General features: G+C 65.9%; 108 protein-coding genes, 1 tRNA gene and 1 other RNA gene (1 of these 110 running past the window's edge). 49 read left to right on the top strand and 61 right to left on the bottom strand.

Translation table 11 applies throughout. From position 1 onward, the window contains the following. Together IT430_17940 and sat are read left to right on the top strand one after the other, a co-directional pair. Positions 1–453 carry the 3' portion of a hypothetical protein gene (locus IT430_17940; protein ID MCC6909821.1) on the top strand. It extends 927 nt beyond the left edge of the window, so the window shows 453 of its 1,380 coding nt (coding positions 928–1,380); its start codon lies beyond the left edge, outside the window; the stop codon is at positions 451–453. 381 nt (positions 454–834) lie between these two features. Next, positions 835–2,007, top strand: coding sequence for a sulfate adenylyltransferase (gene sat / locus IT430_17935; GenBank protein MCC6909820.1), 1,173 nt, complete (start codon positions 835–837; stop codon positions 2,005–2,007). A gap of 55 nt (positions 2,008–2,062) precedes the next feature. On the opposite strand, the gene IT430_17930 is transcribed toward sat, so the two are convergent. Continuing rightward, positions 2,063–3,568: a hypothetical protein gene (locus tag IT430_17930; protein ID MCC6909819.1), complete on the bottom strand. Its 1,506-nt coding sequence runs from the start codon at positions 3,566–3,568 to the stop codon at positions 2,063–2,065. A gap of 255 nt (positions 3,569–3,823) precedes the next feature. Between IT430_17930 and IT430_17925 the strand changes: the two genes are divergently transcribed. From IT430_17925 to IT430_17915, 3 genes are all read left to right on the top strand, one after another. Further along, positions 3,824–4,495: a hypothetical protein gene (locus tag IT430_17925; GenBank protein ID MCC6909818.1), complete on the top strand. Its 672-nt coding sequence runs from the start codon at positions 3,824–3,826 to the stop codon at positions 4,493–4,495. Positions 4,496–4,673: 178 nt separating this feature from the next. Continuing rightward, positions 4,674–5,324, top strand: a complete 651-nt coding sequence (locus IT430_17920; GenBank protein MCC6909817.1) for a hypothetical protein — start codon at positions 4,674–4,676, stop codon at positions 5,322–5,324. A gap of 44 nt (positions 5,325–5,368) precedes the next feature. Next, entirely contained in the window at positions 5,369–5,767 is a 399-nt protein-coding gene (locus IT430_17915) for a DUF4112 domain-containing protein (protein MCC6909816.1), read from the top strand. A 16-nt stretch (positions 5,768–5,783) separates the two neighbouring features. On the opposite strand, the gene IT430_17910 is transcribed toward IT430_17915, so the two are convergent. From IT430_17910 to IT430_17900, 3 genes are all read right to left on the bottom strand, one after another. Beyond that, complete coding sequence (locus IT430_17910) at positions 5,784–6,185, bottom strand: hypothetical protein (protein MCC6909815.1); 402 nt, start codon at positions 6,183–6,185, stop codon at positions 5,784–5,786. Between the two features lie 78 nt (positions 6,186–6,263). After that, positions 6,264–6,659: a DUF4259 domain-containing protein gene (locus IT430_17905; GenBank protein MCC6909814.1), complete on the bottom strand. Its 396-nt coding sequence runs from the start codon at positions 6,657–6,659 to the stop codon at positions 6,264–6,266. A 159-nt stretch (positions 6,660–6,818) separates the two neighbouring features. Continuing rightward, positions 6,819–7,934 carry a DUF444 family protein gene (locus IT430_17900; GenBank protein MCC6909813.1) on the bottom strand — a complete coding sequence of 372 codons (1,116 nt, stop codon included), beginning with the start codon at positions 7,932–7,934 and terminating at the stop codon, positions 6,819–6,821. Positions 7,935–8,100: 166 nt separating this feature from the next. Here IT430_17900 and IT430_17895 point away from each other — a divergent pair, with 166 nt between their 5' ends. The 9 genes from IT430_17895 (at position 8,101) to IT430_17855 (ending at position 15,764) form a co-directional block, all read left to right on the top strand. Beyond that, on the top strand, positions 8,101–8,505 hold the full coding sequence (locus IT430_17895) for an AtpZ/AtpI family protein (protein ID MCC6909812.1): 405 nt from the start codon (positions 8,101–8,103) through the stop codon (positions 8,503–8,505). A gap of 31 nt (positions 8,506–8,536) precedes the next feature. Further along, entirely contained in the window at positions 8,537–8,953 is a 417-nt protein-coding gene (locus IT430_17890) for a hypothetical protein (GenBank protein ID MCC6909811.1), read from the top strand. After that, entirely contained in the window at positions 8,950–10,143 is a 1,194-nt protein-coding gene (gene atpB / locus IT430_17885) for a F0F1 ATP synthase subunit A (protein MCC6909810.1), read from the top strand. The genes IT430_17890 and atpB overlap by 4 nt, the downstream gene beginning before the upstream one ends. 213 nt (positions 10,144–10,356) lie before the next feature. Continuing rightward, positions 10,357–10,602: an ATP synthase F0 subunit C gene (atpE, locus tag IT430_17880; GenBank protein MCC6909809.1), complete on the top strand. Its 246-nt coding sequence runs from the start codon at positions 10,357–10,359 to the stop codon at positions 10,600–10,602. A gap of 158 nt (positions 10,603–10,760) precedes the next feature. After that, on the top strand, positions 10,761–11,375 hold the full coding sequence (gene atpF, locus IT430_17875; protein MCC6909808.1) for a F0F1 ATP synthase subunit B: 615 nt from the start codon (positions 10,761–10,763) through the stop codon (positions 11,373–11,375). 39 nt (positions 11,376–11,414) lie between these two features. Beyond that, complete coding sequence (atpH, locus tag IT430_17870) at positions 11,415–12,029, top strand: ATP synthase F1 subunit delta (GenBank protein ID MCC6909807.1); 615 nt, start codon at positions 11,415–11,417, stop codon at positions 12,027–12,029. A gap of 80 nt (positions 12,030–12,109) precedes the next feature. After that, the gene (locus IT430_17865; GenBank protein MCC6909806.1) at positions 12,110–13,657 is read left to right on the top strand and encodes a F0F1 ATP synthase subunit alpha; all 1,548 of its coding nucleotides are present in this window, start codon (positions 12,110–12,112) and stop codon (positions 13,655–13,657) included. Between the two features lie 149 nt (positions 13,658–13,806). Next, positions 13,807–14,727 carry a hypothetical protein gene (locus tag IT430_17860; GenBank protein ID MCC6909805.1) on the top strand — a complete coding sequence of 307 codons (921 nt, stop codon included), beginning with the start codon at positions 13,807–13,809 and terminating at the stop codon, positions 14,725–14,727. A 128-nt stretch (positions 14,728–14,855) separates the two neighbouring features. Continuing rightward, complete coding sequence (locus IT430_17855; GenBank protein MCC6909804.1) at positions 14,856–15,764, top strand: hypothetical protein; 909 nt, start codon at positions 14,856–14,858, stop codon at positions 15,762–15,764. 33 nt (positions 15,765–15,797) lie between these two features. Here IT430_17855 and IT430_17850 read toward each other — a convergent pair whose 3' ends face one another. The 7 genes from IT430_17850 to tilS all read right to left on the bottom strand — a co-directional run bounded on the left by IT430_17850 (position 15,798) and on the right by tilS (position 23,212). Continuing rightward, on the bottom strand, positions 15,798–16,727 hold the full coding sequence (locus IT430_17850; GenBank protein MCC6909803.1) for a TIGR01777 family oxidoreductase: 930 nt from the start codon (positions 16,725–16,727) through the stop codon (positions 15,798–15,800). A gap of 140 nt (positions 16,728–16,867) precedes the next feature. Beyond that, entirely contained in the window at positions 16,868–17,395 is a 528-nt protein-coding gene (locus IT430_17845; protein MCC6909802.1) for an NAD(P)H-dependent oxidoreductase, read from the bottom strand. A gap of 55 nt (positions 17,396–17,450) precedes the next feature. After that, a complete protein-coding gene (locus IT430_17840) occupies positions 17,451–18,662 on the bottom strand; it encodes a S1 RNA-binding domain-containing protein (GenBank protein ID MCC6909801.1) in 1,212 nt (403 codons plus the stop codon). Between the two features lie 159 nt (positions 18,663–18,821). Next, positions 18,822–20,018 (bottom strand): hypothetical protein, encoded by a 1,197-nt coding sequence (locus IT430_17835; protein MCC6909800.1) that lies wholly within the window; start codon positions 20,016–20,018, stop codon positions 18,822–18,824. A gap of 114 nt (positions 20,019–20,132) precedes the next feature. Next, the gene (locus IT430_17830) at positions 20,133–21,395 is read right to left on the bottom strand and encodes an ABC transporter permease (protein MCC6909799.1); all 1,263 of its coding nucleotides are present in this window, start codon (positions 21,393–21,395) and stop codon (positions 20,133–20,135) included. Position 21,396: 1 nt separating this feature from the next. Continuing rightward, complete coding sequence (locus IT430_17825) at positions 21,397–22,092, bottom strand: ABC transporter ATP-binding protein (protein ID MCC6909798.1); 696 nt, start codon at positions 22,090–22,092, stop codon at positions 21,397–21,399. Positions 22,093–22,147: 55 nt separating this feature from the next. Beyond that, positions 22,148–23,212: a tRNA lysidine(34) synthetase TilS gene (gene tilS, locus IT430_17820; GenBank protein MCC6909797.1), complete on the bottom strand. Its 1,065-nt coding sequence runs from the start codon at positions 23,210–23,212 to the stop codon at positions 22,148–22,150. Between the two features lie 94 nt (positions 23,213–23,306). On the opposite strand from tilS, the gene IT430_17815 reads away from it, so the two are divergent. Next, a complete protein-coding gene (locus IT430_17815) occupies positions 23,307–23,963 on the top strand; it encodes a hypothetical protein (GenBank protein MCC6909796.1) in 657 nt (218 codons plus the stop codon). A gap of 139 nt (positions 23,964–24,102) precedes the next feature. Then, on the top strand, positions 24,103–24,780 hold the full coding sequence (locus tag IT430_17810; GenBank protein ID MCC6909795.1) for a hypothetical protein: 678 nt from the start codon (positions 24,103–24,105) through the stop codon (positions 24,778–24,780). 1 nt (position 24,781) lies between these two features. Here the strand turns inward: IT430_17810 and IT430_17805 are convergent, their stop codons facing one another. Further along, complete coding sequence (locus tag IT430_17805) at positions 24,782–25,642, bottom strand: endonuclease/exonuclease/phosphatase family protein (GenBank protein ID MCC6909794.1); 861 nt, start codon at positions 25,640–25,642, stop codon at positions 24,782–24,784. Between the two features lie 121 nt (positions 25,643–25,763). Beyond that, the gene (gene acs, locus IT430_17800; protein ID MCC6909793.1) at positions 25,764–27,761 is read right to left on the bottom strand and encodes an acetate--CoA ligase; all 1,998 of its coding nucleotides are present in this window, start codon (positions 27,759–27,761) and stop codon (positions 25,764–25,766) included. A gap of 93 nt (positions 27,762–27,854) precedes the next feature. Between acs and IT430_17795 the strand changes: the two genes are divergently transcribed. From IT430_17795 to IT430_17785, 3 genes are read left to right on the top strand one after another with little or no spacing between them, the layout of a single operon-like run. Beyond that, on the top strand, positions 27,855–28,769 hold the full coding sequence (locus IT430_17795) for an ABC transporter substrate-binding protein (GenBank protein MCC6909792.1): 915 nt from the start codon (positions 27,855–27,857) through the stop codon (positions 28,767–28,769). A 48-nt stretch (positions 28,770–28,817) separates the two neighbouring features. Continuing rightward, complete coding sequence (locus tag IT430_17790) at positions 28,818–29,180, top strand: hypothetical protein (protein MCC6909791.1); 363 nt, start codon at positions 28,818–28,820, stop codon at positions 29,178–29,180. Positions 29,181–29,219: 39 nt separating this feature from the next. After that, positions 29,220–29,651: a DUF3568 family protein gene (locus IT430_17785; GenBank protein MCC6909790.1), complete on the top strand. Its 432-nt coding sequence runs from the start codon at positions 29,220–29,222 to the stop codon at positions 29,649–29,651. Between the two features lie 67 nt (positions 29,652–29,718). Here the strand turns inward: IT430_17785 and IT430_17780 are convergent, their stop codons facing one another. The 6 genes from IT430_17780 to IT430_17755 all read right to left on the bottom strand — a co-directional run bounded on the left by IT430_17780 (position 29,719) and on the right by IT430_17755 (position 34,417). Continuing rightward, complete coding sequence (locus tag IT430_17780) at positions 29,719–30,660, bottom strand: hypothetical protein (protein ID MCC6909789.1); 942 nt, start codon at positions 30,658–30,660, stop codon at positions 29,719–29,721. A 296-nt stretch (positions 30,661–30,956) separates the two neighbouring features. After that, positions 30,957–31,892, bottom strand: a complete 936-nt coding sequence (locus tag IT430_17775) for a serine/threonine-protein phosphatase (GenBank protein ID MCC6909788.1) — start codon at positions 31,890–31,892, stop codon at positions 30,957–30,959. A 301-nt stretch (positions 31,893–32,193) separates the two neighbouring features. Continuing rightward, positions 32,194–32,805, bottom strand: coding sequence for a hypothetical protein (locus IT430_17770; protein ID MCC6909787.1), 612 nt, complete (start codon positions 32,803–32,805; stop codon positions 32,194–32,196). Then, the gene (locus IT430_17765) at positions 32,802–33,389 is read right to left on the bottom strand and encodes a zinc ribbon domain-containing protein (protein ID MCC6909786.1); all 588 of its coding nucleotides are present in this window, start codon (positions 33,387–33,389) and stop codon (positions 32,802–32,804) included. Before IT430_17765 ends, IT430_17770 begins: the two co-directional genes overlap by 4 nt. After that, entirely contained in the window at positions 33,386–33,943 is a 558-nt protein-coding gene (locus IT430_17760; protein MCC6909785.1) for a hypothetical protein, read from the bottom strand. The genes IT430_17765 and IT430_17760 overlap by 4 nt, the downstream gene beginning before the upstream one ends. Then, complete coding sequence (locus tag IT430_17755; protein ID MCC6909784.1) at positions 33,944–34,417, bottom strand: hypothetical protein; 474 nt, start codon at positions 34,415–34,417, stop codon at positions 33,944–33,946. Positions 34,418–34,840: 423 nt separating this feature from the next. Here IT430_17755 and IT430_17750 point away from each other — a divergent pair, with 423 nt between their 5' ends. Next, on the top strand, positions 34,841–35,833 hold the full coding sequence (locus IT430_17750) for a hypothetical protein (GenBank protein MCC6909783.1): 993 nt from the start codon (positions 34,841–34,843) through the stop codon (positions 35,831–35,833). A gap of 12 nt (positions 35,834–35,845) precedes the next feature. Here the strand turns inward: IT430_17750 and mqnB are convergent, their stop codons facing one another. From mqnB to IT430_17730, 4 genes are all read right to left on the bottom strand, one after another. Further along, positions 35,846–36,577, bottom strand: coding sequence for a futalosine hydrolase (mqnB, locus tag IT430_17745; protein ID MCC6909782.1), 732 nt, complete (start codon positions 36,575–36,577; stop codon positions 35,846–35,848). Continuing rightward, positions 36,574–37,674 (bottom strand): peptide chain release factor 1, encoded by a 1,101-nt coding sequence (gene prfA, locus IT430_17740; GenBank protein MCC6909781.1) that lies wholly within the window; start codon positions 37,672–37,674, stop codon positions 36,574–36,576. Before prfA ends, mqnB begins: the two co-directional genes overlap by 4 nt. A 41-nt stretch (positions 37,675–37,715) precedes the next feature. After that, the gene (locus IT430_17735) at positions 37,716–37,985 is read right to left on the bottom strand and encodes a ferredoxin family protein (GenBank protein ID MCC6909780.1); all 270 of its coding nucleotides are present in this window, start codon (positions 37,983–37,985) and stop codon (positions 37,716–37,718) included. A gap of 188 nt (positions 37,986–38,173) precedes the next feature. Beyond that, a complete protein-coding gene (locus IT430_17730; protein MCC6909779.1) occupies positions 38,174–38,329 on the bottom strand; it encodes a hypothetical protein in 156 nt (51 codons plus the stop codon). A gap of 222 nt (positions 38,330–38,551) precedes the next feature. Here IT430_17730 and IT430_17725 point away from each other — a divergent pair, with 222 nt between their 5' ends. Next, positions 38,552–39,793: an FAD-dependent oxidoreductase gene (locus IT430_17725; protein MCC6909778.1), complete on the top strand. Its 1,242-nt coding sequence runs from the start codon at positions 38,552–38,554 to the stop codon at positions 39,791–39,793. Then, positions 39,772–40,581 (top strand): aldo/keto reductase, encoded by an 810-nt coding sequence (locus tag IT430_17720; protein MCC6909777.1) that lies wholly within the window; start codon positions 39,772–39,774, stop codon positions 40,579–40,581. The genes IT430_17725 and IT430_17720 overlap by 22 nt, the downstream gene beginning before the upstream one ends. Positions 40,582–40,586: 5 nt before the next feature. Here the strand turns inward: IT430_17720 and IT430_17715 are convergent, their stop codons facing one another. After that, complete coding sequence (locus IT430_17715) at positions 40,587–41,192, bottom strand: type II secretion system protein (protein MCC6909776.1); 606 nt, start codon at positions 41,190–41,192, stop codon at positions 40,587–40,589. Between the two features lie 406 nt (positions 41,193–41,598). Here IT430_17715 and IT430_17710 point away from each other — a divergent pair, with 406 nt between their 5' ends. Next, positions 41,599–43,662 carry an elongation factor G gene (locus tag IT430_17710; protein ID MCC6909775.1) on the top strand — a complete coding sequence of 688 codons (2,064 nt, stop codon included), beginning with the start codon at positions 41,599–41,601 and terminating at the stop codon, positions 43,660–43,662. A gap of 58 nt (positions 43,663–43,720) precedes the next feature. Here the strand turns inward: IT430_17710 and IT430_17705 are convergent, their stop codons facing one another. The 5 genes from IT430_17705 to gcvH form a co-directional block, all read right to left on the bottom strand. Beyond that, positions 43,721–44,647, bottom strand: a complete 927-nt coding sequence (locus IT430_17705; GenBank protein MCC6909774.1) for a CPBP family intramembrane metalloprotease — start codon at positions 44,645–44,647, stop codon at positions 43,721–43,723. Between the two features lie 69 nt (positions 44,648–44,716). After that, positions 44,717–44,989, bottom strand: coding sequence for a 30S ribosomal protein S20 (rpsT, locus tag IT430_17700; protein ID MCC6909773.1), 273 nt, complete (start codon positions 44,987–44,989; stop codon positions 44,717–44,719). Between the two features lie 113 nt (positions 44,990–45,102). After that, positions 45,103–47,670: an ABC transporter permease gene (locus tag IT430_17695; GenBank protein ID MCC6909772.1), complete on the bottom strand. Its 2,568-nt coding sequence runs from the start codon at positions 47,668–47,670 to the stop codon at positions 45,103–45,105. Between the two features lie 30 nt (positions 47,671–47,700). Continuing rightward, a complete protein-coding gene (locus IT430_17690) occupies positions 47,701–48,474 on the bottom strand; it encodes an ABC transporter ATP-binding protein (protein ID MCC6909771.1) in 774 nt (257 codons plus the stop codon). Beyond that, on the bottom strand, positions 48,471–48,851 hold the full coding sequence (gene gcvH / locus IT430_17685; protein ID MCC6909770.1) for a glycine cleavage system protein GcvH: 381 nt from the start codon (positions 48,849–48,851) through the stop codon (positions 48,471–48,473). The genes IT430_17690 and gcvH overlap by 4 nt, the downstream gene beginning before the upstream one ends. Before the next feature lie 469 nt (positions 48,852–49,320). On the opposite strand from gcvH, the gene IT430_17680 reads away from it, so the two are divergent. Genes IT430_17680 through IT430_17670 form a run of 3 tightly spaced genes read left to right on the top strand, consistent with a single transcriptional unit; the run spans position 49,321 to position 51,797 of the window. Then, the gene (locus IT430_17680; GenBank protein MCC6909769.1) at positions 49,321–50,259 is read left to right on the top strand and encodes a hypothetical protein; all 939 of its coding nucleotides are present in this window, start codon (positions 49,321–49,323) and stop codon (positions 50,257–50,259) included. Positions 50,260–50,316: 57 nt separating this feature from the next. Further along, positions 50,317–51,033, top strand: a complete 717-nt coding sequence (locus IT430_17675; GenBank protein ID MCC6909768.1) for a (d)CMP kinase — start codon at positions 50,317–50,319, stop codon at positions 51,031–51,033. Continuing rightward, complete coding sequence (locus IT430_17670) at positions 51,033–51,797, top strand: 1-acyl-sn-glycerol-3-phosphate acyltransferase (protein MCC6909767.1); 765 nt, start codon at positions 51,033–51,035, stop codon at positions 51,795–51,797. The genes IT430_17675 and IT430_17670 overlap by 1 nt, the downstream gene beginning before the upstream one ends. 15 nt (positions 51,798–51,812) lie before the next feature. On the opposite strand, the gene IT430_17665 is transcribed toward IT430_17670, so the two are convergent. Continuing rightward, entirely contained in the window at positions 51,813–52,790 is a 978-nt protein-coding gene (locus IT430_17665) for an HDOD domain-containing protein (protein ID MCC6909766.1), read from the bottom strand. A 291-nt stretch (positions 52,791–53,081) separates the two neighbouring features. Between IT430_17665 and IT430_17660 the strand changes: the two genes are divergently transcribed. The 3 genes from IT430_17660 to IT430_17650 all read left to right on the top strand — a co-directional run bounded on the left by IT430_17660 (position 53,082) and on the right by IT430_17650 (position 57,398). Next, positions 53,082–53,154 (top strand) — tRNA-Lys (locus IT430_17660). A 66-nt stretch (positions 53,155–53,220) separates the two neighbouring features. After that, the gene (locus IT430_17655; GenBank protein ID MCC6909765.1) at positions 53,221–56,472 is read left to right on the top strand and encodes a DEAD/DEAH box helicase; all 3,252 of its coding nucleotides are present in this window, start codon (positions 53,221–53,223) and stop codon (positions 56,470–56,472) included. Next, a complete protein-coding gene (locus tag IT430_17650; GenBank protein MCC6909764.1) occupies positions 56,469–57,398 on the top strand; it encodes a hypothetical protein in 930 nt (309 codons plus the stop codon). The genes IT430_17655 and IT430_17650 overlap by 4 nt, the downstream gene beginning before the upstream one ends. On the opposite strand, the gene IT430_17645 is transcribed toward IT430_17650, so the two are convergent. Beyond that, the gene (locus tag IT430_17645) at positions 57,386–57,874 is read right to left on the bottom strand and encodes an acyl-CoA thioesterase (protein ID MCC6909763.1); all 489 of its coding nucleotides are present in this window, start codon (positions 57,872–57,874) and stop codon (positions 57,386–57,388) included. The genes IT430_17650 and IT430_17645 overlap by 13 nt on opposite strands. Next, complete coding sequence (locus tag IT430_17640) at positions 57,871–58,224, bottom strand: DUF971 domain-containing protein (protein MCC6909762.1); 354 nt, start codon at positions 58,222–58,224, stop codon at positions 57,871–57,873. Before IT430_17640 ends, IT430_17645 begins: the two co-directional genes overlap by 4 nt. Before the next feature lie 91 nt (positions 58,225–58,315). Between IT430_17640 and pyrF the strand changes: the two genes are divergently transcribed. Genes pyrF through IT430_17620 form a run of 4 tightly spaced genes read left to right on the top strand, consistent with a single transcriptional unit; the run spans position 58,316 to position 63,648 of the window. Continuing rightward, complete coding sequence (pyrF, locus tag IT430_17635) at positions 58,316–59,215, top strand: orotidine-5'-phosphate decarboxylase (GenBank protein ID MCC6909761.1); 900 nt, start codon at positions 58,316–58,318, stop codon at positions 59,213–59,215. A gap of 35 nt (positions 59,216–59,250) precedes the next feature. Further along, positions 59,251–60,777 carry an extracellular solute-binding protein gene (locus tag IT430_17630; GenBank protein MCC6909760.1) on the top strand — a complete coding sequence of 509 codons (1,527 nt, stop codon included), beginning with the start codon at positions 59,251–59,253 and terminating at the stop codon, positions 60,775–60,777. 11 nt (positions 60,778–60,788) lie between these two features. Then, positions 60,789–62,279: a pyruvate kinase gene (gene pyk, locus IT430_17625; GenBank protein MCC6909759.1), complete on the top strand. Its 1,491-nt coding sequence runs from the start codon at positions 60,789–60,791 to the stop codon at positions 62,277–62,279. Between the two features lie 58 nt (positions 62,280–62,337). Further along, complete coding sequence (locus IT430_17620; protein MCC6909758.1) at positions 62,338–63,648, top strand: CinA family nicotinamide mononucleotide deamidase-related protein; 1,311 nt, start codon at positions 62,338–62,340, stop codon at positions 63,646–63,648. Positions 63,649–63,878: 230 nt separating this feature from the next. Here IT430_17620 and IT430_17615 read toward each other — a convergent pair whose 3' ends face one another. Both IT430_17615 and rnpB read right to left on the bottom strand, forming a co-directional pair. Then, positions 63,879–64,415 carry a transposase gene (locus tag IT430_17615; protein MCC6909757.1) on the bottom strand — a complete coding sequence of 179 codons (537 nt, stop codon included), beginning with the start codon at positions 64,413–64,415 and terminating at the stop codon, positions 63,879–63,881. Positions 64,416–64,870: 455 nt separating this feature from the next. Further along, an RNA gene (gene rnpB / locus IT430_17610) (RNase P RNA component class A) lies at positions 64,871–65,320 on the bottom strand. Between the two features lie 71 nt (positions 65,321–65,391). Here rnpB and IT430_17605 point away from each other — a divergent pair. Next, a complete protein-coding gene (locus tag IT430_17605; protein MCC6909756.1) occupies positions 65,392–66,402 on the top strand; it encodes a hypothetical protein in 1,011 nt (336 codons plus the stop codon). Positions 66,403–66,642: 240 nt separating this feature from the next. Here IT430_17605 and IT430_17600 read toward each other — a convergent pair whose 3' ends face one another. The 6 genes from IT430_17600 to IT430_17575 form a co-directional block, all read right to left on the bottom strand. Beyond that, complete coding sequence (locus IT430_17600) at positions 66,643–67,716, bottom strand: hypothetical protein (GenBank protein MCC6909755.1); 1,074 nt, start codon at positions 67,714–67,716, stop codon at positions 66,643–66,645. A 22-nt stretch (positions 67,717–67,738) separates the two neighbouring features. After that, positions 67,739–69,193, bottom strand: a complete 1,455-nt coding sequence (bioA, locus tag IT430_17595; GenBank protein MCC6909754.1) for an adenosylmethionine--8-amino-7-oxononanoate transaminase — start codon at positions 69,191–69,193, stop codon at positions 67,739–67,741. Between the two features lie 67 nt (positions 69,194–69,260). Then, positions 69,261–70,016, bottom strand: a complete 756-nt coding sequence (locus tag IT430_17590; protein ID MCC6909753.1) for an NAD-dependent deacylase — start codon at positions 70,014–70,016, stop codon at positions 69,261–69,263. Between the two features lie 147 nt (positions 70,017–70,163). Next, positions 70,164–71,168: an N-acetylornithine carbamoyltransferase gene (locus tag IT430_17585; protein ID MCC6909752.1), complete on the bottom strand. Its 1,005-nt coding sequence runs from the start codon at positions 71,166–71,168 to the stop codon at positions 70,164–70,166. Between the two features lie 148 nt (positions 71,169–71,316). Continuing rightward, on the bottom strand, positions 71,317–72,180 hold the full coding sequence (gene arsM / locus IT430_17580; GenBank protein ID MCC6909751.1) for an arsenite methyltransferase: 864 nt from the start codon (positions 72,178–72,180) through the stop codon (positions 71,317–71,319). After that, positions 72,177–72,662 carry a helix-turn-helix transcriptional regulator gene (locus IT430_17575; protein ID MCC6909750.1) on the bottom strand — a complete coding sequence of 162 codons (486 nt, stop codon included), beginning with the start codon at positions 72,660–72,662 and terminating at the stop codon, positions 72,177–72,179. The genes arsM and IT430_17575 overlap by 4 nt, the downstream gene beginning before the upstream one ends. A gap of 157 nt (positions 72,663–72,819) precedes the next feature. Here IT430_17575 and IT430_17570 point away from each other — a divergent pair, with 157 nt between their 5' ends. Both IT430_17570 and IT430_17565 read left to right on the top strand, forming a co-directional pair. After that, entirely contained in the window at positions 72,820–73,299 is a 480-nt protein-coding gene (locus IT430_17570; GenBank protein MCC6909749.1) for a cupin domain-containing protein, read from the top strand. A gap of 195 nt (positions 73,300–73,494) precedes the next feature. Continuing rightward, positions 73,495–75,231: a hypothetical protein gene (locus IT430_17565; GenBank protein MCC6909748.1), complete on the top strand. Its 1,737-nt coding sequence runs from the start codon at positions 73,495–73,497 to the stop codon at positions 75,229–75,231. Between the two features lie 81 nt (positions 75,232–75,312). On the opposite strand, the gene lpdA is transcribed toward IT430_17565, so the two are convergent. Further along, positions 75,313–76,776, bottom strand: coding sequence for a dihydrolipoyl dehydrogenase (gene lpdA / locus IT430_17560; GenBank protein ID MCC6909747.1), 1,464 nt, complete (start codon positions 76,774–76,776; stop codon positions 75,313–75,315). Positions 76,777–77,001: 225 nt separating this feature from the next. On the opposite strand from lpdA, the gene IT430_17555 reads away from it, so the two are divergent. The 3 genes from IT430_17555 to IT430_17545 all read left to right on the top strand — a co-directional run bounded on the left by IT430_17555 (position 77,002) and on the right by IT430_17545 (position 81,510). Then, positions 77,002–77,766, top strand: a complete 765-nt coding sequence (locus IT430_17555; GenBank protein MCC6909746.1) for a metallophosphoesterase family protein — start codon at positions 77,002–77,004, stop codon at positions 77,764–77,766. Between the two features lie 91 nt (positions 77,767–77,857). After that, positions 77,858–80,077 carry a YidC/Oxa1 family insertase periplasmic-domain containing protein gene (locus tag IT430_17550; protein ID MCC6909745.1) on the top strand — a complete coding sequence of 740 codons (2,220 nt, stop codon included), beginning with the start codon at positions 77,858–77,860 and terminating at the stop codon, positions 80,075–80,077. 41 nt (positions 80,078–80,118) lie between these two features. Then, positions 80,119–81,510, top strand: a complete 1,392-nt coding sequence (locus IT430_17545) for a 50S ribosome-binding GTPase (GenBank protein MCC6909744.1) — start codon at positions 80,119–80,121, stop codon at positions 81,508–81,510. A 67-nt stretch (positions 81,511–81,577) separates the two neighbouring features. On the opposite strand, the gene IT430_17540 is transcribed toward IT430_17545, so the two are convergent. From IT430_17540 to IT430_17530, 3 genes are all read right to left on the bottom strand, one after another. Beyond that, the gene (locus IT430_17540) at positions 81,578–82,756 is read right to left on the bottom strand and encodes a TlpA family protein disulfide reductase (GenBank protein MCC6909743.1); all 1,179 of its coding nucleotides are present in this window, start codon (positions 82,754–82,756) and stop codon (positions 81,578–81,580) included. A gap of 143 nt (positions 82,757–82,899) precedes the next feature. Continuing rightward, complete coding sequence (locus tag IT430_17535; GenBank protein MCC6909742.1) at positions 82,900–83,472, bottom strand: N-acetyltransferase; 573 nt, start codon at positions 83,470–83,472, stop codon at positions 82,900–82,902. A 56-nt stretch (positions 83,473–83,528) separates the two neighbouring features. Continuing rightward, positions 83,529–84,809, bottom strand: a complete 1,281-nt coding sequence (locus IT430_17530) for an FAD-binding oxidoreductase (GenBank protein ID MCC6909741.1) — start codon at positions 84,807–84,809, stop codon at positions 83,529–83,531. A gap of 210 nt (positions 84,810–85,019) precedes the next feature. On the opposite strand from IT430_17530, the gene IT430_17525 reads away from it, so the two are divergent. Together IT430_17525 and IT430_17520 are read left to right on the top strand one after the other, a co-directional pair. Continuing rightward, positions 85,020–85,202 (top strand): hypothetical protein, encoded by a 183-nt coding sequence (locus tag IT430_17525; protein ID MCC6909740.1) that lies wholly within the window; start codon positions 85,020–85,022, stop codon positions 85,200–85,202. 7 nt (positions 85,203–85,209) lie between these two features. Beyond that, the gene (locus IT430_17520) at positions 85,210–85,419 is read left to right on the top strand and encodes a hypothetical protein (protein MCC6909739.1); all 210 of its coding nucleotides are present in this window, start codon (positions 85,210–85,212) and stop codon (positions 85,417–85,419) included. Positions 85,420–85,434: 15 nt separating this feature from the next. Here the strand turns inward: IT430_17520 and IT430_17515 are convergent, their stop codons facing one another. After that, a complete protein-coding gene (locus tag IT430_17515; protein MCC6909738.1) occupies positions 85,435–85,959 on the bottom strand; it encodes an HDIG domain-containing protein in 525 nt (174 codons plus the stop codon). 182 nt (positions 85,960–86,141) lie between these two features. Between IT430_17515 and IT430_17510 the strand changes: the two genes are divergently transcribed. From IT430_17510 to IT430_17500, 3 genes are all read left to right on the top strand, one after another. After that, entirely contained in the window at positions 86,142–86,567 is a 426-nt protein-coding gene (locus IT430_17510) for a PilZ domain-containing protein (protein MCC6909737.1), read from the top strand. Between the two features lie 163 nt (positions 86,568–86,730). Next, positions 86,731–87,201 carry a PilZ domain-containing protein gene (locus IT430_17505; GenBank protein MCC6909736.1) on the top strand — a complete coding sequence of 157 codons (471 nt, stop codon included), beginning with the start codon at positions 86,731–86,733 and terminating at the stop codon, positions 87,199–87,201. 14 nt (positions 87,202–87,215) lie between these two features. Continuing rightward, positions 87,216–87,659 carry a hypothetical protein gene (locus IT430_17500; protein MCC6909735.1) on the top strand — a complete coding sequence of 148 codons (444 nt, stop codon included), beginning with the start codon at positions 87,216–87,218 and terminating at the stop codon, positions 87,657–87,659. Between the two features lie 125 nt (positions 87,660–87,784). Here the strand turns inward: IT430_17500 and IT430_17495 are convergent, their stop codons facing one another. Beyond that, entirely contained in the window at positions 87,785–89,143 is a 1,359-nt protein-coding gene (locus tag IT430_17495) for a tetratricopeptide repeat protein (protein MCC6909734.1), read from the bottom strand. Between the two features lie 259 nt (positions 89,144–89,402). Here IT430_17495 and IT430_17490 point away from each other — a divergent pair, with 259 nt between their 5' ends. The 3 genes from IT430_17490 (at position 89,403) to IT430_17480 (ending at position 93,693) form a co-directional block, all read left to right on the top strand. After that, positions 89,403–91,406: a hypothetical protein gene (locus tag IT430_17490; protein ID MCC6909733.1), complete on the top strand. Its 2,004-nt coding sequence runs from the start codon at positions 89,403–89,405 to the stop codon at positions 91,404–91,406. Between the two features lie 131 nt (positions 91,407–91,537). Beyond that, positions 91,538–92,536: an ABC transporter ATP-binding protein gene (locus IT430_17485; protein MCC6909732.1), complete on the top strand. Its 999-nt coding sequence runs from the start codon at positions 91,538–91,540 to the stop codon at positions 92,534–92,536. Continuing rightward, positions 92,533–93,693, top strand: coding sequence for an ABC transporter permease (locus IT430_17480; GenBank protein MCC6909731.1), 1,161 nt, complete (start codon positions 92,533–92,535; stop codon positions 93,691–93,693). The genes IT430_17485 and IT430_17480 overlap by 4 nt, the downstream gene beginning before the upstream one ends. 15 nt (positions 93,694–93,708) lie before the next feature. Here the strand turns inward: IT430_17480 and IT430_17475 are convergent, their stop codons facing one another. From IT430_17475 to IT430_17465, 3 genes are read right to left on the bottom strand one after another with little or no spacing between them, the layout of a single operon-like run. Then, positions 93,709–94,665: a hypothetical protein gene (locus IT430_17475; GenBank protein MCC6909730.1), complete on the bottom strand. Its 957-nt coding sequence runs from the start codon at positions 94,663–94,665 to the stop codon at positions 93,709–93,711. Positions 94,666–94,713: 48 nt separating this feature from the next. Then, the gene (locus IT430_17470) at positions 94,714–95,658 is read right to left on the bottom strand and encodes a hypothetical protein (GenBank protein ID MCC6909729.1); all 945 of its coding nucleotides are present in this window, start codon (positions 95,656–95,658) and stop codon (positions 94,714–94,716) included. Further along, a complete protein-coding gene (locus IT430_17465; GenBank protein MCC6909728.1) occupies positions 95,655–96,722 on the bottom strand; it encodes a hypothetical protein in 1,068 nt (355 codons plus the stop codon). Before IT430_17465 ends, IT430_17470 begins: the two co-directional genes overlap by 4 nt. A gap of 85 nt (positions 96,723–96,807) precedes the next feature. Here IT430_17465 and IT430_17460 point away from each other — a divergent pair, with 85 nt between their 5' ends. Next, positions 96,808–97,344: an asparaginase gene (locus IT430_17460; GenBank protein MCC6909727.1), complete on the top strand. Its 537-nt coding sequence runs from the start codon at positions 96,808–96,810 to the stop codon at positions 97,342–97,344. 12 nt (positions 97,345–97,356) lie between these two features. Here IT430_17460 and IT430_17455 read toward each other — a convergent pair whose 3' ends face one another. Together IT430_17455 and IT430_17450 are read right to left on the bottom strand one after the other, a co-directional pair. Next, positions 97,357–99,021 carry a cation:proton antiporter gene (locus IT430_17455; GenBank protein ID MCC6909726.1) on the bottom strand — a complete coding sequence of 555 codons (1,665 nt, stop codon included), beginning with the start codon at positions 99,019–99,021 and terminating at the stop codon, positions 97,357–97,359. Positions 99,022–99,146: 125 nt separating this feature from the next. Beyond that, entirely contained in the window at positions 99,147–99,707 is a 561-nt protein-coding gene (locus IT430_17450; protein ID MCC6909725.1) for an OsmC family protein, read from the bottom strand. Positions 99,708–99,949: 242 nt separating this feature from the next. Between IT430_17450 and IT430_17445 the strand changes: the two genes are divergently transcribed. After that, entirely contained in the window at positions 99,950–100,546 is a 597-nt protein-coding gene (locus IT430_17445) for a TetR/AcrR family transcriptional regulator (GenBank protein MCC6909724.1), read from the top strand. A 29-nt stretch (positions 100,547–100,575) separates the two neighbouring features. Here the strand turns inward: IT430_17445 and IT430_17440 are convergent, their stop codons facing one another. The 10 genes from IT430_17440 to IT430_17395 form a co-directional block, all read right to left on the bottom strand. Next, positions 100,576–100,977, bottom strand: coding sequence for a hypothetical protein (locus tag IT430_17440; protein MCC6909723.1), 402 nt, complete (start codon positions 100,975–100,977; stop codon positions 100,576–100,578). A 70-nt stretch (positions 100,978–101,047) separates the two neighbouring features. Then, positions 101,048–101,257, bottom strand: coding sequence for a hypothetical protein (locus tag IT430_17435; GenBank protein MCC6909722.1), 210 nt, complete (start codon positions 101,255–101,257; stop codon positions 101,048–101,050). Positions 101,258–101,289: 32 nt separating this feature from the next. Further along, the gene (locus IT430_17430; GenBank protein ID MCC6909721.1) at positions 101,290–101,886 is read right to left on the bottom strand and encodes a PH domain-containing protein; all 597 of its coding nucleotides are present in this window, start codon (positions 101,884–101,886) and stop codon (positions 101,290–101,292) included. 172 nt (positions 101,887–102,058) lie between these two features. Then, complete coding sequence (locus tag IT430_17425; GenBank protein ID MCC6909720.1) at positions 102,059–102,511, bottom strand: hypothetical protein; 453 nt, start codon at positions 102,509–102,511, stop codon at positions 102,059–102,061. An 18-nt stretch (positions 102,512–102,529) separates the two neighbouring features. After that, positions 102,530–103,777, bottom strand: a complete 1,248-nt coding sequence (locus IT430_17420; GenBank protein ID MCC6909719.1) for an MgtC/SapB family protein — start codon at positions 103,775–103,777, stop codon at positions 102,530–102,532. Positions 103,778–104,002: 225 nt separating this feature from the next. Further along, positions 104,003–106,777 (bottom strand): hypothetical protein, encoded by a 2,775-nt coding sequence (locus IT430_17415; protein ID MCC6909718.1) that lies wholly within the window; start codon positions 106,775–106,777, stop codon positions 104,003–104,005. A 226-nt stretch (positions 106,778–107,003) separates the two neighbouring features. Next, a complete protein-coding gene (locus IT430_17410; protein ID MCC6909717.1) occupies positions 107,004–109,289 on the bottom strand; it encodes a hypothetical protein in 2,286 nt (761 codons plus the stop codon). A gap of 109 nt (positions 109,290–109,398) precedes the next feature. Then, a complete protein-coding gene (locus tag IT430_17405) occupies positions 109,399–112,053 on the bottom strand; it encodes a hypothetical protein (protein MCC6909716.1) in 2,655 nt (884 codons plus the stop codon). A gap of 116 nt (positions 112,054–112,169) precedes the next feature. Beyond that, positions 112,170–113,480 carry a hypothetical protein gene (locus tag IT430_17400; protein ID MCC6909715.1) on the bottom strand — a complete coding sequence of 437 codons (1,311 nt, stop codon included), beginning with the start codon at positions 113,478–113,480 and terminating at the stop codon, positions 112,170–112,172. 77 nt (positions 113,481–113,557) lie between these two features. Next, positions 113,558–113,831, bottom strand: a 274-nt coding sequence (locus tag IT430_17395; protein ID MCC6909714.1) for a hypothetical protein, incomplete at its 5' end; no start/stop codon positions are given.

Genomic DNA, 113,831 nt, shown 5'->3' with positions numbered 1-113,831 from the left:
GGCCGCGCTTCAGGGGAAGCGGAAGGCGCACTGGCTGATGCGCTGGCCATCGCCATTCCGGGCCACGATCGCGCCATCGCGCTGACAAATCAGGTCTTCGATGAAGTGACCGAATTCGCCCGGCGACCGCTGACCGAGCGCATCAAGACGCGCTGCAAACTGAGCATTGACGTCGAACAACTCCCAATGAATCAGGTTCTTCTCAGGGAGAATGGCTTCAGTTACTTCGATCGCTTCATTGCCAACAGCGCCGCGACGGAGTGCGAGACGGAAGCGACGATCGTGATGCTCGCGATCGAGGAATATCGCGCCCGGCATGGCCGTCCACCCTCGTCACTGAACGATCTCGTGTCCGACATCCTCGAGACTGCACCGCTCGATCCGGCCAACGGTCAGGGCTACGGCTATCGCCTCCTTACCGGCGATGCCGTCGGCCGGACGTACCTGCTCTAATCGCTCGGCGTGGATGCTGCGGACGACGGCGGCGGCGATGATTCGTGGTTCGACTGGTACAACCCTGAGAAGACCGGCGTCGATCACGTGATCAACAAGGCCCGGCCAGAGAAGTAGGCGGAGTTTGCCGCCTCGCTCCCCTGCGCGGAGCCTTCGGGTCGCCGTTCGGCCCTGAGCTCACGGCCGAAGGGCGGCTCAACGGCGCGCAGCGCCCATTCACCCATTCACCCATTCAGCCATTCAGCCCATTCACCCATTCACCCCATCACGCCATCACGCCCTCAGGCATCTCCCTCACTGGCGGAATCGGAGCCTTGCGCTATACTGCCGCCCTGCGCCGCCTGGCGCTGCCCTCTTTTTTGCGAGATGGAGAATGCTCAGATGACTCACGGACTGATCGCCCCCCACGGCGGGAAACTCATCAACCGCCTCGTTGACGCCGCCACCGCTTCCAAACTCAAGTCCGAGGCCCAGGGGCTGGCCCGCATCAACCTCACCCCGAAGCAGTCGTGCGACCTCGAACTCATCGGCAACGGCGGGTACAGCCCGCTGACCGGCTTCATGGGCAAGGCCGACTTCGAAAGCGTCTGCAAGAACATGACCCTCGCCGGCGGCGATGTCTGGTCCATCCCCATCCTTCTGTCCGTCGACAAGGCCAAGGCCCCCAAGGTGGGCGACCGCGTCGCGCTGCACGCGCCCAACGGCGTGCTCCAGGGCGTCATGAGCGTCACCGAGGTCTACCCCCACGATAAGAAGCTCGAGATTCCCAACGTCTTCCGCACCGAAGACCCCGCCCACCCCGGCGCGGCGAAGGTGCTCGAAGAGGGCGACACCTGCGTCGCCGGCCCGGTGGATGTCGTCACACTCTGCGTCGATCCCGAGGGCCCCGAGGCCTTCCTCGACATGCGCCTCACGCCCATCCAGGTCCGCGAGCAGTTCAAGCAGCGCGGCTGGAAGACCGTCGTCGCCTTCCAGACCCGCAACCCGATCCACCGCGCCCACGAGTACGTGTGCAAGTGCGCCCAGGAGATCGTCGATGGCCTGCTCATTCACCCGCTGGTGGGCGAGACCAAGGCCGGCGACATTCCCGCCGACGTCCGCATGGACTGCATCAACATTCTCGTGGCGAACTACTTCCACCCGGAGCACACGCTCGTAAGCGTGCTTCCCGCGGCGATGCGCTATGCCGGGCCGCGCGAGGCGATCCACCACGCCATCATGCGCAAGAACTACGGCTGCTCGCACTTCATCGTCGGCCGCGACCACGCCGGCGTGGGCAACTACTACGGCACCTACGACGCGCAGGCGATCTTCGACGAAGTGGACGGCGACAATCTCGCCATCCGCCCGCTCAAGTTCGAACACTCCGCCTGGTCCAAGAAGTACGGCGGCATGGTGAGCCAGAAGTCGTTCCCATGGACCGAGGGGGACATCATCAACCTCTCGGGCACCAAGGTGCGCGACATGCTCAAGGCCGGCCAGCGCCCGCCCGCCGAGTTCAGCCGGCCCGAAGTCGCCGACGTGCTCATCAAGTGGGCCCAGAGCGCCGGGTAAAGCAGCACTGCTGATACGCGAGCTTTCAAAGCCCAGGCATAGCCATGCCTGGGCTTTATTGTTTGCGCGCGATGGTGACTTTCGCCTCCAACCCGTGCCGCGCGATCCAATTCTGCCAGGTGCTGCCGAACATCGGCGCATCGATGGGAACTCGCAGCTGCAGCCGCCTGCCGTCGAGCGTGTCTTCGATCATCCACTGGCACGCGCTCGTCGGAACGTCTTTTCCGCGGGACGCGCATGACTCGACGGCGACGGATTCCACGCCGGTCCAATCCGCCGGCAGCGGAATGACGCGGTGGATCTCCATTTTGAGTTCCTTGAGCACGTCCTGGGTGCGCACGCTGTAGTAATCCATCAGCCGCGCCTGAGGCAGCATGCCATCGACGGCGTTCATCGCTCCATCGAGCAGCGGCTTGATCGTGATGGTGCACTGCAGTTTCGAATCGCCGTCCAGAGCCGTCTGCGTTGAGACGAGGCGCGTGGCGGTCTCTGCAAATGGCGCAAACGCCGGGTCGCCGTAGACAATCATCCCCGCGCCGTTGCCCAGGCGGTTGTTCACGCCCTCGCCGGTCCATTGGCGCTCGCTCATCGGCGCGTAGTCGATGCGCTGCGGCGCAAAGGCCATGGCGAGCCGGTCGTGCATGCGTTTGGCCGCCTCGCCGACTCGCATGCCATCGTCGATCACCAGCAGGAAGACCTGGTTGGCCAGCGGGCCGTGCCACGGGTCGATCCCGCCGAAGTAGCCCGCCACGCCCGAGTCGATGATCGCCAGCGCCACCGACTTCTGTGGGTCGATCACGCCGCGATCGACGTACTCTCCGTTCGCGAAGTTCGGCTCCCACCACCGGCCCGGCGCGCCGTTGTAACACGCGCAGTTGATGAGGATCGCGCCGCCGAGGTCGACCTTCCACTGCCGCAGGTCCGGAGCCGTGAAGCACGAGACCATCTGGTCGGGATAGCCGTGCGAAAAAAAGAGCAGCGCATCGCGCCCGGCGAATTCGGCGAAGGCGGCCCGCGCCTTTTCGGCGCGCGCTTCATCGCTCTCGCCCACGCCGACGAGGTGCGCGGCTGCGTCCAGTTTCAGCGCCTTGGTCGCGCCGCCGGCGCTCTGGACCTGCGGCACCACCGGGCCTTCCCACGAGCCGAAGAACCCGAGCCGCCGCCCGTACTCGCGCTGCTTCGCCGCGTTGATGCGCTCGACGAACCGCAGCGCCGCATCACCGTCGCGCCCGGTGATGAACGCGTACTCGAAATCCACGAAGGGATCGTCATCCACCTGCGTCGCCACTTCGAGCAGCCGATGCGCCACCTGCACGTCGATGCGCTCGGGCGGCAGGACGAAGACGACCCAGCGCGGCTGCCGCTCTTTCAGCATCGCGAGCAAGGCCGCCTCGTCGTCAATGTTACATCGCGCCACCTGTCCGCCGTGCAGTTGAGCCATCGCGTTGGCCGCGGGCAGATAGGCATCTTCCGCACCCGGCTCGACGAGCACGAGATACCCGCCCGGCGGCGCCGCCAGCGCCGAACCGAGCACCGCCCGGACCATCAGTGAGGTCAACATCGGAGGGGCCTCCCAACGCCTGATCGCTCGGAGACGATACGCGAGCCGCACCGGCTGAGTGACCGTGGCGCGGACCCGTCCTGCCTGCGAAGGCAGGCATGCAGGGGCCGTACTGGTGGGCGTGGGGCACCGAATGATGTGGCGGCAAGGCACAACCTCGTGCCGCTTTTGTGCAAGCCCTTGCGATCAGTGCGACATCGCCCCAGGGGCGCTCGCTCCGCGTCCGCCAGTCACGTCGAGTTGGAGGACATCGCCATGCATCGAATCGCTCCGGCTTTTGCCGCCATCGTTCTCGCTGCCGCCGCGCTCGCGCCGGCTTCGCCTGCGGCGGGTCAGTTGATCCCATTCCAGCAGCATCGCACCGTATTCACGATGCTCGACATGGAGCGGTGCGGCCACGGCAACCGCGAGAAGACCAGTTCGACTTTCGGCACGGAACCGTTCGAATCGCGCCTGATCGTGCGTGATGTCTGTCCCGCGGGACGCGCGATCGCCGCCGTCGCCCAGCGCTCGACGATCGACTCGGGCGCGATTGCCGCCGAAGGCGCCGCCTACACCACGATCAGCGACGGAGGCGAAGGCTTGGTCAACACCTTCAACGTTTCGACCGCAACGTTCGACTTCCAGGCGCCCGCCGATACCGAGATCATCATCAGCGGCACGGTCTCGGCCCGCGCCAGCGCCAACATCGACCTCGCCGACGCCTCTCTGTTCTTCGGTCTGACGCACGGCAATCCGACGTTCGTCCAGCAGGCTCGCGCGGAGAATGACGGCGAGCGCATCACCATCCACTTTGAAGAGCGCCTGACGCTCGAAGGCGGCCTGTATCACCTGCAGGTGGCGGCGCGCACCATCTTCGCCAGCCCCGAGACGTCCGCCGAACGCGCCGACGCCTACTTCAACATCCGCGTGGATGTGGTGAAGTAGCCGCGTTCAGAGCCCGGCGATCTTCCGCCCGAGATGCGCGACCTGCTCCGCCGACTCGGGCAATCCCCCAGCCCGCCGGCAGATGATGGATGCTCGGGCGCCGCGATAATTCCGCACTGCTGCGGTCGTTTCGCCGCGCGGCCGCACGGCGCGGCGCTCTTATAATTGTTCGAACACCATGAATCGACTCCTGCACATCATCGCCCCGCTGCTCGCCCTCATCCTTCTCGCCGGCTGCGGCTCGGAAAACGAGTGGCGCCTGTCGTATCGCACGCTCAGCGAGCAGACCTGGGCCGCGCTGCCGCCCGAGGCGAGTATCGAACTCGTGGACTGCTCCACTTTTGCCGACGAACTCTACCTCGACAAGGTCCACGACGCCCAGGACTCCGCCACGCCTGTCGGATCGAGCAACTTCACCTTCGATCGCACGCGCGGCTACGGCTCGAAGATCGAATCCGAATATGTCCCCGAACTCGAGCAGTTCGCCCGCTCCATCGGCGCCGATCTGGTCCTCTACCGCATTCAGTACATCGGCAGCGACCGCGCCCGCGAACTCGACACGTGGGACACGCCGCGCACCGATACGAGTTACATCACCACCACCCGCCGCAACCCCGACGGCACGAAGTCGCGCTCGACCACGACGGTGACGAGCACGAGCTGGGAGACGCGACTGATCAGCCGCACTGTATCCATCGACCGCTACAGCGCCTCGGCGGCGTACTTTCGCCGCGGCGCCGCTGGCGAAGCGCGCGATGAGGCAAACGAACCGGGCCAGGAAGCAGAAGGGCAGGGCGACGAGCCGAGCGATGAGCGCGATGAGCCGTAGCCCGCGCGCCGCTATCCGCGCGCCACTGCATGATTGAACCGCCAATGACCCCACACGCCGACATCCCGGCCGACCGCTTCGCCTCGCGCCGCCGCTCCGCCGGCACCAGTCCCGACGTCGCCCGGCGCCTGGCGCGACTCAGCCGCCTGGCCCGCCTGCTCGACAGTTCCATTCGCCTGCCGGGCGGCTATCGCATCGGCCTCGACGGCCTCATCGGCCTCATTCCCGGCATCGGCGACATCATCGCCGCGGCCATCTCCTCTTACATCATCCTTGAAGGACTCGCGCTGCGCGCATCGCCGGGTGTGATCCTGCGCATGAGCGCCAACGTGCTCATCGAACTGCTCGTCGGCTCGATCCCGATCCTCGGCGACCTCTTCGACTTCGCCTTCAAAGCCAACGAACGCAACGTCCGCCTGCTCAAGCGGCATTTCGATCGTTGAACGAGGCGTGCCGGCGTCACTCCTGCTCGTAGCGCCGCCAGTCGGTCGCCACGTCTGCAAACGGTCTGTCAAGCCACGCGAACCAGTACGTCTGCGTGTCACACCGCGTGATGCGGGCGCCGCACTCCGGGCAGCACTTTGACCTCGGATTATCCAGTTCGTACCAGCAGTTCGGACACAGCGCCAGGTCATGTCGCCGCAGGTGCGCGCGCAGTCGCGATCGCGCCACGAGCTGGACAATCAGAAGCGCCGGCCCGATCATCATCGCCAGCACCACGAGCAGTGATGCCGCCACATTCGAAGTGCGAATCGCGATGGCAATCAGGAGCACGATGATCAGCAGGAGCACCGGCAGCACGGGTACCAAAAGCGTGCCGCTAGCCAGCCTCACCCAGAACCGCTGCCCAGTCGTGCGCACGCCTCTCCCTTCGCCCTCAGCTGGCGGATATTTTAGCCTCTGTCTGCCGAACGACCGCCGCGGGATTTCGCCGGGATCTCACACCAGCCGCGACTTCAACTCGCCGAGCGCTTCAAGCCAGCGATCCGTCTTGTGCGATTCGTCCCACCGCTCGCGCAACTGCGAGTCAATGCTGATGCGCTCGATCGCGCGGCGGGCGTCATTCTGCAGCGGGGGCGTGCCGAAGACGGGCACCGTCGCCACGAACAGCGCCAGATCCTCAGGCAGATCGGCTGCGGGGCGTCCGTTCATCGCGGCCACTGCTTCCGCCGCCGCGATCGCCTGGCAGCACACCGTCGAATCGAGATATCCCACGGAGTCCGACACGCGTTTGATCGCCTCGGCGACCGGCTCGAAGTCGCCTCCCTGGCTCACCGCTGCGACCCAGTCGGCCGCATCGTCGTTTTCAAAGCTGTTCACGCCCCACGCGCCCATGGCTCGCTCCTTCCGACACGCAATGACATTCCGCCGATCGCGCCAGAAGAACACCACCACGGGCAAGGCTAGACGCGCCGCCACCTCGCCGACGTCAGGCAAATCACCCCGAAGGGGCGCCGCACCGCCTCAATGCCGCGTGCAGCGCCGCCCGAGGCGTTATTTCCCAGCGCCAAAGAAGGTTTTGAGCGAGTCGTAGATGCCGTCTTTGTCGTTGACGCGGCTGGTGACGAGTTTGTCGTCGCGGTGGTCGTCGCCGGTGCGCGGGAAGGCTTCGTGCAGCACGTTGATAAAGTTGCCCGAGCCATACGCGCTGGCCACCTGGCAGTAGCCAAACATGTTGCAGCGGGGGAGCAGTCTTTCGTTGAGCACCTGCACGCACAGCCGGTTGTCCACTTCCGAAGAGTTATCGCCGTCGGAGAAGTGGAAGACGTAGATGTTCCAGTCGGCGGGGTTGTACTTGACGCTGAGCAGTTCGTCGGCGAGTTTGTAGGCGCTGCTGATGCGCGTGCCGCCGTCCTCGCGGATGCGGTAGAACGTCTCCCGATCGACTTGCCGGGCCGTCACGTCGTGCACGATGTAGCGGCTGTCGATGCCTTCGTAGTTGCGGCGCAGCCAGGTGTCGATCCAGAATGACTCGAGTCGGACGAGTTCTTTCTGTTCATCGCCCATCGAGCCGGAGACGTCCATCATGTAAAGGATCAGCGCGTTGCTCTGCGGGCTTTTGACCTCGCGCCACGAGCGGTAGCGCACATCCTTGCGGATGGGGATGACGACCGGATCCTCCGGGTCGTACAGGCCGAGCATGAGTTGGCGCTTGAGCGCCTCGCGGTAGGTGCGCTTGAAGTGGCGGAGCGAGTCGGGGCCGGTGGAGCGGATGCCCGAGTACTTGTCCTTGACGGCGGTGATGTTGTGCTTGCCGCGCGGCTCGATGCGCGGGAGTTTGAGTTCCTCGCCGAGGATGTCGGCCAGTTCGTCGAGACCGACCTCGACCTCGAGGATGTGGCGTCCTTCGTTCTCGCCGCCGGCGTTGTCGCCGCTGCCGGGCTGGCCGCTGGCGTCGCCCTCTTCGCCGGGCCCAGCTCCGACGCCCTCGGAGTTGTCGCCGTAGCGGAAGGTGGGGATGTCGATGTCGTAGACAGGGATGGAGACGAAGCGCCGCCCTTCCTTGCCGATGAGTTCGCCGCGCTGGAGGAACTTGCGCAGGTCCTTGCGGATGCGGCCTTTGACGATGCCTCGGAAGCGCTGATGATCTTGTTCGATCTTGAGAACCATGCGTGACCTTGCCAGCCGTGGGCGCTGTGCCGGTCCAACGTCTGGGCGACCGTGCCCGTGAGTTGCCGGCGGATCGGGGCGGTAGTGCAAAGCGCCCTCTTCAAGAGGATAGAGCCCCCGCCTTAAGATCGGGCCGCCGACGGGCGCGGTTCCGCAAAATCAGGGCTTGGCAATGGCAATGGGGCCGGAAAGTCAAGTGGCGGATGGCGGGGCGGTCGGCTATTGTTTCCGCCACTCCGGTGGGATTGTGAAAAATGGTACGGAATCGCGGCCGGGATCGGAGCCGGGATTGATGGACAGGCCCAACCCGTCGCGGAAGGACTCGAAAGGCCGGTCCGGATCGACGGTCAGCCTTTGGGCACTTTCCGGGCTGTGGATGGAGATGTTGGCCTCAATCCTGGGCCTGGGGCTTCTGGGATACGGCCTCGATCGGTGGATCGGCATCTTCCCGTGGCTGACGGTCATCGGGACGGTGCTCGGAGTGATTGGCGGCCTGTACAACGCGGTGAAAAAGGCGATGGGGATCACCAATCCTCCGAATCGCGAGAGAAATGACAAACGCAACGACTGATCAACCTGCTGCCCCGCGAACGCTGGCGCTCATGGCCGCGCTGGTCGCAGGGGCGTCGCTGCTCGGTGCGGCGATGACCTTGGCGATCACTTCGGTTGAGTGGTACGAGGCGGCGGCGCCGTGCCTGGCCGCTGGAGTGATCTTCATCCTCCACACGCGCTGGGCGCTGCACAAGGTCGCGGGCAACCCGCTTTCGGCGGTGGCGGTAACCATGTCGGGCATCGCCGTGCACTTCGGCGTGGTGGTGGTCGGCGGGCTGGGACTGATCCTCGCCGCGGGGTTCGATCCGCTGGCGACGCTGCTGTCCGTGCTCGCCGCATTCGCGATCTGCCAGCCCATCAGCACGCTCGCCATCCGCCGGACGATTCTCGCGTCCAACGGTGGCGGGGTCCGCGCGGCATCAAGCACTCATACGACACGAACCCCCTTCGCGGAGGCCTCGGCGTGATCCCTGAGTCCATGGCGGCCGGCGCATCGCTCGTGCTTGCGAGCGGCGACCCGCTGCATCATAACTACGACTACCCGATCCTGAGCCTGCCCAACGGGGTGGCGATTCTGACGAATCACATCCTGATGATGCTCATCGTCACGGCTCTGATGTTCTGGCTGCTGCCGCGTGCGGCGCGGGCAATCTCGACGGGCAGGACGGGCACGAGCCATGACTACGTGACCAAGGGCGTGCTGGCCCACTTCATCGAAGTGCTCTGCGTGTTCTTTCGCGACGACGTGGCGCGGCCGGTTCTGGGCAAGAACACCGACCGGTTCATCCCTTTCATCTGGACCGTCTTCTTCTTTATCCTCTTCAACAACCTGCTGGGCATGGTGCCGCTCCTGGATGCAACCAGCCTGCTCTTTGACGGGATGATCAACGGCTCACACGAGACGGCGACGGGGCACGTCGAATCCGTCGCAGCGCACGACGGCGGGACGCAAGACACCCATGCCGCAGGCGGCGACGCGGATCACGGGGGCGAGTCGCTCGAAGCGGTGGGCCTCTTGCCCGAAGATGCGGGGCACGAGTCGCACGCCATGCATCTCGGGCCGTTCGTACTGTTCCAGGACCTGACCAAGGACGACACCGCGTCGCACTTCCACGGCATCGGCGGCACGGCAACGGGCAACATCGCCGTCACCTGCGCGCTGGCGGTGATCGCGATCTTCGTGGTCATCGGCGCGGGAATCAGCACTCTTGGATTCGGCGGCTTCGTTCACCACCTAACGCTGGGCGCGCCGATGGCGCTGTGGCCGCTCACGATTCTGCTTGAGATCATCGGCCTGCTGGCCAAGCCGTTCGCGCTGATGGTTCGTCTGTTTGCGAACATGACCGCGGGTCACGTGATGCTGTCGGCGCTGCTGGGCTTCTGCTCGATGGCGTGGAACGGCGTCGGACCGGTGGGCGGCGTGCTCATTTCGATTCCGTCGATCATCTTCGCCACGGCCATCGGGATGCTCGAACTGCTCGTGGCGTTCATCCAGGCGTTCGTGTTTGCGTTCCTGACGACCATGTTCATCAGCATGTTCCAGCACCACGACCACGACCATGAGCATGAGCACGACCATGCCCAAGGCCACGATCACAAGCACACGCCCGACTTCGCGGAAATGGGCGTGACGCCTGAGTTGTCATTCGAGACGTAAGTCTCGCGAAAGAGGAAATACGGGTCGAGGCTGGTCGAGCAAGGCGGCTGGTCCGTGCCTGCGAGGGTAGACCCGAACGAGCGACACGATCTTGCCGTGTCAAAGACGTATGGAGTGTGTCACATGACGATTGGAAAACTGATGGTGGCCACGGGCGTCGCGATCATCGCGGCCTGCCTGCTGGCGGGGACGACGGCGTTCGGCGCCGCGGGCATGACGGTGTTTCCCGACGCGGGCCTGCGATTCGTGGGTCTGGGCCTGGGACTGGGACTGGTAATCATGGGCGGCGGCAAGGGCATCGGCAACATCGGCTCTTCCGCGGTCGAGTCCATGGCCCGGCAGCCCGAGGCAGCCAAAGACATCAACGGAGCGATGGTGCTCTCCGCGGCCTTCGTCGAAGGCGCCACGCTGTTCGGCGTGGTCGTGCTTCTGCTGGGCGTGTTCCTCCTCAAGCCGTAACGGCGGCGAGTCGGATGGTCATTCCGACCTCGGCCGCCGGCCGGGGTCGGGGATGAGGACCGGCCGGACCGATCTTCATCCCCCGCCCCGTGTGAAAGCAGTGGATTGCAGGTGTCGTCAAAGGTGGAGCAAGACTGACCCGTTCTGGGAACTGATTCATGAAGAAACTGACCTACATCGTTGTGAGCGCGACTCCGCTTCTCCAGGCAACCATCGCGCTGGCTGAACCGGCCCAAGGCGAGACGGGCGCTCACGCCGAACTTCTGGCCAAACCCGAGACGGCCGTGCCGGCGATGGTCGCGGCGATCATCATGTTCGCCGCGCTCTTCTTCGTGCTGCGCAAGTTGGCCTGGGGGCCGATCCTCAAGGGGCTCAACGACCGCGAGACGAAGATCCGCACCGAGATCGAGTCGGCCGAGAACGCCAGAGCCCAGGCGACCAAAGCCCTCGATGACTACCAGAAGGAACTGGCCAAAGCGCGCGGCGAAGCGAGCGCGATGATCCAGCAGGCGCGGGCCGACGCCCAGCGCGTCGCCGATGAACTCCGCTCAAAGAACGAAGCGGAACTGTCAACCATGAAGAACAAGGCCAAGGAAGAAATCGAAGCGGCCAAGCGGGCGGCGCTCAACGAGTTGTACGCTGAGACGGCCCTGCTCTCGACGCAGATCGCCGGGCGCATCCTGCATCGCGAAATCAAGCCCTCCGACCACGCGCGGCTCGTCGAAGAGTCGCTGGCGCAGATCGGCTCGCTGGGCTCAAAGAACGGCGGGTAAGGCGAGGCGGTGCACCCGCCCGATCGAGGAATCGGCTCCATGAGCAGCACTGGAACATCACGAGTGAACGCGCTCGCCCGCGTCTATGCCGCGAGCCTGTTTGAACTGGCGCAGGCTGACGGCGGACTGCCCAACTGCGAAACCACCGGCCTCGAACTGACCGAAGTCGCACAGGCGGCCCAGCAGGACAAGAGCTTCGGCGAGTTCCTTCGCAGCCCCGTCGTCAGTGCAACCGAAAAGGACCAGTCGCTGCGGCGCATCTTCGGCGACGGACGCGTCTCCGATCTGCTGCTTCGCTTCCTGCTCGTGCTCAACAAGAAAGGCCGGCTCGATCAACTCGTCGGCATCAGCGAGGCCTACACCCAGCTCCTCTGGGAGCGCACCGGCCGCGTCGAAGTTGAAGTGTTCAGCGCCCAGCCACTCGATGAGAGCCTCGCGGAAATCGTGCGTCAGCGCGTCGGCGAGGCGCTGGGCAAGGATGCGATTCTGCGCAACACCGTCGACGAAAACCTCATCGGCGGCTTGAAACTGCGCGTGGGAGACCGCATGATCGACGCATCGGTTGCGACGAGGCTGAATCGCATCCGTGAAACGCTCAACACCAGCGGCGCTGAGGCGGTTCGCTCCCGCACGGCCGCGCTGATCCAGGACTGACCGACCGAAGCGGGCGATCGCCCCGACAAGCAACACACCGGCCGGTCGAAAGGCGACCGGCAGCCGGAAAGCCGGCGAAAATGAAACGAGGACCAGACGTGAAGATCAGAACCGACGAAATCACCAGTGTGATCAAGCAGGAGATCGCCCAGTTTTCAGATCGGCTCGAAGTGAGCGACGTGGGGCAGGTCGTCGAAGTCGGCGACGGCATCGCGCGAATCTACGGGCTCGGCGCCGCCATGGCCGCCGAACTGCTCGAGATCGAGACGAGCGAAGGCCCCGTGATGGCCCAGGCGATGAACCTCGAAACCGACACCGTCGGCGCCGTCATCTTCGGCGACTACCTCAAGGTGCGCGAGGGCGACACCGTCCGCTCCACGGGCCGCCTGCTCGAAGTGCCCGCGGGTGAAGAGCTGCTCGGCCGCGTGGTCAACCCGCTGGGCCAGCCGCTGGACGGCGGGCCGGCGATCAACGCCACGGAAACCCGCAAACTCGACATCGTCGCGCCGGGCATCGCCGAACGCCAGCCCGTCATGCAGCCGCTGCAGACCGGCATCAAGGCGATCGACTCGATGATCCCCATCGGACGCGGCCAGCGCGAACTGATCATCGGCGACCGCAAGACGGGCAAGACCGCCGTCGCCATCGACACGATCATCAATCAGAAGAAGTTCTGGGGCACGCCGGACGCCGTCGTGTGCATCTACGTCGCGGTCGGACAGAAGGAGTCGACCGTGGCGGGCGTGGTGGACACGCTCAAGAAGCACGGCGCGATGGATTACACCATCGTCGTCAACGCGTCGGCGTCGGACCCGGCGCCGCTGCAGTACATCGCCCCGTACGCGGGCTGCGCCATGGGCGAGTACTTCATGTGGAAGGGCCAGCACGTGCTGTGCATCTACGACGACCTGAGCAAGCAGGCGACGGCGTATCGCCAGTTGTCGCTGCTGCTCCGTCGCCCGCCCGGCCGCGAGGCGTATCCCGGCGACGTGTTCTACCTCCACAGCCGCCTGCTCGAGCGCGCCACCAAGCTCTCCGACGAGAACGGCGGCGGGTCGCTGACGGCGCTGCCCGTCATCGAGACGCAGGAAGGCGACGTGTCGGCTTACATCCCGACGAACGTGATCTCGATCACCGACGGCCAGATCTACCTCGAGCCCGATCTGTTCTTCGCCGGTGTGCGTCCCGCGATCAACGTGGGTATCTCGGTCAGCCGCGTGGGCGGCAACGCACAGATCAAGGCGATGAAGCAGATCGCCGGCTCGCTGCGCCTCGACCTCGCGGCGTATCGCGAACTCGAAGCGTTCGCGCAGCTTGGCACCGAACTCGACAAGGCCACGCAGCGCCAGCTCGACCGCGGGGCCGCGATGGTGGAACTGCTCAAGCAGCCGCAGTTCGTGCCGATGGATGTCATCGACCAGGTCATTTCGATCTTTGCCGGCACCAAGGGCTACCTTGACGACGTGGATAAGGACGACGTGGCCCGCTTCGAGCGCGACCTGATTGAATACATGCAGGGCCCGGGCAAGCCGGTGCGCGATGAGCTCGCCGCCAAACGGGCCTTCAACGACGAACTGACGCAGAAGCTCAACACGACGATCCGCGACTTCAAGGCGAACTGGAAGTAAGCCGGCGTCAACTCGAAGCTCAACCGAAGCCCAGGCAAGCCTTGCCTGGGCTTTTCGCTGCGCGTCCGGATTCTGACGCGGACGGACATGTCAGGCAGGCGATGATCGGTTATATTGTGATCGTCCCGGGATCTCAGAAGGGGGGCGCGATGCACAGTGGATCATCGAATGCGACGGAGACGGCAGGAAAGACCTGCATCTACTGCGGCGAGGACTGTTCGAACCGGCCGCGCGTGCGCGATCGGCAGGGGCGCTATGCCTGCCACGCTTGCGTGAAGGCGGCGTCGCGGCAGTGGGAGAGCCAGGGCGCGCTGAGCCACGAGGTGAACCCGGAGATCCTGCTGGCGCCTGAGCCGGAGTTGCCGCCGGAGGTGGTGCGGGTGGATTGCCCGATCTGCCTGCGCGAAATCAGGCCCCCCGAGACGCGCTGCGAGCGGTGCAATTACGACTCGCAGACGGGGCTGACGCCCGAGACGCTTGTCGGGCTGCGCGAACTCGGGCCCGAAGCGCTGATTTGCGTGAAATGCAAGTACGATCTGCGCGGGCTCAAACAGATGCGCTGCCCGGAGTGCGGCGAGCGCATCCGCCCGCGCGCAAGCAAGGTGAAGAAGGCCGGACGATTCAAGGATGAAGCAACGCGACAGGCATACCGCGCGCCACTGCTGATGATCGGCATCGCAGGCACAGTCTACGTGCTCTGGGCCGGCGCCTTGGGAGGACCGCTGGCGATCCCGGCTGTCCTGTTGTACCTCGCGTTCCAGGTGATCACGGGAGTGATCGTGTTCTTTCTGTGCAGCGTGATTGCGTTCGGATTCGACGCGCCCTGGCATCTGACCTTCCTGCGGCTGACGGGCATCTATTGCGTCGTGAACCTCGCTTCCCTGGCCATTTCAGTGGTCGTTGGCGGATCGATCATCCTCAACGTTGTGGTCCTGCTCGTCTTCATCCAGATGCTGATGTCGTTTCTCGAACTCGATCTCGTGCAGGCGATCGGGCTGGGCTTTGCCCTGTTCATCTTCCGCGTGGTGCTGGTGGTCGGGTTGGTAGCCTTTGGAATGACGTTGATTTGAGCATTCGGGGTTGTCCATCCGCAGCTGCGGGCGTCCGGGTGCGACTCGAAAAATCTGGATGAGGCGCATGCGGTGATCGCGGATACGTGATATCTTGATACTGCCACACGGCACACCGGGGCCAGCGCATGCACGAAGCGAATCTGGAAAGCGCCGCCGGACCGAAGATCTGCATCTACTGCGGGCAGGACTGCAGCGATCGGCCGCGCGTGCGCGACCCGCGGAACCGCTACGCCTGCCGCGAGTGCGCCGAGCACGCATCGAAGGATTGGAGCCGGCAGGGCCCGTTGGCGGCAACGGCCGATCCCGATCTGGTCTTCGACGTAGAGCCGGCGCCGGCCGACACCGCGGAGCCGCTGCGCTGCGCTGTCTGCCTGAAGCAGATCGTCACGGGAAGCTCGATCTGTACGCGCTGCAATTACGATCCGGCCGTCGGCCTGACGGAAGATACGCTGGTCGGACGCGCCCGGCTCGGCGCTGAGGGGCTGAAGTGCGTGAACTGCGACTACAGCCTGCGCGGGCTCAAAGTCATGCGCTGCCCGGAATGCGGCGAGCACATTCGGCCGCGCTTGAGCGGCGACCGCAAGGCGGGGCGCTTCAAAGACGAGGCGACGCGCGAAGCATACCGCACGCCGCTGCTGATGCTCGGCGTGTCGATGGCGGTGCTGCTGCCGTGGATGGCGGTGATGAACGGGCCGTTGGCCGCGGGCGTGTTTGTCATGGTCTTCGGCCTGAGCGTGCTGCTGGCGCTGGGCGGCCTGTTCATCTGCAGCGTGCTGTGGATGGGCTTCGATGCGCCGTGGCATCTGAGCGCCCTGCGCATCGCCGGCATCTTTGCGGCGATGGACCTGACTGACTACGCCATCGACAGCCTGGCGGGCGGGTTCTTCGTGCTCGACCTGATCAGTTTCGTCATCTTCCTTCGCGTCTTTGCGGAGATCATGGACATGACCTGGACCGATGTGCTCGGGCTGTGGGTCGTGCTGATCGTGATCAACATGGGCATCAGGCTGGCGATATTTTCTGCGGGGTGGTAAGGCGGCAACTGAAGGGCAGCTCCCGGCTCCGATCTATGTGGACAGATCCGCCAGCGCGGCGTCGAGATCGGCAAACCTGAACTCGAACCCTTCATCAAGCAGCCGGCGCGGCACGACGTAGCGGCCGTAGATCGCCAGTTCGGGATCCGTCCGCAGCAGCAGCGGCGCCCCGAGCCGCACCATCCACTCAAACGCCGGCAGGCCGATGGGCACGCGCATGGCGCGGCGGAGCGCCTTCATAAACTCCCGATTGGAAACGGGATTGGGCGCGCTGGCAATGTAGACGCCGCTCATGCTTTCGTCGGCGATGGCGCGTTCGAACAGGCGCGACATGTCTTCGATGTGCAGCCAACTCATGCCCTGCGTGCCCGAAGCCACCGTGCCGCCCAGGCCCAGGCGGGTCAGCATCGCGAGGCGGGCCATCGCCCCGCCGCCGCGCCCGATGACAAAGCTGGTGCGCAGCACGACGCCGCGCTGCGATTCGAGTTTGCCCTTCTCATACTCGGCCTCCCACGCCTGGCCGACGATTGGCGCCATGCCATAGCCGAAAGCCGCCGACTCATCGCAGATGACTTCGGGCGGATCGCCGTAGATGTGCGCTGTGCTCATCTGCACCCACACCGGCGGCGGCCGATCGACCGCGCGGCAGGCTTGGCCGAGCACGCGCGTCGCCTCGACGCGGCTGCGGAGGATCTCATCGTAATGATCGGGCGTCTTGATGCAGTCCACGCTGCGGCCGACGAGGTTGACCAGTGCCGCGGCGCCGTCGAGTTGCGAGGTCCACTCGCCCATGCGGCGCGCATCCCAGTTGACCGTGCGCCAGTTGCCCGAGGTCGGCCGGGCGCTGCGAGCGAGGATGATGACTTCGCAGCCCAGTCCGGCGAGATGGCTGGCCAGGTGGGTGCCGAGAAATCCGCTGCCGCCGGCAATGACGATCCGCCCCGAAGGAGTCGGCCAGTTCATGCGGCATGATATCCGATGACGTCTTCGTAGGTCTGGAGCGCTGCTCTGAGCGCTGCCCGGCAGTTGCGGATGCGATGCAGTTGAGAGTGTGCCGAGTTGATGCGGTGAACTGCCGGGCCTGCGCCGAGCCTTGTCCCGACCTACGTGCACAACGCATCGGTAAACCGGACGAGATCGGCGGTCAAACTGTCGATGCGCTTGAGCACGTCTTCGCCGATGATCTGATCGCCGGCGAAATCGCTGCCCGTGGCGTAGACGAAGCGCGGGATGATGACGGTGCGGAAGTCGAGCATCAGGCTGCCGGCGATCTGCATGATCGACATGTAACTGCCGCGCCCGCCGGCGGCGCAGAGGAACCCGGCGACCTTGCCCGTCCACACGTCGCGGCCCGTTAGCTCGATGAGGTTCTTGGCCGCGCTGCTGACGTCAAAGTTGTAGATGGGCACGCCCATGAGAATGCCCCGCGCTTCGCGGAGGCGCTCCTTGACGGCCCGCGCATTCTGGTTGCCATAGCACGCGCCGCCGTCGCACAGCGGCAGGGGGATGTCGGCGAGGTCGATCCAGTCCACGTCGGCGCCACTCGCCTTGAGCAGTTCGTGGGCGCGGCTCGCGAGGATGCGGCTGCGGCTGTCGGGATCGAGACTGCAACTGACGACGGCGAGTTTCACGGTCGGAGTTCTCGGAGGCGGGAGGAAAAGGAAGCGTGGCGAAGACGCAGGCGGCTCAGAGGCCGCCCTTGAGGGACTTGTCGCTGCCCCACTTGGCACGCAGTTTCGCCATGGCGTTGTCGTCGGAGCGGCCCGCGTCCTCTTCTTCCTTCGCCCGCATCGCCTTGAGCGAGAGGCTGATGCGCCGGCTCGCCGGATCGACGTCGAGCACCTTCACGCGCACGATCTCATCCATCTTCACGACCTGCTGCACTCGGTTGACTCGATCGTGCGAAAGCTCGGAGATGTGAATGAGCCCATCGACGCCGGGCGCGATCTGCACGAACGCGCCGAAGTCGGCGATGCGCACGACCTTGCCGACGACCTCGGAACCGGGCGCGAGCGTGGCGCCGGTGGCGGTGAAGGGGTCGGCCTGGCACTGCTTCATGCCCAGCGAGATCTTGTTGCCGCCGTCTTCGATCCGGAGCACCTTGACGCGCACCGTCTGGCCCTCGTGGACCACGTCTTCAGGCTTGTGCACGCGTTCGTAGGAGAGGTCGCTGACGTGCACGAGGCCGTCCACGCCGCCGAAGTCCACGAAGGCGCCAAAGGGCATGATGCGGCGGACGATGCCTTCGATCTCCTGACCCAACCCGAGAGTCTCAAGCGTCTTTTCGCGCAGCGCCGCCGCCTCGCGCTCCTGCACGGCCTTGCGTGAGAGGACGAGGTTGCGCTTCTCGCGGTTGATGTCCATGACTTCACACACCAGCGACTGGCCGACCATCGTCGAGAGGTCGTCGATGTGCTGGCGATCGACCTGGCCCGCGGGCATGAACGCTCGCATCGACCCGACCTGAAGTTCGAGGCCGCCCTTGTTCACGCCCGTGCACTGGGCTTCGATGGTCTGGCCCTTCTGCAGCGTGTCCCATTCGCCCTTCTGCACCGCGCCGGCCCGGCCGAGGTGCACGAGCCCCTCGCGCCGATCGACGCGGTTGACGATGAACTCGATCGAGGCGCCGGCCTGCGGATTCTCTTCGAACTGCTGCAACGGGCACACGCCCTGCATCTTGGGGCCGAGTTCGACAAAGACATCATCGCGGCCGACGCGCGCGACCACGCCCGTGATGCGGGCGCCCGGCTCAAGGCGCGGGCGCGGCCCGGTCTGCGTGGCTCGGGGCGCCGCGCCCGGGGCGCCGGCGTTCACGAGGTCTTCGAGACTCATGTCGCCCAGCGCTGCTTCGATTTCGGCCTGCAGTTCGCGGTCCATGTTCGATGGACGTTCAGCCATGGGAGCGGGTTCTTTCGTAAGAGGAAGGCATCGGGGATCAAGGGATCAAGGGATCAACGCAACAAGGCAACAAGGGTACGCAGTAATGACGACGCGAACGCTCTGCGCCGCGGAGTGCTCTGGAGTTTCATCGCGCGATTCAGCCTCCTCGCGAATCGTTCACATGCTCTCGGCCTCGAGGACGGCGTCTTGCATCAGGTACAGGCCCAGCAGCCAGTCGGCGGCGAGGTACGGCTCGACTTTGAACTTCCCGGTGACGCTGCCCCAGCTCATGAGCATCTGCTCGGCGCTGGCCGGCTGCGCCAGCCGCACTTCCACGGCGTCATACGGCGTCGGCGGCACGCCGATGCAGCAGCCGTCCCACGCGTTGAGCATCGCCAGCATCTCGTTGGGCCCCTCAGCGACAATCGGGAACGTCACGTAGCCGACAACCTTGACGTACTTGCCGTCGAGCATCTTGATGCGCTCGGGCAGCTTCAGTTTGCCGCGGCGCGGGTCGTACAACTCGCTGGCCGAAACGAGCATGTCCCACGTGACGACGTAGGGCTTCTCTTTCGTGCCCTGGCCACGGATGACGAACCGTTTGTCGGCGAGGATCGCCCCGTCTTCGCGCGTCTCAAAGGTGGATGGCACGATCTCGGGCTTGGTCGGATCAGCTTTGGGCGCGGGTTTAACCTGCTCGCCGATCGGCGCGCCTTTACCGGGGGCCGCCTCAGGCCCGCCGCCGACAGCAGAGTCGCTCGCGCCCTTGCTTGAATCGGTCGCACCCTCGACTTCGACGGGGGCCGGAGCGGTCGTGTCTTCAGACGCATCGGCGGACGCGTCAGAAGATTCGCCCGTCGTTTCGGGCTCGGCGGCGCTCTGGGTTTCCGTCGGCTGATCCTCTTCATTCGCGGCCCGCAGCAACTCGTTGACGAGCGCATCGAGTTCGGCTTCGTCCTGTTTGTCGACTCGTGGTTCGAGTTTGCCAATCTCCGCCGGTGCGTTGGGCGTGAGGACGCCGTCTTCGGCCTCGCGGGCGCCGGGCGCATCTTGACCCGCGCCCACGATCGCTTCGTCCGGGCTCGAAGAATCGCCAGGCGGCGGTTCGATCTTGTGCGGGTCGATCTGCGGTTCGGCGTTGGCGTTCGTTGGCTCAAGTTCTGGGTGCGGCGCAGCCGATTCCGGCTTGATGGCCGGCGGTCGCGATGCGCCGGGGGCCGCTTCCCGGGCGGAGGACGGCTCGTCCGCCGCCGCCTCGGTCAACGCGGCCGGCTCATGTGTCTCAGTCGATGGCTCGCGGTCGGAGCGGCCGCTGATCAGCAACCCCGCTGTGAGCACAGCCAGCAGCCCGATGAAGCCCCAGAAAATCTTCATGACTCAACCTTCCTGCCGCTTGATCGCATCCCTGGCGATCACAGCGGTTCCCCACCGGGAACCGATCGAATGGTAGACGAACTGGCCCCCGGGGTCGGCTCCATGGGGGCTCGTCTACCCCAAGGGTTTGAGGTGGCGGGCCACGGGGGTGCGGTAGGCCATGATCGAGGGCACGACGCCGGCAAGAGCGGCCAGGGCAACGGTGGCCATGACGATGATCAGCGTGGTCGCGGCGTCGAGCCGGGGATGCACGACCAGCCCCAGCACGTCCTTGAGGATGCTCGCGGCGACCTGCGAACCGATGAGCCAGACGGCGATCCCTGCCGCGGCGCCGAGCAGGCCGATCATCGCCGACTCGGTGAGCACAAGAGAGCAGATGCGGCCGCGGCTGCAGCCGAGCACGCGGAGGACGGCGATCTGGCGGCGGCGCTGCTCCATCGAGTTGTAGAGCGCGAGCATGATGGAGATGCCGCTGGAGACCATGACCACGCCGGCCATGCCGACGAACAGGAGATTCATGTTGCCGATGATCTCGAAGAGTTTTTTTGTCTCGTCACCCGGCTGGGCCACGGTGATGGACGGATCGGCGCGAAGCATGCTGAAGACCTGTTGCAGTGCGGCAGATACCTTGGAGCCTTCGCGCGTGGGCAGGCCGACGTAGATGCCCGTGATCTTCCGATCCGCAGGCAGCAGGTCGTCGCCGCCGGTGTGCTCCACCTCGTGATCCTCATTCTCGCGGCGCTCGTGCGCGTGGATGATCCAGGCGCCATCCAGGCTGGTGAAGAGGGCTCGGTCGTGGCTCGTGCCGGTCGGTTCGAGGATGCCGACCACGACGTATTCGAAGTGAGCATGCTCTTCGTTTGTCGCATCGTGCTTGAGTTCGACGTGATCGCCCAGGCGCAGGCCGGTCGCCCTGGCCGCGGCGGCGCCGGCGACGACCTCGAGAGGCTCGGCGAAGTAGCGCCCTTCCCGCAGTTCCCACGGCGCATCCGGGTCGGGCTGGAACTTCGTGAAGAACTCCGGCGTTGTGGCCAGCACCGGGTGGCCGCGGTAACTGTCGCCCATCTGCGTGGGCACCGCCCAGTCGAAGGGGTAGGTCTGGACGATCTGCTCGTACTTGCTCCACTCAATCCAGCGCGGAGGGGCTTTGGCGTAGAAGATGCCGTTGAGCACCGAGACCAGCGGACTGCTGTCGCGGCTGATGAGCAGGTGCATGTTGCCCGCGCCGCGGCTGAACGCCTCTTCTCCCGCGCTGCGCAGGCTCAGCAGCAGGAGCATCAGCCCGACCGCGACGGAGACGGTGATGATCGTCGTAATGGTGGAAAACAGCCGGGCCGTCATGCTCCGCGTGATGATGGTGAAGTCAGTCATAGCCACGTCAGCACCCGCCTTCCGCCGCGGCGGGCTCTGCGGCCAGTTCGCCCAGCGACGCCTGGCGCTCGAAGCGATCTTTCATCGTGGGGTCGTGACTGACGCACAGCAGCGCGGCGTTCTTCTCGGCGCAGATGGCCTGGATGAGGTCCATCGCCACCACGGCGTTTTCCGGATCGAGGCTGGCGGTCGGTTCATCGGCCAGGACCAGCACGGGATCGCACGCCACGGCCCGGGCGACGGCGACGCGCTGCTGCTGGCCCAGGCTCATGCGGTCGGGGTCGGCGCTGGGCCGGTCGATGCCGAGGTGTTCGAGCAGTTGCTCGGCGCGGGGTCGATGCTCGCGCGGGGGAATGGTGGAGAACATCATGGCGGTCATGACGTTTTCGACGGCGCTGAACCCGTGCAGGAGATTGAAGGTCTGGAAGATCACGCCGATGTGGCGGCCGCGATGCAGGTCGCGGGCGGCGCCATGTATCGAGTGCACGTCGGCGCCGCCGACGAAGATGCGGCCTTCGAGAGGGTCCATGAGGCCGGCGATGAGATTGAGCAGCGTACTCTTGCCGCGCCCCGATCCGCCGGTGAGGAGCATCTGTTCGCCGCGCTCGAGATCGAGAGCGGGGACATCGATAATCCACGGGCCGGAGGCGGCGTAGCGGAACTTGAGATCGCGAATGCCCAGTGCGAGAACGTGGCCGTCCACTTGAATCCCCCGTGTGTGCGGCGTGCGTGGGTGCGGAGTGGTACCTGCGAGATGCTCAGCGGTTCTCCGCGGCGATGTGAAGGAGCACCTTCCTGGAACGGACCTCGACGACCACACCGCCGGGCCAGTCGAAGCGGCGCGGCCGCCGCACCTGCGTCTGCATGATCGCATCGACTGCGGGCCGGACCACCTCAAGGGTGAGATCATCGCGTCGGGCGCCGAGTGCCGCGGCGGCGTCGCGCAAGCCGGCGCCGATGATAAGTTCACCGGAGGTGGCCAGTCTCGCTCGATCAAAGGCGCCGGCCTCGTCAGCGGTGAAGGCTGACACGGCCTCGCGCTGCACGAGCGCGGCCGCCTGGCGCATGAGGTCGGCCGTGCGGTGGATGCGGCGATCAAGGTCCGGGGCCAGTTCAAGCACGGTCGGCAGCAGGCGGGCGCGGACGGCATTGCGCCGCTTGCTCTCGTCGAGGTTGGAGAGGTCTTCGGCCCAAGTCCAGCCGCAGTGGCGGCAGAGGTCGATGCAGTCCTGATGGCTCTGGTCGAGAAGGGGGCGGATGATGTCCACGCCCCAGCGCGGGGCCCGCCAGGCGAGGGCGGAAAGGCCATCGAGCCCCGAGCCGCGCATCAGGGCCATCAGTAGGGTTTCCAACTGGTCCGTGCCGTGGTGGGCGGTGATCAGCCCGGCGGCGCGGCTCCCCCGCACGACCTCGGCCAGCGCCTCGTAGCGCAGGCGGCGGCAGACCTCTGCGAGGTTGCCCGCTGCTGCCCGCGGGTGAATGTCGAGCAGATTGCAATCGAGGCCGAGCCGCGCGGACGCTTCGCGCACATTTTGCGCTTCGACGTCCGCTTCCGGGCGGAGGTGGTGGTTCACGTGGGCGACGGCGAGGTTGTAGCGGCGATGCGATCGACCCGCCAGCGCCGCCATCGCCAGCAGCAGCGCCATAGAGTCGGCGCCGCCGCTCACCGCCAGCACGAGCCGGTCGCGCGCCCGCACGCCGCAGCGCCGATCGAGTGCGGTGGCGACCGCCGCGACAAAGCGCAGGCGCGTGGAGGGCAGGCCCGGCGGGGCGTGCGAGCGGCGCCGGCCGGCGCGGGCTGGATCAGGTTCAGTGATGTTCACGCCTTAATAGTACCGATAACGGATGAAGAGGGCGGAGGCGGATGGGCCGGGGCCGCGACGCTTCGGCGAGCGACACTGATCGAGGGAGGTTGCCATGCCATCCTCAACGACCTTCGGGCTCACTGAACACCTTCCCGGGCTGCTGCTGGCCGCCGGGGTTTCGCTGCTGTCGTTTCTGCTGATCATGAACCTGCGATTCAAACTTCAGCGCCGCGCCGCCTCTCGCCATGTGAGTCCGGCGTTTGCCTCCGGGCCCGCTGCACGTACTACCAGTGGATTCGAGCCGGGTGAGCACCTGCACGCGCCGCAGCGGAGCGGGGCGCCGACCCGCGGGGTGATCGATGATCCACGCGTGGTTGAAGCGCACGAGTCGGTGCGGCAACTCATCGCCGCGCTGGACACCCGCTGCAAGACGCTGGAAGTGCTGTTGCGGCAGGCGGATGATCGCATCCGCCAGCTCGAAGATGCGCTGGATGATCGTGTGGGAGCGTCGATCAGCCCGACACGCACCGTTGTGCCGGGCCGCTCGCGCCGCGGCGATGAGGGTGAAGGTCCAATCGACGAGCCCGAGCAGCCGCGCGTGGAAGTGGACACGCGCGTGGCGGCGGCCGTGATCGGCACGATCGATCCGCTCCTCGCCAACGTCTACGAACTGGCCGATCGCGGTCGCAGCCCGGTCGAGATCGCCCGATATCTTGACGAGCAGGTCGGCAAGGTGGAACTGATCCTGGCGCTGCGCAGCGAGCGATGAAGCGCGCGTGCACCCCCCGTCGCGGGTGAAACCCCGCTGCTCTTCGAAAATGCGGTTCAGAGCGACCGGAATCGGGCCGACATAGGGTCTTGGTCCGAAATCGATTGTGTTCCCAGAAGAACCAAGGGGGATGGCGGCCATGCTCTCGAAAGGCGCTGAAGTTTTTGTCACTTGCGGACGCGATGCGGATAAGCGCATCCTCCACCCGGCCCGGGTTCTGTCCATCAGCGGCGAAACGTACGCCGTGCAACTGCACGGCAGCGAACTGGCCATCGACGCGGGATCTCGCGTGGTGGTGTTCTTTGATCTCAATCGCAAGTTCCACAAGCAGAGCGCCGAGGTCGTGGCCGTCAGCGATCCGCGCACGGGCCACGGCCAGGGCGACACGCAGATCCTGACGGTCGACGCGTCAAAGAACGCCGGGGTCGTGTTCGGCTGCAATCTCGTCGGCCAGCCGGTTTCGGCGGAAGGGCGCGAGTCGTTTCGCGTCTGCACCGTGGTCGCCAATATCGCCGGCGACCTGGGCATCGAAAAGAACTGCCCGCTCATGGATGTGAGTTCCACCGGCTTTGCGATGATCGCCAAGTCGAAATACAAGATCAGCGACGTGGTGGCGGCGGCGCTGCGGCACGAGGGCACCGAGTTCCGCGGCCGCGCCGTCGTCCAGAGCATCAAAGAACTGCCCGGCGAGCGCTTCCGCTACGGCCTGCACTGCATGGAAGATCGCGGCGGCGGCAACACGCTCGTCAAAGGCTGCCAGCAGATCAGCGTTGCGTGCCAGCGGGCCCAGTTGCGCCGCCTGGCCGCGCACGGCTGAATCAGTCGCCCGGGGATCGCATTCGCACGACAGCCGTAACGGGGAAGTGATCCGACGGCCAGCGGCCATCGCGGCTGGTACGGATGATCGACGCTTCGCGCACATTAAACTCTTCACTCACGACGATCCAGTCGATGCGGGCGCTGGACGTGTCGCCGGTGAAGCCATTGAACGTGCCCTCGCCGGGCTCGCGCTCGGGCTCTTGCGCGCGATAGGTGTCGAGCAGGGGCCGGCCGCCGGTTTCGCCGACGCGGAGCAGCGCCGAGATGAGCCCCTCGCCCGAGGCGTTGAAATCGCCGGTGATGATGAGCGGTGCGCCGTCGCTCTGCTCGAGCGCGCGACGGCGCAGCAGCATGGCCGAGAGCGCGCGGGCTTGCTCGCCCCGATGATCGAAGTGGGTGTTGAGAAAGAACAGCTCGGCGCCGTCGCGCGAGTCGCGCAGTTTGAGCCAAGTGACCATGCGCGGCAGCGCCGCGTCCCACGACTTGCTGCCGGGGACATCGGGTGTTTCGCTGAGCCAGAAGTGCCCGCCGTCGAGGCGCTCGAAGCGGTCGGCGCGGTAGAAGATGGCGCTCATTTCTCCCTTGAGTTCGCCGTCGTCGCGCCCGGCGCCGAAGTACTCGTAGCCGGGGAGTTGCTCGCGCAGAAACTCGGCCTGGTGGGCGAGCACTTCCTGCGTGCCGAGCAGGTCGGGATCGGCGTGGCGGATGACATCGACGACCAGGTCGCGCCGCTCCTCCCAGCGGTTGGGCCCATCACCTGGGTTGTCATAGCGGATGTTGAAGGACATGACGCGCAGCGGCGGCCCGCCGGCGTGGCAGCCGGTGAGCAATGCAATCATCAGGGCAAGCGCGAACTTCATCGATCGATCGACCTCCAGTCGAACCCGAACCTCTCCGACCACAGAGCGGTGTCTTGTTCGCTATGCCCACGAATATAGCGCACCACTTGCAGCTGATGGGCCCGGCCGCGAATTGGCTGGCTCAACCTTCCTCGCTCTCGCGCAGCCTGGCGAGGACGGAGAAGTCTTCGAGCGTAGTCGTGTCGCCGCGCGGCTCGTGGCCTTCGGCGATCTCGCGGAGCAGGCGGCGCATGATCTTGCCGCTGCGTGTCTTGGGCAGTGCGTCGGTGAAGCGGATCTGATCCGGCTTGGCGATGTGCCCGATCTCGTGGCCGACGTGGTTCACCAGCTCCGTTCGGAGGTCTTCAGTCGGCTGCTGGCCTGACTTGAGCGTGACGAACGCCGCGATCCCCTGACCCTTGATGTCGTGGGGCATCGCGACAACGGCCGCCTCAGCGACCGATGTATGCGAGACCAGGGCGCTTTCAATTTCCATCGTGCCCAGGCGGTGGCCGGCGACGTTGATGACGTCGTCGACGCGCCCCATGATCCAGAAGTAGCCGTCTTCATCGCGCCGCGCACCGTCGGCGGGAAAGTACATCCCCTTGATGCGCGAGAAGTAGGTGTCGATGAATCGCTTGCGGTCGCCGTAAATGCCGCGCAGCATGCCGGGCCAGGGCTTGCGGATGGCCAGCAGTCCGCCGGTGTTGGCCGGCTTTTCGTTGCCCTGTTCATCGACGATGGCCGCGTCGATGCCGAAGAACGGCAGCGTGCACGAGCCCGGCTTGGTGGGTGTCGCGCCCGGCAGGGGGGTGATCACGTGTCCGCCGGTCTCCGTCTGCCAGAAGGTATCCACAACCGGGCATCGGCCGCCGCCGATGACGCGGTGGTACCACATCCACGCCTCGGGATTGATCGGCTCGCCGACCGTGCCCAGCAGGCGCAGCGACGAAAGATCGTGCTTGCCCGGATGCGCTTCGCCCCACTTCATGAACGCGCGGATGGCGGTCGGGGCGGTGTAGAAAGTCGTGACCTTGTGCCGCGCGATGATCTCCCAGAAGCGATCCGGCTCGGGATAGTTGGGCGCGCCTTCGTACATGAGCGTCGGCACGCGGTTGGGCAGGATGCCGTAGATGATGTACGAGTGCCCCGTGACCCATCCGACGTCGGCGGTGCACCAGTAGACCTGGTTTTCATCGGGTCGCAGATCGAATGTGTATTTCGCGGTGAGGTAGGTGAAGACGCTGTAGCCGCCCGTGGTGTGCATGATGCCCTTGGGCTTGCCGGTGGTGCCCGAGGTGTAGAGGATGAAGAGCAGGTCCTCGGCCTCCATGGGCGTGGGATCGCGATCGGGTTCGGCCCTGCTCATCAGGTCTTCCCATTCGTGATCGCGGCCGGGCATCATCTTGATCGGATTGCCGCAGCGGCGCAGTACGATGGTGTGGGTGACCACGCCGCTGGCCAGTTGCATGGCTTCATCGACATTGTCCTTGAGGGGCACAATCTTGCCGCGCCGCCACGAGCCGTCGCACGTGATGACGACCTTGCTCTTGGCGTCTGAGACGCGGTCCGCGATGGCCGTGGCGCTGAAGCCGCCGAAGATCACCGAGTGCGGCGCGCCGATGCGGGCGCAGGCGAGCACGGCGATGGCCAGTTCGGGCACCATGCCCATGTAGATGGTGACGACCTCGCCCTTGTTCACGCCCAGGCTGTCGAGCACGTTGGCGAGTTTGGCCACTTCGTATTCGAGGTCGTTGTAGGTGAGTCGGCGGACTTCGGGTTGGCCGTCGTCGCCGATCGGTTCGCCTTCCCAGATGATGGCCACGTCATCGCCGTGCCCGGCCTCGATCTGCCGGTCGATGCAGTTGAACGATGCGTTGAGTTGCCCGCCGTCGAACCACCGGGCGTCGGGGATGTGCCAGTCGAGCACGCTGGTGAAGGGCTTGAACCAGTAGAGTTCGCGCGCCGCCTCGGCCCAGAAGCCCTCCGGATCGTCCATCGACCGCTTGTACAGGCGCTGATAGTCGTCTAGCGACTTGATGTGCGCTCGGGCGGCGAAGTCGGCCGGCGGAGCGAAGAAGCGCTTCTCTTTCAGGATCGAGGTGATGTCCGTCGCGGCAGAGTGGTTCGGGGCGGGCATGGCTTCTCCCTTGGGCCGTTGGATTATTCGCACGGTGTTTGTAGCCGCACCGCCGCGCCGGTGCAAGCCCCGGCGGCTCCTACCATCGGCTTCATGCGCATCATCAGTCTGCTCCCGGCCGCGACGGAAATGCTCGGCGCGATCGGTGCGCTTGATCTGCTCGTCGGCCGCAGCCACGAATGCGACTGGCCGCCCCGGGTGCGGTCGCTTCCGGCGCTGACGAGTCAGCGGCTGGACTCCTCGGCGGGCAGCGCCGAAATCGACCGGGCGGTGCGCGAGCATCTGGCCTCGGGCGCCGGGCTGTACGTGCTCGATGAACCGCAACTGGAGGCGCTCGAGCCCGATGTGATTCTCACGCAGGACCTGTGCGCTGTGTGCTCGATCGACCTGCGCAGCGTGGAGCGTCTCGCGGCCACGCTCGAGCCGCGGCCGGCGATCGTCAGCCTGAACCCCGCAAGCCTCGAAGATGTGTTTGACGATCTGCTGCGCGTCGGCCGAGCGGTGCATCGCGAGCGGGCGGCCGAGCGGGCCGTGGTGGCGCTGCGCGAGCGGTACTTTGCAGCGCGCGACCATGTGAACGCGTACGAGCCCGGGCCAAGCGTCGTCTTCATCGAGTGGCTCGATCCGATCTTCGTGGGCGGGCACTGGACGCCGCAACTGATCGAAGCGGCCGGGGCGCGGCACCCGCTCAACGAGCCGGGGCAGCCGAGCCGGGTCGCATCGCCTGATGAACTGGTTGCTTTGGAGCCTGACGTCCTCATCATCGCCCCGTGCGGCGCGGATCTGGGCTGGACGCAGCGCGAGCTGGCGACGGTCGAGTCGCAGCCGTGGTGGCGCGAACTGCCGGCGGTGCGAACCGGGCGAATCGCCATCGTGGACGGCAGCCAGATGTTCAACCGCCCGGGCCCCAGGCTCGTCGATGCGTTCGAGTGGCTGGTGGGCTGGCTGCACGGTATCGACCGGCTCATGCCGCGCGACTTCCCGTGGCGTCCTGGACGCGATCGATGACGAGTGGCCCGGTTCGCTCAAGCCGTCCGCCCGCGCGTAGGATCCGGCGTGATTCTCTACTGCACGGCTGATCTCATCTTCGCCACGCGCATTCGCTCCACCGCCGAGGCGATCGGCGTTCCAGCCCGGCCGGCCCGCACGTTCGAGCGGCTGCGCGAACTGCTGACGGAGGAGCCGGAGGTGCGGGCGCTGATCGTCGATCTCGACGCGGGCGAGGTCGCGATCGATCTCATCGCCGCGGCGGCTTCACGCGAACCGGCGCTGCGGACGCTCGCGTTCGGGCCGCACGTCAATCTTGATGCGTTCGAAGCGGCGCACCGGGCGGGCGCGACCCAAGTCATGCCCCGGGGCCGCTTTGCCGAACAGTTGCCCCAACTGCTGCGGGCCCTGGATGCACCAGGCCCGGCCTGACGGGTTTGCTCGCCGGGCTGGGCGCCGTACATTTACGTCATGACAAATGCCCGACACCAACCGGCTGCACTTCTTTTCACTCTGGCGCTGCTGGCAGCGCTGGTGATGCCTGGCTGCGAAGCCGATCATTCCGCCGCGCGCATGGCCGACTTCACACGCCTCACCGGCGAACTCGAAGCCTACGAGCAGGCGTCGCTCGAGCAGACGTGGCAGGCGTGCAAGACGGCGATGGATCGGCTCGCGTTCATCGTCACTCAGGAAGATCTGACCGATCTCGAAGGCCGCATGATCGCCAAGACGCAGGGCGGCCGCGAGGTGCGCATTCGCCTGAGCAAAGAGACGACGGTGATCACGAAGGTGCGCATCCGCGTGGACACCCTCGGCGACGAGCCGCTCTCACGCGTGGTGCTCGCCCAGATCGAAGCGGCGCTGCCCAAGAGCGCGGCGGCGGGAGTTCAGAGCCGGCGGTAGAAAAACGATCGCGCCTCTCCCAGTGGGAGAGGCGCTGACCGTGCCACGTCTCCTCCCCGCGCTTCGATCAGGGGATTTGCGCGACGTTGGTGGTCGTGCACGACGGGCAGTTGCCCGGCGGTTCAACCACGATCATCTGCAGGTAGCGCAGGCACGCCGCGGGGCCGACGTTAGCGTTGAGGTTGCCTGAGCCCAGAGCGCCGGTGTTGCCGCTGAAGACATTGACGACGCTGCCGCACGGGCCGAGGCCGAGGCGCGTTCCCGTGCAGGGGCCGGAAGGCACGGTGCAGTTGCCCGTGGTCGGGCAGAACAGCAGCGCCATGGGGCGCAGGGGGGTGGCGCCGGCCCAGCTGATCTGGATCGGGCCCGGGCAGGTGCCGGTGATGCGCAGCTGCCCGCCGGTGCGGCCGTAGCCGTGGTTGTCGATGACGGGGCTCCACGTCCAGCCGGCGCTGCCGCGGATCTGCACCATGCCGATGCCAACCGGGCCGGGGCTCTGCCAGCCGATGAAGGTCGGCACGGGTCCGCCGGCGACGGTGAATGGGAAACTGCCGAGGAAGTTGCCGTTGGTATCCCAGAACGCGGCGGCGCCCGCGTAGCCGAAACCGTTGAAGCCCAGTACATCCACACCCATGGCATGCACACCCGGCGAGGGGTAATAGATCTCGATCATCGGGATGCTGCCGTTGCCGAGGATCGTCTTGGTGTTGAGCGTCTGGTAGCCGTTGCCGTTCCACTGCAACTGCACGCCGGACGGATCGACGTATTTGCAGCAGGGTTCGACGAGGCCGGGGCCCTGCGTGTTGGCAATCGAGGTGCTGTCGAGCGATGAGACGTTCAGGTTGGCGGCCGTGTTGGGCGCGATCACGAATGACTCGAAGTCTTCAAGAATCTGATTCGAGCCGAGGATGGCGTCGAGCTGAGGCCGGGTGGGAATCTGCTGGGCCAGCGTCGAGGCGCTGCAGGCCGCAGACGCCACGACGAGGGCAACGAGTGCACTCTTGTTCATTTCAATCCTTCTTTCGCGGTAGATGAGCCGACCGTTTGGAACTGGACCAACTGCCGCCGGCCCCGCCAGAGAGTCTCGTCATCGGCGCGGGAGGTGGACAATGAAAAAGTCGTGCGATGCGGATTTTCTCTGTCTTGTAGGTATGTCAGCGGTGCGCTCCCTGGACCCTTGGCTCCTGACGATGAGGCCTTCGGCCTTTACGCCGAAGCAAGGTTCGTCCTTGCCCGTTTCCGAATTCCCGCCTGCGTGGAAATGACCTGCGCGAGACGATGCCGTCGCAAAGCCCGCCCGACGCCTCAGCCGTCTTTGAAAATTCCCGTGCGGCGGTTGAAACGGTTGAGCAGCGCTCCGCCGATGGCGGTGAGGCTCCACTCCGGCCAAGGCGCGCTGCCGTCGCGCGAGACCAGCGACCGGGCGGACGCCTTGAGGATGCGCAGCGGCGCGAGCAGGCGGTCTTTCACGGGCACGCTGGGCGCCAGGCCGTTGGGGCGAAACAGCAGTACCGTCACGTCGTCGGCTTCGAGGTTGCCGGGGTAGAGATCCTGTACCGCCTGCAGCAGCGCGTGGATGAACTCGGTCGGCTCGGTCATGGCGAGCCCGCGCGCGACTTCGAGCAGCCCGCTGACGCCGAGCAGCGCGCCATGCTCATCGCGCGATTCGATGAGCGAATCGGTGTAGCACACGACAAGATCGCCCACGCCCAGGCGCACGCCGAACTGGTCGTAGTCGCCGATGTCGAGAATGCCCAGCGGGATGTTGGCGATGTCCGTTGAGTTGCGGCCTGACGATTCCAGCAGCGACCACTTTTTCGTTTTCGCACTGTAGTGCAGTGGCGGCGGATGTCCTGCGTTGCACAGCGCCAGCTCGTTCGTCGGCGCAAAGAACGTTGTCACCAGTGCCGTGGCAAATCGACCCTTTCGCGACAGGGCGCTGAACTGTCCGTTCATTTCCCTGACGAACGCCTGCTGGTCGATGTAGTTGATGAACCGCCGCATGAGTCGCCGCAGGTTCGTCGCCACCTCCGCGACGTCAGCGCCGTGTCCGCTCACATCGGCAACGAGCAGCCGGGTGATGCGCCCCGTGGCGCACGATGAGACGTAGTGCACGTCTCCGCCGCTCTCGGAGTGTCCGAAGGGCCGGCTGAAGATCCACGCGTCGAGGCCGGCCATGATGACGCCGCTGTCCACGACGCCGTTGCCGCCCCAGACTTCCATGCACTGCATCGTTTCCATGGCGTTGGCTCCAGCCACCTTGCCGGAAATGCTACGAGGATCGACGCCTGAAGATCACGGCATCGGTTCAATGGAGCGAGCAATCCGGAATGAGTCGGCAGTGGAAACGGCAACCGGCATGACCTTTGGATGCGGGAGACGCTGCCGGGGTCACACCGACCCGGACGGAATGCGGAATTGCCTGGAATCCCGGCTGTTCGTCACTTCAATGAACGGCAGCATTGGAGCGAGCAGCACCGTCACAACCGCGGCGACACTGCTGATCGACATCCCAGCGGCATCTCACTGACGCGCACCTGCTTCACGCTGAGACCTCCGTCCCGCACTCCGGGCAGCGCGTGCAGTTGGGGATCTCCGCGAGGCTGTAGGCGCAGTGGTAACAGAGACGGGCGCGAGAGACGGTTGTTCGTAATCTTCGTTGAAGCAGCCGGCCAAACCACCAGCCATGCGCCGCGAGTAAGACGATGGGAATGGCGAGCCACCACGAGAGCATGAAGGGCGGCTCCCACATCTTGTTGAGGAGCCAGTTGCCCAGCGTTTCAACAAATGGCACAATGCCAAGAAACAGCGCGAAGCAAAACGGCGTCCACGCGGTGAATCTGAGTTGCTTCGCCCTCGTCGCCGGCGGAATCGACTCACTGAACCGCGCGTTGCCCGCGTCGAGCCAGGCACACACAAGCAAGACCCATACGAACAGCACCGCGATCATCACGATCGCCACAGCAAAGGTAAAGCGCATCATTCGCCCGACATTGTCGAATGCGGCATCGGTCGGATTCGCGGCAGCGACGTTGGTCATGGGGATGAGAACAGCGTACGTCAGCGCAAAGTACACCAGCGGCGTCGCCACCAGGATGACAGGAGTGAGCCTGTGCCACCACGGCCACGTGTTCTTCCACTCACGCCAGTTCATGATGCGCCACCAGACTCACGGTTCAGTTCAGGTACCTCCGTCCCACACTCCGGGCAGCGCGTGCAGTTGGGGATCTCGGCGAGACTGTAGCCGCAGGCGAAGCAGACCTGCGCTTCGATGGCGGCGATGCGCAGGCGGTGCTGCACGATTCGGCTGCTCACCCAGGCGTAGCCGACGGAGATGATGACGCTCGGCGGCCACCAGAGGCCAGGCCAGTAGCGCGTGTCGAGCCGCGCCCCGCGCAGCCAGTCGATGAGCGGCCCGACAAATTGCGTGCCGGGGAGGACCGTGATGAGCGTTGCGGGCAGCCATAGCAGCACCGCGATGTAGAGCCGCTTGCGCCACATCGGCACGCCGTCGGTCGAAGCGGGCGTGGCCGACCAGAGAAACGGCAGCACGAAAAAGGCCCAGAAGAGGATGAAGCCAACGCTGATGGCGATCGCCCAGAGGACCGCTTGCGTCAACTCTTCCAACTCCAGAACTTCGAGAAACGGAAGCGAAACGATGAGCAGTAGAGTCGCCACGACCGCAACGCTGCTGACCGACATCCACAGCGGCATGTCGCTGAGGCGCACGTGCTTCACACCGAGACCTCCGTCCCGCACTCGGGACAGCGCTGACAATTCGGGATCTCGGCGAGCTTGTAGCCGCAGTGAAGGCACAGGCCCTCGCGCTGGGCCACTTCCTCAATGCGGCGGTTCACCACGATGGTGTAGATCACGGCGTAAGCGCCGGCCATCAGTATGCCGGCCGGCAGCCACCATGCGCGGAGCATCTGCTCGGTCTGCTCATCTTGCACGAGCCCGGTCTGCGCGAGCCGGCCCGAGAGAACCAGCCCTTCCACGGTCACCAGAATGATCAGCGGCAGCCAGACGGCGCCGGTGATGCCGTTTCGAAGTCGGCGCGGCGATCGCCCCGCGGTGAGGCTCCCGTGACCTGACTCGACGATCGGCAGGACGAACAGGATGAAACACAGCGGCAAGGTGACTGATAAGAGGATGAGAACTCCGCCCAGCGTGCTGGGCGGGATGATCTCGCCCGTGCGCGTCACCATGCCGACCATTGAAGCAAAGCCCAGCAGCAACATCGCGATCGCCGCAAGGTAGCACCAGAAGTAGGCTCTTGGGCGCTCTTTCATTCAGCGGCTCCGCACGGGGATCTCCGTCCCGCACTCGGGACAGCGCTGCGACTGCAGCGCGGTCAGGTCGTAGCCGCACTCGTCGCAGCGGCCTTTGAGCCGGCCGCGCGCGATGAGCAGACGAATGAATGCATATGCCAGCAGCGCGCCGGCAATCGTGGACACGCTGGACCACGCGAGTGCGGCCGGGTCCCACTGCCACTGCACGTGAGGCTCGGCGCCGGCCGCGAGCGCGCCGGTCGAATCGACCGAGTCGCGGTCGATGGTGAGGTAGCCGAACACGCCATAGACGGTCGTCTTGCGGCCGATGTTGCCTTGCATCATCGGCGTGCTGCTCAGCAGGGGAATCTCGCTGTAGGCGAGCCAGGACTGGCGCGACGGGCCCCAGAGCCCGGCGAGTAAGAAGAGATACAGCAGCCAGATAAGCCCGCCGTAGATGCATCGGCGCCGCGGCCTGGTCCAGAGGTACGGCATATGGAAGTCTATGCGGAGCCAGTTTCGAGGTGAGATTCTCGAAATGTTCAGACAGCCGGGGGCAGGGCGTCTGACGTCAGCCACCATCCTGTAGAATGAGTCATCCCAACTGCGGAGGGGAACATGACAACTATTCGCACAGGCAGTCGAATGAGGAACGCATCGGTGCTGGCAGTTGCGGGACTGCTCAGCGCGCTCGTGGCGACGAGTGCACCCGCACAGGATTGCCGGTGGTTGCAGATTGCGCCAGGGGTGGGTCCAGGGCTGCGGGTAGACCACGCGATGTCCTTTGACCGCGCACGCGGCGTGTCGGTTCTTTGCAGCAGCGGAACTTTGTACACGCCAAACGAAACTTGGGAATGGGATGGCCAGCAATGGAAGTTGGTCGCAACCGGCTTGCTGCCCAATCGCGAAAAATCCTCAATGGCGTATGACGGAGCGCGCGGTTTATCCGTGATCTTCGGCGGCGGAACTCGTGGCGCCTATCAGAATGACACTTGGGGGTGGGACGGCGTCGACTGGATGCAGCTTGATGCGCTCGGCCCGCCAGAGCGAAGCAGCCATGCGCTCGCCTACGACGAAGCGCGGGAACTCGTGGTGCTGTTTGGTGGCTACAACGGCGAAATCAGTCTCCGCGACACTTGGGAGTGGAATGGGCAGTACTGGTCGGGCCGAGCCAACTCCGGCCCCGACCGGCGCCACAATCACGCCATGGCCTACGACTCGCTCCGCGGCGTCACCGTGCTCTTCGGCGGCAACGTCGGCGGAACTCCTCAGAACGACACCTGGGAGTGGGATGGCACGACGTGGACAAAGGTCAGCGAGGGCGGCCCGCCGCCGCGCCGGAATCATGCCATGGCGTACGATCGCGATCGAGGAGTCGTCGTTGTCTTCGGAGGTGTGGGGACAGACTACCCGACTATCAGGGCCGACATGTGGGAATGGGACGGCCACACGTGGAAAAACGTTGTCGATGCGGGCAATCCGGGCGCGCGGTACGACCACGCCATGTGCTATGACACCCGCCGCGGCGCGATTGTACTCTTCGGCGGACGCTCGCCTTCCGGCCACCTTGGCGACACCTGGGAACTCGCGTGCGAACGCCGGCTGCGGCTCCTGCCGCCCGTCGGCGCCTGTCCCGGTCCGATGAAAGCGCGCATCACAGGCGCCACGCCGCACGGGCGCGTCGCCGTCGTGTTCGGCACGCGCGATCGCCACACGCGCATACCTGGCGGACCGTGCCCGGGAGTCATTCTGCCGCTCGCGGGCACGATCCGGCTCGTCGGCACGCCGACGGCTGATTCTGAAGGCGTCGTCGATCTCACTGGGATAGTCCCGGTCGAAGCGTGCGGCGGAAGGCTGGCGGCGGTGGACGTGACCACCTGTGAGGTGAGCAACCCGATCATCATCGAGTAAGAGGTAATTCGCTCACTTCGCCAGCGCGACAATGCGGTCGAGCAGCAGATCGATGCGGTTGAACGCGGCCGACAAGTCCCAGTGCTGGCGGAGGCGGTCGCCGCAGGTGTTGCTGATCACGCGGACCTCGGCGCAGCGGTGCACGCCCATGCGGTGGGCGGCCAGCAGCACGGCGGCGCCTTCCATCGCCTCCGCCCGTGCGCCGGTCTGACTGGCGACAGCGGCCGCGGCGCGATCGGCGCCGCTGCAGCGCGCCACGGTGGCGATCGCGCCGCGCTCCACGCCGTGGCCGATCGAATCGGCGAGCACATCGAGCAGTTGCCCGTCGGGCCGCACGCGGTTGCCCTCGCACCACGGCGGCGATCCGAGCGGGAAGCCGAGCGCATTGACATCCGCCGGCCCTTCGGGCAGGTCGATGCCTTCCTCAGCGAAGACGGACTCCGTGGCGAGCACGACGTCGCCGACCGACAGGCCGCTGCCGTGCAGCGCCCCGGCCACACCGACGTTGAGCACGGCCGCGTAGCGCCGAAGCGTCAGGGCCTGCACGGTCGCGCCCGCGGCGTTGCTTCGGCCGATGCCGCTGAGCGCCACGGTGACATTTGGACTGATGGAAACGATCGGCCAGCCGACGCGCGCTTCGCTCGTGGGCTGCTCGGTCGAACCCGGCAGCAGGCAGCGCACCTCTTCGCGCACGGCCGCGACAATGAGCAGTGGAGCCAGCGCGCCAGGCGAGTCTGAAGTCATCGTGCTTTCCCCAGACTGGCCAGCCGCTGGGCCATGTCGTTTTCAATCAGCGCCGCCACGACGGGTTCGAGTTCGCCCTGCAGCACCCGGCCGAGGTTGAAACTCTCGTTGATTCGATGATCGACGACCATGTTCTCTTTGTATCGGTAGGTCCGGATCTTCTCTGCACGGCCGCCCGAGCCGATCATCGCCACGCGCTGCTCGTCGCGCTGCTTGCGGGCCTCTTCGAGCTTGCGGTCGTAGAGGCGGGCGCGAAGCAGTTTCCACGCCTTATCGCGGTTCTGCTGCTGGCTCTTGGATTCCTGCATGCGCACTTCGATGCCGGTGGGCAGGTGGATGAGGTGCACGGCGGTGGCGACCTTGTTGACGTTCTGCCCGCCGGGCCCCTGCGCAGTGGTGATCGACACCTTGACCTCTTCGGGATCGATTTCGAGTTCGATCTCCTCGGGCTCGGGCAGCACGGCGACGGTGGCGGTGGAGGTGTGCACGCGGCCCTGCGCTTCGGTGGCGGGCACGCGCTTGACCTGGTGCGTGCCGCCTTCGTATCCGAGGTGGGCCCAGACGCCTTCGCCGGAGATGTTGAGCACGGCGTTGCGATAGCCGCCCGCATCGCCGGGCGAGAAGTCCATGTCATCGACCCTCCAGCCTTTGGTCTGCGCGTAGCGGCGGTACATGTCCAGCAGATCGCCGACCCACAGACTCGCTTCGTCACCGCCCACGCCCGCGCGGAGTTCGAGAATGATCGAGCCGATCGAGCGATCTTCGGAGGAGACGAGATCGCGACGAAGTGCCTGCCAGAGGTCTTCGAGTTGCTCCTCGAGCTGGGGCATTTCTTCGCGGGCGAGTGCGGCGAGTTCATCATCGGCCTGACCCTTGGCCAGCGCGGCGGCTTCGTCGTGCTGGGCGCGCAGCGTGCGATACCTGCGGTACCGCTCGCACGTCGGCGCCAGAGCGGCCCGTTCGACGCTGAGTTCGCGCACGCGGCGGTAGTCGGAGTTGATTTCCGGGTCCGCGAGCTGGGCGTCGAGTTGGGCGACGCGGCTGACCATCTCGTCGAGGCGGGTGGTCAGGGCGGCGTCGATGTCGGAGCCGTGCATGGGCAAGGGTAGGGCGGGCGCTGGAGAGCGTCGGCGGGGCGTCAGCGCTGCGACCGCAGGTAGTAGTCCACGTTGAGGTCGATGTACTTTCGCCATTCGGCGGGCAGGTCATCCTGCGGGTAAATGGCCTGGACGGGACACTCGACGACGCAAAGGCCGCAGTCGATGCAGGTGGCGGGGTCGATGTACAACTGGGCTTCGGTTTCGAAGGCCGGTTCGTCCTTGGTGGGGTGGATGCAATCGACGGGACAGACCGTCACGCAGGCGGTGTCCTTGGTGTTGATGCAGGGTTCGGCGATGATGTGCGTCACGAGGCGTTTCCGGTTGTGCGGCGGGTGCGGTGAGCAGGATGATACGCGGCGGAAAAACAACCGAGGACGCCTCAGCGGGCGTCCTCGACTGTGATTCGCGAATTGGTTGAGGCACCGACGGTTCAAGCGTTTGCGGCTGGAGGTCGCACAGTGGCGAGGTCGCAGCCGCGAGTGAGAGGCGTTGGGCTTTAGCCCATCTTCTTGGTGGCCTTCTTGCGACGGGCCTTCTTCTTGGTCTTCTTCTTGGCGGTCTTCTTCTTGCCAGCCTTCTTCTTGGCTCGCTTCTTTCCAGTCTTCTTAGCGGTCTTCTTCTTGGTCTTCTTCTTGGTTCTCTTTTTCGCCATCTGAGTTCTCCTTGGATGGAGGTGTCGGAGCAGAACGCGAATCAGATCGGTCGGTGCCTGGGGCTCGCACGTTGATGAGCCACCGCATAATTTGTACCACTATCGGACGCGTTCTACTACCCCCTTGAAACAAAAATTCAACCGCGCGGTTGTCGGGACCGGTCGAGCGGCGGCGCGCGCACCCGCGTTGACCGCTGTCGCGCCGCTCCGAATGATGCTGTGATGTCATCTCCCTGCGAGGCAACCGCGGACGTTGTGATCATCGGCGCCGGCGTTGCCGGACTCTGGCTGATGCGCCGACTCGCCGCGCAGGGGCGCAGCGCCATCCTGCTCGAATCACGCAAAATCGGCCGTGGACAGACGGTTGCATCGCAGGGAATCATCCACGGCGGAACCAAGTACGCGCTCACGAATCGACTCACCGGCGCATCGGAATCCATCCGCGAGATGCCGGCCTGGTGGAGCGCAGCGCTGCGCGGTCAGGGCGAGATTGATCTCTCCGGCGCGCGGGTGCTCGCCGACCACCAGTACCTCTGGTCACAGCGTTCCCTGCCTTCGCGATTGACCACTTTTTTTGCCGCGTCGGTCATGCAAACTCGCGTGAGAACGGTCGACCGCGCGCAGCACCCGGCTCTTCTCGCGCACGAAGCATTTTCGGGTTCGGTGTACCGCGTGGAGGAAATGGTGCTCGATGCGCCATCGCTTCTGGCGGCGCTGGCCTCCGCGCCGGGCGCTGCCGTTCTCAGGATTGACGAGACGCAACTCAAACTCGAGTGCGCCGGCGGGCGCGATCCGCGTGGTGGAGTGACGGTGCACATCGGCGACGGGGCGGAGCGGCGGGCGGCGATCAGAACCGGCGCCGTCGTCTGCACCGCTGGAGCCGGCAACGGGGCGCTGCTCGCGCAGGCCGGGGCGAAGCCGGACGCAATGCAGCGCCGCCCGCTGCACATGGTCCTCGTCCGCGGACCGCTCGAACACCGCATCTACGGCCACTGCCTTGAAGCCGGCTCCCGGCCGCGCCTGACCATCAGTTCGCACGACTGGGACGGTGACGCCGGCGGGCGCGTCTGGTACCTCGGCGGCGAGCTGGCCGAGCAGGGCGTGCGCCGGTCGCGCCTCGAGCAGATCGAATTCGCGCGGCGCGAGGTCGCCACGCTGTTCCCCTGGCTCGATCTGAGTAGGCTCGAGTGGGACGCTTTTCTCATCGACCGCGTCGAAGGCGCCCAGCCGAAGCGCGCGCGGCCGGACGAGCCCGTCATTCACGAGACGCCCGCCGCTCTGTTCGCCTGGCCGACGAAACTCGCGTTCGCACCGCTGCTGGCCGACCGGCTCATCGCGCGTATCAATGAGCGGGCGCCGAACCCTGCCCCAGGCGAACTCGAGTCACTCGCCGCCTGGCCCCGGCCGGAGATCGCGCAGCCGCCATGGAAGGAGCAGCGCCAGTGGCACACGTTCGATCGCTAGGGCGCACAGGACTGAAGGTCTCGCCGATCGGGCTGGGGACGGTAAAGATCGGCCGCAATGAAGGCGTGCGCTATCCGCGCCCGTTCGATCTGCCCGGCGACGATGACGTGCGAAACCTCCTCGCTTCGGCGATTGATCTGGGCGTCAACGTGATCGACACGGCGCCGGCGTACGGCACGAGCGAGGAGCGGCTGGGCGCTCTGCTTCCGGGCCGGCGCGAGCAGTGGGTCATCGTGACCAAGTGCGGCGAAGAGTTTGCAAACGGCCAGTCCGCGTTCGACTTCTCGCCCGAGAGCATCCGCCGCAGCGTGGAGCGCAGCCTGGCGCGCCTGCACACGGACTATCTCGACGTTGTGCTCATTCACTCCGACGGGCGCGATGAGGAAATCCTGCGCGACAGCGGCGCCGTAGAGGCGCTGGAAGATCTTCGGCAGCGCGGGCTCATCCGCGCCATGGGCATTTCGACCAAGACGGTGGACGGCGGGCTGCTCGCAGCGCAGCGGTGCGATGTGGTGATGATCACGCTCAATCCCTTCGTGCCGGCCGATGCCGTCGTGGCGCAGGCGGCGCTTCACAGCGGCGCCGGGATTCTCGTCAAGAAAGCGCTGGTGAGCGGGCACCTGGCCGATGCGCGGCTCGGCGGTGATCCAGTGGCCGCGTGTCTCTCGTATGTACTGCGCTCTCCGGGCGTGCACAGCGCGATCGTCGGCACGCTGAATCCGCAGCATTTGGCGGCGGCGGTGGCGGCGGCGGATGGAGCATTGCGCGATGGGCCAGGACGCGACTGAAGAGTCTACTTGCGCGTTTCGCTCTTCTCGCGCGCGTGGGAGGTGATGCGCCCGCTGACCCACACTGAGTTGTGCCCCTCGTAGAAGCCGGATGTGTTGGGCGAGGTGCTCGGATCGGGCGTGGACTCCGCGGGGCCGAGCGACTGCTCACTTTCCTGGAGCGTGAGGTGGAACGGGCCGCGGTCGGCCAGCAGCGGGTACTCGGGGCCGAGTTCGTCAACCCGGATTCGCCGGCGGGCGACCTGCATGTAGCGGCCGGGCGGGTAGACACGGCTTCCCCAGCGGTCGATGACGACACGCGGCCTGGGGTCGGCGGGGCAGGTCCAGAAGGCGATGTCGCCCACGCCGTATTCGGCCAGCGTCTTGTTAAGAGGCGGGGTATTGGCGTCGCGCAGACAGTCGTAGCCTGCCAGCGGCATGGCGTCGTTGGATGCGTTCAGGTACAGCACCAGCGCCTGGTGCAACTGCCTGATATTCGCCGAGCAGCGCACCAGCGGAGCGCTGTAGCGCATGGTCCGGTGCAGGGCCGGGAGCATGATGGATACGAGCACTGCAAGCACCAACATGGCGACGATGAGTTCGATGAGCGAAAAACCGCCTCGGCGCGGCATTCCGGTCGAACTGGAATCCGCTCTGCTCGCGCCGCCCGCTACCCATGCACACATAAACCCTACTCCCCCCCCGGAGCGACAGGCACACCGCAGAATCAGTCGAACCGGAGACTACCGGCGATCCCTGCAACCGCGAACGCGGCGGGAGCGACGATGCCTCCCCAAGATCTGGGGACGGCAACTCCCCGTTCCGCCCTGTCAGAAGTCTACCACAGCTGCGCCAGATTCCAAAGAAAAGATGGAAGAAAACGACCGGATTTAATCCGCCCGTCCGCTTGGCGTCGGGCTTTCAGGAATGCGGTCGGGATGACCGGCCCCACGCCTGCCGGGTACACTATCCGACTCTTCGGTTGCCTCCGGAGCGGCCGAATCTGATTGCAACGACATCCTCACAAGGGAGTTGATGATGGCGGACTACACGACGCGGGACATCCGCAACATTGTGCTGGTCGGTCATGCCGCGTCCGGCAAGACCACGCTCGTCGAGCGGATTCTCGAATCGACCAAGACCATCGGGCGCATGGGCAGCGTCGAGGACGGCAACACCGTGTGCGACTACGAGCCCGAGGAGAAGGCACACCAGCACAGTCTGAACTCGGCCGTGGTTCACGTCAGCTTCAACGGCTGCCGCATCAACCTCATCGATACGCCGGGCTATCCCGACTTCGTCGGGCAGGCGAACGCGGCGCTGGCCGCCGCCGACGCGGTCGGCCTGGTCGTCGACGCGTCGCGCGGCATCGAGAACATGACTCGCCGCATGATGCGCCTCGCCGCCGACGAGGGCCTGCCCCGGTTCATCTGCATCAACAAGATGCAGCTGGGCAAGGACAACCTCGAAGAACTCGTCGAGCAGTTGCGCGAGACGTTCGGCCGCGAATGTCTGCCGATCAATCTTCCAGCCGGCGGCGCGTCGGGCATCGCCCGCTGTTTCTACCGTTCTGCTGAAGGACCCGCGCCGGATTTCAGCAGCGTCGAAGACGCGCACCAGGCGCTCATCGACCAGGTCGTCGAAATCGACGAGCAGCTCATGGAGCGTTACCTCGGCGGCGAGGAACTCTCGCCCGAGGAACTCGCCACGGCCTTCAAGAAGGCCATGTGCCAGGGCCACCTCGTGCCGATCCTGTTTACGAGCGCCAAGCAGGGAACGGGCGTCGATGTCATGCTCGATGTCATCACGCGCCTGTGCCCGAGTCCGGCGGAAGCCGATCCGCGGCCGTTTCTGGTGCGCAAGAGCGACGGTGGCGAGGAGGAGCAGTGGCGCCCGCAGGCCGATCCCGACAAGCCGCTGGTGGGTCACGTCTTCCGCATCGCCGCCGACCCGTTCGTGGGCAAGCTCGCCGCGTTCCGCATTCAACAGGGCACGCTCAAGAGCGGCGACTCGGTGACAATTGGCGAACATCGCAAGGCGGTGCGCCTGGCGCACATCTTCCAGCTGCAGGGCAAGGATCACCTTGAGTGCCACTCGGCCGTGCCCGGCGACATCGTGGCCGTGGCCAAGATCGACGAGATGCACTACGACGCCGTCGTGCACGGCGAACTGGGCTTTGACAGCATCCGCGCCAAGTCCATCCCGCAGCCCACGCCGATGTTCGGCCTCGCCGTCACCGCCGCCAAGCGCGGCGAAGAAGGGAAGATCAGCCAGGCCCTCATCCGCCTTGCCGAGGAGGACCCCACGTTCAAGTTCGATCGCGACGCGACGACCCACGAGATGGTGATGCGCGGCATCGGCGAACTGCACCTGCGCGTCGTCATCGAGCGCCTCAAGAGCCGTTTCAACCTCGAAGTGCACACCGCGCCGCCCAAGATCGCCTACAAGGAGACCATCAGCGTCAAGGCCGATGGCCACCACCGGCACAAGAAGCAGACCGGCGGCGCCGGGCAATTCGGCGAGGTCTACCTCCGCGTCGAACCTCTCCCTGCAGACGCTGAAGAGTCGTTCGAGTTCGTCGATGACACCTTCGGCGGCTCCGTGCCCAAGCAGTTCATGCCCGCGATCGAAAAGGGCGTCCGCCAAATGCTCCAGATCGGCTGCGTCGCCGGCTATCCGATGCAGGGTATTCGCGTGGCTGTCTACGACGGCAAGTATCACCCGGTGGACTCGAAGGAAGTCGCGTTCATCACCGCCGGCAAGCGCGCCTTCGCCGACGCCGTCAGCAAGGCCAAGCCCCGCCTGCTCGAGCCTTTCGTCACGCTCGAGATCGCCACGCCTTCAGACTACATGGGCGACATCACCAGCGACATCATGGGCCGGCGCGGACGCATCCAGGGCACGGACATGCTCACGGGCGGCATGGCGATCATCACCGCCGAAGCGCCGCTGGCGGAGGTGATGTCCTACGCCGCATCGCTCAAGGCGATGACGCAGGGCACCGGCTCATACACGATGGAATACAGCCACGACGAGCCGACCCCGGCGCACATCCAGGCCGAAGTCGTCGCCGCCTACAAGCCGCGGGAAGAGGAAGACTGAGCGATCCTGTTGCCTCGAACCCCATCAGCGCCCGCGCTTTCCGAACGCGGGCGTTTTCTTACGCGCTGTTGCTGGTAGCCATGAGCGGCAGGATGACGATCACCAGCGCGTCGTACGCTGCGTGCGTGCCGACGACCACGCCGAAGCCGCGCATGACGTAGACGCTGGCGAAGAACAGGCCGGAGACGAAGTAGAACGCGATGCGCTGAGCCTGCATGACGCCGCCCACGGATACGTCGTGGTAGAACGTGAAGGCGACGGCGGAGATGACCAGCGCGATGACGGCGCCCTGCGCGGATTTCATCTTGCCAAAATCGACCAGCAGCATGTGCACCAGCGCAATGACGATCATGCGGAACACGAGTTCTTCGTAGATGCCCGCGCCGACGCTGAGCGTCAGCCGCGCCTGCCACGAGAGTGATTCGATGGGCGGCGCGCTGAGCAGCGCCAGCGCGGGCCCGGGCGCGCCCGCAAAGAGCCGATTGATGAGTTGATCGAGCACGAGCAGGGGAAGGGCCAGCAGCAGCGACTCGACCAGCATGACCAGCGGCACGCCGAGGTGCACTTCCCACGGGTCGCGCGCAAAGACGTGCCAGAGCAGCAGCACGGTGACGAGCGCGGCGCCGGGAAGGTAGAGCCCGCCGACGCCGAAGGCGCCGAAGAAGTCGTTGAGCAGTTTGTAGGCGCTGATGGTGATGGACTCGTTGCCGCCGGCGCCGATCGCCGCGCCGCTGGCGTAGAGCCAGGTGCCGATCTCATAGAGGGCTACGAGCGGCAGCAGGAAGATGAGAATCTGGAGGGGGCGCTGGGAGAGTTCGAGGTACCAGCCCAGCCCGGGACCGCCGCCGCCGCGGCGGGCATGGCGCAACAAAGCGCCGGTCGGATCAGATCCGCCCGGCGTGCGTGATCTCCTGGATGTGCTGCGTCGCGAAGCGTTGGCGGAAGGCACCTTGGTGCGGCGGCTGGTGCTGCTTGATCGAGCCATCCGTCCACCCCGGCTCCGGGCGCCTCAGCTGAGGCTGGCGGGCGCCCGCGATGCGCCTGCGCCCTGCGTTCAGCCCTGCTTGAGCGTTGCCAGCTTTTTCGCCATGCGGCTCTTCTTGCGGGCCGCCTTGTTGCGGTGAATCGTGCCCTTGCCCGCCACGCGATCCAGAACGGCCGAGGCATCGCGATAGGCCTTCTCGGCGTCGGCGTACGAGCCGCGGTGGCCGATCAGGTCGTCAAAGGCCTTGACGGCGGACTGAATGCGGCGCTTGCGCCACCGGTTTCTGGCGTTGTGGGCCTGGGTCTGGCGGACGCGCTTGCGGGACGAAATCGTATGAGCCATGTCGGATCAACCTCTAAAGTCGCTTGCGAATGCCCTGCGGCGGCGCGACGGCGCCGGACCATCGGGAACGCTGATTATCGCAGCCAACCTGCTCGGGGCAACTGCCCACCATTCTACTCCGCCCGGCGGGCCAGCAGTTCGCATGGGGTGCGGCGGGCCAGGCGCATGGCCGTGGGCAGGGCCGCGACGAGGGCAAAGACGAGCACGAGGCCGTAGCCCCACATCGCCGGCCAGGGCAGGGCCAGGTCGATATCCACCCCCGCCAGGCGCCGCAGCAGGTAGGTGCCGTTGGAGGCGTCCCACAGGCCCAGGCCCGTGCCGGTGATCCACGACGCCATGCCGATGAGCAGCGCCTCGGCGACGATAAGCCGCCCGACGACGCCAGCCGAGCCGCCGATGGAGCGCAGCACGCCGAACTCAAACTTGCGAGCAGCAACGTTGGCTGCGATGACGTTGGCCATCCCCAGCGCCGCAACCATCAGCGAGGCAAACGCGATCACGTTGGTCATCCGCATGAGGCGCTCGGCCAGCGAGCGCAGGGCTTCCTTGATGAGCCGGCCCGAACCGAAGAAGACCGGGCCCAGGCCCGCTTCGAGGCGCTCGCTGATCTGCTCGTCGGTCAGGCTGTCGTCGAGCACTTCGAACTGAAACAGCCGCACTGAAGCGTTGTCGAAGATGCGCAGAGCATCGGCGCGCGTGCCGAAGACGCTCGAGACGGCCTGCTGCTGGAACTGCCCTTCGATGCCGAAGATCTCGGTGGCGATGTCGAGCCCGGGCGATGAGACGACGCCGACGATCTCGAATTCATGCTCGGTGGGGCCGGCGCTGAGTTTGAGGCGGTCGCCCACGCCGATTCCGCGCGCCGTGAGGAACTCGCGCGCGACGAGGATGGCGTCGCCCTGGGCCAGGCGCTCTCGCGCCTCCTGCTCGTTGCCCTGCACCCACTCGATGTTCGTCATCGCGAAGAATGGTTCGGGCTCGAAGGAAATGTAATAGACGCTCTGCGGAGCGATGCCCTTGACGCCAAAGAGGTGCTGATCTTCGACGTCGAGTTTGAACAGGCCGATGGGCGAGACGTGCCCGACCCAAGGCTGCTCGGCGACCCACTTCTGGTGTTCCTCGGGCACGCCGCCCTGTCTCGTGATGAAGGCGTCGGGAAAGCGGATCGGATCGATCCAGTTGTCGAGCAATCCCCCGCCGGCGGCGCGCACGGCGATCATGATCGCCAGCCCGAGCATCAGCGCGCCCGCGGTGAATCCGTTGCGATAGGGCGTGGCGAGAACAGAAGAGTGCAGCAGACCGCGAGGCAGACCGAGCAGGCGCGAGAGCATGCCGGCGGCGAGCCAGGTCACAAGAAGCAGCGAGGGCACGCTGAGCGCAAACCAAGCGGCGACCATGATGGGCGCACCGAAGAAGAGGTGCCCCCAGAACGCCGCCTGTTCGTTCTCAGGCAGGCGCAGGCTGAGTTGCTGAATCAGCAGCGCCGCCGCGCCGCCGAGCACGACCAGCCAGACGCGGCCGAGCCGGTGCGGCCGCGAGCGCACCCGCAAAGCCGCCAGCGGCGTGATGCGGGCGCACGACCACGCCGGCAGCAGCGCGCCCGCCAGGCCCGCGAGGATCGCGGCGGCCAGGGCAATGGCCAGTGGGCCCACGCCGATCACCAGCCCGGCGCGCAGATACGAATTGAAGATCAGCGAAAACAGCAGCGACCAGAGCAAACCCAGCGGCAGGCCGAGAAGCCCGCCGATGGCGCCGATGGCCGCGCCGACGAGCAGTTGCGAACAGAAGATCGTGCCCCGCGCGGCGCCGATGCAGCGCAGCGTCGCCAGCTCGGTGATGCGCTGCGTGATGGCCGTCGTCAGGCCGGTGAGCACGATGAACGTGCAGCACAGGAACGCAAAGAGCACGGCGATGTAGCGCAGGATCTCCATGCCGCGCAGGTTGCGATCGAGCCCCGCCCGCGCGATGTCCGACGGCGTGAGTTCGGCCGGCGCCTTGATCGAGCCGCCGCGCAGGCGGATCACGTCGTCGATCACTTCGCCTGGATTGAGCACGATGTCCACGGAAGTGATGCGCTGCGGATAGCCGGCGATGTCCTGAAAGGCGTGGATGTCCAGGCGAAACTGCGGATTCTGCAGCACGGCGAGATTGACGCGCTTGTGGATGCCCACCAGCGTGAGATCGCGCTCGCGGCCCCAGTCGCCGATGCGAATGGTGTCGCCCACTTCGGCCTCGAGCAGGTCGGCCACGCGCGGGTCGAAGATGACTTCATCAGCCGACTGCGCCATGCGCCCCGCGACGAATTCGAGCGGCCGCACGTCGTTCTCGCGCTGCAGATCGATACCGATGCCTTCGAAGAGGCCGTCCATTTCGTTGCGCTGATTCTGCAGTGCGACGGTGGAGATGAGTTGCGGCGTGGCGAAGGCGACCTCGGGCCACGCCGCGGCCTGCTCGATGAGATTCTCCGGCAGCCGCCCGCCGGACTGGTGGCGGACGTACATGTCGGCGCTGCCGAGCATGTCCTCCATGGCGTCGCGCAACGAAGCCGAGAGCGAGTCGAGCGACGTGGAGACGACGACGACCAGGCTCGTGGCCAGCGCGACGGCCAGCAGCAGCAGCGTGGTGCGCCCGGGCCTGGCCCAGAGACTGTTGATGCCGATCTTCCAGGAGGCCCGGATCATGATCGCCTCAGAATAACGTACCTGTCCCGTTTATTGACTCGTGCTGTGGTCGACGATCTGCTGGTAGCGCGCCGCGAGCCAGGTTGAGTCGTGCTGGCCGACGTCGATCTCGTCGGTGACGCGCCCGTCGCCGATGATGAACACGCGATGGCAATGCGCCGCCGCAGCCGGTTCGTGCGTCACCATCAGGATCGTCAGATCGTCCGCGCGAGCCATGTTCGCGAGCATCTCCCAGATGCGGCGGCTGGAGGTCGAGTCGAGATTGCCCGTCGGCTCGTCGGCGAAGAGTACGCGCGGCTGAAAGAGCAGAGCCCGCGCAATGGCGACGCGCTGCTGCTCGCCGCCGCTGAGCGCATCGGGCCGGTGGTTCACGCGCCCGCCCAGGCCCAGCGACTCGAGCAGCTCACCAGCCCGCTGGCGCAGCCACGCCTCGGGCCGGCCGTCGAGCACGCCGGGCAGCATGACGTTGTCCAGCGCCGTCATCGTGCCCAGCAGATTGAACTGCTGGAAGATGATGCCGATGCGCCGGCGGCGGTACGATGTGAGTTGGGCCTCGGACATGGCGTGCACCGCCTGCCCGTCGATGAAGATCTCGCCCGCCGTGGGTCGATCGAGGCCGGCCAGCAGGTGCAGCAGCGTGCTCTTTCCCGAGCCGCTCGGCCCCATGATGCCCACGAAGCCGCCGCCGCGAATTGAAAGGCTGACGTCCGCGAGGGCCTCGACGCGCTCGGCGCCGGAGTTGTAAACCTTGCGCAGGCCGCGCACGTCGATGAGCGCGGGGGCCTCGATCACGGCCTGGTTCACGAGGGGTTCTTCTTGTCGTACTCAGTCTGCTGCATGAGCGATTCGAGCGGCGCTGCGTCGCTGACCTTGATGCGGCAGAGCCAGCCGGCTTCGTACGGGTCGCGATTGAGAATCGCCGGATCGTCGGCGAGGTTCGCGTTGACGTCAACGATTTCGCCGCCGACTGCGGAGTAGATTTCGCTGGTGGCTTTGACGGATTCGACCTCGCCGATCGTGTCGCCGGCCTTGAGGGTCGTGCCCACGGGCTTGACCTCGACGTAGGTGACGTCGGTGAGTTCATCGACCGCGAACTTCGAAATACCGAGGGTGACGATGTCGCCTTCGAGTTTGTGCCACTCGTGCGATTCGCTGTACCGGCGGTCGGCGGGGCTGGGCATGGCGGGCGGATCTCCTCAATCTGAGTCGGCGCGGGTTTTCACCAGGATCGGGGGTTTGGCCGTGGGTCGAACCGATGGCCCGTTCGGCGGGAGTTCGAAGGATTTGATGGTAGCGCGGCGGGGTTGAGCGGGCCTGCGGACCGAAAAACCCGGTTTTCCACAACAATTGACTACCGAAAGTGGTGATTTGGCCTCAGGTTATGTGATAAGATGGGAAAAATCGGTGAGAACGGTTGTCAATCCGTTTGGTTGCCGTATACTAGGGACGAATTCAGGCCCGCCCCTCGGCGGGACGGTATTCCTCAACTCGATCTTTCTCCCCTCCGCGCGTAGCCGGCTCTGTTTGGCTACGCGTTTTTTATTCGAAACCGGCGTTGGGCGGTTTCCATCGTGCCTGGGCAATGCCGGCCGCCGCGGTGGCTCGGGCGGTGGAGGCGGCTAGACTGCCGCCCCAAAAGCCGTTGCACTCATGCTCCTGACGCTCACTGCCCGATCCCTCTCTGCCCGTCTGAAAGCCCGCGGCGCCTCCGCGCTGCCGATGAGCGGCTTGCCGAGATTCGCATTTCAGCAGACCGGCCTGCGGGGGCTGGTGCTCGATACTGCTCTGCTCAAGGGTTGGGGGCTCGACGAACTTGATGCGCTGCGCACCCAGGCCGACCAGGCGGGCTGCCCGTGCCTGCTGCTGCGCGAATCCGAGCCGACGCTGACGGGGGTGCCCGAGGGAGCCTTGTTTTCGGCGGCGCTGAAGCGCATCGATCTCGTGGCGCGGGCGGCGAATCGGCTGGGCTGCAACGCCCTGTCCATCCAGCCCCGGTGCACCAAAGCCGCCGCCGACGAGCGCGAATTCGACCTGCACACGGTGTTTTTCCGTCGCGTGCTTGAACGCGTGGACCGGCTCGAACTCAACGTGCTGATCGAGCCGTCCAGAGACTGGATCGGCGAGCCGTCATGGCTCATCGAACTCGTGAAGAAGGTCGGCGGGTTCCGCATTGGCACGCTGCCGACCTTTGAAGCTGCCTGCCGAACGCAGGACTGCGTGGCGGCGCTTCGCCAGACGGCGCCCTATGCCGGCGCGGTGCTGGCGAGTTTCGGCGAACACGACGTGGAGGCCCTCGGACCCCTTGCCGATGAGCCCGAACCGCCGCCGACCGAGCCACCGGAAGCAGAGCTGGAGCCCGACGAGGCGCCCGCGTCCAGGAAGAAGACGAAGAAAACCATCCGCAAGAAGACGTCGAAGAAGAAGCCGGCGGTGGAGAGCGAGCCTTCCCGCCTGCCCGACTGCATTGCTGCGTTGCGAGCGGTGGGCTACGAGCAGATACTTGCGTTGGATTACCAGGGCGCGGGCGATGCAGTTCATGCCATCAACGGGGCGCGCCGCGGTATCGAAGCCATGCTGGAGACTGCCTGAGGCGCCTTCTGCGGCGGCGCGGATATCAATGGAAGACCGCCGCGAGGCGTGATGATCATGTCAAAGCCCGAGCACGTCATCATCACCATCGACGGACCGGCCGGGACAGGCAAATCGACGACGGCGCGACTGCTGGCCAGCCGACTCGGCCTCGAGTTTCTCGACACCGGTGCCATGTACCGCGCCGCGGCGGTGGTGGCGCTGGATCGCGGCGTGGACTTCGGCGACGGACCGGGCGTGGCCCGTGCGGTGCAGCAGGCGGTGCTGCGCTTCGACTGGACCGCCGATCCGCCGCGCCTGCTCATCACCAGCCCGCATGAGCGCGACATCACCGAGCGGCTGCGCGATGCTGACATCACGCTGGGTTCTTCGATCGTGGCGCGCAGCACCGAGGTTCGCGCGGTCCTCGTCGAGCAGCAGCGGCGCATCGCGGTGGCGCATCCGAGGCTGGTGAGCGAAGGGCGCGACCAGGGATCGGTCGTCTTTCCCGATGCGGCGGTGAAGTTCTTTCTCGACGCTTCGCCCGAAGCGCGGGCCCAGCGCCGCGCGGATCAACTCCGCTCGGCGGGCCAGCAAGTCGATGAAGCGCGCCTGCTGCGGGAGATCATCGAGCGCGACGCCGCCGACCGCAACCGCGAGACCGGGCCGCTGATCATTCCCGATGATGCGATCGTGGTGGATACGACGGACCTGTCGCACGACCAGGTGCTGGCGCACCTTGAGCACCATGTGCGCCAGCGGCTGCCGGCATTGCGCCGGGGGGTTGGAGGCTGATGTCGCTGCTTGAGAGGTACCGCTTGCGCGACCCCGGTGTGCCGCTGCCGCGCGTGGTCGCATACGACTTCTGCTGGTACGGCATCCGCACGTTCTTCACGCTGCTCTATGGCATGCGCGTATCGGGGCGCGAGCACATCCCGCCGCGCGGCGGAGTGCTGGTGGTGGGCAACCACCAGACGAACTTCGACCCGCCGCTGATGGCCGTGGGCAGCCGCCGGCACTTTCACTTCGTCGCCAAGGTGCCGCTGTTTACGAACCCGGTCTTCGGCTGGGTCATCCGCACCTTCAACGCCATTCCGATCGACCAGAGCAAGCCCGATGCGTCGTCGATCAAGACCACGATCGAGCATCTTCGCGCGGGGCGGATGGTCCTGATCTATCCCGAAGGCAGCCGCACGCACGACGGGGCCATGAACCCGTTCAAGTCGGGCGCAGCGCTGCTCATCCGGCGCGCCAAGGTGCCGGTGCTGCCGATGGCGATTGAAGGCGCGTACGACGCCTGGCCGCGCGGCGCTGCGCCAAAGTGGCGCGGCCACATCCGCATCAGGTTCGGACCGGTCGTGCCTTATGACGAACTGGCGGCGGCGGGCGCTGCGGGCATGCTCGATCTGCTCAAGTCGCGCATCGACGCGATGCGCCTCGAATTGCGCCACGAGATTCGCGTCGCGTCACGAGGGCGCTACCCGGCTCCGGGTCCGGGCGACTATGCGTGCGATGATCCGATTCTCGCGCGGATCCGACAGCCTGACCCGGACGCGTGAGCTTCGCTGCAGGCGTCAGGCCGCGCGATCGCGGCGTTTGCGCGGCTCGGGTGCGGCGGGGCCGGCGATGGCCTGCGCCAGTTGGCTCTCCGCCTGCCGCTGGATCTGCTCATACGACAGCGTCGGGCCGATTTTGACCACGAGCATTCCCGCGATCTCCTGCACCCGAGTCGCCACCGCGTCGAGCACCTGCTCAAGCAGGTCGCGGTCGATGCCTGTCAGCTGAATGCAGCGCGTGCGGCACTGTTCGATGTCGGCAACCGTCGCGTCGCCGGCGAAGAGATCGGCAATGCACACGCCGGCCGCGATCAGATGCGGCAGATCGGGGGTGGTGAAGGCGCCGACGGGAAGCGGCTGAGCGTCGCGGTACTGGCGCACGGCGCTGCTGAGGGCGTCGGGCAGGCCCCAGACGATGAGCAGTTCGGCGGTGAGCACCGCGTGCGTCGCGCCGAGCAATTCCCGTTCGTCCTCCACCGTCCACCAGCCCGTCTTCCCGCTCCGGTTGAGCAGTGGCTGGAAGAGGTCTGGAGCCGTGAGATAGCCGGCGACGATGCCGATGTTGTGCAGCAAGCCGGCGACGAACGCATCTTCACAAAGAGGCCGGGCCGTCTTCGTGGCCAGCAGGCGAGCGGCGACGGCTGCGGTCAGCGCCTGGCGCCAGTACGCTTCGTAATTGAAGCAGCCGTCGGACTGTGGCCGGCGGATTGCCTGCACGATGGAAAAGCTCAGGGCCATGATGCGCAGTTTGCGCATGCCCAGCAAGGTCGAGGCCTGCTTGATGGACGTGATGCCCTTGGCGACGCCGAACAGCGGCGAATTGATGATCTTGAGGATGCGGGCGGTGATAGCCGGGTCGTTCTGGATGACGTTGGCCAGTTGCTCGATGGTGCAGTCGGGTTGCTCCGTCAGCGAGAGCACCTCGAGCGCGACTCCGGGAAGAGACGGCAGGTTCTCATTGGCCCGAAACCGGTCAATGATGTCGCGATGCGGCATAACCCACTCCTGTGCCTGCGTCTGCGGACTTGCCGCACGGGACGGCGCGACGGCTTCAAGAAGTATCGGCAGCCGACGCCCGATGCTGAACGTCCGCAAGGCGGGTGATGGCAACTTTGGCCGCAGCGGCTTGCCTGATCGAGGCGGCCCGGCCGCGGTCCGATACGACCGCGGCAGTCAAACCGGCTCCCCAAGCAAACCCGTGAACCGGCTCGAAAACCACCGATTTGCGCGTCGGCAGGCCGCAAATCATTGATCGGTTGCGGGGGGATGCTTACCGTCCCTCTTCGCGGTCGCGTAGCTCAGTTGGTAGAGCATCGGACTTTTAATCCGCAGGTCCTGGGTTCGAGTCCCAGCGCGACCATTGGCGACCAGCCCCGGCCGGGCACAAGTTCGGGGCCAGGGCGGCGAAGGGAGTCACGCCGGTTTCATGTTGATTATTCACGCCAACTGGTCCGCGCATCGACTGGCGTTCTGGGCGGAGTCCACCGAAGCGGTTCGGTCAGCGCCGCCGCTGTCCAATGGAGCGGCCGCGCCCGCGGGCGGCGACGGCCATGCGCCCGCTCATCCCTATTCACCTCCCTTGGCCGCGCTTGAAGAAGCACTGGCCGAACTCGGGGTAGACCGCTCCTCTCTGGCGCCCTGCTCGCTGCGCCTCCAACTGCCCTCGCTGGGCCCGGCGCCGGCGCCGAGCCCGTTGGCGCTGACCGAGGCCGGGCTGGACGCGTCAGCCGTGGCCGCCGAGTCGCTGTGCGCTTGGGAAACGCCTGCAGTCGCCGTGCCGGCCGAGCGGGTGCTGCAGACGCTCAGCGCCTTGGACCGCGCCTGCGACGACCTGCCCGATTCGATTCGATTGGGCAGTTCGATCGAGTACTGGATCCGCGTCGGGCGCTTCATCGCTGAGTTGCTCGTGGCCCAGCGGTTTATCCCCACGCTCGAACAGGACTTGGGTGGGATGCTCCGCGGGCACTGGCGGCTGTGGGTCGGCGACGAGGACGTGGCCGGGCGAATGGGCACGCTGGTGCGCCACATGCCCGCCATCGCGCGCTGCGCCGTGGATGAGGCCGCGGGCGATTCGTGGACCATCATCGACGAAATGACCAATGGCGTGGCGGACGCCGAGATCAGGCGCCTCTTCGCCGAAGACGGCATCCCCGAGGCGATCGAAGAGAGCGACCCGCTCAGCGACCAGCACGTCGCCTGGCTCACCAGTCTTCTCGGGCGCGAGTCGCAGATGAAACTGCCGGTCTCCAACGCCGTGCAGTTGATGCGCGGGGTGCGGCAGTGGCTGGGGCGCCTCTATGACGTCGGCCAGGGACGCGCGTTCCGTCTGTGCTTCGAACTCCAAGAGCCGGGCGAACTCAAGGACGACGGCGAGTTGTACGCGCCCGACCGGGGCGTGCTCTGGCCGCTCACGCTGCATCTGCAATCGGTTGATGAACCGGGCGTGCGCATCGGTGCGGCGGAGGTCTGGTCGTTCTCCGGCGACGTGCAGGTGGTGGAGGGGCTGCGCATCGATCAGCCGCACGACCTGCTCCTGGGCGAACTCAAGCGGGCGTCGAAACTCTTCGCGCCGCTCGAGCCGGCGCTGGTCGAGGCGCACCCCGTCAGCGTCGAACTCACGACGGACCAGGCGTATCTGTTCCTGCGCGAGGCGCGGCGGGTTCTGGAGGAATCGGGTTTCGGCGTGGTCGTGCCCGGCTGGTGGGATCGGCCCGAGGCGCGGCTGTCGGCGCGGCTCAAGGTGCACAGCGCCGACGTGGACCTCTCGCCGGGCGCAGCGCGCGTGAACGGCACGCGTGCGGCCATCGGGCTCGATTCGATCGTGCAGTACCAGTGGCAGGTGGCCATCGGCAACCACATTCTCACGCGAGACGAATTCGAGCGCCTTGCGCAGCAGCGTTCGCCGCTTGTTCGCCTGCACGGCGAATGGGTGGAAATCAGGCCGCGCGACCTGGCAGGGGCGCAGACGTTCTACGAGCAGGCGGAGGAGGGTGAGATCACCCTGCGCGAGGCGCTGCGCATGGCGTACGGGACGACGCCTGAGTCGGCCGGCTTGCCGGTGCTGGGTATGGACGCCGACGGCTGGGTGGGGCAGCTCTTTGGCACGAGCGCCGCAGGCGCCGATGCGCGGACCATGCCGATCCTGCCCCAGCCCGATGACTTCGTCGGCAATCTCCGTCCTTACCAGGTCAAGGGCCTCAGTTGGCTGGCGTTCCTCGACCGCTTCGGCCTTGGCGCCTGCCTCGCCGACGACATGGGCCTGGGCAAGACGATTCAACTCATCGCGCTGCTGCTGGCCGAGCGCGAGCCGGATGCGAACGGCGACCGTTCTGCCGGGCCGACGCTGCTGGTGGTACCGACGTCGGTCGTGGGCAACTGGGTGCGCGAGTTGCGGCGTTTCTCGCCGGAGCTGCGCGTCCTGGTGCACCACGGTGTGACGCGGGCGACGGGCGAGGAGATGATCCTCAACGCCCAGCAGCACGACGTGGTCATCACCACCTACGCGCTGGTGCACCGCGATCGCGAGACGCTCGGTCGCATCCGCTGGTGGCGCGTGTGCCTTGATGAAGCGCAGAACATCAAGAATCCCACCGCCAAGCAGTCGATGGCGATCCGCGACCTGCAGGCCGACCGGCGCATCGCGCTCACCGGCACGCCGGTCGAGAACCGCCTGAGCGAACTGTGGTCGATCATGGATTTTCTCAACAGCGGGTATCTCGGCTCGTCGCACGAGTTCCGCCGCCAGTTCGCGCTGGGCATCGAACGCTACCGCGACCAGCGGCGCATCGAGCAGTTGCGGCATCTCATCCAGCCGTTTGTGCTGCGGCGGCTGAAGACCGATCCCAACGTCATCGCCGATCTGCCCGACAAACTCGAATACAAGATCTACTGCTCGCTCACGCCCGAGCAGGCGCGGCTGTACGAGGCGACGGTGCAGACGATGCTCCAGCAGGCCGACGCGAGCGAGGGCATCCAGCGGCGCGGCCTCGTGCTGGCGACGCTGGTGAAACTCAAGCAGATCTGCAATCACCCGGCTCATTTCCTGCGCGACGGCGAGGAAGGCAAGGGCGCGATTGTCAAGCCCGTCCGCAGCGGCAAGACGGCGCGCCTCGTCGAGATGCTCGAAGAAGTCGTCGCCGAGGGCGATGCGGCCCTGGTGTTCACGCAGTTCCGCGAGATGGGGCACCTGCTGGCTTCGATGATCCGCAAGGAACTCGGCGTCGAGGTCCTCTTCCTGCATGGCGGCACGCCCATGGGCAAACGCGAGGAGATGATCGACCGTTTTCAGCAGCGCGACGGAACGTGCCCGGTGTTCATCCTGTCGCTCAAGGCCGGCGGCTTCGGCCTCAATCTCACCGCCGCCAATCACGTCTTCCACTTCGACCGGTGGTGGAATCCCGCCGTCGAGAACCAGGCCACCGATCGCGCGTTCCGCATCGGCCAGACGCGGGCCGTGCAGGTGCATAAGTTCGTCTGCTCGGGCACGCTCGAGGAGCGAATCGACGAGATGATCGAGCAGAAGACGGAACTGGCCGAGAACGTCGTCGGCAGCGGCGAGCAGTGGCTGACCGAACTGAGCACCGACCAGTTGCGCGAAGTGCTGGCGCTGCGCTACGAGGATGTGCCCGGCGGCGGTGAAGAGATGGATGACGCGACCACGGAGGAGGCGATGCCGTGAGCACCTCGCCTTCCAGCCGATACCCTCATCGCCTGCCCGACAAGCCGCGGCGCGTGCGCCGTGGGCTCAAACTCAACGTCAAGGCGGACCGGCTCGGTTCGCACCGCCTGGCGCGGCAGTGGCTCGAGTTCGCCCGCGATTCGGTCGGCGACGCAGCGAAGTTCGAAGAGGGGATGAACTACGCGCGGTTGGGGCAGATCGTCAGTTTGGACATCCTGCCCGGGCGCGTTGAAGCCAGCGTGCAGGGCCGCCACGCCCGGGCGTACCGCTGGGTGTTGAACCTGCCGCGCTTCGACCACGACACCATCGAGCGGCTCATCAACGCGCTGGCGGGCGAGGCGCGGTTGGCGCACGGCCTGGCTGAAGGCGAGGTGAGCGATGAACTGCTCGCCGTGCTTGAGTCGCTTCAACTGGGACTGCTTCCCAAGACGGGCGACGCCGTCGAGGCGCCCACGTGCACCTGCCCGACGATTCGCGACCGCGGTGGCAGCGGCTGGTGCAAGCACGGCGCGGCCGCGGCGCACCTGCTCACCGAACGGCTCGACAACAACCCGGCCCTCGCGTGGACGGTGCGCGGCGTCGATCCGATCGAACTCGCCGAGCGCATCCGCCTCCAGCGCACCATCGACTCGGGCGCCGGCCCGGCCACGGCCCACCAGCCGCTCGACCGCTCGCTCGCGGGCGCCGAGCCGTTGGCGCTGGAGCGCGCGATTGACTCGTTTTATGACCTGCGGCCGGAAATCCTCAACTTTGAAACGCGCCTGGCGCGGCCGGAGGTGTCGCACGTTCTGGTGCGCCGCCTGGGCCCGTCGCCGTTCCCCGACAGCCGCTTCCGCATCCTCGGCCTGCTCGCCACCTGTTATGACCTGGTGAGTCAGCAGGTGATCGAGGAGACGGTGGACGGAGCTGACGATCAGGCCAGATAGCGCCCCGCCATCTCCGGGTCGATGCGCTGCGGCTTGCTGGCGCTGCGCGAGACGAGCACCCAGATGGTCATCGCCCGGCAGACGACTTTGTCATCACTTGGCCGGTAGATCAGGTAGCGGCGAGGCGAACTCGTCTTGTTGAAGCCCTCCACCCATGTCGCCATGAGCAACTCGTCGCCGAGCATCACCTCGGCGAGATAGTCGATCTCGTGCCGGCGCACGAACCAGATCAGGTCGCGCTCGATGTGCCACTGGTCGGTGTAGCCCAGCGAGTCGCTGTGCGCCACGGCCATCGATTCGAGCCACTGAACGAATAGCGTGTTGGGCACGTGCGGGATGATGCGGCTGATGTGCTGCGGACCGACCCGCAGACGCAGCGTGAACGGATCACGGTGCGGGCAGCCCAGGCGCAGCCAATCAACGCTGGTCCCTTCCGCCGGCCCGGGCAGCGGCGCTTCGCAGGCGCGATCGGTCATCCCTGGCTCTCACGGGGCGAATCGGGTCTGCGGTTGGCGGGATCGATCTCGCGCAAGTAATCCCACGAGTAGAGCCCGGTGTCGTGGCCGTCGGAGAAATGGATCTTGATCGCGTAGTGGCCGACGAATTCGGCATCGACGATCGTGAGCGGCGTGCCGTCGGACACGGCCGATTTCGGCAGCACCGCGAGCGGGTTGCGGGCCAGTTGGTCGCGCAGTTCGCGTGCTTCGGCCGAGGGAGACCACTTGCGCAGATAGGCCACGGAGTAGAACGACGTCGTGCCGTCGGCCCACTCCACCGTCAGGCCGCGATCGCGCTTGATGTCGAGATGTTGGGGTTTGGCGAGCATGGCCGGAGGCGCGGGCGATGGCCGCGCGGATTGCGCAATGGTAGCGCGGCGGCGGCCTAAACTCGTGCGTCCAGACCACCGGAGCCAGTACGTGGAGCACTTCTCAGACCGGCTGCTGAACGCGATCGGCCGCAAGGGTTCGCCCGTGTGCGTGGGGATCGACCCGGTGCACGAGCGGCTGCCGGGCGAACTGCGGCGGCGCATCGACGGGCCTCGCTCGGCGCTGGCGGCGATCAGCGAATACTGCTCCACGGTGCTCGACGCCGTCGCCGACGTCGTGCCCGCAGTCAAATTTCAGAGCGCGTGCTTCGAGCGCTATCGCGATGAAGGCGTCGAAACGCTTTACAGCCTGATCGCCGACGCCAACGACCTTGGGCTGATGGTCATTCTCGACGCGAAGCGCGGCGACATCGGCATCTCCGCCGATCACTATGCGGCGGGCATCTTCGAGCCGTGGGTCGATCGCGATGAACTGGCGCCGCGACTGGCCGTGCCCGATGCGGTGACGATCAACGGCTATCTTGGCGGCGACGGGATCGAGCCGTTCTGCAGGGGCGGGCGGGGCGCGTTTGTGCTCGTGCGAACGAGCAACCCCGGTGGCGATGCGATCCAGCAGGCTCGACTCGAAAGCGGACTCAGCGTTGCCGAACATGTGGGCAGCGTTGTCGATGGCCTGGCGCGCGAGCACATGGGTACGCTCGGCTACAGCGACCTCGGCGCCGTGGTCGGCGCCACCAAGCGCGATGAGATCGCCTCGCTGCGCTCGCTCATGCCGCGCTGCATCTTCCTTGTCCCCGGGTACGGCGCGCAGGGCGGCGGCGCGGAGGATGTGCAGGCATGCTTCAACCAAGACGGGCGCGGCGCGATCATCACCGCCAGCCGCAGCGTCATCTACGCCTACGAAAGGGACGACTCGCAGCCATGGGCGGACGCCGTGGCGGAGGCGGCGCAGGTCTTTGCCGGGGAGATCGGCGAAATCGCGCCGGCGTGAGCGCCATGGCGAGTCGGGGTTCTGGAGACTGACGGGTGCGCGTTGACTGGCTCAAGTGGAGTTTTCTGCCGGCCCTGCTCGTCGTGCTCGGCGTGCCGTTTCTCTTTCGGCCGCGCGCCGAAGCGGTGGACGGCGAGGCGCTGCGCCTGGTCATCATCACGCCGCACAACGAGCAGATCCGCACCGAGTTTGCGCTCGGTTTCGATCGCTGGCACCGAGCCCACTACGGCGGGCGCGGCGTGGTCATCGACTGGCGCACGCCCGGCGGCACATCTGAAATCCGCCGCCAACTCTTCGCCGAATACGAAGCGGCGCTGCGGCGCGGGCCGATCCGCCCGGGCTCGATGAGTTATGACCTGCTCTTTGGCGGCGGCAGTTACGAACACAACCAGATGATGAGGCCCATCACGGCCGTCGGGCCCGACGGCCAGCCGCACTCCGCGACGGTGAGCATCGCCGTCGAGTTCAGCGCCGAACAGTTGCACGAGTGGTACGGCGAGAACGAAATCGGCCGCAACGTGCTCTACGAGCCGGGCCTGCACTGGTTCGGCACGGCTGTGTCGGGCTTCGGCATCGTTTACAACATCGACGTGCTCGATCGACTCGGTGTCAAGCGGCCGCAGACGTGGGAAGACATGACCGACCCGCGCCTGGTGGGCTGGGTGGCGCTGGCCGACCCGGGTCAGTCGGGTTCGATCGCCACGGCGCTCGAGGTCATCCTTCAGCGGCTCGGCTGGCGCGAAGGCTGGCGCATCCTGCGCGAATCGGCCGCCAACACGCGCTACTTCGCCGACTCGTCGAGCAAGATCCCCATCGACGTGAGCCTCGGCGAGGCGGCGATGGGCATGTGCATCGACTTCTACGGTCGCACGCAGGCGCAGTTCATCCGCAACGCCGACGGCAGCGAGCGAGTCGGCTACGTCGATCCGCCGCGCCTGTCGGACATCGATCCCGATCCGATCAGCCTGCTCAACGGCGGGCCGAATCCTGAACTGGCCGTCCGCTTCATCGAGTATTGCCTGACGATTGAGGGTCAGGCGCTGTGGGACTTCCCACTCGCGCAAAGCGAGGGTGATCTCGGGCCGCGACAGTTCGAGTTGCGCCGCCTGCCGGCGCGGCGGATCATGTACGAGCAGTACTTCGATCGCTTGATCGACGCGGTGAATCCGTTTGAACTCGCCGAGCCGATTGACTCGTGGGACCCCAGTATGCGCAGTTTCGTCGCGCCGCTGCTGGGCGCGATGGCGATCGACAATCTCGACGAACTGCGCGCGGCGTGGGAGGCGATGCACGCGCTGCCGGCTGATGATGCGAGGGTCGCTGAGATGCGGCGGCTGTTCAATGCCATGCCGACGGTGACGCTGCTCGACGGCGCGGTGGTCTCGCTCGACTCGGCCGAGCACCTGGCCGCGATTCGCGCCGACTGGAAACTGGCCCGCTCGACCGAGGGCCTGGCCAGGGGCTATGACCCGCTCAAGGCCGAGCGTGACCGCATCGCCTGGGCGGAGTTCTTCCGCTCGAATTACGCCGCGATCGTAGAGTTGAGTGAATCGAGCCGATAAGAGTCCGATCCATGTGGCGAAGCCGCAACACTCTCACCAAGATCGTCGCAACGCTGGGCAAGGCGACCAGCGACGCCGCGACGATTCGCAAACTCGTCGAAGCCGGGGCCTCGGTCTTTCGGCTCAACTTCTCGCACGGCACGCTGGACGATCACCTGCAGGTACTTCGCCACGTGCGCCAGGTGGAAGCCGAACTCGGCTACCCGATCGGGGTGCTGGGCGATTTGTCTGGCCCGAAGATCCGCGTTGGGCAGGTCATCGACGGCGGCGTGCACGTCGAGGCGGGTCAGGACGTTGTCTTTCAGCGCGATCCCATCGTCGCCACGGGGCCGCGCTTCTCATCGACCTACCTTGGCCTGGTCAGTGACGTGGCGACGGGGCAGAAACTTCTGATCAACGACGGGGCCATTCGCATGCTCGTCGTCGAACAGAAGCCCGATGAGATCGTCTGCCGCGTCACCACCGGTGGGCTGATCACCAGCGGCAAGGGCGTCAACCTGCCCAATACCGAGGTCAAACTACCCTGCGTGACGGAGAAGGACTACGTCTGCCTCGAGTGGGCCATCCGAAACGAACTCGACTTCATTGCGATGAGTTTTGTGCGCCAGGCGTCGGACGTCGAACTGCTGCACCGGCGCATTCTGGAGATGATGAAAGGCAGCGGGAGGCGCTCGCTGCCGATTATCGCCAAGATCGAGCGGCCCGAAGCGCTGCACAACATCGAAGCGATCCTCGACGCGGCCGAAGTGATCATGGTCGCCCGCGGCGATCTTGGCGTGGAGATGGATCTGGCCGAAGTGCCCGCGATCCAGAAGCGGCTCGTCGATGCCGCCCAGCGTCGCGGCAAGCCGTGCATCGTCGCCACGCAGATGCTCGAAACGATGATCGCCAATGCCTCGCCGACGCGCGCTGAAGCCAGCGACGTGGCCAACGCGATCCTCGACGGCGCTGACGCCGTCATGCTCTCAGGTGAAACGGCCGTGGGCGCCTATCCGGTGCTGGCGGTGGACACGATGAGCCGCATCGCCGCGGCCACCGAAGAGTATGTGCGCAGCACGCCGCACCGGCCGCCGCCGATGACCACCGAGCGCATGAAGGGTCACTGGACCGCGGCCATCGCGCATGGCGCGTGGATGATCGCGCAGGATGTGCGGGCGAAAGTCATCGTCGCGGCGACCGAGTCGGGCCTGACGGCGCTGCACCTGAGCCAGAACAACTTTCGCATTCCCATCGTCATCGGCTCGGATGATCTTTCGACGCTGCGGCGCATCACGGTGCTCAACGGCGTGACGCCGGTGGCCATCACCATGCCACCCGATCTCGATCAGTTCACCGAGCTGTTCGATGAACTGCTGCTGAGCCGGGGTTGGGTGAATCGCGGCGAACCGGTGGTCATTCTCGCGGGGCATCCGAGCGGTCGGGTGGGCTCGACGAATTCGCTGGCGGTGCACCACGTCGGCGACCCATCCACGGGGTATCGCGGCCGCGCGGGCCAGCGCTGAGCGCCGATCGGGGCGAATGCCTCATTCGGCCGCGCGATCTTGCTGATAGTATTGCCGCATGAGCGCAATCACGGCCGGCATCCTCACCATCGGCGATGAACTCACCAGCGGCGATCGCGTCGACACCAACAGCACGTGGCTGAGCGAGCAACTGCTCGGCCTCGGGATTGAGACGGCGTTTCACCTCGCGCTGCCCGACGATCGCCGGTCCATCGCTGACTCCATCGCCGAGTCGGGCCGGCGCGTGGGCGTGCTGCTCATCACTGGCGGGCTGGGCCCCACTGAAGATGATCTGACGCGGCAGGCGCTGGCCGACGCGATGGGCGAAAGCCTCGAAACGGATGAGCGGGCCCTGACGCTGCTCAAGGTGCGCTTCGAGAAGCGAGGTATGGACATGCCCCGCCGCAACCTCCAGCAGGTGCAGCGGCCGACCTCGGCGGCCCTGATCCCCAACGCTCTGGGCACGGCTCCAGGCTTGCGCGCGCAGATCGGCGAGGCCCGCGTGTTCGTCATGCCCGGCGTGCCCGGCGAGATGAAGCACATGTGGGCCGAGCACGTCGAGCCGGCGCTGCGCCAACTGACCAACGGCGCTCAGCGCTGCCTCACCACCTGGATCCACAGCGTGAGCCTCGCCGAAAGCAAAGTCGGCGAAATGATCGAAGACCTCATGCAGCGCGACGCCCAGCCCGTCGTCGGCACGCTCGTGCGCGACTTTGTCGTCAGCGTGCGCATCCGCGCCGACGGATCGGGGCCGGACGTGGAAGACCTCGTCGTGACCGCGGCGCGCACGGTTCGCGATCGCCTGGGCGTCTACGCCTTCGGCAAGGATGATGACACGCTCGCCGGCGTGGTCGTGCGCCAACTGGCGGCGCGCAGTGCCAGCCTCGCCACCGCCGAATCATGCACCGGCGGCTTGCTGGGCTCGATGGTGACCGAAGTTTCCGGGGCCAGCGCCGTCTACCGCGGCGGCTGGGTGACCTACAGCAACGAGTTCAAGATCGACCTGCTCGATGTCGCGCCCGAGACCATCGAGCAGCACGGCGCCGTGTCGGGGCTCACGGCGGACCAGCTGGCCATCGGCGCGCTGGCCCAGAGCGGCTCGAGCTTTGCCCTGGCGATCACCGGCATCGCCGGGCCCGACGGCGGCAGCAGCGCTAAGCCCGTCGGCACCGTCTTTGTCGCCCTGGCGTTCATCGACGAAGACGGCGAGCCGAGTTCGCACGTGCGGCGGTTCGTCTTCCCTGGCAATCGCGAGATGATCCGCCAGCGCGCGGCCATCACCGCCCTGGCGATGCTCCACTTCCACCTCGCCAACGACGGCCTACTTCCCGAAATGCTCGGCGAGTATCGGCCGCGCGTGGAAGTGTGAGTCGGCGTTAGGGTGCCGTGGTCTAAGCGATGCTCTGAGAGCGCAGGCCACGCGATCGCGCAGCAAACAGGCGAACGACTCTGAGCAGGGTGCCGAGGCCTGACCGAAGCTCTGTGAGGGAAGGCCACGCGACAGCGCGATAGACGCGCAGCCAGAACGGCCCACTCACCGCGCCCCCGCGTGGCCTTCCGGTCGCAAAGCCTCCCTCCAGACCACGGCACCCCGATGAACTATGGCCGCAGCGGATCAATTGAGACTGGCCCGCCACGGTCTCCTGCGTACCAGCGTGCCGACAACCATGGCCAAGCCGTCGCCTTTTCCACGAGGCTGCGGCGCATGGGGTTGTTGTGAATGTACTCGGTCTTTTCCAACAACTCGTGCTCGCTCACGATGTTCCGGTCATAGCCTCCACCGCGCTGCCAGAATCGTGTCAATCCTCGCGAATCAACCAGCCGCGACAGTATTGGCGCGTTGAGTTCGCGCCAGGTTTTGAGCATCATCCTGGCGAATGGCTCCTTGAGGCCGCGCAGTACGGGCGGCAACTCCTGTGTCGGCGCCGGGACCAGCAGCAGATGAACGTGTTCCGGCATGATGACCCACGCGATGAGTCGGAACCCATCGCGCTGTCGCCGGATTTCGAGATGCTCCGCGAATGCATCTTTGATCCGGTCATTGCCAAACAGAGGGAGTCTGCGAAAGCACGAGAACGTAAGGTATCGCGCATCACCGCCGTGCTCGTATCGCTTGCGATGGCGCCGCTTCTCCATCGAGAGATCCTACTCCGCCGGGTGCCGTGGTCTAAGCGACGCTCCGGGAGCGCAGGCCACGCGATCGCACGATTGACGAACAAGGTCAACGAACCTCCCACCGCCCCCGCGTGGCCTTCCGGTCGCAAAGCCTCCCTCCAGACCACGGCACCCGGCTCGGCGAGTATCGGCCACGCGTCGAGGTGTGAGACCTCACGCGGAGGCGCGGAGATCGCGGAGCAACGTGAGCGGTCGTCGGGGGTCCAACACATTCAGCACAAAGTCACAACGGCACGACGTCACAAATCAGAATGCCAGTTTTGAATTGAATCGAAATCAGCGCCCCCGGTTCACTCCGATTCAGTTCTTCTTCGTGTCTTTGTGCCTTTGCGTCTTGGTGCTCAAGCGCTAAACGTCCGACTGGATCAGCGCGCACCGACACACGCATTGAGGTCATCAAGGCGTGTGCAGTGAACGGTCGGCAGCGGATGGTAAGCCGAGTTCTGTTCCGCGCTGGCCTGCTCCTTGACGGGGGCTCGCGGCCGGCGCGGGACGATCATTTCTCTGCCCGGCGCGTTGCCGCGACGGGGCGTGAAAACGCCGAAGCGCCGTCACGCAGCGGTCTACCCGTTCCCATTGGCCGGACCAGCCGGGAACTGTGCGACCTTGCACGCGGTGGGGTTTGCCATGCCCCGATTGTCACCAATCGGGCGGTGCGCTCTTACCGCACCTTTTCACCCTTGCCTGTTTCGGGCGCGGGGCCCAATCATCGGCGGTGTGTTTTCTGTGGCACTTTCCCTGGCCCGCGACCGCGGCGCCGAAGCGCCCTGTTCGAGCCGGTGGGTGTTACCCATCACCGTGTCCTGCCGTGCTCGGACTTTCCTCCCCGGAAGCGTGCTCCCGGAGCGATCGTCGCATCCGCGGCGACACGAGATGATAGTCGCTCCGCGCTGCGCTGGTTCGCGGCAGCCGCGCCCTGGCCTCGATACACTGTGGCATGGCCGAAGTGTCCAAAGTCGATGGTGACGGCGTTGCGGCAACGCCGACGGGTCGGCGGGCCATCATCTGGTGCGAGGCGGAGCACGCCGATCTCATCGATGAATGGCGCCAGGCGACGCGGCTGGACCTCGCGGCCATCGGCGCGCCCAACCCCGCCGCGGCGGCCGAACTCTCGACGCGCTTCCAGGCCGAGAAGACCGATGACCTGCGCCAGGCCGTGCACCACGTATCGCACGATGTGCTCGTGCTGCTCACGCTGGGCGGCATTGTCCGCGATGAGCGAAAGACCATCTTTGACAAAGCCAGCGCCACGCTCACGCTTGAGCCGATCGCCGACGGCATTTCCGACGCATCGCTCGAGGGCGTGAAGTCGCCGGTGTGGCTCGTGCCCGCCATGCGCCACAGCGCGCCGATGCGCCTGTTTGACGATCTGCGCGAGAACCTCGGTGCGATCCGATCGGTGAACGTGATGATGCGCTGCCGCGGCTCGCGCGGCTCGCTCTACGCGCGACTGACTGACGCGGTCGATACCGTCGAGCGCCTCTGCGGGCCCATCGAACTGCTCGACGCCGCCATGAGCGGGCCGACCTCGAACCAGCCCGAGACCCTGCGCGAATTGCACGGCCACATCACCGTCAACGCCCGCTTTGCGCAGAACTGCTGCGCGAGCATCCACGTGAGCGACTGCGGCGGGACGTGGGCCCGGGGCGTCACCGTCCTGGCCGAGAACGGCTGCGTCCGCATGACCGATCACGACCTGGAGTGGGTCGATCCGGCCGGCGCCGTGATGGAGCAGAACCGCTTCGAGCGGCCGTCGGCTCGCGGCGCCGCGGCCGCCCCGGCGGACCTGCTGGCCGATGAGATCGACGCGATCCTGGATCCCCGTCGCGTGCCGCGCGAGCCCTACCCTCAGCCGTCCACGCTGGCGGTGTGCGAGGCGGTGCGGCTGAGTATCCGCACGGGCCAGGGCGAGTCGCCGCGCAAACTGCAGCAGTTGATCCGGGCATAGCGCGGCGCCGCCGGCCGATTCTCCCTGCCCCAGATGAAAAACCCCGTTGCCACACAAGGCGGCAACGGGGCGGAGGGGAGAAAGATGATCATTCCAAAAATCGGACAAACTTGAGCCGACGCAATATGAAAAACAAGGCATATGCCGATTGACATTGCGTAACTGACGCGGCCGCTTTGATTTACAACTAAAAGTTTTTTCCGCCGCAAATTTGGCGCGACGGACCACCGGGGCGCCGTTTCAGGCCGAAAGGGTGACGTTTCCGCCGGTGACCATGCGCTCGTAGGTGGCGCAGAGCAGGTCGCTCTGGGCGCTCATGGAGTGGCGCTGGGCGATGATGCGACGCGCACTTTCCGCGCGTTCCCGGGCGGCGTCCGGGCTTGAGAGCAGCCGCCGCAGCGCCGTGGCCCACGCCGCGGGCTCAATGTGTTCGAGGAGGGTGGCCGCGTCCTGGCCATAGAGCACGTCGATGTACGGGTCGGGGACGGCGATCGTGGCCATGGGCGCCGCCATCGCCTGCAGCAGGAAACTGTTGTTGCGCCCCGTGGCGAAGGGCACGGCGAGGACGCTTGCCGAGAGCACCAGTTCGCGGTGTTCGAGCACGTCGGGGATGAGGCTGAACTGGTCGCGCACCGACCGGTCGCCGGCGCGGCGCCAGGCCCGGGCTTTGACGGCTTCATCGAGGTCGGCAAACACCGTTACCTGGCGGAAGTCCGGCGCCACCATGGCAAAGCCGTCGATCACGCCTTCAATGGCGCTGTAGGGCGCGCCGCGGCCGGCGAGGACCACCGCGACGCTGAACTCGACCTGCGCCAGAATGCGGTGCGGCTCGGGCGCGACGTACACGCCGATCGGAACCGTCTGTATGAGTTCGCGCGGCACGCCGCGGCCGCAGAGGCGCGCCAGCGCTTCGCCCGCGGGCAGAACCGCGCCGAGGTGCGCCGATGATGCATGCCGCTGTGCCGCCCGCGCCTCCTCGCGCGACCAGACGGAGAGCGCCACCGGGCAATCGAGCAGCCCGGCCAGCGTCATCGCTCCGCGCCACGCGCCGGCGCCGATCGCGTGAATGACATCGGGCTTTGGCGACTGGAGCGATTCAGCCATCTGGCGGATCGAGGCGCTGAGCGTCCACGGCAGGCCCGAAGCGCGGTAGGCCAGGCGCGGCGTCAGCGCTACGCGCGGATCGTCGGGCATGGTGTCGGGCAGCAGGCGCACGACGCGCTGCCGCGCGGAGATGAGCCCGACCACGGTGCGATTGAACCAGTCGCGCTCGCATCGGCCAATCTCTTCGTCGATCATGAGGGCGACGAGCATGCAGATCTCCGTGCCGCCGCGGTCAGTCCGCCGAAGCGGCAAAATCGAAATCGCCGATGGTGTCGATGACGATCCGCATCATCCTCTCAAGTGTATCGGCCTTCATGCCCGGCATGGGGTTGAGAATGATCGTGTCGCCCAGCGGCCGGATGATCAGCCCGCGCGGCCGGGCGGCGGCGCAGACGGCGTGTCCGGTGCGGGCGCGCGGGTTCAGCGGCACGCGCGGCCTGCGCGAAGCGACGAGATCGATGCCGACCATCACGCCGCACTGCCGCACGTCGCCGACGTGGGGATGATCGCGCAGCAGCGCCAGGGACCGGCTCATGCTTGCTGCGTTGCGCTGCACGTTGGCGCAGGTGTCGCGCTGCTCGATGAGATCGAGATTGGCCAGCGCCGCAGCGCAGCCGAGCGGATTGCCGGTGTACGTGTGTCCGTGGTAGAGCGTCTTGTGCTCCCACGGCTCGCCGCAGAACGCCTGCTCGATTTCATCGGTGCACAACGTCGCGGCCAGCGGCAGGTAGCCGCCGCTTATGCCCTTGGCCAGGCAGAGAATGTCGGGAACGACGCCCTCGTGCTCGCAGGCAAAGAGCGTGCCGGTGCGGCAGAAGCCTACGGCGACTTCATCGGCAATCAGCGGGATGCCGCGCTGCTCGCAGCGACGGGCCACGCCGGCAAGAAATCCGGGCGGATGAGTGACGATCCCTGCAGCGCCCTGCACGAGCGGCTCAATCATCACGGCGGCGATCGAGCCCGCGTGCGCATCGAGAATGGCGTCGAGTTGATTCAGGCAGCGGTCGCGCACCTCCTGGCGAAGCGACTCGTCGTGCCATGGCCAGTCGATGTCTCTTGCCTCGGGGGCGTTGGTCACATCCGGCGCCGGCGCGAAGACGGTGCTGAACGTAAGCGATGAGAACGGCCGGTGAAAGGTTTCGCTGTAGCCCACGCTCATGGCGCCGACCGTGTCGCCGTGGTACGCGCCGCTGAAGGCGATGATGGTCTTGCGGCCCGGGTGGCCGGTGTGGTGCTGGCGTCCCACGGCCATTTTGATGGCCAGTTCCGTTGCGGTCGCGCCGGCGTCGGAGTAGAAGACCTTATTGAGCGGCGCGCGATCGGGAAGATCGCTCCGGCGCCGCGCCTCATTGAGACGCTGAGCCGCGTGGACGAGGCGCGCGGCCAGTTCGATGGACGGCGTCGAAGCAAGCCCCAGCATCGTGCTGTGCGCCACGCGATCAAGTTGGGCGCGGATGGCGGCGTCGATCTCGGGCACGCGGTGGCCGTGCATGTTGCACCAGAGCGAACTCACGCCGTCGATGTAGCGACGACCCTCGGTGTCAATGAGTTCATCGCCCTCGGCCGCGTCGATGATGATCGGCTCGGCCTGGCGCCACTGCCGCATCGGCGTGAAGGGATGCCAGACGTGGGCGTGGTCGAGTTGGGCGAGGCGCGCGGTTCGCTGCTGGGATGATTCAGCATTCATGGAATGGCATGGTAGGGAAGACAGCCCGCGGTCCGCACGGCATCGCGCGGAGAGAGCGGCGGCAGCATCAGGTCTGCAGAGCCTGCAGCAACGCCGGGAGAATCGTTCCCGCCTGCCCCCGCATGGCGTAATCCACCACGTCGGTTGCCGGCGTGGGATCGCGATTGATCTCGGCGGTGATGGCGCCCGACGACTTGGCGAGGTGGAGGTAGCCGGCGGCGGGGTAGACGACGGCGCTGGTGCCGATCGAGATGAAGACATCGCAGAAGCCGGCGGCGTGCTCCGCGGCGCGGGCAGCCTCCTCGGGCAGCGCCTCACCAAACCACACGACGTTGGGTCGCAGCAGCCCCCCGGCCTCGGAGCGCGGCGGATACTGCGGGAAGGGCCCTTCTCGAAACTCATGCACCCGCTGAGTGATGAGACAGCGCCACTCGATGAGCGAGCCGTGGATTTCGATGACGTCGGTGCTTCCCGCCGCCTGGTGGAGCCGATCGACGTTCTGCGTGATGAGCGTGAAGGTTCGGCCGGCCGCGGCGCATGATCGCTGCCACTGCGCCAGCGCAAGATGCGCCGGGTTCGGCGCGCACTTGAGTACGTTCAGTCGCCGCTCGTCGTACCAGCGCGTGACGGTCGCCGGGTCGCGCGAGAAGGCCTCGGGCGTGGCGAGCTGCATCGGGTCGAACTTCGCCCACAGGCCGGTGAGCGCATCGCGAAAAGTCGGCACGCCGCTCTCGGCTGAGACGCCGGCGCCGGTGAGGATGGCGATGTGCTTCGCGTCGCGCAGAGCGGCGAGAAACTCAGGATGGAACTGCGAATCGGCCACGCTCATTCCAGTCGGGACGTGAACGCTCAATACAACGCCACAAAGTCACGAAGGCACAAAGGGATTGCTGAGCCCTTCCAATCAAATTCGAGGTTATCTTTGTGTCTTTGTGCCGTGGTGTCTTTGGGTTGGAAGTTGGATGCCCGATCACGTGCGGTTGATGAGTTCATCCATGATCGCCTTTTGCACGTGCAGGCGATTCTCCGCCTCTTCGATGGCGATGCAGTTGGGTGAATTGAGTACGCCGTCGGTGACTTTGACGTTGCGGCGCACGGGAAGGCAGTGGCTGAAGAGGCCGCGGTTGGTCAGGGCCATCTTCTTTTCATCGACGATGAAGTGCTTGTGCTTGTCGCGGATCGGCTTCTCGGGCTCCCACTTGCCAAAGTACGGCAGCGCGCCCCAGCTTTTGGCGTAGACGATGTCGGCGCCCTTGTAGGCCGCTTCGATGTCGTGGGTCATGGTGAGGCTGCGGCCGTTCTCGCTCGTGTACTGCCTGGCCAGCGTCATGTAGCGCTCGTCGAGGGCGTACTCGGGCGTGGGGCAGAGCAGGGTCACATCCATGCCGAACTTGGCGGCGATGATCAGGGCCGAATTGGCGACGGCGGTGTTGAGCGGCTTGGGGTGGTAGGTCCAGGTGAGCACGAACTTCTTGCCATCGCACTGGCCGGCGAATCGCTCCTGCAGAGCGAGCATGAGCGCCATCTCCTGGCAGGGGTGGGTGATGGTCTCCATGTTGATGACGGGCACGGTGGCGTAGCGGGCGAACTGGTTGATGACGCGGTCCTGCCGGTCGATCGACCAGTCGATGAACTTGGGGAACGCCCGCACGCCGATGGCGTCGCAATAGCGCGAGAGCACGCGCGCGACTTCGGCGATGTGCTCTTCGGGCTCTTTGTCCATCACGACGCCTTCTTCGAACTCGATCGGCCAGGCGCCCTTGCCGGGCTCGAGAACGACGGCGTGGGCGCCGAGGTGGAATGCGCCGATCTCGAAACTGCTCCGCGTGCGCAGCGAGGGATTGAAGAACAGCAGGGCGATGGTCTTGTCTTTCAGACGCGGCTGAATCGGATCGGCCTTGAGGCGCTTGGCTTCGTCGAGAAGGCGCTGGAGATCATCGCGGGACCAGTCGGCGGTGGTGAGAAAGTGTCGCATGGACCATGCTAGGCGGACTCAGCCGGCCGCAAATCCGGCTCGCCGCGAAGAGGCACAAAAGGCGCAAGACGGCTATCTGATCAACTGCCTCTTGTGCCTTCTGTGCCTCTTTGCGGCTGAACTCTCTGCCTCTTCGCGGCTGATTCGCTCAGGCCTTGCGGGCGTACACACTGATGCTGGCGACCTTGCCGGCGGCGCGGGTGGCCATCTGGGCGACATCGACATCCACTGGAGCTGCGCAGCCACATCCACAGCCGCTCTTGCGCTCGCTCGGTTCAACGATCTCGCTTTCGATGAGGGCTTCAAGCTGGCAGTCGTCGTAGACGTGGCGCTTCCTGACCTCGACGTCGGTGAGTCCGGCCTTGCGCAGGCCGGCGAGATAGTCCTTCTCGCTGATCGCGCCGGCGACGCAGGAGTTGTACAGTGCCTGGTTACGCCGGAGTTCTTCGGGCAGGCTGTCGACGACGATGTCGGACACCAGCATGCGGCCGCCGGGCTTGAGAACGCGGGCGATCTCGGCGAACACCTTGTCCTTCTCGGGCGAGAGATTGATGACGCAGTTGGAGATGACCCAGTCCACCGTGCCGCTGTCCACGGGCAGGTTCTCGATGAGACCCTTGCGGACCTCGACGTAGTCGCTTACGCCGGCGTCGGCGATGTTGGCGTTGGCGCGAGCGATCATCGCGTCGGTCATGTCGATGCCGATGACGCGGCCGGTGGGCCCGGTCTTCTTCGCGGCGATGAGCAGGTCGATGCCCGCGCCGCTGCCCAGATCGATGACGGTGTCGCCGACGCGAACCTCGCTAAAGGCCAGCGGGTTGCCGCATCCGAAGGAATTCTCGACGGCGTCGGCGGGCAGGTCGGCGAGGTCTTCGCCATAGCCGGCGCACTTGACCGCGACGCCTTTCTGCTCGGGTTTCATTCCGCCGCAGCAACCGCCGCCAGGCGTGGTGACGGCCCTGGTGTAGGCCTGCGAAACGTGCTCGCGGATTTCGGCTTCTCGGGTACTCATGAGGATCGTTCCTTTCGGGATTGAGAGTCAGTTTTTCGGCGCGGCGGTTGGCGCCGGGCCGACGTGGACGGCGGTGCGGATATTGGAGTGGCGGCGCGGTCAATGGCGCTGAAGCAGCAGGAGTTGGTTTCGCACTGGCAGTTCTCGAGAGCCCCGGCGATGCCGCGCATCACCGGCACGAGCCGCTCAAAGTTCACGCGGTAGTAGACCTCTTTGCCGCGCTTGGTTGACTCGAGGGCCCCGGCGTCGCGGAGGATGGCCAGGTGGCGCGAAACGACGGAGAGATCGACGGGGCAGCAGGCGTTGAGCTGGCCGACGGTGCAGGGCTCGCCGCACGCGGCCAGGCGCATGAACAGGGAGAGGCGGTTGGCGTCGGCCAGGGCGCGGAAGAGTTTGGGGTCGAGCAGGTCGGCGAGATTGGGGCAGCAGCGATTCGGGCGAGAGTGGCTGGAGGCGGGCGGGTTCTTGCGTATTTGCGTCATCGTGCAAATGATAGCATGGCGCCGGCTGTTGTCAAGCGGCCCGCTGCGGAACCTGAGCATCGCTGTCGCTTGCCGCTTGGCGCAATGGGGCTCTGGCCCGGCTTGACGTCGGACCCGGTGCGTCGATGATGGCCTTTCCCGACAGAAGGAGCGAGACATGGCGACGGCGATCAAGGCCGATGAGCGAGCATTTTTCGATTTCGGCGGGCTGGGCGTTCGATGGAAGATCGATGCGGCCGAGGCGGGGGGGCGATTTTCGGTGGTTCACCACCCCATCGCGCCGCGGGCTTTGGCCGCGCCGCTGCACCGGCACAGGAACGAGGATGAGTACTCCTATGTCCTGCGCGGCCGGCTGGGAGCCTTGCTGGGCGATGAAGTCGTTACCGCCGAACCGGGCACGTGGGTCTTCAAGCCGCGGGGCCAGTGGCACACGTTCTGGAATGCCGGCGATGAGCCGTGCGAGATCATCGAGATTATCAGCCCTGGCGGTTTCGAGGACTTCTTTCGTGAAGTCGCAGCCGCATGGGGGGATGTCGAGCAGTTCGCCGCCATCGCCGCCAAGTACAAGCTCGAGATGGATCTGGGCAGCATTCCGGGGTTGTGCGAGCGCTTCGGGCTCACGTTCCCGGAGCTGTAAGCGGGTTGGAACTGGCTCACGTTCCATTGCCCGATCACTTTCCCCGCGGGGTTTGCTGGAGTCCATTGTGGTTTTCTGTTGCACTCAGATGCAAAATCTGGTACGCTACGCGTTCCGGCGACGGGGCCCAAATTACCTGCCGCGCCGCAGCGACGGCTTTCTGAGACCAACAGAGCATGGGGCGGGGAGAAGAAGATGTGTACATCGCGTCGTTTGATTGCCTGCTCGGCTGGAGTCGCCCTTGGCCTGCTGAGCGCCGGGGCCATCGCACAGAATTGCACGCAGCCGACTGACCTCATCATCGCCGACCTGACCGGCGATGAGATCCAGCCCAAGTCCGCGGCGGCGGACGGCGACGTGGACGGCCGCGACTTTCTCGTCTGGCAGCGCAACATCGGCCACGGCTACGACATCGCGCTGCAACTCATCGACCCGCAGGGCAACGAGACCTTCCCCCACAACGGCCTGCTCATCGCCGATCGCAGTTTCAGTTCGACGCAGGACTACGGCCTGGATGTCGATCGCAGCGGCTTTGCGCTGCTCGCGTTTCGCGATGACCGCTTCGGCGGCACGAAGATCACCGCCCAGCGCGTGGGCAAGGACGGCTCGATGCCATGGGGCGCCAACGGCGTGCAGTTCAGCAATGGCAGCGCCTTCGTGGCGTCGCCGAAGATTGCCGGCACCAGCGACGGCCAGTGCGTCGTCGCCTGGACGCAGGAGAAGAATGTTCACCTTCAGCGCCTCGACGCGGACGGCAATGTTCTCTGGAGCAGCGAGACGATCCTCAGCGATCCGAACGGCGCTTCGCTCTCGCTTGCCGACCTCCATCCCAGCGTGAACGGCGACGTGATCGTCTCTTGGGTGCAGTCCACGAGTTTCAACGCGCCCAAGCATCTCTATGCCCAGCGCATCAGCACGAGGGGCGCGCCCCGGTGGACGGGCGGGCATGTGAAGGTGTTCGACGGCGGATCGCTGCAGTTCGGCAACTTCCCGCCGTTCGTCGAAGACGGCTCGGGCGGCGGCGTGTTCGCATGGTACAACACGAGCGGCTCGCTGCAGTGTTACGTGCAGCACGTGGACGCCGATGGCAATGAACTCTTCGCGCACAACGGCGTACCCGTCTCGATCAACAGCCTGCAGGATCGCGTTTCGCCCTCCGCGGCGTACGACGCCGCCACGGACAGCATCTACGTCTTCTGGATGGAGCAGAGCAACGGGCAGGCCAATCGCGGCGTGTACGGCCAGCGCATCGACGGCTCGGGCAGCCGGCTGTGGGGCGACAGCGGCATTGTCTTGCGGCCGGTCAGCGCCGGAATGGATTACCGCTCGATCAACACCATCTTTGCCGACGGCAAGGCGACGGTGTGTTTCATCGAGAGCGCCGGCTTTGACGATGACACCGTGCGCGCGGCCGGGGTGACGGATGCGGGCATCCTGCGCTGGGCGCCCGGGATCGTGTCGCTTACGCCGGGCGGAACCGGGCGATCGCGCCTCACGGCCAATGCCATCTCGATCGCCAACAGCGCGATGCTCGTCTGGGAGCACGGCGGCACGGGGCAGAGCGACATCCACGCGCAGCGGCTGCGGACGAACACGGGCACCATCGGCACCGTGCCGATCGATCTCACCGTCGCCGGGGCCTGCCCGGGCACGCTGGCCATCCGCGCCTTTGACTGCACGCCGGTGGGCCGCGTGGCGTTTGTGCACTCGCGCTCGGCGGGCGGGTTCACCATTCCCAACAACATGCCCTGCGCCGGCACGCGTCTGTGCCTGGGCAGCCCGGTGACGCTGGCGCGAACGGTAACCGCCGACGGCTCGGGCGTCGCGCTGCTGAGCGCCAACGCGCCCAACGTCGCCTGCGGCGGGCGCATCCTCATTCAGGCGATTGATCTTTCGACGTGTGCGACGAGCCGGCCCGTGCCGACGCCGTAGGTCGAGACCGACTGCGGCAGCGCTGAGACATCGGGTATAACCATGCGAGGCGCGACGCCTTGTGACGCGCCCGCTCTCGCTTCACCCGTGGATCATCCGGCCTTCGCTGGCCAGCGCGGCTTCGTGGATTGCTTCGTTCATCGTCGGGTGTGCGTGCACCGTGTTGATGATGTCCTCGGCGGTCGCTTCGACGCTTCGCGCCAACGCGAACTCGGCGATGAGTTCCGTCGCTTCAGCGCCAATGAGGTGCGCGCCGAGGATCTCGCCGTGCGGAATGCTCGTGAGCAGTTTCACCATGCCGACGTTCTCGCCCTCGGCGATCGCCTTGCCATGCGCCTTGAGGCCGTAGTTGCCGACGTTGTAGTCCTTCCCGGCGACGAGGCCCTCTTCCTTGAGCGCCCGTTCGGTTTTGCCGATGCTGGCGACCTGCGGGTGGCAGTAGGTGCAGCCGGGGATCGAGTCGTAATCGACGCCGACGCAGTCGTGGCCGTTCATGCGTTCGACGCAGGCGACGGCTTCCTCGCTGGCGACGTGGGCGAGCCAGGGCGGGCCGATGACATCGCCGATGGCGTAGATGCCCGGGGCGCTGGTCTGGTAAGTCGGATCTTCCACGTCCTTGTAGGCAACTTTGATGTGGTCCTTGAAGGTCTCGATGCCCAGCGCCGCATCGAACAGGCCGTCGTAGCGGCCGCGCACGCCGATGGCCACGAGCACCACGTCCGTCTCGATCGTCTCCGTCTTGCTCTCGTCGCCTGTTGCGGCGATGGTCACCGCCAGGCCGCTGCGCGTCTTTTCGATCTTCTTGGTGATGTGGCTCGTGCGGATGTTGATGCCCGACTTCTTGAACTCGCGCTCGAGCACCTTGCTCACGTCATCGTCTTCGATGGGCAGCAGGCGGTCGAGCATTTCGACGATGGTTACTTCGGTGCCGAAGGCGTTGTAGAAATAGGCGAACTCGACGCCGATGGCGCCCGCGCCGACGATGAGCATGCGCTTGGGCTGCACGGCCATGGTCATCGCTTCCTTCGAGCCGATGACGGTCTTGCCGTCGAAGGGGGCAAACGGCAGTTCGCGCGGCGCGGCGCCGGTGGCGACAAGCACCTTGGGCGCGGTGATGGTGTGCTGCTTTGTGCCGCCGGGTTTGTCGAAGACCTGCACTTCGCAGGGCAGCGTGGCCTTGGCCGAGCGGGTGATCTTCGCGTGGCCCTCGAAGTGCATGATGTTGTTCTTCTTGAAGAGGTAGTGGATGCCCTTATTGAGCGTGTCGGCCACGCCGCGGCTGCGGCCGATGACCTTCTCCCAGTTGTGGGTCAGCCGCTCGTATTCAAAGCCCCATTCCTTGCCGTGCCTGGCGACTTCCTGGTAGAGATAGGCGCTCTTGAGCAGGGCCTTGGTCGGGATGCAACCCCAGTTGAGGCAGACGCCGCCGAGCCGGTCGCGCTCGACGCAGGCGACTTTCATGCCCAGTTGTGAGGCACGGATGGCGCCGACATAGCCGCCGGGCCCGCCACCGATGACAATGAGATCGAACTGAGAATCGGCCATTTGAGAGGTCCTTGGATGGTGCGCCGATCAAGCCCGGCGGGGCGCCGGCCGCGCCGCCGATGAACTTCGTGGCGGGTCAGCCGGCGAAATGAACCCGATGGTAGCGTGGAATTGGCACTGGGCTTGCGGCTCGCGGTGATTGACGGTTTGCCCGGATCCCAATAGGATCGGGAACCGGTTTGCCGTTCCGGCGACCGGCATTTTTGTTAGCGGTGGAGCCAACCCTTGCGCCTCGCGGTCATCTCAGACATCCATGGCAACGCCGAGGCGCTCCGGGCCGTGCTCGCGCACATCGAGACCCAGAACGTCGAGGGCATCGTCTGTCTGGGCGACATCGTCGGCTACGGACCCGAGCCGCTCGAATGCGTCGATCTCGTCGAGGCCCGGTGCCAGTGGTCGCTGCTGGGCAACCACGATTTCGGGGTGCTCTACGAGCCGACCAACTTCAACCCCGGCGCCGAGCAGGCGGCCTACTGGACGCGGGCCCAGTTCGAGAACGAGCAGGACGAGAAGGCCCGGGCTCGCCGCTGGGCGTTTCTGAGCCAGCTGCGCGTGCGGGTGAAGTTCGGCAGCGAGAACCAGATCATCGCCGTGCACGGCTCGCCGCGCCGGCCGATCAATGAATACGTCTTCCCCGACGATGCGATCAACGGCACGCTCAAGATCCAGCAGATCTTCGAGCGCATCGACCGCTGCGCCGTGGTCGGACACACGCACGTGCCGGGCGTGTTTACGGATGAGCCCGACTTTTACGGCCCGGCGGAGTTGAAGAACAAGTTCACGTTCCAGGACGGCGAGAAGTGCATGATCAACGTGGGTTCGGTCGGCCAGCCGCGCGACAACGACCCGCGTGCGAGTTACGTGGTTCTGGAAGACGGCTCGGTGGAATTCCACCGGGTCGGCTATGACATCGATACCGTGGCGCGGAAGATCAAGGCCATCGCGCAGTTGAACGACTGGCTCGCGGATCGCCTCTACGAGGGCCGGTGAGCCGGGCGCCGCGGCCGGGGCGGCGGGCCGTCTCGCCGCGCGGGGCGCGGCTCTGCCGGCGATGAACGATCAGCATTGACGGGTTCCATTCATGTCACCGCGATTCAAGCGATTCCTCATTACGTCATTGGTCATCCTGGTCGGGCTGGCCATTGTGGCGGTGCTCATCCGCGGCGCGGGCCAGTCGAAGCAGCAGCCGGGCCCAGCCGCGCCGGCTGTGCAACCCGAGTCTCAGCCGCAGACTCAGCCCCCGGCTGAAGGCGAGAGCGACGACCAGGCGATGGACGATACCGGCGCCGACCAGCAGCCCGAGGGGCAAGCGGCTCAGTCGTCACCGGATGAGATCGGCCCACCCGGTGATGAACAGCCGCCGGCAGCGGTTCCGACGGGCCTGCACTTCCAGCCGCAGGAGTCCGGGCCGCTGGCGCCATTGGGCAATCTGGACTCGCCCGACAACGCAGCGCGACTGATGCTCGAGTTCAGCCCGTACGGAGCTGGACTCTCGCAGATAACGCTGGCTGATTTTTATGAGAGCCGCGAGCGGTCGTCCGACGATCGATACACGCTGCTCGACGGCCAGCCCGACAGCCGGCCCGCGCTGGGCATACGCCGAATCTACATCAACGGCGAACGCGTCGATGCATTCGACGATCCTCGCTGGTTCCGGCAGATCGCGCCGGGCGAATTCGAGGCGGTGGTCGTGGATGCCCAGGACCGGCCGGTGCTGACGGTGTCGCGCCGCTATGAACTGGGCGACTCCGAAGGCGAGGTCACGCTCCACCAGTCTCTGCGCAATGAGACGAGCGAACCGATGACGGTGAGCCTCGAGCAGTGGGGCCCGGGCGACCTGCCCTATTCGCAGAACGGCTACGGCGACTTCCGGCGGGTGCGCTTCGGTTACCTCGATCCGCGCAGCGCGTCAGAAGTGCTGGCCCACGAAAGCGATTTCCTGCTCCGCCGCCACACCGTAATCAAGGACGCCATCGAGCGGGCCCGGGAAACCGGCGATGCGCCCGAGAGCCAGTTCATCTGGCCTAATGCGACGAGCCTGCAGCGCAACTACACGCTGGCTTGGGCGGCGACGACGAACCGGTATTTCGGCTTTGCGGTGCACCGGGCCGTGGAGAACCCCGAAGCGAATCTGGCCCGGGCTCTCGACCAGGTCGATCGCGTCGAGATGTGGGTGAACTCGCCGGCGCCGCGGCTGAGCGACATCGACGACAAGGCTGCCGACACGCTCTACATGAATCTGAAACTGGTGGGCAACGAGGTGCAACTCTCGCCCGGCCAGACCCGGAATCTCGACCTGGGCGTGTACGCCGGGCCGCTGCGCAGTTCGCTGCTCGCCGCCGAGCAGCCGTACCAGGCGTTCAACCTCAAGGAACTCGTCGTTTACCAGTTGACCTGTGCGTGGTGCACATTCCAGTGGCTCACGCACTTTCTTCTGTGGTTCCTGCGGCTGATCGAGGGCGACGTGATCCGCATCGCCGGCGTGGGGATCGGCGTCCACGACTGGGCGGTGGCGATCATCATTCTCGTGCTGTTCGTGCGCGTGCTGCTGCATCCCCTGACCAAGAAGGGCCAGGTGTCGATGCAGCGCATGAGCAGGGGCATGGCCAAACTTCAGCCGGAGATGAAGAAGCTCCAGGAGAAGTACAAGGACAACCCCAAGAAGCTCCAGCAGGAGCAGATGGCGCTCTACCGCGAGCACAACATCAACCCAGCGGGGTGCCTGGGCATGCTGCCGATGCTGCTCCAATCGCCGATCTGGATCGCGCTGTACGCGATGCTCTACTTCGCGATCGAGTTGCGCCAGCAGCCGGCGTTCTACGGCGTGTTTCAGATGTTCGGCAACTGGGCGTTTTTGGCCGATCTTTCGCAGCCGGACCACTTCATTTCGCTTGGCCACTCGATCCTGGGCAGCATCCCGAAGATCGGGCCGTATCTCGAAAAGATTCCGCTCGTGGGCTCGGTGTCGAGCATTAACCTGCTGCCGATTCTCATGGGCGTGATCTTCTACCTGCAGCAGAAGTACATGACGCCGCCGAACCCGAACATGACGCCCGAGCAGGCGCAGCAGCAGAAGATCATGAAGATCGTCTTCCCGCTCGTGTTCCCGATCATGCTCTACACGGCGCCCAGCGGGCTGACGCTCTACATCATGACTTCGAGCACGGTGGGTATTCTCGAGAGCCGGTACATCCGCTCGCACATCGACTCGCTCGATCTCGACAAGGACGCCAAACCCGTGGCGGCGCGGCCGACGAAAAAAGTGCCTAACCGCGCGCAGCGGTCCGGCCGGTCGCGCTGAGTGAATCACGAACGGCCGAGCGGCGATAGACTCTGGCGCCGATGAACTTTGCAGACACCATCGTGGCGCGCGCCTCGGCTGCCGGCGCCTCGCGGCGCAGTTTGATCCGCTTGTCCGGGCCGCAGGCGTGGTCCGTGCTTGAAGCCATCAGCGCCCAATCGCACCGGCCCATCGAGCGGCAACGCGGCGTCCGCACGCACCGGCTCGGCGGGGGCTGCCCGTGCCTGCTGCTGTGCTTTCCCGGGCCGCAGAGTTACACCGGCCAGGATGTGATCGAAATCGCGATTCCCGGAAACCCGACGCTGATCGGACGAGTGACCAGCGCGGCCATCGACGCCGGGGCGCGGCACGCCGAGCCGGGCGAATTCACCGCCCGCGCCTGGCTCAATGGCCGGCTGACGCTCACGCAGGCGGAGGGGGTTGCAGCGCTGATCGCGGCGGCGTCGGATGCTCAACTCCGCGCCGCGCAGGCGCTGAGCGGCAACCGGCTCGGGCGCATTGCCGCCGATCTGTGCGACCGCCTTGCCGCGGCGCTGGCGCTGGTTGAGGCCGGCATCGACTTCACCGACGAGGAGGACGTGGTGGCCATCGCGCCTGACGATCTGGCCGGCCGGCTGAGTGCGATCATCGACGCGATCGACCAGACGCTGGCGCGAGCCGTGGGCAGCGAAGCGCTCAGCGCGCTGCCGACGGTGGTGCTCGTCGGTCCGCCCAACGCGGGCAAATCGACGCTCTACAACGCATTGCTCGGCCGGCGCCGAGCGGTCGTGAGCGCCGAGCGCGGCACGACGCGCGATGTCCTTGTCGAGCCGATGCACCTGGATCCGGCCGATCCACTTTCGCCGGAAGTGCTGCTCGTGGATGTTGCAGGGTTTGACGAATCACCCGCGGGTCTGAACCCGCAGATGCAGGCGGCGGCGCAGCGCGCCATCGAGCAGGCGGATCTGCTTGTGCAACTCGTCCCTCCGATGGGCGGCGATCGCGATGGCGGATGCTCGCCTGCAACGGCCCCAGTTGAACAGTCACTCGCCGCTCGGTTCATCGTGCAGTCAAAGTCGGATCTGGCGCCGGGCGGGCAGGCCCCGCTTGCGCCGGGCGCGCTTCGAGTGAGCGCGGTCACGGGAGAGGGTCTGAGCGAGTTGCGGCAGCGCATCGGCGAGGCGCTGTCGGATCGGGTGGCGTCGCTCGGCGCTGAGACGCTGGCGCTGCTGCCGCGGCACGAGCAGTGCCTGCGCGAGGCGGCGAGGCATCTGCGGGATGCCTGTTCGCTGATTGATGCGAGAGGGCCGCGGATGCCGGTGGCTTTGCGCGAGCCGGAACTGGTCGCCGCTTCGATGCGAGGATCGCTCGATGCGCTCGGCCGACTTGCGGGCGCGATCTCGCCCGACGACGTGCTCGGCCGCATCTTCGCCGGCTTCTGCATCGGAAAATAAAAGGTGCCAGGTACCTTTTTTTGGGAGAGGTACCTGGCACCTTTTTTTAGTGCCGATCAGTGGTGGATCAGACGCCGCCCTTGGTGAGCAGTTCGTCGATGACCTTGATGAGTTTCTTTTCGCCTTCGGGGTCGTAGCCGACATTGACGTAGGCGACCTTGCCTTCCTTGTCGACGACAAAGAAGGTCGGGATGCCGCGCACCTTGTAAGCCGCGGCGACCTCATCGCCTTCGACGAGCAGGCCGTAGGTGAAGCCCTGATCCTTCATGTACTTGATGGGATCATTGACTTTGTCACCGTTCTCCCACGTGCTGATGCCCAGGACCTTGACGTTCTTGTCCTTGAAGTGTTCGTGGACTTCCTGCACGCCGGGCATGGCCAACTTGCACGGGCCGCACCAGGTGGCCCAGAAGTCGATGAGCACGACGTTGCCGCGCAGGTCCTTGAGGCGAACGGTCTTGCCTTCGCCGGACTGGAGTTCGAAGTCAGGCGCTTCGACTCCGACGGCCAGCGGCTTGGGCGCTTCGGGGCGTTCGTATTCGGTCGTGGTGAAGCCTTCGGGCGCTTCGAGGGCGAATTCAGCGGCCTTGAGTTTGACCTTGGGGTTCACGTGGTCGAGTTCGACGGAGTAGCCGCCGCTGAGGCGCTCGACGCGATGGGGGAGGTGATCCTTCTGGCCGAAGTACCAGCGGGCTTCGCCCATCGACTCGGCGTAGACGACGTGGACGACGTCGCACTCGACGCCGTTGATCTCCTTCGTGCCCTCGAGTTTGAGCGACTCGCCGTTAAGTTCATCCGAGAACGGCGTGGGGTGGACGAATTCGATCATCATGTAGCGCGGCGCGAGGCCGACGAGATCTTCGCCGCCGTTGTCGGCGCCGGCCCAGCGGAGCGTCTTCTTTTCGTAGTCGAGTTCGTAGTACTTCTCGCCGTCGAAGGAGATGATCTTGATGGGATTGGAGCCGATGGGTCCGTCGGTGTTGGGGTTGTCGATCTCGACCCAGAAGGGGCTTTCCTCCATCGAGTCGCCCATGATCGCCTTGACCTGGCCCGAGGCGGACTGGATCGATGGCGGTGCGCCTTCCAGCGGCTGGAAGCGGAAGTCGTAGGTGATCTGCTCGCACTTGAGCGTCGTCTCGTCCGCCTGGCGGACGATCTGGGTGACGTCCGTACCCGCAGGCGGCGGGCCGGCAAGAGTGGACGAGGCAACCAGCAGCGCGCTGGCGGTGGCAATGACGATCTTCATCTGAGTCTCTCCTTTGGTTAGTCGCCAGTAAAGGATGGCCGATGTCGCAGGCGCGGCCGATGCAGGCGAGGCGGCGGGCGCGCGCCGGGCAAGCGTGATTTTATTGGCCTTGCCCGGCGGATGATTCTACCACAAACTGTAGTTCAAGAGGCAGTCGGAGCGGGATTTGCGAGCACTTCGGCCACAAGTGCAATGTTTTCAGTGGGTTCCCGCGAGTCGCCGCCGTCGAATTCCAATTCCCAGAACCCCACGTCGTGCCACTGGCCGAACTTCCAGCCGACGCGAAACATGGTGCCCACGTGTCGGAACCCGAAGTGCTCGTGCAGGCTCACGCTCGCAGGATTCGGCAGGGTGATGCCGCCGATGGCCTTGCGGTATCCCTGGCGGCGGCTGATCGAGAGCACGCGTTCGTAGAGGTCGCGGCCGATTCCCCGGCCGTGCCAGCCGGCACGGAGGTAGACGGTGGTTTCGATGGTCCACAGGTAGGCGCAGCGCGCGCGAAACGGCGAGGCCTTGGCGAAACCGACGATGCCCTCGCCCGCCTGCTCGGCGACGAACCAGGCGTACTTCTCGCGCTGCTGGCGCCAGGCGTCAATCCAAATCGACACCGGCTCGGGCGTGACGGCGAAGTTGGCCGGGGTGTTGGCGGCGTACCAGTTGGCGATGTCCACGATCGCCGGGATATCCGATTCGGTCGTCAGACGCAGGTGCACCATGGCAGGCTCCGCTGGGGCGCGAGCATGGTATTCGCGCGGCAGCCGTGCGGGCGCGTTTAGCGGCCGAAGCCGAAGAGTTGGGCGCGCGGGTCGGCATGGCCCGTGATGCTGTTGGCGATGATTTGCGCGGCGATGAGGCTGAAGGTGATGCCGTTGCCGCCATAGCCAAGCGCAAAGTGCACGTCGGGCCAGTTGCGATGCCGGCCGATCCAGGGCAGGCCGTCGTGCGTCTGGGCGAAGGCGCCGGCCCACTGAAACGCCGGGCGGGGATCGATTCCCGGCGCCAGTTCGCGCAACTGCTTGAGCAGGCGGCGCGACTTGGCCGGAATGAGCGCATCGCGCCGATCGGCGGCCATGAAGGGCTCGTCCTCCCCGCCGATGAGCACGCGGCCGTCGGCAGTTGTGCGGGCGTAGAGATAGGGTTCGCCGGTGTCCCACAGCAGGGCGCGCTGCGGCCACGGCTCGGCGGGCAGCGGTTCGGTGGCGACGACGTAGGTGCTGCGCAGTTGGACGCGGCGTGCGATCTCGGCAAACTCATCGGGCGTTTCATAGCCGGTGGCGATGACGACGTGGCGCGCGCTGATGGCGCCGCTGCAGGTCGAGCGCAATCGAAAAGGCCGGCCCCTGTCAGCGAGCGCGGAAGCGTCCACGACGCCGGGCGGCAGCAGGACGGCGCCGGCGCGCTGCGCCGAGCGGAGCAGCGCCATGGTGAGCCGAAGCGGATCGACTTCGAACGCATCGGCGCTGAGCAGCGCGCCGGGCCGGTTGATGCCGAAGCGATCGCGAAGGTCGCGCTGGCCGAGGATTTCGACGGCGATGCCCAGTTCGCTGCGGGCCTTCGCCTCGGCCTTGAGGCGGCGCATGTCGCGGCGATGGGCTGCGAGGTGCAGGCTCGGGCGCGCTGCGAGATCGGCGTCGTCGTCGAGGTCGGCCACGAGAGCCCGCAAGTCACCCAGCGCGCGCCAGGCGGCAAGGTACGCCTCGGCTGCGGCGGGGGGCCCGATGCGCGTCGAGAGCTCAGTGAGCGGCGTGTCGAGTTCGTAGAGGAGAAGCGCGGTGCTGGCGGCGGTGCTGCCGCGGCCCGGGCCGCGCGCATCGAGTACGCCGACGCTCACGCCGGCCCGGGCCAGGGCGTGGGCCACGAAGGCGCCGGTGATCCCCGCGCCGAGGATGACTGCGTCGAGTTGTGCGGGCGCGAGCGCGGCGGGCTCGAGCGGCGCAGACCGGCTGCGCGTCGGCCAGTAGAGGTGGCCGGAATGCAGGTCGTCGTGTGCGCCTGGGGTCGTTGACGACGACTGCGGGTCCGGGTGCGGTTCGATGGATGTTGGCGCGGTCACGTTGAGCGAGCGTAACCGAAGTGCGAGCGGCTGTCGCTAGGCAAAGTATCCCGTTGCGCCGTCGCGGCCGGGGGAAACCGCCCTGATGAGCAGGATTTCATCACAATTTCACCGGTCGATCAGGAGCAACCGGTATGGTTTTGACATTGTTGTGAGGCAAACCCGACACCGGGCGGCCGCAGCAACTCATTGCACGAGAGGAGCCACCCTATGCCTAAGAAATCATGGACGAAGAAGGACGAGCGTCAGTACGAGCACGTCAAGGAGAGCGAACGTGAACAGGGTCGCAGCAAGGACCGCGCCAAGGAAATCGCGGCGCGCACCGTCAACAAGCAGCGAGGCAAGGAAGGCCGCACCAAGTCGAAGTCAAAGTCAGAGTCAAAGTCAAAGTGAGGGCGTCGTGAGGCCGGGCCGCACGCACATGGAGACTCAACCCGAGACTGAGCCAAAGCGGTCGTTCGAGTCGATCGCGCAGGTGCTCAGCGACCGCTATGGCGCGGAGGTCAGTTCCGCGGAGGTCGAGCGGGTGTGCATCCGAGCACAGCGGAAGATCCTTCGCGCGCTGCTTTCGGATCCTGAACTGCGGCAGGTGATGATCGACGCTGCCTGACCACTGGCGGGGTGACTACAGACCGAGTCGCTGCGCCTGGGCCGCGATGGCGTCGATGCAGCGCTGAATGTGGGCGTCGCGATCGACCTGGAGTTCTTCAATGCCCTGTTCGATGTCCTGGCGGCTCACGGCGGCTGCGAAGGCTTTGTCTTTCAGTTTCTTCTTCACGCTCCGGGCTTCGAGATCGGCCAGGCCGTTGGGCCGGACCTTGGCGCACGCCACGATGAATCCGGCCAGCTCGTCCACCGCAAAGAGGGTGCGGGCCATGGGCGTGTCGCGCGGCACGCCGCTGTATTCCGCATGGCCGAGTATGGCGGTGCGGATCTCGTCATCAACGCCGATGGATTCAAGATGAGCGACGCCGACGAACGGGTGCTCCTCGCGCGACGGGTGCTTTTCATAGTCGAAGTCATGGAGCAGGCCGGTGACGACCCAGCGCTCAAGTTGGGCGGGGTCGAGTTCTCGGGCGTAGGAGGCCATGCAGGCGGCGACGCACTCCATATGGATGCGCAGGGCCGGGCTGGCGACCCATTCGTGCATCAACGTTCGAGCCTCATGGGCAGTCAGGGGCATCGGGGGCCTTTCTTATCCGGAACGGAAAAACCATTCTATATGTACCGCGAAACCGGATGGCGGGCATGGGCGGCGAGATCAGATGCAGAATCTTGCCGATGAGAGAGCGGCGGGTCCGGCGTGTCCCGCCTGCGAGGGGCCGGGTAGACATGAGTTCCGCGACACATTCCAGGGCTGATGGCGATGCGGTCCCGGTGGCCGGGGCGGGCAAGCGCCGTTACGACCGCTTCGACTGGAAAACCCGCGTGCAGGTGCTCTGGCTAGATGAGCACGGCCGGGGAACGCTGGTGATCCTGCGCACGCAGGATCTCAGCGCAGGCGGCGTGGCGCTGCTCTCCTCGCCGTGGATCCACACCGGCCGCTGCGGTGCAGTGCTGCTCTCGGAGGGATCAGCCGGACACAGCGTGCGCTGGATCGAGGTGTTGCACGGCCGATATGTGCCGGAGCGCAAAGCGCATGTTATCGGTTGTCGCTGGATCGCTGCGCCCGAGAACGCGCCGGCCGTCAAGGTCGTGCAGACGGCGTCGGGCCTGCGGCTCGAATTCGATTCGGACCTGCCCCCCCGCATGATCTGAGCGAAAACAGGTCAACTCTATCGGATGATGCGAGCCGGCTGGCCGCTGTTGAGCGGTTTGGCTCACGAGCATCAAAGCGAAACCCCTGATGGTGCGAAATGATTGATGGCGGCGGCACTCTCGCCATGCCGTGCGAGCGGATAACCGCCTCGGAGGGGGACCCGTGGAGAATTGGTGGAGTTCAAAACCTCTTGCCCCGTCGGGGGGCGCGGCGTCCGACCGGCTTCATGATCGCTATGAGTGGCGTCACTGGGTTCATGTGTCTTGGGTTCGTGACTCGATGATCGGTCGTCCCGTCGTGGTGGGCACAACGGACCTCAGCGCGGGCGGCATCGGCCTGATCTGCCCGAACATGATCCATCCGGGCTCGATCGGTCTGGTCATGTTCGTCGGCGCCGACCGACAGTTGAAGCTGCATTACGCGAAGGTGGTCCACTGCCGCTACCTCATGGGATCGATGTCCCACTTGATCGGCGCTCAGTGGATCGGCGAGCCGGCCGGGCTGCCGGAAGTCAAAGCGGAGATGACTCCGGACGGGCCACGGCTGATCGTCGGCCTGCTGCGGGCGCGGCGGGATGTCTGCCGCCTGAGCCGGCCTCCGGAGCTAGTGGAGCACAAGTTCGGGTCTCGCTGAGGGGGAGGACGGCCATGAATGCCGGCGAAGGGGTTCAGAGTAGTCAGCCGCAATACGGCAAGCCGAAGGGGCGCACCAATCGCGCGCACGAGCGCTTCGACTGGAATGACCAGTGTCAGGTGTGCTGGTTCCCGCAGGGAACGCCGATCGAGCCGGTCTCGATCAGATGCTGCGATCTCGGGCTGGGGGGAATCGGACTGATCTGCGAGATCGCCGTGGCGGTCGGCACGCGCGGCTCCGTACTGCTCCAGTGCGATGGCAGCAGCGGCAGGATTCGCGACATCGAGGCAGTGCACTGCCGCTTCGATCCCTCCCTTGGTGCTCATATCGTCGGCGCGAAGTGGTCGGCGGAATCAGGTTGCGGCGACGGGCTGCTGGTCATGCGAACCCGATCCGGGCCGCAACTGGCGCTGCGGCCGGCGCAGAAGCGAAGCCTTCCGGAGCGCGGGGCGGCATAGGCCTGACGGCAGCCGCGCGGCATCGGTCGCGCCGCGGCGGAGCAGTTGTTCGCAGCGTTGGGGGACGACTGGACCTGGCGCTTGATTGAGGGTGCTTCACGGTGGTTGCATCTGACCTGCGCCGGTCAATTGTGGCTGGCGCCCAGGCCGAGCCGTCGCTCGATGAGGCGCCTGAGCCCGCGGCCGATGCCGTGCACGAGCCAGAGGGTCTGGAAGCGAACCGCCAGGCGGCGGATGGTCGGATCGTGCGGGGCGGCCTTCTGGGCCCGGCGCAGCATGACGCGGGCCCGACTCAACCGGCCCGAGCGGATGTAGGCCAGCAGCAGGTTGTGATTGGCGCGCTCGTGCGAGGCGTCGATGCGCAGCGCCTGGCGCGTGGCGTCGATCCCGCCCTCGTAGTCGCCTCTCTTAAGCAGGAGCACGCCGATGCGATGCCAGCCCTCGGCCGCGCCCGGCTCGCGATCGACCAGCAGGCGCAGCGCGACCAAGGCCTGGTCGTTGAGGCCGACTTTGTGCAGCAGGTCCGCCAGGCCGATCAGATCAGGCTCGTCGGCGGTGAGCGTCTCCATGACGGCGTTGAGATGGCGGCGGGCCAGATCGTGCCGGCCGGTGTGAAAGGCGACGATCGCCGTGTTGAGCGCGACGCCGGGGTACTCGGCGTTGAGCTTGGCGACGAGTTCGAACTCGAGCGCCGCGGCCTGGTAGTGCTGGGCCTTGAGGGCAATCTGGCCCAAGTGGAAATGCGCGTCGCTGTTGGCCGGCTCAAGTTCGAGGATGCGACGGAACTTCTCGGCGGCTTCGGCGAGACGATCCATCGCGAAGAGATGCTGGCCGAGATCGAGCAGCGTACCGATGTTGCCCGGATCCTCGCGCAGGTCGCGCAGATACAGGCGCAGGGCCTGCTCGGGCTGGCCGAGCGCGGCGTAGGCGGCGGCGAGGCGGGCGTGGACGCGCGGCATGCGCGGATCGAGTCGGGCCGCTTCCTTGAAGCACCAGATCGCCTTTTCAAACAGCCGGCGCTGGAGCAGACTTTCGCCCAGGTGCGCGCAGCACACCGGGCACTCGTCGCGAATCTGCCGGGCGAGGTAGTAGACCTGCTCGGCTTCGTCGTGCCGGTTGAGCATCGTCAGGGCGGCGATCTGCGGGCAGTAGGCCGATTCGTTCGAGGGTTCGAGCGCGACGGCCTTGCCCAGCGCCGCCAGCGCCTCGGTGGGCTGGTCGATGCGGCCGAGGTTCACGCCCAGGCTGACGAGGGCCTGGTGGTTGTGTGGATCGAGCGCGTGGGTGGCTTTGAAGGCTTCGATGGCCTCTTCGAGGCGGCCAGCGGCCTCAAGCGTGAGGCCGAGGTTGTAGGTCCAGTCCGGCTGATGGGGGTTGAGCGCCAGGGCCTTGCGCAGTTCGGCCTCGGCCTCTTCCCAGCGGCCCAGTTCGAAGAGTTCATGCGCCCGCTGAACGTGTTCTTCGCCGCTCTGCCATTCGCTCATGAAATTCAAACCTCGCCGGGCCGATTCAACGTAGAGGAAACTGACGGTAAATCAGGTCGGACCTTGAATCGAAGGAGACTCTCCGGAATTGCCCGGATTATACTCCGCCAAGCAATCGTCAGTTAAATCGACACGAAAGCCCTTGATCGTCGATCTTTGCTGATTACGCCACATCATGCGCTGCCGAACGCTTCAATCTCTTCTCCTTGCGTGCCTTGCGTCACTTCTGATGGGCTGGGCGCCGCCGGCCGGGGCTCAGTTGACCGAGTCTCAGCGGGCGGATCTCGAAATCTGGAAGTCCGTGCTGTCCACCTCGCCGGCCGACCTCAACGTGCAGCGGACCGCGGCCCGGCGACTTCTTGAGAGCGGCTGGGATGAGTCCATGCAGGTGATCAGCGAGCGACTAGGCGACTTCGACCGGCCCGAACTCGTCACCCTCATCTGCACGTCCATTCGCGACATGGACGTCCCGCCTGAACAGTTGTTCGACCCGTTGCTGAACGATCTCATCGCCGCGCCGCCTGAACTCCTGGCGGATCTGGCCGATGCGATCGGGTCGTATTCCACGGCCGTGCTGCCCCGGCTCATCGATCGGCTTCGCCGGCCGGAGGCGCCCGCGTCCGAGAAGATCAGCCTCATCGCGGCGCTGAGCCGCTTTACCGAGGTCGAGGTCGTCGATGAACTCATCAACTGCCTCGACGCCGGCGCCGATGCGCAGGTGCGCGCCGCGGCGCTCCAGGCGCTGGTTTCCGTCACTGGCGCCGATCACGGCGACTCGATGACGCGCTGGCAGTCGTGGTGGCGCAACAATCGCATCCAGGGCCGCGAGGGACTCATCCGCCGAAAACTGCGACGGCTCGAACGCGAGCGCAGCGATGCGCTGGTGCGCATCCAGGTCCTCCAGCGCGACGTCGCTTCGCTCACGAGCGACCTGCTCACCGCTTTGAATCGCAATTACACGCTCACCGACGCGGCGCAGCGCAATGCGCTGCTGCTGTCGCTGCTGCAGGATCCGCGCGTCCCTGTGCGCCGCCTCGGGCTCGATCTCGTCGAGCAGCGGGTGCTCAACGCGGAGAACCTGACGCCCGAGGTCATCGCGGCACTGGAGAAGATCATTGCGGATCCGGCGCCGGCGCTGCGGCCGCCGGCGATCCGGCGCCTGGCGCTGGTCGATGCCACCCGGGCGGCGAGTCTGGTCGGTCCCGCCCTGGCCCAGACGCAGGACCCCGAGATGGAAGCGGCGATCCTCGCCGTGCTCGCTCAAACGGCGTCGGCTGAGGCCGTGCCGGCGCTGGTCGAGCGCTTTCTGATGACGGCGCGGCCCAAGGGGAGCGCCTCGGCGGTGCTGACGGCCACCGTGGCGGGTCTCGTTGCTCCCGACAGCCTCGATCAGATCGCCGCGCGGCTCGCTGAAACAGACGCCGCGAACCTCAGCGCGGCCGAGTCGGAACTGCTCGCGTGGTGCGGCAACGAAGCGGCGCAGGCGATGCTGACTCAACTCTTCGAATCGCCCCAGACGCCGGCCGATCGCAAGGCCGCCGCGGCGCGGGGACTGGTTGCATCCGGGCTGCATCCGCAGATTCTCGTGGCCAACGCCGGCGATCCGATCGTCTATCCCTTCGCCCTGCGAGCGGCGGGCAAGCGCGGCGGGCTCGAGGGGCTGCGGCTGATTCTCGGCTGGAACGTGCTCGACCCGGCCAAGTTCAGTGAAGAAGTCACCCAGGCGCTGTCGGCACTTGCCCCGGCGGACTGGCTCGAAGCCGACAACCTGCTGGCCACGCACGAGTCCGTCAGCCTCCTGCAGCGGATCAACTCACTCACGCGCGTGCTCACGCTGCCCCAGCAGCCCAACAGCACCGGCGCAGGCGAGGCGACGCTGGCGCCGGCGCTGCGCCGGCAGGTGTGCCTGCGCCTGGCAGAACTGCAGTGGAACCGCGCGGATGCGGAGGCGATGTTGACCGCGGTGCAGGCGGCCCCGCCGGGCGACAACGAGGCCGATCGGCAGGCGCGGTGGCGCAACATCGCCCTCGTCGCGCTCGACCGGTTCGACGCCGCCGACGCGTCGCGCGGCTCTGACTGGGTCGATGCACTCGATCTCGTCCTGCGCCAGAAGACGGCCGACGTCGAGCGGGCCAACCGCATTGCCGAGGCGATCCGTAATGGCCGGGCGACGGGGCTCACCGAGGGAGACCGCAACCGTTTTGACGCGCTGCTCTCCAAGATCGCGCTGCTCACTCCCGTGCCGGAGACCGATGGCGGCTGAACGCACGGCACGGCCCGCGGTCGCCGGCGCGGAATGCAGGGCGGAATTGGGGGCGGGCGATTCCCAATGAGCCGCCGGCGGTTTGATCGAGCCGCAGGGGTTCGCAATCATCTTCCGTGGCCGAATCAGACATGACCTCCACCGCAGCCGCGCCAACTTCGAACAACGGCTGGTGCATTGACCTGCATCACGTGTCCAAGACGTACCGAGGCAGGATCCGCGCCCTCGACGGGATCACGATGCAGGTCGCCCCGGGCGAGGTGTTCGGCCTGCTGGGCCCCAACGGCGCGGGCAAGAGCACGCTCGTGAAGATCATGATGACCGTGATCCGCCCCAGCCGGGCCGAGGGCCGCGTGCTCGGTGAGCCCGTCGGCCACAAGCCCACGCTGCGGCGCGTCGGCTATCTGCCTGAGCACCACCGCTTCCCAGGCTATCTCACGGGCGAGCAGGTGCTGCACTTTTACGGCGCGCTCTCGGGCGTGGGGCGCGCCGATCGAAAGCGACGAGCCGCGGCGCTGCTCGAGCGCGTGGGCATGAGCAAGTGGCGCGACATGAAGATTGCCAGTTACTCCAAGGGCATGATGCAGCGCGTCGGCCTGGCGCAGGCGCTGATGAACGACCCGGCCCTGGTCGTGCTCGATGAGCCGACCGACGGCGTCGATCCCGAAGGACGCAAGGAGATTCGCGACCTGCTGGCGCAACTGCGCGCCGAGGGCCGCACCGTCTTTCTCAACTCGCACCTGCTGAGCGAAGTGGAGATGGTCTGCAATCGCGTGGCGATCCTGCTCCAGGGCAAGGTCGTGGTGCAGGGCACCATTGATGAACTGACGCGCGACTCGCGGCGCTTTGAGATCGAGTACGCCGGCCCGGAGGTTGGGTGGATCAGCGAGATCAACGGAGCGTCGAGCCGCGTTTCGGCGGATGGATCGCGGCGGATCATCGCCCTGCCCGGCCGCGAAGCGCGTGAGGCCCAGCCCGTCATCGACCGCCTGCGCGCCGATCAGTTTGTCATCCACCGCTGCCAGTTGTGCGTCGAGTCGCTCGAAGATCTGTTCATCCGCTCGGTGCGCGACCCGAAGACGGGGCGGTCCCACCTGCCGGGCGCTGTGCGCGGGGAGGATGAGTCATGACGGCGGTGCTGGCCATCCTCGTCGATTCGTACCGCGAACTGATCGCCAAAAAGCTGTTTTGGTTCGTGCTGGCGATTTCGCTGCTCATCGTGCTCTCGTTCGGCTCGATCGGCTTTAACGACAAGGGCGTGAGCATCGGCTATGGGTTGTACACGATCGAAAACGAAGTGCTCAAGGCGGAAAGCCCGCTCATCGGCCCGTTCATGGACTTTGCTTTTGCCAGCGTGATCGTGTCCATGTGGCTCGCCTGGGGCGCGATCATTCTCGCACTGATATCCACGGCGGAGATCTTTCCGAACTTCCTCGCCGGCGGGGCGATCGATCTCATTTTGTCCAAGCCGGTGCGGCGGACGACGGTGTTTTTCTCCAAGTACCTCGGCAGTCTGCTGTTCGTGCTGCTGCAGGTGGCGATCTTTTGCGTGGGCGTGCTGCTGGTCATGCGCTGGCGCGTGGGCGAGTGGCGCTGGCCGATTCTGCTGGCCGTGCCAATCCTCGTGCTCGTGTTCAGCTACCTCTATTCGCTCATGGTGCTCTTCAACGTGGTGACGCGCTCGACGCTGCCATCGCTCGTGCTCACGCTCCTGGCGTGGCTGGCGCTGTTCACGCTGCACACGACCGATGGCATTCTGCTCACGCAGTTCCGGATCCGCGCGGAGGTGGATCGAGACGCCTACGCGCGGCGGATCGAGTGGTACGAGCAGCGTCTGAATGAGGCGGCCGAGCAGGGCGATAACGACGCAGTGAACCGCTATCGCACGCGCCTGGCGGCAGACGAAGCGGCCCTGGCCGAGGCGCAGCACCGCGTGGAGAAGTGGATGCCGATTTCGCAGGCGGCGAATCTCGCGACGCTGCTGCTGCCCAAGACATCGTCGACGACCAACATCGTGCAGCGGCAGTTGCAGTCGAGCAGCGGCATGACGACGTCGTCGCTCATGTCGGCGCTCAACGGCGACCAGCCTGATGTGCCTGAGCAGCCCGAGTCTTATGAGGACGATTCGCAGCGCGACATGTACCGCCGGCGCGATCAGGAGATCATGCGCCGCGCCGAGGAATATGAGAACAGCCGGCCGTGGTGGAAGATCATCGGCACATCGCTGATCTTTGAAGGCCTGGTGCTGGCGGTGGCGTGCTTCATCTTCGTGCGCCGGGACAATTGAGGCGGCATCGAGGCATCAGAACCAGGTCCAGCCGAGCACCTCGGCTCCGATGAAGCCGATGAGGTACGAGGCAATCAGCACCACAGTCATGAGCAGCACGGCGGTGAGTCCGGCGTCGGGCAACCGCAAATAATTCCGGCATGCAAACCACCACCACATGTACGCCCACACCATGACGAGGAACCAGATCGGTTTCACCGTCATGAAGATGACGGTGGCGATCCCGCCATCCCTGAATGAGAAGAACTCCCACTGGCTGGGCATGAGCGCATCGGGCAGATCATCCGACCTGAGCGCCACGTAACCGAGTTGAACGATGGCCAGCAGCAGGGCGATGCTCGCGGCGGCGATGAGCCAGTACAGCCAGATGCGAACCAGGTGCACTCGGCGGACTCTGATGCGCTGAAGCGACGTGGGTATGGCCCGGAATGCAAGCAGCGGCAGTGTGAACGCGGGGGCGAGGCAGAGCGCGAAGAACTGCAATTCGAATCGCAACCAGAGAAACACATCCTGACTGATATTCCTTGGAGGCGTCCATCTCGCACCCCAGCGGTTTCTGATCAGGCCCTCGGCATACCAGATTCGCCCGGTGCGCACGACGATCGTGACGAGCACCAGCCCGACAAGCAGCCAGATGAGCGGCGCCAGACGGATCGGCTGCATGAGACTGACTTCGCGGGAGATGCGCCGGCCGCCGACTGGCGTGATCATCGTGAACAGGGCGCTGCGGACCGGTCGGCGGCGCCACTGGTGCTCGAAGAGCCAGCTGTGCAGCGGCCGCGTGAAGAGGTCGGTCCAATCGAATTCGAGACCGCACTCGGTGCACCGGCCGCCGAGAGGGCACATATCGCGCCACGACTGCACGGCGCCGCGCAGGTCGTAGCCGCAGCGCGGGCACTCGACGGGGCGCTCCGCGCCCGGGGAGGGTGCGGGCTCATGTGGCCGAGCGGTTGGAGTGATTGCCGTTGACATTGATCGCTCGAATCGTGTCAGCCATCGTACCAGGATGCCATCTGCACGCTACAGCAGTGACTGCATCACGATCACCGCGTGCTGCACGAGATAGGAGGCGAGCGCGACGATGACCATGAGCAGCGTAGCCGTGAGCGTGGCGTCGGGCAGGCGCAGGTAATCGCGGCACGCCGCCCGCCACCAGACCCACGCCCAGCCGATGGCGAGCAGCCAGAGCGGCAATACCGTCTGAGCGAAGACGACGATGTTCGCGTCGGAATAGGCCGTATTGGCGGGAAAGCGCCAGGCGCCCGGGCGCAGAAGAAGCGGCGCATCGGCGCCAAAGGCGTGCCAGATCGCCTGCACCATTGAGAGCAGCAGCACCATGGTTGCAGCGCCGATCATCCAGTAGCAGCCGAGGCGCGCGAGGTGGATGTAGCGCACCTTGATGCGCTGCAGCGACGCGGGGATGAAAAAGAACGCCAGCGGCGGAAGCAGAACTACCGCCGCGAGGTAGATCGCGAAGAAATCGAATTCATCGCGCAAAAGCCATCGAAGCCCTGCATTCAGACGACTGCCACCCGATCGCCAGCTCCAGGGGGCGCGAAAGAAGGCATGCACCGCGTAAGCCAATGTGCCCGCACGCAGCGCAACCACGATCAGCCAGAGGATTATCGCCAGCAGCAGGAGCGGCCGGAGCCTGATGACGTGCATGATGGTCGCTTCGCGCGCGATGCGCGACCCGCGCGGGCACGCGACCATCGTCCTGAGCAGGCTGCGAACCCACTGGCGTCTCCACTGATGTTCAAAGAGCCACTCGTGCACCTGCTCGCGCAGCACCCAGCCCCAGCGGAACTCCAGCCCGCATTCGGTGCACCGGCCTTCAAGCGGGCACGCCTCGCGCCACGACTGCACCGCGCCGCGCAGGTCGTAGCCGCAGCGCGGGCACTGCACTTCGTCGCCTGTTCGCGACGCGGTGTCGTCTGCTGCAATGGCGGCGGAGGTCTGGTTCACAACTTTTCGATCCACCATCCGTGGGCGCCGAGCGTTTCAGCAATGAAGACGAATCCGCCGAGTGTAATCAGGCCGCTGAGCAGCGTCAGAAGCGCCGCCACCATCCGGCTGTCGGGGAGCCTGAGATAGCAGCGGCAGGCGGCGGCCCACCACCAGTACGCGAAGGGCGCAAAGAAGAACGGCAGCGTGGGAAGCATGCCTGCCGTCAGTGGCACAAGCCAGACGTTCCACCAGCCGTACGCCTCACGGCCTGTCGCCCAGATCGAAGCCGCATTGATGATGAGCGCTGCCATCTCGACCGCGGCGAGCGCCACGAGCGGCAGCATCATCCACACAATTCCGTATGCTCCGATGCGGCGGATGTGCTCGGGACGCACCCGGATGCGCCGCAGAGAGATGGGGATCAGCACAAAGCACAGCGCCGTCAGTAATGGCCAGGCCAGTCCGAACCACCACAACACAACCTGAGGCACGACGACGAGCCACGGAACATCCGATGAGTAATAGGTGGCGGTGTCATCAGGGCTCAGCACCCAGAATGAACAGTCCAGCGCAGCCACCATTATGTCTGTTGCGGTTGCGGGGCGGGATGCCCACCACGGACGCCACGAGCCCGTCAAGCGCGTCTGCGCCAGCAGGAAAGTGCTGGCGCCGATCCACCGGAAAATCAGCGGCAGCGCCAGCATGAGCAGTGCGAGAGACACGGTCGGTCGGAAGTGCACAGGGTCCGTGAGATCGACGGCAGACCAGAATCGCTTTGGCCCGCAGATGGCTGCCAGGGTGCGCAGCAGGCTGCTGATCGGCCGGCGGCGCCAGTGGTATTCGATCAGCCAGGGGTGGGTCGCATTCGAGTGCACCCGGGACCATTCGAACTCCAGGCCGCACTCCGCGCAGACGCCCTGCAGAGGGCACGCCTCGCGCCAAGACTGCACCGCGCCGCGCAGGTCGTAGCCGCAGCGCGGGCACTCGATCGGCCGCTCTTGCTCAGGCGGCGGAGAGGTCAGGGCCGGCCGCACGGGTTGAGGCAGAGTCGCTGGCATCGCGCCCTCGGGTGATGCGGGCATCATACCAGATCCTGCGATGATGTGCGGCCATCCGCCGGCAAATCCGCGCTGACGCGGCCCTTGCGACGCCGGCATAAACTGATGCATGATCCGACCCGCCGCTCCCCGCCGCATCGCCATCCTCTCGACCGGCGGGACCATCGAAAAGACCTACAACGCGTCGGACGGCACGCTCGCCAACCAGCGCTCCGTCCTCGAGATCATGCTCGCTTCGCTTGTGCTGCACGGCGTGACCATCGACCGCTATCCCGTGATGAACAAAGATTCGCTCGAGATGAGCGACGCCGATCACGAGCGCATCGCCCAGGCGGCTCGCGAGCAGTCGGCAACGCACGACGGCATCATCATCACGCACGGCACCGACCGTCTGCAATTCACGGGTGAGCGTCTCGTCGAGCGGCTCGGCCAGCGGCCGCGCGTGCCGATCATCCTCACCGGCGCGATGCGGCCGTACGAACTGCGCAACACCGACGCGATGCAGAACCTTACCGAGGCTCTGCTGGCCGTGCAACTCGTCGAGCCGGGCGTCTATGTGGCGATGCACAACCGCGTGCTGCGCTTCCCGGGCGTGGTGAAAGACCCGCAGCGTCTGACGTTTCACCATGCGGGCGAGGGGGAGTAGTCGCCGGGCCGATCATCGCGCTGGCTGATCCGCGCGGGGTGGTTCGGCGGTGGTGAGCCGGTCCACTGCTTCCGCCGCCGCGTCGTAGAAGGGCAGCAGGACGAGATCGGCGCCCGCGCGTTCGAGCACGTGTGCGTCGTCATGTGAATGGGCTGTCAGCGCGATGAGTCCGGCGAAGCCGTGCGCGCGGATGGTCTTGAGCACGGCCAGGTTCGCCTGGAGACCGGGCAGGGCCGCCACGACCCACTGGGCGCTGCGCAGCGGGAGTGATGAGGTGATCTCCGGATCTTCGGCGTCGCCGTATTCCGCCCACAGCCCCTGCGCGTTCCATGCGTGAATGATGTGCGGATCGAAATCGACGCCCAGAACGCGCCGGCCCCGCTCGCGCAAGCGCCGGGCGATGTTGCGGCCGTATCGCCCGAGGCCCAGGATGATGATGTCGGGCTGGTCGGGCACAGCCGCGTCTTCGGCCATCTCGCGCGTGGGCTTCTTTAGTTCGAAGCGATGCATGAGCGGTGCGAGGCGCGCCGAGATCTGATGCGAGTGGAGAATGACATAGGTGGACAGGCCGAAGGTGACCAGCCCGACGAGGGTGATGAGGGCGACGTCTGAATCGCCAAGGTGGCCCAGCGACTGCCCGAGCGCTGCGAGAATGAGGGAGAACTCGCTGATCTGCGTGCCGGTGAGGCCGGTGAGCAGGGCGGTGCGCTGCCGGTAGCCGGCGAGGAAGAGAACGAGCATGAGCACGAGCGGCTTGATGAGCAGAACGAAAGCGACCAGCGCCAGCGCGGCGCCCCACTGTGGCGCTTTCATGTTGAGATCGAGCCCCGCGCCGAGGCTGATGAAAAAGAACAGCAGCAGAAAATCGCGCAGGCTCACCAGCCGGCCCGAGATCGCTTCGCGGTAGGGCGTGGAGGCAAGCGACACCCCCGCGAGAAACGCGCCGACCTCGCGGCTCATGCCCAGCGCATCAGCGGCGGTGGCCAGCGCCAGGGCCCAGGCCACCGCGGAAAGCACCAGCAGCTCGGGTGAGCGCGCCAGGTAGTGCGCCAGGCGCGGAAGGATGAAGCGGGCCAGCGCGGCGATCGCCAGCAGAAACGCCCCGCCCTTGGCGATCACGAGCAGCGCTTCGAGCCACGGCCGCTCGACCTGCTCGCCGACGCCGGCGCTCAGCGCCGTCAGGGCGATCATCGCCAGCACGACGATGAGGTCCTGCACGATCAGGATGCCCACCGCCAGCCGGCCGTGCAGGGCGTCAATCTCCCGCTTGTCGCTGAGCAGCTTGACGATGATGATGGTGGAGGAGAACGTGAGCGCGACGGCGGTGTAGAGCGAAGAGATCCGCCCCATCCCCAGCGCCGCGCACAGAAAAAACGCCAGCACTGCGGTGATGAGCACCTGGGCGGCGCCCATCGAGAGCGCGACCAGCCCCATGCGCCGGATCACGCCGACATCCAGCCGCAGGCCGACGAGAAACAGCAGGATGGCAATGCCCATCTTGGCCAGCAGGTCGATCTCCTGCTCGGCGGTGACGAGATTCAGGCTCGCGGGACCGGCGATCACGCCCACGGCGATGAACGAGACGATCAGCGGCTGGCGCAGCAGCCGGCCGAGCGCGCCGACGCCGGCGGCAATGAGCATGATGACGGCAAACTCGTTGAAGATGTTCTGGAACATCGCTGTGCTCGAACCCGCGGATGATAGTGGGGGCGGCGGCGGGGCAGGCGCCATCAAAAAGCCCCTGTTCATCGAACAGGGGCTTGCAGGGAGGAGACGGTCAGCCTGGCGCGGGTCCGCGCGCGTCAATCTTCGATGATGAGATTGGCGCGGAGTGGAATGCCGTTGGCGAGGTTGAAGTAATTGGGGCTGGTGGCGATCATCGCCTCGTGCGCCTTGCGGAACTGCTCCGGCGTGCCGTTGCCCTTGACGCGGATCGTGTAGCGGATCTCGCCGTAACCGGGCTTGACGCTCGTGTCGATGCCGAGAAAGCCGCGCAGGTCGAGCTGACCTTCGGACTCGAAGCTGAGCGATTCGAGTTCGACGCCCTGCAGCGAGCACACGGCGACGAAGGTGTTGAGCATGCAGGCGTTCATCGCGCCGAGCAGGTACTCCTGCGGGTTGGCGTACTGGTCCTGCCCGCAGAGTTCGCGCGGCTCGTCGATGTCGATGGTGAACGAGTGCTTGAGGCTCTTTCCGCCCAGGCCCCAGCCGGTGACGCGGGTCTGGCTGTGCATGCCGTGCTTCCACTGGGTGGCGACGCGGAAGTCCGCCAGGCCCTGGCGATGGTCCTGCTTGATGGTGCGGACGAGTTGCTTGATGCCGTCGGTGTCGATGCCGTTGAGATGAGCAGTTGCGGTGGTCATGGTGCCGATCCTTTCAGAACTGGGTTGAATGATTCAGAGGTCCATGGGGTCAACGATTGCACGTGCGTCAATGCGACTCGCAGCATCCATGGCTGCGCTCGTCATTGATTGGCCAAATGTACGATGCGATTGAGCGTTGACAATGGACTGCCGGTGCAGCAATCGTGGACTGCAGGTCAAGTCGAACTTGACTCCCGGTCAAGTTGCGGCTGCGGGAGGCATAAACTGAGGCTCAATCGCCGATGCCGGGCGATTGGCAGGAGTTCATCGTGGCGACGACGACCAAGGAAAAACTCGTTCAGACGGCACACGATCTCTTCTACACCGAAGGATTTCACACCGTCGGTCTCGATCGGATCCTCGACACCGTCGGCGTGACCAAGACCACGTTCTACAACCACTTTTCGAGCAAGGATGATCTCATCGTCGAGACGCTCCGCTGGCACGATGAGTGGTGGCAGAACACGTTTCGCAAGATGCTGCGGCGCCTCGGCGGCGACCTGCCGCGCGGCCAGTTGCTCGCCGTGCCCGACGCGCTGGCGGAGTTGTTCGCCGGCGACTCCTACAACGGCTGCATGTTCGTCAACGTGGCGGTGCAGTTCCCGCTGCCGCACGATCCGGCCCACAAACTGGCGGTGGAGCACAAGGACGCGATGGAAGACATCCTGCGCGAGATCGCCGGCTACGCGGGCGCTTCGGATCCGGCGGCGCTGGCCGAGGAGATCGGCCTGGTGATGGAAGGCGCCTACGTCACCCGGCAGGTCACGCGACGGGACGCCACGATCGAAGCCATGCGCCGCGTCGTCACACTCATCGTGGACAAGCACCTGGGGGCGTGAGCCGAGCACCGCCGATCCCCGGAGCGCCCCTACTTCTCATACGCCTCGAGCCAGTGCTCGGGGAGAAGGTCGGCCAGACGCACGATGCGCTCGCCGCGCAGCAGCACCTGCGTGTCGGCGTTGCGGGCATCGACCTGCAGCATGAGTTCGCGGCAGCGGCCGCACGGGGGCAGCAGGCCGCGCTTGCCGACGGCCACGATCGCCATGATCCGCGTCTCGCGGTGCTTGAGCATCTCGGCGACGGCGGCGTGCTCGGCGCAGAAGCCGATGCCGCAGGCGAGGTCGAGACACACGCCGGTGTAGACGTTGCCCGCCTCGGTGCGCAGCGCGCTGGCGACGGCTGCGGCGCTGAAGTCGTCTTCAAGGCCGAACTTGCCCTGCAGGGCCGTTGCGGCGTCAACGAGGGCGCGAAAGTCGGGTCTGAGCGTCATCGAGGGGGCACTCCGATTCAAGATTATCGGCCAGCGAACCCGCGGCGATAAGCCGGAATCTGCAAACGACTCAGACCTTAGCGTACATCTTGTAGAGCATCAGCAGCACGAACATGACGACCAGCGCGACGCCCAGCCGCAGGTAGGGCAGGGGGATGGCCATGCACAGGATGACGACGACGAAGGTGGCGCAGCCCCAGACGATGGCCGAGAGATTTTCCGAGTCGGCGACCTTGCCGATGACTCCACAGAGGAGAAATGCGAGGATGAGTTCGAGCATGATTCTCCTTCCGGCCGGTCAGCAGTGCCGTCTCACGCACTCGACGATGCAGTAATCCGGTGAAGGTCGCGCACCGAATGTTCAACGGACTTGACGTCCGGAATGGCGAGGAAACCAATATAGCGGCGCGTGCGATCGCCATCAGAGTCGTAATCGATCTCAGTTCTGAAGATGAGATCGCCCGAGCCGTCACGTCGCTGCCTGCGCCGGATCTGCCCCAGCTGATCCGGTGGGAAGGACTGTACGTCCAGCGAGAGCAGCCCGGTGATGATGATCGCGCGCCGGTCCGTGAGAACGTAGACGGTGCGTCGGGCCTTGCGCCGCAGGACCAGCGGCGAACAGAACATGCCGCAGCCGATGAGCACGAACGGAATGCCAAACAAGGGAAAGAGATCCGCGCCGCTGCTAAATGTCGGCATCTTGAATCCAGCCGCGCCGAACATCCAGAACACGGCGAAGGCCGTCCATGGGATGGCAAATAGCACCGCCGGCCACGACCGACGGATGTAGAGTCCCGGGATCGGCTGCGCCTGCCAGAGCACTTGCTCGCCGTCTGAGAGTTCCGCTGACACCGCGTGCTGCAGGTGCATCGGAATGAAGGTGTCGGATGGGCCACGAAAGCTCGCCATGCACAACTCCCGGGAAGAAACGCGGTCGGCCGGCCTGCGATTGTCGTGCGCAATTGGAGCGAGGTCAACCGGGCAGGAGCGAGTTGTGTTTCATTACATACTTCTCTTCCGTCGGCGGGCCGCCGTTGGGTGAGGATGGTGACCCCGCCCAGGGTCGACGAATCTGATTCGTTCACGAGGCGCCTCTGCGGCGGACGGTGCCGCCCACGACGAGCGCTGCGGAGATGATGAGCAGATTCTTGATGATGTACTGCCCCTCCATGGTCGGGGCGTAGGGGTACCGGCCGCTCTGGAAGGTGATTTCGGACAGCATGACCAGCGGCATCAACGTGCCGACCATCTGCAGCGCCAGCAGGGCGATGGCCAGTCGCAGCGTGGAGCGGAAGAGGAAGGTGATGCCGATGGCCACTTCCCACCAGCCGATGACGCCGAGCCACTGCCGCGGCGACAGCACCGGCAGCCAGTCCACGGTCTTGAGCACGAGCGGCTCGGCGGGCGAGAGGCCGAAGGGCTTGAGAACGCCGAACCAGATGAAGATGACCGCCAGCGACCAGCGCAGCAGGCGCACGCCCCAGCGCTGCATGAACGAAGCAATGCGCGAGTCGATCTGGTTGAGCGTGATCATGGCCGCGTGATCCTCAGCTTAATGGGGCCAGAGCCAGAGCAGGGCCGCGCCTGCGGCGGCGCTGGCAGCAAACATGACGCCGATGCGCCGCATCATCGGCCGCCCGCCGAGCAGCGCCACCGCGACGAACTTGAACAGCAGGTTCGCCATCGCTCCCACCAGAATCAGCCGCCAGCCCGTTTCCGTTTCCAGCGAGCCGTTGTTCATGAGTTGCGCGCTCGACAGGGTGATTGCATCCATGTCAGTGAGCCCCGACAGGCCGGCGACGACGTACAGGGCCGCGTCGCCGAAGTGGTCGCGCACGGCGGACACGCCCAGCAGCACCGCGGCGTAGAGCAGGCCGAAGATCACTGCCGCGGCGAGGTCCTTGGGCGGCTGTTCATCCGAGGGCGCATTCAGGTTCGAGCGCATCGACACGAACGCCAGTATGCAGATCAGAAGCATGAATCCCATCATGATCGCCAGCGGCGGCGCGACGCGGCTCAACAGGCCCGGCGCCACGATGGCCACCTCGAACAGCACGCGGCCGAAGACCACCGTCGAAGCGATCATCACGATGATCGAAGCCGCCGCCGACTCGCTGGCAGTGGCATGCGCCCGTCGTGCGGAGCTGACGGTCGTGGCGGTGCTGGAGATGAGTCCGCCGAGGATGCCGGTCAGCAGCGTGCCGGCCTTCGCGCCGATCAGCCGCCGGGCAACGTAGGCCGCCGTGCTGATGCCCACGATGAGCACGACCATGAGCCAGATGCGAAAAGGATTGAGCACGTCGTAAGGGCCGTAGGCCTTGTCGGGCATCAGGGGGAGAATGATCATGCCGATGAGAATGAGCCGCGCGACCGCTCGCAGGTCGTCGGCGCCGAGACGGTCCACGAAATGGTGCAGCGGGTCCTTGGAGTGCAGCAGCAGCGCGACGGCTCCGGCGGTGACCACGCCGAGCACCACGTGCTCCATCAGCAGCAGCGCGCCGATGAGAAACATCACGATGCCCGCGATCTCCGTCGTCACGCCGGGTCCGGCCGCGGCTGGGCCTGACTGGCGCATCCGGTTGCCGACGGCGAACATCCAGGTGATGGCCAGCAGCCCCGCCGCGAGCGTCCAGGGGGATTCCGTTTCGCGGGCCATGAGGCCGCACAGCCCCCCGGCCAGGGCGATGAGCGCAAAGGTGCGGATGCCGGCAATCGCCTTGTCGGCCCACTCGCGCTGCATCCCGACCAGCAGCCCCAGGCCCAGTGCAATGGCCAGATCGCGCATCACTTCCGCTTCCACGCGATTCACCCTTCAGTTGCGGCGGCTCGCGCCGGAGACTGCGGCGGCGCAGCGCACGCCGCGCTTTGCTCAAGGGTAGGTCGCGCGGCGCGCCGCGCTGCATCGGGCGTGATCCCGGGAATAGCGCGGTCGAAATTCAATCGCGCGCCGGACAGAAAAGACCACCGGCCGGGAGAGGGCTCCCGGCCGGTGGCGTGGTCAGCGAAACTCAGTCGTCGCCTTCGATCAGTCGTTGCCGTCCGTGGGGACGTCGGCGATCTGGACGACGTTCTGCTCCTTGTCACCGGTCTTGACCGTCTCGCGACTGGCCTGGACGGGCGTGGTGGAGGGATCGGGCACCTGGAAGTTCATCTGGAAGTTCTTCGTCGAGTTGCGAAGTTCCGCCAGACGCTGATCCCAGTTCTTCATTGCAGCCATCTGCAGTTCCTGCTGCTGGGCACGCAGGGCCGCGAGGCGCTGCTGCGATTCGGCCCGGGTCGCTTCCGCCTGCGCGAGCGTCTGCTCGAGGTTCTTCTGGCGGAAGGTCTCGGTGCGGTAGAGGTCGGCCGCATCCTTGACGCGTTCGGCATCGACCTGCACGAGGCGGGCGCCGAACTGGGCTCGCACGGCCTCTTCCTGCGCCAGGGCGGTCTTGCGGCCGGCCTCGACGTTGGCCATCACGATGTCGCGCTCGGCGCGGAGGTGAGCGTACTCAGCCTCGTTCAGGGCGCTGGCCTGCTCGCTCTGCGCCCGGGCCGTGGCCACGAGACGCTCGACGTCGGCCTCACCCTTGACGCGGCTGGCGTAGACGAGGTTGCGGTTGCGATCGAGTTCAGCCTCGGCCAAAGACTGCTCGAGCGCGTTCTTGGCGCGAATGCGGGCGATCTCCACCTCCGCGCGCTTGCCCACGACGTCGGCCCGGACGAGCGCTTCGTCGTAGTTCGCCTGAGCGACGATCGTCTGCGATTCGATCGAGCGATCGAGCTTGGCCAGTTCAGCCGTCAGCGTGCGCTGGGCGGCGTCAATCTGGGCGTCGAACTGTGACGCGAGCGCGGCCTGGCTCTGACCGACGCTGTCGGCCTCGGCCATGAGCCGGCTGTACTCGGCGTTGCCGCGGCGCTTGAGCGCGTCGAGCTGGGCCTGCAGCGCGGTGGCCTCGGTCTGGCCGTTGCGAGCGGTCATGTCGGACTCGGCCTTGAGCTGGTTGCTCTGGGCGACGGCCACGTCATAGGTCGCCTTGGCCTGGGCGCGAAGATCGGTCGCCAGGGCGAGCGCTTCCTTGCGGAAGGCGCCGGCTTCGACGATCGAACGATCGTGCTCGGTCTTGCCGAACGCGAGTTCGGCGTTGGCCGTGGCGATCGTCTCGACGAGCTTGGCCTTGGCCTGCGACTCGAGAGCCGAGGCGATGGCGTTCTGCTCGGCGGCGATGGCCAGCTGCTGGCTCTTGGCCGCGTCGAGGTTGGTCTTGGTCTGCGCGAACGAGGCCTCGAGCGCCAGCGTGTGCGCATCAGCCGTGGCGCGGTCCTTCATCACTTGGGCGAGCGAAGCGCGGAAGGCGGCGACGTACTCGGGCTCGACGCGCGGCGTCACGGGAGTGACGGTCGGCGACTCGGGCACCTTGTGCAGATCGTCGGCCTGGGGCGCGGCGGGATCGGTCTTGCCGGGCACCTCGACGCTGTTCTGCTTCTGCTGGTTCGCCAGCTCATCGATGATCTGGGCCCGCAGGCGGGTCGCCTCTTCGTTGGCCGCGGCGATGATTTCCTTCATCTGCTCTTCGGCGAGTTCCTGCTGGTGAGCCGCGGTCTCGCGCATGGCGTTGGCGCGTGCTTCGGCTTCAGCCTTGACGAACTCGCTGCGAGCGACGGACTCGGCGCGATTGGCGCGGATGCGGATCTTCTCGATCTCGGCGCGGGCGTCTTTGGCCCACGACTCGAGTTCTTCCATGCCGCGCTGGCAGTCGGCGTTGGCGCGCTCGGTGATGACCTGCGCGTCGCCCCGGAGCCGAGAGATCTGCGCTTCGGCGCGGGCGAAGTTCGAGTTGGCCTCGACGAGCGAGCGTTCGTGATTGAACTGCGCCTGCGCCCATTCCGACTCGGCGGCGCTCACCTTGACGTCGTACTCTTCCTGCGAAGCCTGCGCGGTGAGGGCGTCGGCGCGGGCGTTGATCTCGGCCGAGTGAGCCGTGGCTTCCTGGAGCATCGAGGCGGCCTTGCTGGCCAGACGCTTGGACTCGGCGTCGCTCTGCTGGAGCACGGTGTCGATGCGGATCTGCAGTTCATCGGCCTGCGCCGCGGTCTGATCGCTGACGGCCTTGGCCTCGACGCGCATGGCGTTGACGGTCGCCTCGGCGCGCTGGCGAGTCGCCTTGGCGGTCTCGCGCATGTCGGCGATGGCGGCCTTGGCTTCGGTGTCGGTGGTCTCGCGCATGTTCTGGAGCTTTTCGATGCGCGCCGTCGCCTGGGCGTACTCGGCCTTGGCGCGAGAGATCACTTCATCCTGCACCGTCTGACGCTCCTTGATGAGCGCGTTGACGTGCGCCTCGTCGCGGGCAGCGTTGGACTCGATTTCACGCTGCTTGGCGGCCATGTCGGCGAAGATGCGGTTCTGCTCCGCCTCGTACTGCTGTTGCAGCTTCTCCGCCTCGGCCATGGCGATCTGCTCGCGCGTGGCGGCTTCCTGCTGGCGGGCCTGAAGGCGGGCGGTGCCCTCGCGCTGCACCGCTTGCTGCTGAAGCGCCGTGGCGTCGGCGTCGGCGAGCGTGCGCTCGACCCGGGCCATGCCGATCTTCGCTTCGCTCACGTAGTTCTCGGGCAGCTGGTACTGCTTGGACGCGCTGCTGATGTACGAGCGCGTCTCGGTCACCCGGCCGTTGGGCGTGTTGACGTTGATGATCGGTTTGCGGCTGGCCGTTTCCGTCGTCGTGCATCCCGAGGGCATCGTGATGCCCACGACCGCCACCAGGGCCGCCGTCACCAGCGTCTTGCCGGCCACCTTCAGTTGATTCGTCCGTTGATTCGACATCGCTGACCTCCCGTTATCGAGACATTCCACATGGAATCCATCCATCCAGCCCAGCCGATGCCGGGCGCGCTTGATCCATGTCGGACGTTGGGCAGCGCGTGTTGAGCGAGACCGCTCATAACTCGAATGAGCGGTGCGTTAAAGTTGCGGGTGTGATAAGCCGCGGCGAGGAAGCTCCTCCCTCACCGCGGCCAGCCGGTGCGTGCCCCCCCCGCACGATGCGGCATCAGAGCGGTTCGACGTTGGTCGTCGTGCAGGTTGAGGCGTCAAGGCCCTGCACGAACCTGCCGCACGCCCCCGGCGGCACGTTCAAATTGATCAGGAATCCGCCGCCGGCGTCTGCGCGGATGACACGGTAGAGCTGCGCCGTCGAGTTCAGCCCCAGGGTGGTTCCAGCGCACGGGTTGCCGTTCGGAATGCGGACCGATCCCGTGCCGGTGGCGTGCAGCAGGGCGACGTTGCCGCCGGGCGTTGCGCCGGTGACGCCGATCTGCATCGGGCCCGGGCACGAACCCGTCAGACTCAATTGCGGGGCGGAAACGGGATCGACGATCAGGCCAAACATCCCCATGCTCAGCGCGCTAACCCAGTACGTGCCATCGGCATCGAAAGTGGATTGAGTGATCTGCCAGTGCGGCTGAGGTGACTGCCCGTAGCGATGCACTTCCCAGTTCGCCGGGTCGGAAATGTCGCCGCGCACGATGGCGATCCCCGATGCGTTGGCATCGTCGGCCGCGGCGATGCCCATGACGCCGTCGCTGCGGATGTCGATGCTCGACACCGAACGGGCCGGCAGCGGCAGCGTTTCAGACCGGTAGAGCGTGAAGTTCACTCCGTCGAAGCGCACGATTCCCTGCGGAGTGGCGAACCAGAGCACGTCATCGGGGCCGATGGCCATGTCGTTAATGCCGCCGAGGTCGAAGAAGTAGTCTCGATACGGCAGCGTGATCTGCGCCCACACCGAGCCGTTCCACTTGTGAATGTCGAACCACGCGGCGATCCAGACGTTGCCGCGCGAGTCCGCCTGCATGCCCGGAAGGCCCAGCACGGCGTAGGCCTGCACGGGTTCGCGCACCCACATGCTGCCGCTGAAGCGGTAGATCGCGCCGTATTCCTCAGCCGAGAAGAGTGTCCCGTTCATGTCCTGGGCGAAGAACTGCCACTGGCTGACCCCCATACCGGGGTTGTTCTGCCAGTTCCAGAAGCCCGTGAACTGACCGGTCTCAGGAATCCATCGGGCGATGCCGTTACCGCCCATCCAGCCGACGCCATTGCGATCCATATGGAACGCGCCCATCGGCTCGTTCCCGGCAAACGGATACGGCTCTGAGCCGGCGTTGTGCGCGCCCCAGTTGCGCCAGTGCTGCCCGTCGAAGCGCGACAGGCCCGCTTCACCCGTCGCGAGCCAGAGATTGCCCTGCGGATCGAGGTTGAATCGATCGACCCAGAAGTCCGGCATTCCGGTGTTGTAGGAGTTGTAATCGCGCACCCATGAGCCGTCGTTGCGGAAGTGTCCCACGGCGCCGATCGTCTGTACCCAGAGGCCGGTGCTGGCCGGATCGGGTTCGAGATTGAAGATGATGTTCAGGCCGCTGAGGAAGGACTGCCAGTTTCCGCCGGAGTTGCTGGTGCGGATGACCTGCCCGGCCCAGTTGCCGACGTAGAACCACCCGTCGTCATCGACGCCAAAGCAGGTAATGGTGGTGTTGACGAACGGGGTGTTGGCGGCGCTGTACTCGGTGAAGTTCTGGCCGTCATACTTGTAGAAGGAGTATCCGAGCCCGCCGGAGAGCAGCCAGATATTGCCGTTGAGGTCTTCCGCGAATCGCTTGAAGCTGGTGAGATTCGACCCAAGCAACCGCCAACTCTGGCCGTCGTACATCGCGGCTCCCGTCAGCGTGGCGTTACCGACCCAGACCCGGTCGCGACTGTCCACGAAGACGGATGAGAGCGATCTCCATGGATCGGGCCAGGGCAGTTCGGTCGGCACCGCGAACTTGCGCCAGGTGTTGTTCACGGGATCGAACTCGAAGAGTGCGGCGTTCTGATTCTGGACGTTGCTGTTGTTGAGCCAGACGTGACCGCGGCTGTCGAGGGCGATGCTGCGCACATCATTGTGCAGCAGGGGTGAGTTGGACGTGTTGTAGACGGTCCACGACTCACCCTGTTTGCGCACGAGGCCCCCCTCCGAAGCCATCCACACCGCGCCGTTCGCGGCGAATTCGATGTCGCGGATGTATTCGCCGGGGACGGGAGTGTCGACGTTTGAATACGTGGTCCACACTTCAGTCGGCTGGTCCAGCACGCCGACGCCGCCTTCTCCCCAGAACGGCCAGCGCGCGCCGACCCAGAGCGCGTGATCAGGCGCGAGGCGGATGCACTGCATTTCCTCGCCGGGAATGCCGCTGTTGCTGGGACGGAGGACTCTCCACTCGGGATTCTGCGCCTGAACCGGCGCGGCGAGACCGAACACGAAACCAAGCACGATTGAAGCGCAGGCGGTGCGATTCATGTTGCACTTACTTTCCGGGCTTCTGCCCACCGCGGTATCCGCTCCGGGACAGGATTTTTCTTCCATCAGCACATCAGTGGATCAGGTATCTCGCCCTGTATTGGCTTGCTCACAACCGAGCCACATTGCTCGTGGCGCAACTGGCCGCATCCAGCGCCTGAACGTAGCGGCCGCAGGCCTGCGCCGGGACCTGCAGATCGAGTGAAAGCGAACCGTTCCCATCGGCGCGCACCACGCGGTAGAGCTGGGCCGTCGAGTTCAACCCCAGAGTGGTTCCAGCGCACGGGTTACCGTTCGGAATGCGAACCGATCCCGTGCCGGTGGCGTGCAGCAGGGCGACGTTGCCGCCGGGCGTCGCGCCGGTGACGCCGATCTGCATCGAGCCCGGGCAGGTTCCGCCCATGGTGAGCACGGGTCCGCCGCCGGCTCCGCCGAGGATGCGATATCCGAAGCGCTGAATCTCGGGCCGCTCTTCCCCGTGCAGCATACTGAAGGCGATGATCGCCGGGCTAGCGGCGCTGGCGACGTCGGGCAGCGTTTCCGGCAACGGACCCTCCGTCACCTGCACGCCGCTGGGATCAAGCACCGTGCCATCTGCGTCCACGCGCGCCATGATGATGTCGCCGCGCAACTGATCCACCTGGCCGACCTGGTGACGGAAGTCGGTCCAGGCGACGACGAAGTTCGATCCGTCGAACGCGGCAGCGGGCGTCATCTGCGGGTGCGCGGCGCCGCTGATGGTGAATTCGCCGCCGAGGAACGATCCGCCAGGCGCGATGAACCGGCCCTTGATGTCATCCTGATGGATGGTCGTGTCGTCCTGCCAGACGACGAGCGCCCGGTCGCCGGCGGGTGCAATGTCCGGCTCCATGCCCGTGGCTCCGATACTGAGCGAGCCGGAAGTGGAACCGTCGGCGTGCACGATCACGCCCTGGATATACGATGCGCTCGAATCGTGCGAGCCGTATTGCGCCCACGCCAGGAAGCCGTCGGCCGCGAATGCTTCGCCGGTCATTTCGCTCGAAAAGCCGCCGGCAACGAATACCGGCAGGGGATCGAGCACATCGCCTGCCGCGCTGACACGAACGAATTCGGCGTAGCGCACCGGCTCGTGGAAGTTGATGGTGTGGAAGATGCCGACGACAAACGTGTCGCCTGCCGCCGCGACGGCGCCGGCGGCGTAACCCTCGCCCCCGGGCGCCCCGGGGGTGATCCGCAGCGGCACGGGGTCGAGCACCACATTGTCGGGTGAGACGCGCACGCCGACCACGCCGCCGTCGCGCGCCCGCCAGACGACCAGCCAGGTGCTGCCGTTCCACTCCACGCTGGGTGTGAAGAGCGGATTGGGGCCCTCTTCATTGATTTCGACAATGACGTTGGGCTCCGCATCGATCGGGTCGCCATCCGGCGACATCCGCTGCGACAGGATGCGCGTCGAGCCGGATGTCTCGCTGACGTACACGGCGAGGATCGACTCATCACCTTCTGACAGGCGGGTGTACGACTGCCGCGGCAGGCCGATGGAGATGTCCTGCGCCGGATCGGCGTTTCCGCCGGCGTCGATGCGCGCAGCGCGCACGTCGGAGTGATTCATCGGGAGATTGCGCCGGATGAAGGCGACTGCGGCATCGCCGTTTCCCGCTCCGGCAACGCCCGTGGGCGCTTCGAAGTTGTCGAGCCCCTGCGGTGCGGTTTCGACGAGGCGCGGCTGCGGGTCGAGCAGCGCGCCGCTGTTGGAAATGCGCTGCGCTTTGACGTCGTAGTACACCTGGCCGGAGAAGGTGCGCATCGAGGCGATCCAGTGCGTCCCCGTCCAGGCGCTGCCGATCCAGCTCGCGGTCTCGCTCCCGCCCAGCGCGATGCCGCTCGGATCGAGGTTTGCGCCGTTGGGTTCGATGCGATGCGCGCGGTCGCCGATGGCCAGGAAGCGCGATCCGTTGCTCGCCAGGGCGACGTGCTGGTACGGCGTGGCTGGACCGACGCTCGTCAGACTCGTCAGTGGATTGAGGTTCGGGTCAAATGTCCGGACATAGAACTGGTTCTGGCTGTAACTGTTCGCCGCGAGCAGATACACGCCGCCGGCAAAATCGACGACCGGATACTGCAGACTGCTGGACTGTTGGATGTTGCGCGGCTGGGCGTCGATGACCGTGCCGTCCGGCGCCACGCGCCTGGCGCGCACCGTCCGCTGGCCACCGACCCACTGGTCGCAAACCACGAGCCAGTTCTGGCCGTCGCTGGCGACCGCGGGGTCGTAGGCGCCCTGGTTGTCTTCCATGCCGAAGAGGAAGATCGGCTCGGCATCGAGCGCCTCACCCGTCGGCGACACGCGCACCGCGAGCACTTGGTCGTCGAAGTACCAGTCGGGGTCTTCGCTTTCGAAGGCCACGAGCCAGTTCTGCCCGTTCCACGCCAGGCGCGGGTCGCGCTGGTTGCGGCCCACGTTGGCGACGATGACCGGCGGCCCGATCGGTGCGCCCGTTTCATCGAGAAGTTGGCCGTAGATGTCCTCCATGTTGCCCGCGTTCGGGTCGCCCGGCGCGTTGGTCTGACCGCTGATGACGGTTCGATTGTCCGACCAGACGGCAAGAAACCCGGGCCCGCCCGCGGCGATCGCCAGCTGGCGCACCGGTCCGATCGACGGGGCGACCGCGTCATCGCCGGGCATGAACCGCAATGGGCCGAGGTCCTGCGCGCGGAGAGCGCCCGTTGCGAAGGCAATCAGGACAAGTGCCGCGGTTTCGCGGATCAATGGGAGCCTCATGACTCGACTCGCGCGCGTCGTTCGGATCATCACCATTCCCTCCTGAAGTGCAGATCGCATTTTCTGCGAGAATCTCCGAGCACGGCTGAACAAATTGCTCAAGGGCGACGACACTGTCAGCGCACGATGTCGCTGATGACTCCTGTCGTGCGATTCATTTCGGCCCCCTGGAACCACACGGTGCGGCCGGTGGCGGCGGGCGGGACGTGGACGCTCTTTTGCAGCACGCCCTGCGCGTCGGCCCGGCCGGAGGTCAGCAGCGTCGGCTGGGCGAGATCGAGCGTGACGTTGAGTTGCGGCACAAACGTCGAGCCGAGCCCGCGCAGGCTGTAGACGATGTACTGGTTGACACTGGGCGTGGCGTTGACGATCGTGAACGTGGCGTCGGAGCCGCCGATGAGGTTGGTTACGGTGAGGGAGTAGAGATCGATGGGGCTGAGCAGCACGGCGCCGCGCTCGTTGGTCGAGAGATTGAGCGCGTAGGCGATGATCTGCCGGGATTCGTTGATGTCATTGGCGCCGAACCATTCGACGAGCCATGGTCCCTGTGACGGGTCGATAAGTTCGCCGATGCTGAAAGACCCTTCACCCTGCAGGTAAACGCCCGAGGACGTGAAGTAGTAGTAGAAGAGCGTGTCGCCGCGATCGTTGATGGCGGTGGCGCTGGTCGTCGTGGCGCATCCTCCGAGGAAGTCCCAGCCCGCGCTCTGGCGGTAGCGAACGGGGAACGTGCTGCACCCGGAGTAACCGGCGACGTAGCCTGCAAAATCGTCGTTGTTGTTGAGGGCCGCACTGACGAAGCCCTGCCAGTTGCCGGGCGGAAGAGGGAAGGTCTGGACGTTCATGGTGTTCAGATCGAGCAGTTGCGGGCCGGACACGACGTGGCGGCGGTCGTTCACGTCGGTGGCGGCGCCGATGTGCGGCAGTCGCATCGGACCGGTGTCCGTGAACAGAACGGGGTGAGTCAGGCTCCATCCAAAGAAGCCCGAGCCGCCAACGACATCGCCCTGCGTGTTGATGGCATAGGCGCTGCTGTACGAATCACCCTCAAGCACTCCGAGCAGCTCCACTTCGTAGGAGTTGCCAACGGGTCTCCAAAGCGCGGCGAGCGGCTGAGTGATCACGTACTGGTTGGGACACACGGCGCCGACGACCACGCCCTGGTCATTGATGTCGTGGGCGCGCGAGGTCTCCATGCCCGGTGGCAGGGGCAGAAGTTCGAAGGGGAGGCCGTTGTGTGAAACTGCAGCGCGCAGCCGCGTGCCATCTACGTCCAGGTTGCCGACAACGGAGCCGGATTCATTGATCGCGGTGGCCGTGTACCTCGCGCCGAGGAACTGCACTTCGTAGGATGGCGGCGCGGCCGAGGCGATCGAACCCCACGCAGCGAGACCGAGAAGCCACTGGGCTGTGAAAAGGCGTTGCACGACATTCTCCTTCAGAGAGTTCATCATGTAGTTTGCGTCCATGCGAGCGAGGGTCCACTCCAGCACCCGTCATGCATTCAGCGCACGACCTCGCTAATCACTCCAGTCGTTCGATTCGCCTCGGCCCCCTGGAACCACACGGTGCGGCCGGCAGCGGCGGGCGGGACGTGGACGCTCTTTTGCAGCATGCCCTGCGCGTCGGCCCGGCCGGATGTGAGCAGCGCCGGCTGGGCGAGATCGAGCGTGACGTTGAGTTGCGGCACAAACGTCGAGCCGAGCCCGCGCAGGCTGTAGACGATGTACTGGTTGACACTGGGCGTGGCGTTGATGATCGTGAACGCGGCGTCGGAG

The sequence above is a fragment of the Phycisphaerales bacterium genome (assembly GCA_020852515.1).
Taxonomy (GTDB): Bacteria; Planctomycetota; Phycisphaerae; order Phycisphaerales; family UBA5793; genus UBA5793.
The sequence above is the reverse complement of the archived record's forward strand: the minus strand, read 5'-3'. Positions and strand labels throughout refer to the sequence as shown.

Coding starts and splice junctions, on each gene's coding strand:
- sat (MCC6909820.1), top strand. CDS start 835: ATGACTCACGGACTGATCGCCCCCCACGGCGGGAAACTCATCAACCGC.
- IT430_17930 (MCC6909819.1), bottom strand. CDS start 3,568: ATGTTGACCTCACTGATGGTCCGGGCGGTGCTCGGTTCGGCGCTGGCG.
- IT430_17925 (MCC6909818.1), top strand. CDS start 3,824: ATGCATCGAATCGCTCCGGCTTTTGCCGCCATCGTTCTCGCTGCCGCC.
- IT430_17920 (MCC6909817.1), top strand. CDS start 4,674: ATGAATCGACTCCTGCACATCATCGCCCCGCTGCTCGCCCTCATCCTT.
- IT430_17915 (MCC6909816.1), top strand. CDS start 5,369: ATGACCCCACACGCCGACATCCCGGCCGACCGCTTCGCCTCGCGCCGC.
- IT430_17905 (MCC6909814.1), bottom strand. CDS start 6,659: ATGGGCGCGTGGGGCGTGAACAGCTTTGAAAACGACGATGCGGCCGAC.
- IT430_17900 (MCC6909813.1), bottom strand. CDS start 7,934: ATGGTTCTCAAGATCGAACAAGATCATCAGCGCTTCCGAGGCATCGTC.
- IT430_17890 (MCC6909811.1), top strand. CDS start 8,537: ATGGCCGCGCTGGTCGCAGGGGCGTCGCTGCTCGGTGCGGCGATGACC.
- atpE (MCC6909809.1), top strand. CDS start 10,357: ATGACGGTGTTTCCCGACGCGGGCCTGCGATTCGTGGGTCTGGGCCTG.
- atpF (MCC6909808.1), top strand. CDS start 10,761: ATGAAGAAACTGACCTACATCGTTGTGAGCGCGACTCCGCTTCTCCAG.
- atpH (MCC6909807.1), top strand. CDS start 11,415: ATGAGCAGCACTGGAACATCACGAGTGAACGCGCTCGCCCGCGTCTAT.
- IT430_17865 (MCC6909806.1), top strand. CDS start 12,110: ATGAAACGAGGACCAGACGTGAAGATCAGAACCGACGAAATCACCAGT.
- IT430_17860 (MCC6909805.1), top strand. CDS start 13,807: ATGCACAGTGGATCATCGAATGCGACGGAGACGGCAGGAAAGACCTGC.
- IT430_17855 (MCC6909804.1), top strand. CDS start 14,856: ATGCACGAAGCGAATCTGGAAAGCGCCGCCGGACCGAAGATCTGCATC.
- IT430_17850 (MCC6909803.1), bottom strand. CDS start 16,727: ATGAACTGGCCGACTCCTTCGGGGCGGATCGTCATTGCCGGCGGCAGC.
- IT430_17840 (MCC6909801.1), bottom strand. CDS start 18,662: ATGGCTGAACGTCCATCGAACATGGACCGCGAACTGCAGGCCGAAATC.
- IT430_17835 (MCC6909800.1), bottom strand. CDS start 20,018: ATGAAGATTTTCTGGGGCTTCATCGGGCTGCTGGCTGTGCTCACAGCG.
- IT430_17815 (MCC6909796.1), top strand. CDS start 23,307: ATGCCATCCTCAACGACCTTCGGGCTCACTGAACACCTTCCCGGGCTG.
- IT430_17810 (MCC6909795.1), top strand. CDS start 24,103: ATGCTCTCGAAAGGCGCTGAAGTTTTTGTCACTTGCGGACGCGATGCG.
- IT430_17805 (MCC6909794.1), bottom strand. CDS start 25,642: ATGAAGTTCGCGCTTGCCCTGATGATTGCATTGCTCACCGGCTGCCAC.
- acs (MCC6909793.1), bottom strand. CDS start 27,761: ATGCCCGCCCCGAACCACTCTGCCGCGACGGACATCACCTCGATCCTG.
- IT430_17795 (MCC6909792.1), top strand. CDS start 27,855: ATGCGCATCATCAGTCTGCTCCCGGCCGCGACGGAAATGCTCGGCGCG.
- IT430_17785 (MCC6909790.1), top strand. CDS start 29,220: ATGACAAATGCCCGACACCAACCGGCTGCACTTCTTTTCACTCTGGCG.
- IT430_17780 (MCC6909789.1), bottom strand. CDS start 30,660: ATGAACAAGAGTGCACTCGTTGCCCTCGTCGTGGCGTCTGCGGCCTGC.
- IT430_17775 (MCC6909788.1), bottom strand. CDS start 31,892: ATGGAAACGATGCAGTGCATGGAAGTCTGGGGCGGCAACGGCGTCGTG.
- IT430_17770 (MCC6909787.1), bottom strand. CDS start 32,805: ATGAACTGGCGTGAGTGGAAGAACACGTGGCCGTGGTGGCACAGGCTC.
- IT430_17760 (MCC6909785.1), bottom strand. CDS start 33,943: ATGAAAGAGCGCCCAAGAGCCTACTTCTGGTGCTACCTTGCGGCGATC.
- IT430_17755 (MCC6909784.1), bottom strand. CDS start 34,417: ATGCCGTACCTCTGGACCAGGCCGCGGCGCCGATGCATCTACGGCGGG.
- IT430_17750 (MCC6909783.1), top strand. CDS start 34,841: ATGGCGTATGACGGAGCGCGCGGTTTATCCGTGATCTTCGGCGGCGGA.
- mqnB (MCC6909782.1), bottom strand. CDS start 36,577: ATGACTTCAGACTCGCCTGGCGCGCTGGCTCCACTGCTCATTGTCGCG.
- prfA (MCC6909781.1), bottom strand. CDS start 37,674: ATGCACGGCTCCGACATCGACGCCGCCCTGACCACCCGCCTCGACGAG.
- IT430_17730 (MCC6909779.1), bottom strand. CDS start 38,329: ATGGCGAAAAAGAGAACCAAGAAGAAGACCAAGAAGAAGACCGCTAAG.
- IT430_17725 (MCC6909778.1), top strand. CDS start 38,552: ATGTCATCTCCCTGCGAGGCAACCGCGGACGTTGTGATCATCGGCGCC.
- IT430_17715 (MCC6909776.1), bottom strand. CDS start 41,192: ATGCCGCGCCGAGGCGGTTTTTCGCTCATCGAACTCATCGTCGCCATG.
- IT430_17710 (MCC6909775.1), top strand. CDS start 41,599: ATGGCGGACTACACGACGCGGGACATCCGCAACATTGTGCTGGTCGGT.
- IT430_17705 (MCC6909774.1), bottom strand. CDS start 44,647: ATGGCTCGATCAAGCAGCACCAGCCGCCGCACCAAGGTGCCTTCCGCC.
- rpsT (MCC6909773.1), bottom strand. CDS start 44,989: ATGGCTCATACGATTTCGTCCCGCAAGCGCGTCCGCCAGACCCAGGCC.
- IT430_17695 (MCC6909772.1), bottom strand. CDS start 47,670: ATGATCCGGGCCTCCTGGAAGATCGGCATCAACAGTCTCTGGGCCAGG.
- gcvH (MCC6909770.1), bottom strand. CDS start 48,851: ATGCCCAGCCCCGCCGACCGCCGGTACAGCGAATCGCACGAGTGGCAC.
- IT430_17680 (MCC6909769.1), top strand. CDS start 49,321: ATGCTCCTGACGCTCACTGCCCGATCCCTCTCTGCCCGTCTGAAAGCC.
- IT430_17675 (MCC6909768.1), top strand. CDS start 50,317: ATGTCAAAGCCCGAGCACGTCATCATCACCATCGACGGACCGGCCGGG.
- IT430_17670 (MCC6909767.1), top strand. CDS start 51,033: ATGTCGCTGCTTGAGAGGTACCGCTTGCGCGACCCCGGTGTGCCGCTG.
- IT430_17665 (MCC6909766.1), bottom strand. CDS start 52,790: ATGCCGCATCGCGACATCATTGACCGGTTTCGGGCCAATGAGAACCTG.
- IT430_17655 (MCC6909765.1), top strand. CDS start 53,221: ATGTTGATTATTCACGCCAACTGGTCCGCGCATCGACTGGCGTTCTGG.
- IT430_17645 (MCC6909763.1), bottom strand. CDS start 57,874: ATGACCGATCGCGCCTGCGAAGCGCCGCTGCCCGGGCCGGCGGAAGGG.
- IT430_17640 (MCC6909762.1), bottom strand. CDS start 58,224: ATGCTCGCCAAACCCCAACATCTCGACATCAAGCGCGATCGCGGCCTG.
- pyk (MCC6909759.1), top strand. CDS start 60,789: ATGTGGCGAAGCCGCAACACTCTCACCAAGATCGTCGCAACGCTGGGC.
- IT430_17620 (MCC6909758.1), top strand. CDS start 62,338: ATGAGCGCAATCACGGCCGGCATCCTCACCATCGGCGATGAACTCACC.
- IT430_17615 (MCC6909757.1), bottom strand. CDS start 64,415: ATGGAGAAGCGGCGCCATCGCAAGCGATACGAGCACGGCGGTGATGCG.
- IT430_17605 (MCC6909756.1), top strand. CDS start 65,392: ATGGCCGAAGTGTCCAAAGTCGATGGTGACGGCGTTGCGGCAACGCCG.
- IT430_17600 (MCC6909755.1), bottom strand. CDS start 67,716: ATGCTCGTCGCCCTCATGATCGACGAAGAGATTGGCCGATGCGAGCGC.
- bioA (MCC6909754.1), bottom strand. CDS start 69,193: ATGAATGCTGAATCATCCCAGCAGCGAACCGCGCGCCTCGCCCAACTC.
- IT430_17585 (MCC6909752.1), bottom strand. CDS start 71,168: ATGCGACACTTTCTCACCACCGCCGACTGGTCCCGCGATGATCTCCAG.
- arsM (MCC6909751.1), bottom strand. CDS start 72,180: ATGAGTACCCGAGAAGCCGAAATCCGCGAGCACGTTTCGCAGGCCTAC.
- IT430_17575 (MCC6909750.1), bottom strand. CDS start 72,662: ATGACGCAAATACGCAAGAACCCGCCCGCCTCCAGCCACTCTCGCCCG.
- IT430_17570 (MCC6909749.1), top strand. CDS start 72,820: ATGGCGACGGCGATCAAGGCCGATGAGCGAGCATTTTTCGATTTCGGC.
- IT430_17565 (MCC6909748.1), top strand. CDS start 73,495: ATGTGTACATCGCGTCGTTTGATTGCCTGCTCGGCTGGAGTCGCCCTT.
- lpdA (MCC6909747.1), bottom strand. CDS start 76,776: ATGGCCGATTCTCAGTTCGATCTCATTGTCATCGGTGGCGGGCCCGGC.
- IT430_17550 (MCC6909745.1), top strand. CDS start 77,858: ATGTCACCGCGATTCAAGCGATTCCTCATTACGTCATTGGTCATCCTG.
- IT430_17545 (MCC6909744.1), top strand. CDS start 80,119: ATGAACTTTGCAGACACCATCGTGGCGCGCGCCTCGGCTGCCGGCGCC.
- IT430_17540 (MCC6909743.1), bottom strand. CDS start 82,756: ATGAAGATCGTCATTGCCACCGCCAGCGCGCTGCTGGTTGCCTCGTCC.
- IT430_17535 (MCC6909742.1), bottom strand. CDS start 83,472: ATGGTGCACCTGCGTCTGACGACCGAATCGGATATCCCGGCGATCGTG.
- IT430_17525 (MCC6909740.1), top strand. CDS start 85,020: ATGCCTAAGAAATCATGGACGAAGAAGGACGAGCGTCAGTACGAGCAC.
- IT430_17515 (MCC6909738.1), bottom strand. CDS start 85,959: ATGCACGAATGGGTCGCCAGCCCGGCCCTGCGCATCCATATGGAGTGC.
- IT430_17510 (MCC6909737.1), top strand. CDS start 86,142: ATGAGTTCCGCGACACATTCCAGGGCTGATGGCGATGCGGTCCCGGTG.
- IT430_17500 (MCC6909735.1), top strand. CDS start 87,216: ATGAATGCCGGCGAAGGGGTTCAGAGTAGTCAGCCGCAATACGGCAAG.
- IT430_17495 (MCC6909734.1), bottom strand. CDS start 89,143: ATGAGCGAATGGCAGAGCGGCGAAGAACACGTTCAGCGGGCGCATGAA.
- IT430_17485 (MCC6909732.1), top strand. CDS start 91,538: ATGACCTCCACCGCAGCCGCGCCAACTTCGAACAACGGCTGGTGCATT.
- IT430_17480 (MCC6909731.1), top strand. CDS start 92,533: ATGACGGCGGTGCTGGCCATCCTCGTCGATTCGTACCGCGAACTGATC.
- IT430_17475 (MCC6909730.1), bottom strand. CDS start 94,665: ATGTCAACGGCAATCACTCCAACCGCTCGGCCACATGAGCCCGCACCC.
- IT430_17465 (MCC6909728.1), bottom strand. CDS start 96,722: ATGCCCGCATCACCCGAGGGCGCGATGCCAGCGACTCTGCCTCAACCC.
- IT430_17460 (MCC6909727.1), top strand. CDS start 96,808: ATGATCCGACCCGCCGCTCCCCGCCGCATCGCCATCCTCTCGACCGGC.
- IT430_17455 (MCC6909726.1), bottom strand. CDS start 99,021: ATGTTCCAGAACATCTTCAACGAGTTTGCCGTCATCATGCTCATTGCC.
- IT430_17450 (MCC6909725.1), bottom strand. CDS start 99,707: ATGACCACCGCAACTGCTCATCTCAACGGCATCGACACCGACGGCATC.
- IT430_17445 (MCC6909724.1), top strand. CDS start 99,950: ATGCCGGGCGATTGGCAGGAGTTCATCGTGGCGACGACGACCAAGGAA.
- IT430_17440 (MCC6909723.1), bottom strand. CDS start 100,977: ATGACGCTCAGACCCGACTTTCGCGCCCTCGTTGACGCCGCAACGGCC.
- IT430_17435 (MCC6909722.1), bottom strand. CDS start 101,257: ATGCTCGAACTCATCCTCGCATTTCTCCTCTGTGGAGTCATCGGCAAG.
- IT430_17430 (MCC6909721.1), bottom strand. CDS start 101,886: ATGGCGAGCTTTCGTGGCCCATCCGACACCTTCATTCCGATGCACCTG.
- IT430_17425 (MCC6909720.1), bottom strand. CDS start 102,511: ATGATCACGCTCAACCAGATCGACTCGCGCATTGCTTCGTTCATGCAG.
- IT430_17415 (MCC6909718.1), bottom strand. CDS start 106,777: ATGTCGAATCAACGGACGAATCAACTGAAGGTGGCCGGCAAGACGCTG.
- IT430_17410 (MCC6909717.1), bottom strand. CDS start 109,289: ATGAATCGCACCGCCTGCGCTTCAATCGTGCTTGGTTTCGTGTTCGGT.
- IT430_17405 (MCC6909716.1), bottom strand. CDS start 112,053: ATGAGGCTCCCATTGATCCGCGAAACCGCGGCACTTGTCCTGATTGCC.